Below are 115343 nucleotides of genomic sequence, written 5' to 3' on the forward strand. Positions count from 1 at the left end.
CTGCTGGATCCATGGGTTTGCGGCGGAATCGTAGAGAACCGAGCGCGACCAGATGGCATCCAGCGGACTGGCCGCCCACTCCGGCTCCAGGTAGATCAGGTTCTCCACGCGCTCCTCACCAGCTTCCGCGCCTTCGCGGGTCTCGCGCGGTGGGAGCAGGATGCTGTTTGCATCCACCTTTCCCTCAAGCACATCCAGAGCCTCGTTCGCGGAGGCCAGCGATGCTGTTAGCAAAAGGAGCCTTGCGAGCCTCATCATTCCTGTTCCTCCTTCTTGGCCCTGTCCTCCTGCCTGTCGGCGGCGCGGCGGACGCGGGATGCATACTGCTCAAGGCTATCGCTTTTCTTGAGGGCAAGGGCGGCCTGCAGGTTCGGCAGCGCCTCCACATAGCGGCGCTCGCGGACGAGCATCTGGCCCAGCCCCAGGTTTGCGGGGTAGGCGACGGATTCGATGCGGGCGGCGAGCTGGTAGTTTGTCCTCGCTTCAACGACGAGTTCCGCGCGTTTTTCGCCGTCCTCTTCGTCACGGGAAATCAGGTCCTTGTGCCGCGCCAGCTCGAGCAGAACCTCGCCATTGGTCGGCTGCAGCGCGATGAGCTGGATGAGCAGGCCCTCGACCCGATCCGGCTGCCGCTTTGCCTGGGCGACGGATACCTCGGTCAGCATCAGGCTGACTTTTCCCTCCTCCGATATTTTCTCCCCGGCCTTCTTGCGCACTTGGGAGATGAAATCGTCCGCCTTGTCCGGGTAGCCGTAGTCGCTGAGGATTTTCGCGGATTTCAGGGTGCGGGGAATGTCGAGCTCATCCGATTTATCCATTGCGGCGAGGTAGGCGTAGAGAGCGAGCTGCGGCTCGTTGCGATCCATGTAGAGGTTGCCGAGGAGGTTGAGGTTCGATTCATCGGCGAGGCCTTTGAGGCGCAGCACCTCCAGGTTCACCGCAGCCTCATCCTTGCGCTCCATGGCGAGGAGGGCGTTGGTTTGCTGGAGCCAGAGCTGTTTTTCATTCGGGTTCTCCTCGATCAGGGAGCCGATCAGGCTGGATGCCTCGAGGAACTTGTCCTGCGCCATCAATGCCTGTGCGAGGCCGAGCTTCCAGTCGCGGGAATTCGGGTCAAGCAGGTATGCCTGGCGGTATGCGTTCTCGCTGGCGAGCGCGTTCTTTTTCTGAAGGTGACAATAGCCGAGCAGTCCGTAGGCGCGGCTGGAATTCTCGCCCAGCTCAATGGCCTTCTGGAGCATTGGCAGCGCTTCCTCCGTCATGTTCTTGGAAATGTAGAGGTAACCGAGGTTCGTGTAGGCGCGGCGGAAGCGCGGGAAGCGGCGTATCGCCTCTAGGAATGCGCGACTCGCCTCGTCGGTGCGATCCGCCTGGAAGTAGAGGTTGCCCAAGACGAAAACCATCGCCGGGCTGATCTCTCCCTTGGGCACCTCGGGATCGCTTGGGTTCTCAATGACCTGGATGAAGCGGACGATCTCCTGCTCCGCCTCGCGGAAACGACCGCCATCGAACATTTCACGCACCGTGACGAGCAGTGCCTGCTCCTCGTTGGAGACCTTCGGCTCCACATCGGAGAGGAATCCGTAGCTGCCGACGAAGTCTCGGACGAAGGTCGGGTCGCGGAAAAGGTTGGCCGGAGGGATGATACGCTCGGCATGGGAGACGATGGTGCTGAGGAAAATCGTAGGTAGTATGAACCGGAACATGGTAAGCGGGAGAGAGGAGAGGGGGATGCAAGCGGATAGGCGCAGATTTCCTGAAAGCTTTGTTTTCATCCTTTTTTGACTTCGAAATTGAATGGGACGAGGGCGACGGACTTGACCTTATTGCCGCCACGGGTGCCGGGCTTGAACTTCCAACGGTTGACCGCATTGATCGCCGCCTTGTCGAGATCGGGGTGGCCGGAGGACTGCTTGATCGAGGTTGCGATCACCTTGCCCGCCGCATCGATGGTGCAGGAAACGAGAACCCTGCCACCCTTGCCCTGGCTGAGGAGGGAACTGGGATAGGTGGGCGGGATCTTGCTGACAGGCTGCGGCGGCGCATCGAGATCGCCTCCGAAGGCGTCATCGCCGCCTTTCATCGAGAAATTCGGAATGTCCATCACGAACCCCCCGCCCGATCCGGCAGTCAGGTCTCCGAGATCGATGCCGAGATCGAGGTCGTTGGCTTCCTCCACCATTTCATCCGGCTCGGGTTCCTCCTCGATTTCCTCGGGCGGCTCTTCGGTTTCGAAATCCATTTCCTCCGGCGGCTCGACGACGATCTCCGGCGGCTCGCCCTGGTCGCGGTCGAGGAACTGGCTGAGCTTCTGGGAAAGCGGGATCGCCACAAAGACGGCAATGGTCGCCACAAAACCGCCGATCACGGCAAAGATGCCGGTGAACTTGCCTCTGGGCGGTCTGTAAACGTGGCGATCCATTATTTCGTGGAAACGGAGATCTTGTCTTTCATTGCACCGGCAAGGAGCGCCTGTCCGTGGACTTGCTGGACGATTCCGTGGGTGGATTCCTTGTCGCCCTGTATGATGACGGACATGTCAGGCGTCTCGGTGAGAAGGGGTTTGATTTTCCCGATCACGCCTTGAACGCCGACACTCTCGCCACCGTAGAAGACCTTGTCCTCGGCGGTGACAGCCAGCAGGATGGAGTTTTTTTCAAGCGCACTCGCCCCGCCGACATCCGGCTTGTTGACCTTCACCCCCGTTTCCTCGACGAATACGGTCGAGACGATGAAGAAAATGAGGAGGATGAACACGCAGTCTATCATCGAGGAGAGATCGACATTGACGGGTTCTTCGGCTTCGTCGCCTATGTTGCGGCCTAGCATGATATTGTTAGATTTTCGGTTCGCGCTGGAAGCGGGAGGTGAGAATGAGGCTTTCGAGTCGCTGGAGGGTCGCGGAGATGCGGTCGCGCTTCGACTTGATGATGAGGCCGAGGAAAAGCCCCGGCAGGGCGATGGTCAGGCCGGTCTGGGTGGTGATGAGCGCCTGCTGCATCCCGTCCGCCACCTTCTGCATACCGGCCGGTCCGGTTCCCTGGGAAAGGCCGGCGAACATTGCAAGCATCCCGGTGACGGTGCCTAACAGGCCGGCGAGCGGTGCGGCGGCGACAAGGGTGTTGATGACGAGCAGGCGGCGGTCGATGCTGGAAATGAGGTTCAGCCGCACCTCCTCAAAGCGCCGGCCCACGGTCTTGATTGTCAGCTTGGGGCCATGGAGAACGTAGGAAAGCGCCTCACCGATCCGCCCGCCCGCACTGTCCGGATTCTCGATCCACTCCGGCCATTTTTCCGAGTGCTTGTCGTTGAGGTTTCCGTGGTTCACATAGGCGAGGGCGGCGAAGCAGAAACCGTAAAGTATGCAGGCCACCCCGCCGAGCATGTACATGATTTCCCCGCCCGAGAGGAAGAGATCCAGACCGTCTTTGAAGATATCCGTCATGTGCTTGCTTTGGTTCAGGCCGTCGTAGGAACGAGTTCGACATCGTCATCTCCGCCGTCATCTCCGCCGTCATCGGGGTCTTCCGCGTGGGAAACCGGCTGCATCCCTTTTCCGCGCTCTGTGGTTCCGTTGATGATGGCGATGGCGGAACCCTCGATCTCGCCGAACTTCGCCTTAACCATGCTCTTGAGCAGGCCGTGTACGACGAGGACGGGAATTGCGACGATGAGGCCTTCCGCCGTGGTGATGAGGGCCTCGGAAATGCCCGCCGTGAAATTTTTCTGGTTACCGCTTCCATAGAGCGCCATCGCCTGGAAGGTCTTGATGATCCCGAGCACGGTGCCGAGCAGTCCCATCAGCGGCCCTGCGGCGGCGGTGAGTGCGAGGAAGGGGAGGAAGCGCTCGAGGTGCGGCTTGATGACGACGAGCTTCTCGAACATCGACTCCTCCAGCACACGGCGTTTCTCATAGAATTTCGATACCCCGATGACTACGAGCGCCCCGGCCTCGCCAGGAATCGTCTTGGCGCGCTTGAGAGCCACGTCCTGCTTTCCCGCGAGGAGATCGTCGAGGATGGCATTGAGCTCCCGGCGGTTCGGCACCTTGAACCTGGAAACCTCCCAGACCTTGAAAGCCGCAATCAGGAATGAGATGGCACCGAGTAGCAGGATGGCGTGTCCGACATAGCCGCCCTTTTCGATGGTTTCCCAAAGGGTCTCCTGTGCCGCCTCAACCTCGATCGCCTTGCCCATGGAGCCATCGAATGGAAGCTCGCCATGCCCTGAGTTGAGGGTTTCGGTGATCTCCCCATCATAGCCCTTGATGGCGACAACGGTTGGCAGAGTGGTTCCCGTTTCCGCAAAAGTGGCGACGCCCTCAAAGCCACCGCCTTCCTGCGTGAAGAAAACCGATGGCCCGGCGACGAGGAGCTTGCCCTCGACGGACTCGCTGCCGTTGCGCAGGGCTTTGCCATCGAAGCTGTGGCCGCCCGCGATGTCTCCAAGGCGACTGATACCGATCCCGAGGACTTTCATGCGCTCCGAAAGCTCCGCCTGCGGCTCGTCCACAGCGGCGGTGGCGGATTGGTCGATGGCCTCCACCTCCTCGCGGTAGATCTGGTTCTCGCCCGGATGGAGGCGGGTGATGAACGCCTTGGAATATTGGCTGAGTATGCCAGCGGAGTAGTTGAAGTCCGTTTTCCTAGCGTCGATTTCGCGCTCGAGAGTCTTGACTGTGGCGGTGCGGCGTTCCTCCTCGCGCTCAAGGGCGCGGAGTTCCCTGCCGAGCTTCAGGGCTTCGTCGTCAAGGCGGTTGATATCGCGGTAAAGGGCGCGGCGGAGATCGGAGTAATCCTTCTTTGTATCACCGAGTTCCTTGACGGCCTTTGCCAGATCCGCCTTGGCGGTTTCGACAGGCGTCTGGGCGGAGGAAACGGCACAGAGTGCGAGAAGGAGCGTGAGTTGGATGAGGCGGCTCATGTTCGGTTACTTGGAAAATGGCAGGGAGATGAATTGCGGATCCTGATCGCCGGTGGTGCAGGAAATGAGGCTGCGTATCGCCTCGGCGAGATCCTTGCGTTCCTCGAATTTCCAACCCGTGGCATCGGGTTTACCCATGAGCGCGAAGCTGCCGTCCTCATTGACTGCATATGCGGCGGCAAGGCCGAGGTAGATCACCTGCATGTTGTATTCCTTGCCCTCGGAATTCGCGCGGAGCTCCTGGCGGAGAACAACGGTCTGTTGGAATTTCTCGATCTCGGCGGTGAGGTTGATCAGGTTGAGCAGGCGTTTCGAGACACCTTCATTGCGCTTTTCCTCCGGCAGCTTCAGATCGCGCTCAAGATCCTCGATGGCTTGGGAAACCTTCGGCTCGGCTCTCAGTGGTGCGGGGATAAGCGGGATCTTAGATGCCATGTTTTCCTCAAGCCCACGGAGTAGTTTCCCCAATTCGTCCTTCGCAGCGATGAAGCGGTCGCGCTCCTGCGTCTGCTTGAGGGACTCGGCATCAGAGCCCTGCTTGCGTGTCGTGGCGTCCGCGATCTTTTCCCTGAGATCCTCGATTTCCTTTTCGAGGCCTTCCTTGTAGTTCTGGAGAACCTCCTGATCGCGCGACCATTCGTTCTCCTCCTCCTGGATCTGGCGCATCGCATCGACCCATTGCCTGACGGTGATGCGGAGTTCTTCGGTGGGGGAAACCTTTGGCTCCTGGGCGTTGAGCGCGCCGAGAGTTCCTAGCAAAATAAACGGGAAGATATGGCGCATGGCGGTGAAGTGAGGGGATTAAAAAGGGGTCGCCGGCGATTGCCGACGACCCCGATGTGACGTTTTCGTCAGATAGGCTCATGGGGCGCCCGGAGCGACGCGGAAGCGGTAGAACTCCTTGTCTGCGGGGACGTCGTTAAGCTGGAGCGTCGCATTACCGGCGGGAGTGAAAGGAGGCACCAGGTTTGTGGAGCGCTCTACGGGGATGGTCAGCGTTGCGGTGTTGCCGACCTTTTGGACGATGATGTCATCGGCGCTAAGATCCTGGATGGAGCTGCTGGTGAAGAGGCCGCTGAACACGGATGCGGGGCTGCCGTTGCTGACGCTGGCATTGAATCCGAGAGCGGTGTTGGCATTTTCGACATCGTCGGAGATTCCATCGCCATCGGCATCGGCAAGGGTGGCACCCGGGTTGCCGCCTACTTCCGGAGCACCCGTGTCAGGTAGTCCGGTAAGGTAGCCTGCCTTCGAGAGATAAGACCAGCCGTTGAGCCAGTTGTTACCTCCGAACGCGCCGCGATAGCCGACAGTCGTGAAGAACCCGGCAGGGGCATCGGCAGGGAATCCGGAAAGGGTGGATGAGTAAAGCGGGCTGCCAAGCTGAGGGCGGGGATCAAGCCGGCGGTTCGGGATACGGCTGATGCCGACGAACATCGGGTTGGTGCCGACAGCGCTGTTTCCGAATCCTGCGGGATCGGCCGCACCGGCTCCGCCTATGTTCGGCACGATGCCTGCACCGCCCGCGAAGGTTCCCCAGGTGTTGTTGAGGAAGGTCGGTTTCGGGCTGCCGACCCCGTCCCCGGTGTTGCTCAGGGCGACGCCGTTGAAATCGTGGATCACCGAATTCGCAAGGGTTCCGGCGAAGTTGTCGGAAACCTGGATGCCATCGTCGATGCTGCCGACGGCTGTTGAGCCCGTGCCGAGCATGGTCATGTTGTAGATCTTCGTGAGCGCGAAGGGCGGGAGGCTGATGCTGTCGCCGTTTCCGCCGTCCCACTCGCCGCCATAGTCTCCGAGCGACGGGTTGTCGTTCTGGATCGAGAACCAGAACTGGTGGAATCCGGAGTGGCCTTGGTCGATGTCGAAGCTCCGTCCTGGCAGAACGCCACGGCGATGCGCTTGGTGTTGACCGTGCCGCCGAAGAACTCGACGCCGTCATCGGAGTTGGAGATGACCTCGACGTTCTCGATGATGGTTCCGTTTCCGACACCGCCGAGGGTGAGGCCGTTGATCTCGTTGTTCGCCGCGAACTCGAAGCCGCCGAAGCGGATGGAGACGTAGCGGAGTATGCCGCTGTTGTCGGCGTTGTTGGGGGTCGCGCCGCCGCCGTAGGTGGTGAGGAGCGGGTCGCCGCTGTTGGGGAAGCCCTCGATGCGCGCCTCGCCGTCGTTGGCAGATCCGGTGATGCGGTTCACCTGGGCGTTTCCGAGCATGATGATGCCGCCCAGAAGGAGGCATCGCCGAGAGCCGGATCCGGGAAGATCGAGGGATCGCCGTCCACTCCGCCGTCACGCTCTTCGATGGCGGTGAAGACGATGGGCTTCGCGAGGGTGCCGTCAGCGATGAGCTTGGCACCACGGGTCGCGATGAGCGAGCCGAAGGTGGTGGTGGCCGGGGTGGTGGAGGTGTCCTGTGCCCGCCCACCAAGGATGGTTGTGCCAGGCTCGATCGTGAGGGTGGCGTTGTTTGTGATGAAGATCGGCTTCCTTATGATGTAAGTGTTATCCGAAGTCCACGTCGTGTTCGCGGTGATGTTCGCGGTGACCTCGACATCATCCGCACCTAGGTAGCCGGCGCGGGAAAGGTAGCTCCATCCGCGCAGCCAGTTGCAAGACTCGGCGGTTCCGAATGCACCGCGATAATCGACCGTTTCGAAAAATCCCGGAGGAGCGTCGGCCGGAAAGGCGGCGAGGGTGGCACCGAGCAGCGGGCTGTTGTCCGCAGGGCGCGGATCAAGCGCACCGACCGGAGTGCGGCTGATGCCACGGAGCAGAGGATCGGTTCCCGATACGTTGCCGGAACCTGCGGGATCGGCCGCACCGGCTCCGCCTATGTTCGGCACGATGCCTGCACCGCCCGCGAAGGTTCCCCAGGTGTTGTTGAGGAAGGTCGGTTTCGGGCTGCCGACCCCGTCCCCGGTGTTGCTCAGGGCGACGCCGTTGAAATCGTGGATCACCGAATTCGCAAGGGTTCCGGCGAAGTTGTCGGAAACCTGGATGCCATCGTCGATGCTGCCGACGGCTGTTGAGCCCGTGCCGAGCATGGTCATGTTGTAGATCTTCGTGAGCGCGAAGGGCGGGAGGCTGATGCTGTCGCCGTTTCCGCCGTCCCACTCGCCGCCATAGTCTCCGAGCGACGGGTTGTCGTTCTGGATCGAGAACCAGAACTGGTGGAATCCGGAGTGGCCTTGGTCGATGTCGAAGCTCTCGTCCTGGCAGAACGCCACGGCGATGCGCTTGGTGTTGACCGTGCCGCCGAAGAACTCGACGCCGTCATCGGAGTTGGAGATGACCTCGACGTTCTCGATGATGGTTCCGTTTCCGACACCGCCGAGGGTGAGGCCGTTGATCTCGTTGTTCGCCGCGAACTCGAAGCCGCCGAAGCGGATGGAGACGTAGCGGAGTATGCCGCTGTTGTCGGCGTTGTTGGGGGTCGCGCCGCCGCCGTAGGTGGTGAGGAGCGGGTCGCCGCTGTTGGGGAAGCCCTCGATGCGCGCCTCGCCGTCGTTGGCAGATCCGGTGATGCGGTTCACCTGGGCGTTTCCGAGCATGATGATGCCGCCCCAGAAGGAGGCATCGCCGAGAGCCGGATCCGGGAAGATCGAGGGATCGCCGTCCACTCCGCCGTCACGCTCTTCGATGGCGGTGAAGACGATGGGCTTCGCGAGGGTGCCGTCAGCGATGAGCTTGGCACCACGGGTCGCGATGAGCGAGCCGAAGGTGGTGGTGGCCGGGGTGGTGGAGGTGTCCTGTGCCCGCCCACCAAGGATGGTTGTGCCAGGCTCGATCGTGAGGGTGGCGTTGTTTGTGATGAAGATCGGCTTCCTTATGATGTAAGTGTTATCCGAAGTCCACGTCGTGTTCGCGGTGATGTTCGCGGTGACCGGCACATCCGCTGCGAAGAGCGGCGATATGTGCAAGCCCGCGATGATGAATTTCATTGTTATTTTCATTGTGTCGATGTTGTTGGCTTCTTTGTGTTTGGCGTGCGGTTATATCCGTTTCCCAGGGCCTAGAATTGATATTCGAACTTGAGACCGAACGACCTGCCCGGTTTGAAGGAAGAGAAGATCAAGTCAGTGCCGTCGAACACTTCAGTATCGGTCTCATCCAAAAGGTTCGCGATATTAAGGGTGACGATTCCGACACTGTCCCCTATGTCGAATTTCTTCTGGATGATGAGGTCCAGCTGGTTGAAAGCCTCGCGACGTACAGGCGGCTCGACCGCACCCAATGGGACGGCGGTGAGGAAGGAGCCGGTGAGGTTGTAGTTGAGGTTGGCCGACCAACCGCTCTCCTCGTCCTCCCATCCAAGGCCGAGGTTGAAAATGAAATCCGGCTGACCATCGAAGGTGGTTTGCACGAGGCCGCTGGGCGGTTGCTGGAACTCCAGGAGGGAGTCGATGAAAGTGAAATTCGATGAGATGCTCCACTGTTCGAGGAACCTTTTCTGAAGCTCGATCTCGACACCCTGTAGCGACCCGCTCTCGCCATTGATGAAGGTACGGTCGCCGAGGGTGTATGCCTGGGCGATGGGTGAATCCAGGGACTTCTGGAAAAGGCTGATGGCGATCTGGGACTCCGCGTCGGGGCGCCACTCCCAACGGATATCGAAGTTGTCAATGAGTGTATCCGTCAGATTCGGGTTCCCCTGGAAAGCATCACCGGAAGCCTGGTCAACGGTCCGGATCGGCGCGAACTCGAAGAAAGTGGGCCTAGCCACCGTCCGCGACCAGGCGGCGGTAAGAAGAAATTCCTCATCATCGCCGAAGGTTCGGTTGATGGTGATGCCGGGCAGCAGGTATTCGTTGGAAATTGTCGTGCGGGGAATGACGGTTCCCGGCGGATTGAGTCCGGGCAGAACCTCGAAAGTCCGGTCTTCCGCCTCGAAGCGCGCACCGCCGATGATCTCCCAGCGCCCGAACCCGATGTTCGCCTGCATGTATGCCGCGTTGAGACTGGTTTCCGCATCGACGTTGCGAACCGTATTCCCGGCATTGGTATTTTCCTCGATGAAAATCCCGTTGGAAAGGTTGTTGTTCGCGTGACCGTTGAAAATCGGGTTCCCGTTCGGGTTGGTCGTTCCGTTGATGCCATCCAAGTAGTCTATGCCAAATTGCCCGCCGTTTCCGGTGTTGAGCAGCCCGTTGAGACGTTGTCCGATGTTGTAGGTGAAGAAGCGGCCCCTCACCTCCCTGCTGCGCTCGAAGCCGTTCCCACCCACCTTGAGCTTGAAGACGTTGCCGTCGTCGTCGCTGTAGACGGGAAGGGTGAGATCGATCCTCTTGTTCGTTGATTCCTCGGTGGTGCTGAGAGTTTCGCGGAACGACTGGCTCTGGGCGGGGTTGATTCCGTAGATGTCCGAGAGGGTGAGGATTTCCCCAAGCGAAGGGTCGAAGATAGCTCCCGGGATGCTCTGGATGGCCGGATCCGTGAAGTCGAGCTGTGAAAAGAACGCCGTGCGTGTGCCCGGTCTTTCCTCGATCGCATCGCTCAGAGAGTAGAGCCAATCGATCTCGATGGGCTCCTCGTCGTCGCCGAACTCATGGTGCCCCTCGGCTTGCTTGAGGGTCAGTGTCCTGCGCAGGGGGATGATGCTATCGAGTGCCTGGAACGTGGCGGCTGTCGCGCCAAATGGGGTGGACTGCAAGGCTCCCGTGGGAAGGGTTCCCGGCCCGGCGAAATCCGCGAACTGGCCGGAGCCGGCCGTATCGTCATTGATCCTGCGCGCCTGAATCACCTCGTCCTCGGCGGCGTGGTTCTGGAAAGCCGTGAAGCTCAGGCTGTGTCGGTCCTTCCACCGCAGGCCGGCCGCGCCGAGTATCCCGTATCCGGCGGAATTGGTGTAGCGGTCTTCCGTCTGTGTCCTGTTCAGGATGTCGTCAGGTGTTCCTGAAACACCGTCTGCTCCGGGATTCAAGCTCCTGCCGACGGTGACATCCCGCTTGGCGGCACTTCCGTTCGATGATGTCCCTGCCACGACGACACCCAAATCAAGGTCTTCGGAAATCCTGAACGTATCGCCGAAGGTGATCGCAAACGACTCGGGGATTTTTGAATCACCTTCTACCGGGCGCAGCGGTGAACTCAGATGCAACGCCTCGGCTTGGGAGATGGCCTCCAGGGCGATCGGGTTGGTCGGCGTCGGGACGCGCCCGGAGGTCGTGCCGGAAACCCAGCTTCCCTGATCAGGGACGCCGGGGGGCAACGAGTCGTCCACCCTGCCGAACAATCCGAGATCAGCGCCCGAGGTGAAAAAATCCCCGTCGAGGTTCATGTTGTAGCGCTGGCCGTATTCCACTTTCAGGATGCGCTCGCTGGGAAACTGTAGGGTCTTGATGGCCACCGTTCCGCCGGCGAATTCCGCAGGAAGCTCCGGGGTGAAGGTTTTGTAGATGGAGATAGATTCGAGCAGATCGCTGGGAAAAAGATCAAGCTGCACCGCCTTTTTCGAAGGGTCTGCGGATGAGATCAGAGCGCCGTTCACAAGCGTGTTCGAATACCTGTCACCCAGCCCGCGGACAACCGCATAGCGCCCGCCGACGATGTTCGCGCCGGAAATTTTGGCGACGGCATCGCCAGCATCGCCGATTCCCGATCTCGAGAAGTCATCCTTGCTGATCCCGGAAGCGATGCTTGAGGTCAGTTCCAGATCCATGAACAGATCCCCCTGCGAGTCGCCCTGATACTCGCCGATCACCGTCTCCTCCTCCATGGTGAAAACATTCTCGGAGTCGTCGGTGGGTTTCACCCGGAGCCCGAAGCGGACTTCGGACGGGGAGCCTTCGATGACGGTTATGACAGTCGTGTCGCCGAAGTATCCGAGCTGGGATGCCTCGATGTTGAAGGTGCCGGGTGGCACGCCGTCGAAACGGTATTTCCCCTGGGCATCCGTCTCCGAAGTCCGGCCTGTGCCGGCGATCTCGACAAGGGCTCCCGCGATCGGGTTGAGGGTGGTTGCATCGGAAACCTCCCCGAAAATCATGCAGTTGCCCACGGCATTTTCGAAAAGGGCGAGCCCCGCCGGATTGCCGGCTGGAGGGATGCCATCCGGCGGGGCGATGGGTGGCAGATCACCGGGAGACCATGGCGGTGCCTGTCCGGGATCATCGTTTTGCCGGATTGCGCGGAAGCTCGGGAATGGTTTCGCCTCCTCTTGTTTCCTGGGCAGCCGGCAGGGCAAGGGAACCTGTGGAGGCGGCGGCCATGTGAACGGATTCCCTGGGCGCATGGGCAGCGGATCCCATGAAAGAATGGAAGGTGCTCCGGTAGAAGCCGCCAGAAGGGGCATAGGCGGCAGCCCCATCGAGATGATGACAATTACGGCAACCGTGCGAAGGGCTGCCGGTAGCCGTAGCATGGGAAAACCCTGCTTGCGGTCATCCGACGGTGATGTGATGTTGGGAAAGGCCATGGCGAACCGGATGGCATCGTTCCCTAGCCACCTGCGATGAGGTGGAAGTAGATCCTAGGAAGCTTCCCAAGAAGTTGGGCTTCGTGACGGTTTTGTGACAAAGCGGAATCCCCCTCCCAATACGGAGTATCCCCGGCCCGGCGCTCAGCGCCGCGGCCTCAGGGTATCCTCATCCACAGGCACTGCCCGGGGAGTGGCATTTCCATCGTCATCGTAGGGCGATGTGGAGAGGTGGCTCTTAATCAGAAACCAGATCCCGGTCGCCAGAAGCAGGCTCAGGAGTTTCGCGAACCAGTTTTTCGTCAGTCTCAGTTTCATTGGAGGATTGGCCGGAGAAAAAGATCTCGGAGATTTTCTCGCGGAACTGTTTTTCCGTGAGGTTGCGCTGGAGGTTCCCGTTCTCGCAGATCGAGATACTGCCGGTTTCCTCGCTGACGACCACCGCGATGGAATCCGTGCGCTCGGTCAAGCCGATCGCGGCGCGGTGGCGCAGCCCGGTGGAGCGGTCTTTCATCTCCCTCTCGGTGACGGGAAAGACACATGCCGCCGCAGCGACCCTATCGTCGGCGATGACCATGCCGCCGTCATGCAGCGGGGATTTCGGGAAAAACACGCTCATCGCCAGCTCCGGGGTGAAATGTGCATCCAGCACCACTCCGGTTTCCATCTGCTCCTTGAGAGAGATGCCACGCTGGATGGCGAAGAGTGCGCCGATACGTTTTTTCGAGAGCAGTACCACCGCATCCGCAAGTCTCTCGACGAAGGCCAGGCGGCGCTTGCTGGTCAGGGAAAAGAAGCGGCTGCTGCCGAGACGTGCAAGCCCGTTGCGCAGTTCCGGCTGGAAAATCACCAGCAATGCGAAGGCCAGCACCGCGGCGGAACGCGTGATGATCCAGCCTATCACCATGAAATCGAAAATCTCGGTCACCAGGGCCAGCGCAACCAGGATCAGTCCGAGGCCAATGAGGATCTGCGCGCCCCGTGTCGCCCGGAAGGCGCGGTAGAGCTGGTAGATGCATGTGGCCAGGATCAATATCTCTATCCCGTCCCTCCAATGCTTCTGAATGAAATCCCACATGTCTGGGAAGGAAACTAATGGCTAGGCGGAATTCTGTCACTTGCAAAGACCATTGCCCTTGTGACAGCGCACCCGCATCGCATAGCATGCAGCCATGCAACCCATCACATTTCGCCCAATCTACAAGGAACGCATCTGGGGCGGCAGGCAGCTGGAGGAACGTTATGGCCGCAGCCTCCCGGCCCCGGAAATCCCCTACGGCGAGGCATGGGAGATCGTGGACCGCGAGGATGCGCAATCAGTCGTCGATGGGGGCGGGTTTTCGGGGAAATCCCTGCACGAGCTGTGGACCGACCGCCGCGAGGAAATTTTCGGGGAAGGGCTGCCGGACTCACCGCGCTTCCCCATTCTCATCAAGATCCTCGATTGCGCAGACGATCTCTCGATCCAGGTACATCCCCCCGCCGACATCGCGCCCGAACTCGGCGGCGAACCAAAGACGGAGATGTGGTACATCGCCGACTGCAAGCCGGGCGCGAAGCTCTACGTCGGCCTCAAGGACGGGGCTGACCGCGCTAGCTTCGAGAAAGCAATCTCCGAGGGAACCGTCGCCGATCAAGTCCACGCCATCTTGCCGGAAAAAGGCCGGTCCATCTTCATCGAATCCGGGCGGCTCCATGCCATCGGCGCAGGATTCCTCATACACGAGATTCAGCAGAACTCCGACACCACCTACCGCGTCTTCGACTGGAACCGCACCGACGCCCAAGGCAATCCCCGCGATCTCCACGTCGCCGAATCCCTCGCCTGCATCGACTTCACCGACCACGAGCCCGGCATGGACGAACCTGTCGGCAAGACGCTCGCCACCTGCCCGTTTTTCAAAACAACCCTCCACCACCTCGATGCGGGCGACACGATCGGCAACGAATCCCCCGTCCGCTTCTCGCTCATCACAGTGATCGAAGGCGCGCTGGCGGGCGGCTTCATAACGGGACAAACCCTGCTTCTTCCAAGATCAGCAGCCTCCCTTGTGGCGGAACGGGACACGAAGGTTCTCCGGATTGTCATTCCCTGAGATGGAAATTTTTTTGGAATTTTGCCCGATGCGGTGAAATCCGCTTCCCCTCCCGATTCGTTTTCCCCACACTCCCAACCCCATGGCAAAGCAAGCACTCGGCAAAGGACTCGGCGCACTGATCAAGAAGAACAGCGTCCTTCCCGGACAGCCTCCCTCCGCTTCGACAGATGACTCGCCGCGCGTCCGCGACATCGCCATCGACAACGTCATCCCCTCCCCGCTCCAGCCGCGCAACCAGTTCATCGACGCGCCCCTCGACGACCTCGTCGATTCCATCCGCCAGCACGGCATCATCCAGCCGCTGATCGCGCGTTTGGTGGACGGGAAATACGAACTCATCGCCGGTGAGCGCCGCTGGCGCGCCTCGAAAAAACTCGGGCTCGCCACCGTGCCCGTCATCGAGCGCATCGCCACGGACCGGGATGTTTTGGAAATGGCACTCATCGAGAACCTCCAGCGCGAGGATCTCAACCCGATCGAGGAAGCCGCCGGATACGTCCGTCTCGCCAAGGAATTCACCCTCAAGCAGGAAGAGATCGCCACCCGCGTCGGCAAATCCCGCGCCTCCGTCGCCAACGCGATGCGCCTTCTCGATCTCCATCCCGACATCCAGTCGAACCTGGCGCAGCGCCAGATCACAGTCGGCCATGCCAAGGCGATTCTCGCGCTCAAGGATGCCGGTACCCAAAAGCTCGCCGCAGACCAGATCATCCGCCGCCAGCTCACCGTCCGCGCCGCCGAGAAACTCACCCAATCCCTCCTCGCCAACCCATCGGGCGCATCCGATCCGAAAAAGGCGCCGCCGAAAGAAATCGACATCCACGTCCGAGAGATCACCAAGCGCCTCCAGGAGCACCTCGCCACCCACGTCTTCGTCAACCACTCCGCGAAAAAAGGGAAAATCGAGATCGAATACTACGGCAACGACGACCTCGACCGCATCCTAGAGCTCCTCCGCCTCCCCGCTACAACCCTGTAGAGGCAACCGCGGCGGCGGGCTGCGGCCACGAAGCCAGAATTTGGCCATGTCACCCCGTGAATCCGCCACCCACCTAGCCCACCTCCTAGTGAAGGCAGGCCACACCGCCTATTTCGCCGGCGGCTGCGTGCGCGACAAGCTCCTCGGGCACGAACCGAAGGACTTCGACATCGCCACCTCCGCCACACCGGCGGAAGTCGTGAAACTTTTACCCGGCTCCAACGAGGTTGGCGCACACTTCGGGGTGGTGATCGCGAAGCACAGCGGGCATCACGTCGAGATCGCGACTTTCCGGACCGACGGCTCCTACAAGGACGGGCGACGTCCCGAGACCGTGATATTCTCCACCCCGGAAGAGGATTCGAAACGCCGCGATTTCACCATCAACGGCCTCTTCGAGAACCCCGAAACCGGGGAAGTCATCGATCACGTTGGCGGCCTTCCGGATCTTAAAGCTGGCATCGTCCGCGCCATCGGGAATCCAATCGACCGCTTCCGGGAAGACTCCCTCCGCCTGCTCCGTGCCGTGCGTTTCTCCACCACGCTCGGCTTCCCCATCGAGGCCACCACACTCAATGCCATCCGTGAAAGCGCCCATCTGTTAGACAAGCTCCCGCCCGAGCGGATCCGCGATGAGTTTTCCAAAACCATCGTCCACGCAAACCGCCGGAAAGGCCTCGAACTCCTCGTCGATACCGGCCTGATCGACCATTTCCTCCCGGAAATCCGCCCGCTCATCGGCTGCGAGCAACCGCCCGAGTGGCATCCGGAAGGCGATGTCTATACCCATACCTGCATCATGCTGGAGATGTTGGAAAAGGATGCGCCGCTCACCCTCTGCCTCGCAACGCTCCTTCACGATATCGCAAAACCCCCGACCCAAACCTTTGACGAGGAAGCGGGGCGCATCCGCTTCAACGGGCACGAATCCCTCGGCGCGGAAATGACCGAAACGATCCTGACACGCCTGAAGTATCCAAAGGCCGTCATCCGTGACGCCACCCACATGGTCTCACGCCACATGCAGTTCATGAACGTCCAGAAAATGCGCAAGGCGAAGCTCAAGCGCTTCATGTCGGAGCCAACCTTCCCCCAGGAAATGGAACTCCACCGGGTCGATTGCGCATCATCGAACGGCTTCACGGACAACTACGATTTCCTCAACGCAAAAGCCGAGGAATTCGCTAGCGAGCCGCTGATCCCGCCGCCACTTGTCAACGGCAAGGATCTCATCGCCCTCGGTCTCCAACCCGGGCCGCGTTTCAGGGAAATTCTCGACGAACTCCAAACCGAACAACTCGAAGGCCGAATCGCCACACGCGAGGATGGCTTGGAATTGGTTTCCATGCTCCTAGCGCGTGGCTGAGATACTTCAGGCCTTCTTCACGTCGACCCACTGCTTTGTCTTCGCGGAATCGAGCACCGCGTCGCAGACGTATTGGGTGCCGAGGGCGTGGCGGAAATCGGGATAGCGTTTCTCGGCGGAAGGATCGTCGAGGGACTTGAAGAACTCCGCGAGCTCGTGGGTGAAGGAGTGCTCGTAGCCGAGGCAGAGGCCGGGAACCCACCAGTTGCCGGCGTATGGATGGTCGCCGTCGGAGCAATGGATCTTCGTCCAGCCGCGGCGGTCGCCGGGGACACCGTGATCGAAGTACTCGAGGTAGTTCATATCGTGCAGATCCCAGGCCAGGGATTGCTTCGATCCGTTGATCTCGAAGGTGTTCAGCGCCTTGTGGCCGCGGGCATAGCGGGTGGACTCGAAGATCGCGAGGGAGCCGTTTTCGAAACGGGCGAGGAATGCGCAGGCATCGTCGATGGTCACGGGATGCTTCTCCCCGGTTGCGGTGTGAACGCGCTCCTTGATGAAGGTCTCGGTCATCGCGGAGACTGAGACGATATCACCGTTGATCCAGCGGGCGGTATCGATGCAGTGGGCGAGGAGGTCGCCGGTGACACCGGAGCCTGCGGCCGCCGCATCGAGGCGCCAGAGACCGGCGCCGCCTTGGGGAAGCTCTTCGGAAATGGTCCAGTCCTGCAGGAAGTTCGCGCGGTAGTGGAAGATACGCCCGAGCTCGCCGGCATCGACGATGTTTTTGGCGAGGGTGACGGCAGGAAGGAAACGGTAATTGTACCAAACAAGGTTGGGCAGGCCGGATTTTTCCACGGCTTCGACCATTTTCTCGCCCTGCTCGCCGTTGAGGGCGAGGGGTTTTTCGCAGAGGATCATCTTGCCGTGCTTGATGCACTCGAGGGCGATTTCGGCGTGTGAGTCGTTGGGCGTGCAGATATCGACGGCGTCGATGTCATCGCGCTTCACCAACTCGCGCCAATCGGTTTCGTAGGAGGCGTAGCCCCATTTCTCGGCGAAGGCTTTCACCTTCTCCTCGTCACGCCCGCACACCGCCTGACGGACAGGCACATGCTGTGTGTCGAAGAAGTGGCTGAGCTGCGAGTAGGCGTTCGAGTGGGTGCGACCCATGAAGCCGTAGCCGATAAGGCCGATGCGGATTTCTTTTTTGGACATATCGTTTGGAAGTTTGGGTTGGAATCAGAGGGCATTGTCGACGGCTATCATCGCCTTGAGGATCGCGTTCCATGTGGAAGCATCCTCGAGGACGGAGTTGTCGAACATGCAGCCATCCCAGCAGATGTGCTTGATGCCGCGCTCGGCGGCGCCTTGCAGCCAGTAGGTGGAGCATTTCGCGATGTCGAGACGGCCGTTCGGATCGTCCGCAGGACAGTGGCGCCCGGTCTTGTCGTGGGAGCCGGTGCCGTGGACGGATCCGTCGTTCTGGGCGACGTGAAAATCCAGCGTCCAGGGGCGCAGGGCGTCGGTCATGGTCTTGTATGCGGCCCAGAACTCGTCGTCGCTGTAGCCTTCCTTCAGGAGCGCGGCCTCGGGGGCGTTGTAGCCCATGAGGTAGAGGTAGGTGTGCGCGAGGTCGGCCTGGAAACCGACGATGCCAGGCATTGCCGTGGCTTCTAGGGTGGCGACGGCGGCTTTCCATGAGTGGAATCCGCCCCAGCAGATTTCGCCTTCGGCGGCGATGCGCTCGCCGAACTGCTCGGCGACTTTTCCGGCCTCACGGAAGGTCTCGGCAACCTTTGCGGTGTTGCCGGAAATGTCTTTCGCGAAATCGGCGGTGCCACCCGCGGTATCGACGCGGATGATACCTGATTTGCGGACGCCGTGCTCGTTGAGGATCTTGGCGATGCGGCAGGTCTTCTCGACCGCCAGAACGAAATTTTTGCGATCGTCATCGGAGCCGAAGGCCGGGCCGCCGACCGTTCCCGGCCAGACAGGTGCGACCAGCGAGCCGACGGAAAGGCCTTTCGAGGCGATCAGATCCGCCATTTTCCGGATCTCGTCGTCGGAGCCATCGGGATCGGTGTGCGGGTGGAAGATGAAAAGATCCACCCCGTCGTATTTGCGGCCATTCACTTCGGCGGCGACGGTGAGTTCGAGCATGTGCTCGAGCGAGATCGGTGGGTGGTCGGTGCCGGGCTCTTTGCCGACAAGTCCGGGCCACATTGCGTTATGGAGTTTTAGAGTGCTCATGGGTCACAAGGTTTTTCCCGCCTGATCCGGCGCTTGTCAAACAACTTGGCAGAAAACCATAAAACTCCAAAGAAACCCGCTCGGTTCACGCCTTGAGAAATGCGTCCAGCGTCAGCCGGTAAACGCGGCTTCTGGGTATCCTGACACCGGCCTCCAGGGTCGCGAAATCCGCGTTTTCCATAAGCTCCAGGGTCTCGTTGCCTATCATTGCGGGCAGGGCGCTGGCCATGCGCAGGCGTTTCGAGCGCAGGGCGGATGCGTAACGGAGGCCGCGATCCATCCCTGCCGATGCGGTTGCGAGAAAATCGGGGAATGCCGACATGAGTTCGGCCTGATCCCCCGGATCGGAAACGGGGAGATAGCAGCGCCCGTTGCGGAGATCCTTGGGAAGGTCGCGGAGTATGTTTACGAGCTGCAGGCCTTTTCCGAATGCGATGCCGTCTGCCAGCAACGCCACCGGATCGCTTTTGGAAAACTTTTTCCCCAGAGTCTCGAAACCAAGCTTCGTCCAGAACGCGCCGACACAACCGGCGACACGCCAGGTGTAGTCATCGAGCTGCTCCGCGCCGGAGAGTGCGGCGAGCTTACCGGGATTGCCGAAGCGTTCGAGATCAAGCTTCTGGCCGCTGATAATGATCGCGATCACATCCCGGATCAGCGGGATCAAGCCCTCGTTCAGGGTGCGCAATGCGGCAAGGATTTCCAGGTGGCGACCTAACAGGATCTTTTCCCTAGGATCCGGCGTGCCCTCGATCAATGTGGAGGGAAACGCAACAGACTCCCCCACCCCGCTCACCTGGCGGGAAAAATCTTCTAGCCAATCGAGCCGTTCCGAAGCCGGGATGTTCGTGGAATCCGCAATCGTGTCGCTCGTCCGGGCGAGCAGATAGGCGATACCGGCTGGCCGTCGCATCGGTGCTGGCAGCAGACGCACGGAAAGGTAGAAGGAGCGGGAAACACCCTTGAGCACATCCCTTTCAAGCTCCCCTGCCATCACTCATCGATGGCGAGGATGCGGCCGCAGTTCTCGCATTGCGTGACTTCTTTCCCGCTCTGCACGGCGATGGCGGTTGAGGCGATGACCTTCATGTGGCAGCCGGTGCACTTGCCATCCTTAAGCGTCGCGATCGCCATGCCGTCCTTGGATTTCATGAGTTTTTCGTAAAGCGGGAGGTGATCCTCGGGCACTTCCACGACGAGTTTCTCCCGCTCCACGGAAACCTCCTCCACCTGCTCGGCCATGCGGGCATGGCGCTCCTTGATCGTGGCGAGATCCCCTTCCACAACTTTCTTTGAGGCGGCCAGCCGTGCCTCCGCCTCCTTGAGTTTCTTCCTGAAACCGTCCACTTCCTCCATCGCCTCCAGCTCGCTGGTCTCCAGCGCGTCCACTTCCTTCTCGTAGCGGGTGACCTCATGGCCGAGGGCATTGTATTCCTCGTTCTTCTTCGTCTCGAACTGCTGGGTCTTGAGCCGCCTTACCGTAGTGCGGCGCGTTTCCGCATCCATCTCGATCTTCTTCACTCTAAGCTCAGCTGCCAGCAGCTCATCGTGGGCTTTCTTCACCGCCGCCTCGTCCCCAGCCAGCTTCGCGTTGGCACGGGCTTCCTCCTGGGGCAGTTTTGCGAGCTCTTTCCCGAGGGTCAGCAAGCGCCTGTCCCTATCCTGCAATATCAGCAAACTTCGAATCTCATCCAACATGCGGGAAGCGTTATCCGCCGCCCGCCTTCCCGGCAAGCACGGCTTGCCGCTGATTTCCACGCCGCCTCACCGCGTCCCATGCGTAGAGCGCAATCGCCATCCAGATCAGCCCGAAGGACGCCAGCCGCAGCGGGGTCATCGGCTCGCCATACATTTTCCAGCCGATGAAAAACTGGCATGTGGGACCTATGAACTGGAGCATGCCGAGGGTGCTGAGGCGTATGTTGCGACTGGCGAACCCGAAGAGCAGCAGCGGGATGGCGGTGACGATCCCCGTCCCGGCCAGCAGCAAGCCATTTCCCCAGCTTCCCCCGAAGGCTGCCGGGACGCTTGTGCTGCTGAAAATCAGCCACGCAAGGGCAAATGGCACCAGCGCCGACGTCTCCACGGTCAGCCCGTCGAGCGCGCCGAGCTTCGAGCGTTTCCTGACCACGCCATAGAGGGAAAATGTAAGCCCCAGCGTGACCGCGACCCATGGGAAATGCCCCACGCCCGGAATCTGCAGCAACACCCCGGAAAACGCGGTGACGATCGCCGCCATCTGCAAGCGGTTGTGCCTTTCCCCAAACCATAGGACTCCGAAGAGCATGTTGAAAAACGGGTTGATGTAGTAGCCGAGCGCCCCCTCGATCATGCGGTCGTTGATGGTGGACCAGACATACAGGAGCCAGTTGCCGCCGATCAGCGCGCCGGAGAGGAGATGCCATGAGAGCGTCCGCGCATCCGCCTTGATCCCGATCCGCCGCCACCACAGGAGCGGCCACAGCGCGAGGCATGTCCAGCAAGTCCGTTGCGCCACGATCCCCATGGGATCCATGAACTCGAGGTGTTTCCAATAGATCGGAAGCACACCCCACAGGCCGAAGGCCAGGATTGCGGCCACCATTCCCCGAGCGCTTCCAGTCACAGCACCTCAGATAGTCCGAGAGGATCAGCAAAGCAAACGTTCTGAGTTCTTCTTCTTGAAGTTTGGAGGTTGAAATTTGAGAATTCGGCGTGTCCGAAAGCCGCCTCAGCATCCCCCGCTACGCCATGGCGCTTGCCCATGTCGCCAGCCTGCGCTCCGAGGATCCCTACCGCAAGGTCGGTGCCGCAGCCCTCGACCACGACAACCGCGTCATCGCCACCGCCTACAACGGCCTCGCCCCCGGCTTCGATGCCCCCGCCGATTTCTGGATCGACCGTGAGAGCCGCCAGAAATTCATGCTCCACGCCGAGATCAACCTCTGCTCTCTTTTCAAGCGCGGCGAGGCCAAGATCGTCGCCACCACCACCATGCCCTGCACCGCCTGCATGCAGACCCTCTGCGCTTATGGCATCAAGGAAGTGTACTACCAGGAAATCTACCACGCATCAGACGCCCCGGAGATTGCGGAACTCTACGGCATCAAGTTGGAGCAGGTGCCCGATTTTCCGATGTCCGTGACGGAAAGTTAGGCGTCTCCTGCAAAGGATCATCGGCACCAGGCCTTCGGGAAAATTCGAGGAAGCCTTGGAAACGCCCAAAGACCCATGAGAGCCCCCCGTAAATGCTTCCGCGCCAAATCCACGGGTGCTCTCGCCCTCCCACGGGCTTTCATGATCATATCACGGTCTCACCGGACAAGCGCAGCGGCCAACCCAGCATCCGCGGAATTCCTATCACGGTCAAAGACACCCCCGGACGCCTCGCCGCTGGAATGGCACAGGAACAAATCCTCAAGGACATTCCGGAGATGGAAGCCTAGGACTTCAGTGCCTGCTTCGACTTCGCCGCCCATCGGGAAATCCATCCCGAGCTTTCCTTGCCTCGTGAAGCTTCTGCCCGATCAGAACCTCACTCCCATCGCCTGATCTTTTGCACAAGATTCGCCTCGCGTTGGGGGTCTGGCGCATGACCCTCGTAATTCACCCCGTAGTGGTAGCCGAGGAATTCGTCGGCGAAGGGCGGCCTCCGCTCCATCCCTTCCAGCCGTTTTTTCAGGGTTACCCCCCGCTGCCAAGCGAGGCCGCGGTCTTGGCAGGCTTGAATCCAGGCACGGAGGTATCCCGGCTTTTCCGCCTCCTGCGGCAAGGATGCGAAGCCTTCGGCAACAATGGGTGACCGCAGCGCCTTCGCGATGAAGGCCAGCAGCGCAAGCGCGCCGAAAGCCGCCGTCAATGACAGCGCGACACCTCCCACATGGCCGCCCGGCACCTGGGTGGAAACCGCCTCGTCCATGGGAAGCTCGTCGCGCGGCGGCGGCGCTTCCCCGGCATCCGCCCTCCTCGGCACGCCGCCCCCACCCAGGAAAACAGGTGGGGTCGGCTCCATGACGGCCCAGCCATATCCCGGCACCTTCACCTCTACCCACGCATGCGCCTCGCGCGCACGGAACACGAACATCATGCTGCCCTTGAAATACTCGCCGCCCGCCCAGCCATAGGCCACGCGTGTCTCCGCACCGATCTCTCGCGCAAGCAATGCCCCGGCGGTCGCGAAAAATTCGCAGTGCCCGCGTTTCTCCACAAAAAGGAAATTCTCCAAAGGGTCAAGGTTCCGGGTGTTTTCCGTAACAAGTGAGTAGGAATAACGCTGCCGCAGAAATTCCTGGATATTGAGCAGCCTACGCAAGGCATCCCCCTCGCCCGCCGCCTTTTGCGCCAGCTCGGCGAGGCGCCCGCCGCCGCCAGCAGGATTTAATTGCCAACCCAGATCCACGCCCTTCAGATCCTCCAGCCCTAGCGGCACCGATCCGGCAAGGTAGCCGAAGCCGTCCGGCCCGCTGACATCGGGTAGCACCGCCATCCCCTCGGACACCATGAGCAGCTCTGGCAGCCTAACCGCCCGCATGCCCTGAAGCGAGGTCACCACATCCCTGCCACCCTCATCCTTGCCGTGGAAAACCTCATGCAGGATCTCCCCATCCAGCCGCTCGCCGAAGCGTATCCAACCACTCGCATCCGCCTCCATGATCAAGCCCCCTGGCTCCGCGAGGCTCCAGACGCCTTTCCGGTAATCATCCAGCGCAAATGCACGCACATAGGTCTTCCTCGCCAGAAGTTTTTCCGCATCCTCCTCCCGGGAAAGCCGAACAAAGACCTCCGGCTTCGCGCCCGGTTTCAGGTTCGTCCGCATCGGCAGCACCCTGCTGCCCTCGTCCTCCCAAAGCCAGTTGCCCGTGCGCCCACCCGCACCGCCAGCAGCCCGATCCGCCGCCGCCTGCGGCCTGAGCTTCAGCTCGATCACCGCAGCAACATCCTCCAAAGGCTCCGGGGCAGCACTCAGCACCCATAGGAAACCGCACTCCAGCGCCAGCACACCCATGCCCATCGCCAGGAAATCACGCAGCCCCGGCTTCCCGGAACCCTTGGCGACAATGGCATCGTCCGCCTTTCTACCGATAGCCCAAACTCCCAGCCCGCCCACCAAAAGCAGCACCGCAAGGCAGGAACGCACCAACGGAGGCAGCACGGCGGGCATGCCTTTCAAAAGCACGTAGGCCGCCGCTCCGCCAAGGCACAGCACGATGAGCCTCACGATCACGCACGCCCCCCTTTCCTACGGGAACCATCGTAGTTGCGTATGTCCACCAGCACAGGCGGGATCGATGTGGCCGGAACAAATCCTTCCCAGGCACTGCTCGGCATATCGGAAATCACAACCACGCACTCATGCGCACCCGCCCGCCCCAGCACGGCGATGAGATTGTGCGCCTCCGTCCCGCGCGCCCTTTCCGCCAACATCAAGCCCTCACGAGCCTGCGCGAGCTGCCTGCGGGTCTTCACCTCGTTATCGCGCCATCCGTCGAAATCCGCAAACCACCTCACCGGCATCCCCCAGCCCACCAGTTGTGCCAGCGAACCATACAACAGCGAGATCGCCTTCTCGAAGCGATCCGGGCGGATGAGGTTCCCGTCACCCCCGTACGAATGGAAAACCACCATGCATCCCTCCGCCTGCGATCCCGGAGGATCATCCTCGCGCACCAGCACAGCCCCGCCCGCCGCCTCGGATCTCAGGCTCGCCGCCCATGCGATCCGCCGCAGCCCGTCGCCCCCTCGCCTCTCCCGCAAGCCCCGCCACTCCCCGCCGCCTCCGAAGTGCCGCGATGCACCGTAGGGCGATCCGTCCAGAAGCTGCCCGCTCAGATACAGCTCGCGCGGGATGACTGCGCCCGGCAGCACCCCGATCTCCGCCGCCACCGGAATCTCACGCGAGAACGCCATCAATCCCAACGGAAACGCCGATTTCAGCCGCCCCCTGTGGATCATTTCCAGCCCCCTTTTCCTCAGCACCGGCCTTTCCGATATCCCAGCGCTAGATTTGCCGGTGATCCAGGATACCTTCCCCACCAGATCCCTCTCGCCCAGCATCGATATGCTGAATCCAACCCGGAATCCGTCCATCGCACCGCCCTCGTTCACAAGGATCAGCTTGCACGGAAACCCTTTCCCCGCCTCCACCCTCCTTGGGCCGAGGTAATGCAGGGAGTGATGCCGCAGGTTCGCGCGCCCCAGGATCCATGCCAGCACAAACAGCACACCAAGCGAAAGCCCCATCGCCGCCATCACCCCATCCACCCGCCACATCCCCACCACGAACAGCGATGCGCCCAGCCCCGCAAGGATCAACCCACGCCGGGTCGATGATACCCGGATGCGCCCGGACTTTCCGGCACCCTCAGTGGGTGAAATTGGATTTCCTGCGCGCTCCATCGCCTTGATCCGATCCGGATTGGCTCCATTCGGGCTCCTTCGCATCCGCCCAAAGCTGCTCAAGCCCGTAGAATTCGCGCATCTCCTCGTGCATGACGTGAACCATCACATCAATGTAATCGAGCACCACCCAGCGGGAATCCACCTTGCCCTCGGAGTTCACCGGCTTGGCACCGGCTTCCTTCTCCACGATCCCCGCCACCTCACGGATGATCGCCCGCAGGTGCGGCATCGACGAGCCCGAGCACACGATCATGAAATCCGTAAGGTTCGAAACCCCGCGCATATCCCATACCCTGATGTTCTCTGCCTGCATCTCTCCCGCGGCCTTCATGCATGCCTTTGCCAGTTCTTCTCCTTCGATCGCCATAGTTAATACCTTCGGAGACAAACCATAACCGCCCATCCGGCGGCATTGCAACCCGCATTCTCGCAGCGGGGAATCAGAAGCCGATCAGCGAGACGAGCTCCTGGTCGCTGAAGCGATCCAGATGATCCGCTGCGGCAGCCAGCATCTCCGCCTCCGCCACTTCCTCAATCTGCACCCAGCGTTCCTCCTGACCCGAAGGGACGGATACGACATCACCGCCTCCACCCACAGGTTCCGAGCCGTCAATCAGCACAAACACCCCGAAGACCGCGCAGGCAGCAACCGCAACCCAAGGCGAGAAGGTGAGGATTTTCGGCCACCAAGGATCCGCCTCCGGGAGCAACCTCACAGCCCTCAGCGTGTCATCGGCGAAACGTCCGCTCGCCTCCTTGGGCACGGCTTTTCCAAGCAGATCCCATGTGGCATCGCCCTCTTCCCAGTCGTGCTTGTCGTTCATGCCTTTCATTCTACATCCCGGAAACACCGATCCGAACCAAAAGTTTCGCAAAAAAAAGATCAAACCCCCCGCCTATCCCCCCACAACCTCACGTGCAGCCTGTCCGAGAAACGCAATCCCAGATCCCGGCAGCGCTCCGCAAGCCAGCCCGCGATCTTGTCGATCTCCGCCAGCGTCCGACCCTCCGGCATCAGGATCACCCTCCCCGGCGCAATCCCGTTGCCCTCCGCCAGCGTCAGCACCTCCTGCACATCCGCCTCCCCCTGCACCACAAACTTGAACCACGCCTTGCCCGTCCCCGCCAGCCCCCGCAAAACCTCCGGCCTGATCCTTTTCGCCTCATCCATCCCGCTGTTCGCCAGCTTCGGGGAAACATTCATCTGATCCACTCCCGCCAGGAAAGCTTCTCCCGGCATTCGCGTCCCATTCGTCTCAAGCTCGAAAAACCACTCATGCCCATCCCGGCGCAGGACTTCCATCAGGCCCAGCAAACCCTCCTCCTGCAGCAGCGGCTCCCCTCCCGTCAGCACCACGCGCCTGCATCCGAACTTCCTCACGGCATCCGCAATCTCGCCCACACCCATCTCAATGATCACATCCTCCCGGCGATACTTCGCATACCCTGCAATCGCATCCTTCTCATGCACCCATGGCGTGCCCTCAAAGTTCCAAGTATGATCCGTATCGCACCACACGCAGTGAAGATTGCAGAGCGAAAGCCTCACGAAAACCGCAGGCACACCCATCCCCGCCCCCTCCCCCTGCAAGGTGTGGAAAATCTCCGCCCCGTCTCCCAGCCGTGCCAACTTCATGCAGCCAATCTCTACCCTCCAGCCCATATCGGAAACCAAAAACGACAACGAAGCCTATCCCCACAGATTGAGCCCCCTGCCCTCAATGATCCTCCTCATCCCTGAAGATCACACTCTTGATTTCAAGCTGTGCCAACAGATTCAGGACATCAATCACACGCTGCTGGGTGGTCAGCGGATCGACCCATACGGATACCCTCAAATCCTTTTCCCGCACGCCTTTCTCCCTGGCGATTTCCTTCAGCTTTGCCTTCAGCAACGGCAACTCCCTTTGATCGGCATCCTTGTCCAGCTCTACGCCCTCCTTAGCGGAAATCACTCCCGCCTTGGTGATCGAAATTTTCACCACCACGGAATCCTTTTCACCCGCGTTCAGCGCATCGTCATCCAATTTCGGCAAGGCCATCTCGAGATCCGTTTCACGTATCTTGAGAGCGTTATCGGGTTTCTTTTCAGAAGACTCATACACGGCGAAGACGACCTGATCCACACCCGCACTTGCCGCCGCCCGAATCACACTCCGGGAATACTTGAAAACGGAATCCCTATCGCCACGCAAACAAAGCTTCGCGGTTAGCCCCTGAGCCTCAAGCCGCTTCCGTTCCCGTTTCACGTAGTCCGTCACACCCGCTTCATCGGCCAAGACCAGGTTCTGCCCGACAGTCAGCGTCCCGTCCACCCTGATGTTCACGACAATCCTGCCGCTTGGTTCCGTATCCGCCAGCTTGACCACAGGCGGCTGCACCTCCGGATCAACATGTATGTCAAACTCCATGCTCGGAAACCCATCGTCAATCCGCACCACCCCGGACAAGCAGCCCGCAGAGCGCACCAACTGCAGCACCTTAACCATGTGCCCGAAGGATGTCCTTGACCTCACCACAAGGACGAAGCGCGGTATCTCTTCCGCCGCGTCCGCCCTCTTCACCCCTTCCCTGATGGCATTGAGAAAACTTTCCAAACCCACCAGATCGGCATCCATAATCCCACGGCCGGCATTGTCAGGTATCCCGGCCTCAGCCATTTCCACCGGATGACAGATAGCGATCACCTGCCCTCCATCACAAATCACACCGATCACGTTTTCAGCCTCCTTCTTTCCCTGAAGAATCGGATCAATCATCACCCCCCGACCTTCCTGACCTCGCAACGCAAAGCGAACAGGATGGCTCAGAAGCTGTTCAAGCCCCAAGCCTTCCAACGAAATCCCTACCGGCACATTCGCATCCGCCGTAAAACATACACCGCCTTTCAGATCCTCCTCCGTCATCTCCACGAAGCCCTCAGGCAAATCCCACTCCTTACCATCGAACTCGACCAAAATCTCCCCGCAAAACCCCGACGAAATCACTGCCGCACAGAAAAGAAAAGATAACAGCTTCGGCATACCAACGGCATACCGCCCCAATTCGGGAAAAACAATGTCCAAAGCGCCCCTTACCCACCCAAGCCTCCCTCACCGGAAGAGACATGAACCCATTTACAGATTACCCGATAGATCTTTTCGGGGAAAATGTTGCTATGAAGCCCCTGACCCGAATGCACGGATTTGAACTCGCAACGGGGCAGGTGATAGAATCGACGCCTCATACGGTGGCTTTCAGCCTCAGGAAGGCTACAATGATTGTTCCGTGAGAGGAATCCGAAACCGCTAGAACCCAATCCTTCGATCGTCCCCTTTCAGCTCCACCTTGAGCCCATACCAATCGGCAACAAAGCGTGACAGCCATTTCGCCTCCTCCAACGATTCGGTCTTGCAGAACTTGAGCAAGCCACCCGTTCCCACCATTCCAACCTCCCATGACCCAACGAACCTGTTTTCAACGTCCGAACTGCTATTGGCGCGACCGCGACGGTGTTTCACCTCAACAAACCTGAAATCGCTCTTGTTCATCGCACGGGTCAGGGGGATTCCAAGGAGCCTGTGGCGTCTGGTGATTGCGTTGATCGTGCCTTCCACTTCGGTCGTTCCAAAGAGCTGCCTCAGCAGCTGAAACGATAGGATGGCTACAGTGACGATCAGCAGAATCCTAACCAATTCGGGGATCATCGCAGGAACACTACCAAGTTTCTCCTTAAAGAATTCTTCAATCAGCGGGACTTGGGTGATCGGCACGATCAGGAATGCGATTCCGGCCAGTAGGAACAAAGCGCCCACCGCCCGAGTGGAGAATGGCACGACCTCCCGAATCCTGAATCTCTGCCTGGCGATCAATTCGGTGATTTCCAAACCTTCGGGGGGATTTGTGAAATCATGCTCGTGATTCGCATTGCTGTCTTGGCCTTGCGTCATCTCCAATTTGAATGCCTTATATTGAAACGTGTGGGTTACGTTTGGAATTTCGTTGCCGATCTGGTGGGAATCCAGATCCGATGCCTCTCAGGGCTTCCACTTGCTGTCGTCATCGAAAGCCACCGAACGCAGCGCCAGCACGACCGAGGCCGTGCCTTCCGGTGGCGCCGCTGAGCCGAAGAACGCCGCCCCCTTGCCGGCAGCCATGTCGGCGTTCACGAAGGTGCGGCGACCCTTCAGGAGAACACCCCCGGATTCATCGACGTAGGATATCAGGTATTCCAAGCGTTTGACCCCTTGGTCGCTGTGGTTGAAGGCCTCGATAAGAGGCGCCGAAAGTGCCCCTTCCCGCACCACCCCTTTCATCACCAAAGACACGGGAGCCTCCCCCTCAGGGTCCGGGGCAGGCCCCGTCCAAACCGGCCAAGTTGTCCCGTCCTTCAATGTCAGAGCCCGGACCAGACCACCCACTGCCACGACATCGTCCTTGACCCAGAACGACGTCAACTCGACCACGTAGTTTTCTCCCTTGCCAAGCGTGCTGTCGACTCCGTCGAATTGTTTCGTGTTGGTGTACGGCACGGTCTGCTTCAGGCTGCCGTCAGCCTGATACAAGTACATGGTCAAGCCCAGCTTCGAGATCTCCTGATCCCCGTTGTTGGTAACCTTCAGCGCAGCCTTGCGATCCTCGCCGCTACCCGTGACGGGCAAGGGCTCTATCGAGATCGGACAAGGGATGCTGGCCAGAGCATCGCCCGGCCCCGGGGCTTGATCCCGAACGAAAATCCGGTCCGACTCGCTGAGTCGACTGAGCGCCACCTCGACGGTTTCTCCGCTTGCCAGCCGTATCACGACCTTTTCTCCGGATCTCATGACATACTCGCCCTCGAGCGAACGCTTGCTGGCCCCATCTGTCCATGTCCGGGATTCTGCGAGAACCGGCGATCCGATCAGGCAAAGACTCGCGAACGCGAAAACAAGAAGGCGGCTCAGATCCATGGTCATGACTAGGGAGGTAGGATTTTTCGGCAGGCTGGATTCCCAAAGCCCCTTCCAGCATATGGGGTTTTCCAAAACAGCGCGGAAGTTATGCGGTGCTCGGCAATTTTCAAGAATCTTTCGAACGTCGAGGTGTGGCACCGGCTACGGGGAGCGCCAGTCCGATTCAGGATAACGGGTTCTCAACAGGCTTCGATCTCCGACTCGCGGCGGGTTGGCGGGTTGCCACCCACGCCTTGTTGTGCTTCGCGATTCTCTTCTTGAGGATACCGTAGCAGGCACGAATTCCAATCAGATACTAGAATGGCCATAAATGGATCTTGTTGTTCGGGCTCAGATGCGGTGATTCGAATCCTCATGATCTCTCATGATCGGTTGATGCTATCATAGCCCAGCATCCGCGAATCATGAGGCAAATGGGCTTGCTGAAAAATCGAAGCCATTCGAAGGAGCTTGCAACCTTCCGCAGAGCACCCGAACGGTTTGCCTTCCATCCGACGCGTCGGGAGCCTAGTTTCCGGATCCATCAGCCATGACCCTCTCCGATTTTTCCCGCCGCGACCTGCTCCGACTGGCCACCTTGGCAAGCCTCGCCCCCATTTCCTGCTCGCCCCAAGAGAAAGAAGTCCCCGAGACCCCTCGTGAAAAACCCGGAAAAAAAGGCCTCGGGATCGGCACCAAAAATGATGGCTGGGACCAGAGGCTGAAGGATCTGAGATGCAAATGGTTCTACTCTTGGGTTTCCGCGACGGACAAACCCATACCCGCCGGCATTGAGTTCATCCCCATGGTCTTCGGTCGCTGGGATATCCCAAAGGCCACGCGCAATGCCGCCGCCTTCGCGGAAAAAATCGGTGCGGACGAGATCCTAGGCTTCAACGAGCCCGACCAAAAGCACCAGGCCAACATGAGCGTCGAAAAGGCTCTCGATGCATGGCCTCTGCTGATGGGGACAGGGCTTCGCCTTGGTAGCCCCGGCTGCGTGCACCCGGACAAGCTCTGGATGATGGAATTCATGGCCGGCGTGGAGGAGCGCAAGCTCCGCGTCGATTTCGTCTGCATCCATTCCTACACCGGGCCGAGTCCTGCGGCGTTCATTGAGCGGGTGGAATCCGTTCATGAAATGTTCAGGCGCCCCATCTGGATCACCGAGTTCGCCGTCGGGGACTGGGAGGCGAAGTCCGTGGAAACGAACCGCCACAAGCCGGAAAGGATACGGAAATTCATGGAGGAACTCCTTCCGCAGTTGGAAGCGATGGACATCGTCGAGCGCTATGCATGGTTTCCCGCCGGACAAGACAACAAGGCGCTCGGCACCAGCGCTCTCTTCGACAAGGACGGCAGGCTCACCCCGCTCGGCGAGTGCTACCGGGATGCCTGATCATCGCCGGCTGCCGTTTCCCTGCGCGGGAATCCAAGCAAGCCGGAAGGCGGCCGCCGCCCACGAAGCGGGCGACACCCACCATCACACCATGCCGATCCCGCGGAAGTCCCCTCCAAGGATCTTCCCGATGTTCGGCGCCTTGAGCCAAGCACCGAGCAGATCGGCATACACGCTGCGGAAATCGACCGTGTGTTTCAGGTCGCCCTCCGTCAGATCGGTTAGGCTCGGGTAGCTCCCATAGAGCCCTCCCTTGACTCCGCCGCCCGCCACGAACAGGCAGGACGCCTTGCCGTGGTCGGTTCCCGCGCTTGCGTTTTCCTTCACCCGCCTGCCGAATTCCGAGAAGGTCATCAGCACCACGCGCTTGTCGTTGCCCTGCTTCTTCAGGTCTGTGAAAAAGGATTTCAGCGCGGAGTCCAGCTGTCCCAACAGGCGGTCGTGGGAGTTCACCTGGCCGGTGTGGGTGTCGAATCCGCCGTGGCTCACGTAGTAAACCCGGGTCGCCATCCCTCCGGCGATCATCCGCGAAACCAGGTTGAGGTTCCGCGCGATCGGCGTGCCGTCGTATTGGACCGTTGTCCTGTGCTTCGCGGCGATCTCCAGGATTTTCTTCGATGAGACCTGCGCATCGAGCGCCACCCGCTCGAGGAAATGGAGGTTCGACTCTCCGACCACGCCGCCGACCTTTCCGCCGGCAGGCATGTCGATCGAACCACCGTCCACCGGCGCCTCGTCCTCCGGGCGGTTCAGCTCGGAGAAAAACTCCTCCGCCTGGGCTTTCTGGCCGCCGCTGTGGATCCAGCGGTAGAGCTCCGGCGAGCTCAGGCTCACGCCCGGGTTGCGCAGAGCACCGAAGGACTCTGGGGTCGATTTGTTGAAGCTGATCCCAACTGTCGGATCGACCCCCTCGCAGGCGTTGTCGAAGTATCTGCCCAGCCAGCCCGTGTTCGAGCGGTTGTTGATATCAGCCGTTTCCCAGATCGAGGTGGAGACGAAATGCGAGCGGTTCGGGTTCGGGTAGCCGACACCCTGCACGATGCCGAGGCCGCCTTCCTTGAACAGCGAGCCGAGGAACGGCATGGATGAGTTCAGGCCCAGCCCGTCGCCGATCCGGATGAGATCCTTCGCGTTCTTCCCAATCGTCGGCCTGGCCCTGTGATAGTCATCGTCGCCGTAAGGCACGAGTGTGTTCAGCCCGTCGTTTCCGCCTGCCAGCTGCAGCACCACCAGGATCGTGTCGTCCTTGCCGGTCGCAAACTGCGTGGCGCTGCCCCGCGATTGCTCGCCGAGCTCCGCAAATGTCCGGTCGATGAAGCCCGGCAAAGTCCACGTCGCCGATGCCCCAAGCACCGCCGACCTCATAAAATCCCGTCTCGTTTTCATATGGTCTCCTCTGGTTTCTGCAAATCAGCAAAGTTGGTAATAAGGGGTGCTCATCATCAGGTGGCACAGTTCGCCGAGTTCAGCGTCGGTGAAACTGACACCCTTTTTCGAGTCCGCGTAGGCGATGAAGGATTGCCTCGCCTTTTCAGGGATCGGCACGCAGAAAAACCTGCCGATCAGGCCGTCCACGAGCGCCTCCGTATCATTCCGCTCCGGCTCCGCGGCGATTTTGGCGAAGTCAGGCCCCTTCGCGATCCTGCCCGCCAGCTCGCGCAGGCGTCCCATCCGTTCCATGCCATCGCGCCCGCGCATGCTGCCGGCCATCGTGCCCTTGGTGAGCGCGCCGGCGAGGTTGTATCTTGTTAGGAGCGTGTTGGTGTTGATCCATGCCTTGCCCCAGTCCCAACCGGCCACGTTCGGCGGCATGAAAAGCACCTGGCCGAGCTGCGTCTGCCCCATGATGGGGAAACCCATGGGGGCGGAATCCATCTCCAGCTCCTTGAGCATCTGCACGAGGTATTGCACCGGGCACTTGATCTGGGTGGACATCGCCTTCTCGCCGTAAAATTCCCTCGATAGGAAAATCTCCCGTAACACCGGCTTCACCTCATAATCCGCATCCCGGAAAGTTTTCGCCAGATCCTCCATGGCGGATTCCAACGGCGATTCATACGCGAAGAACTCCCAGAATTTCCCCACCATGAACCTCGCGCAGGCATCCTTCTGGAAAATCAGGTTCACCACATCCCGACCGTTGTACGCCCCGGATTTCCCGAAAATCATTTTCTCCCCCGAGTCCCATGCCGCCGCGTTCTGGCTTACATTTCCGTTGAAACGGTTCAACTGGAACCCGGTGAACGCCCGAGCGGCCTCTTTCACATCCTGCTCCGTGTAATTCCCCTCACCGAGAGTGAACAGCTCCATCACCTCACGGGCGAAATTCTCGTTCGGCATCGCCTTGCTGGATCGCTGCGTGTCCAGGTAAAGCATCATGGCAGGATCCCTCACGATGGATTGCGTCAGCTCCTTGAAGCTCCCGAACGCATGCTCACGGAACAGCCTGTTCTGCTCCATCATCAGGACGGGCTGCTTGACCTTCTGGATCGAGCTGGCGAAATGGTCGTGCCAGAAAAGCGTCATCTTCTCACGCAGCGGCGCAGAGGTTTTCAAAATCCGGTTGAACCACCAGCCCTGCGCTTCGACGGAATTCCGGCGGTTGTCCTGCTGGAACTGCTGGAAGGCTTTCCGCCGCTGCGCCTCAGCCTCCGATGCCGTCATGCCGCTGCGCGATTTCTGCGCGTCCATGAATTGCTCCCGGCGCATCCGCGCATCTGCCAGCGCCTGCTCCCTGTTGCACCAATCGGGCAGGCGGAACGCATCCTCAGGCTCCGTCGGGTGCAGCAACAAATCCACGGCCTTCTCCCTTCCAAGCCCATGGAATGTCGCGATCTCTTGCGGTGAGCCCCCGAATCCCGCCCTGTTGAGCAGATGCCTCGCCTCCGCCTCCGTCCATTTTCCTGTCGATTTCGGTAACATGACGTTTCGATTCTACGGTGAGGGAAACACCGCCCAGCCATCACGGTTGCGCATTTTCCTCCAGAAAGCTACGCTGCCCATCCATTGAGCAAACAACCGGACAACAAACCCGAACTCCTCTCCCCCGCCGGAAACTGGGACTGCGCCAAAGCCGCCGTCGCCGCCGGTGCCGACGCGATCTACTTCGGCCTGCCGAAATTCAACGCCCGCCTCCGCGCCGACAACTTTTCCGAAGCCGATCTCACCGAGCTGATGGCGTATCTGCACAAGCACGGCGTGAAAGGCTTCGTCGCGATGAACACACTCATCTTCACCGGCGAACTGGAAGCCGCCGAGCAGCAACTCCGCACCATCGCCGCCGCCGGAGTCGATGCCCTCATCATCCAGGATCTCGGCCTTGCGAAAATGGCGCGCGCCATCGCGCCGGACGTGGAGTTGCACGCCTCCACCCAGATGACCATCACCTCCCCGGAAGGCCTCGCATTCCTGGAAACCATCTTCCCCATGGAGCGCGCCGTCCTAGCCCGCGAACTCTCCATCTCAGAAATCGAACGCTTCAACTCTTCCCTGATCACTGATCACTTGGCACTTTCCACTCCGCTGGAAGTCTTCGTCCACGGAGCCCTCTGCGTCGCCTATTCCGGCCAATGCCTCACCTCCGAATCCCTCGGCCAGCGCTCCGCAAACCGCGGCGAATGCGCCCAGGCTTGCCGCATGCCCTACGAGATCGTCGTCGATGGCGAATCCCGCGACCTCGGCGAGCACCGCTACCTTCTCTCCCCGCAGGATCTCGCCGCCGTCGATCTCATCCCCGATCTCGTCAGGGCGGGCGTGAAAAGTTTCAAGATCGAAGGCCGCCTCAAAACCCCGGAATATGTCGCCGCCGTCACCCGCGTCTACCGCAAGGCGCTCGATGCCTGCACAAACCCGGCACCCTCGCCGACGGTCACGGAAGCCGATCGCTACGCACTCGAAATGACCTTCTCCCGCGGCCTCACCACCGGCTGGCTCGCGGGCACCAACCACCCATACCTCACCCACGGCAAGTTCGGCAAAAAGCGCGGCCCCTTCCTCGGCACGATCACCGAAGCCCAGAACGGCTGGATCCGCCTCGACACACCGCCCTCGGAACAAATCCCCCCGCTCAAGGCCGGCGACGGCATCGTCTTCGACGCCGGCGAGAACCGCGATCTCGAACAGGGTGCCTCCATCTGGAAAATCGAGAACGACCGCATCATCTTCCACCGCACCTTTTCCGGAATCAATTTCGACCGCATCCGCCCCGGCGTCACCCTCTACAAGACCGCCGACCCCGCCCTGGAATCCGAGATCCGCAAGTTCTGGCAAAACGCGAAGCCGCCGCTGAAGAAAACCCCGCTCCATCTCACGGTCAACGGCAAGCCCGGCGAACCTCTAACCCTCGCGTGCGGGGATGTTTCCTGTTCCACCGAATCCCACTTGGAGCCCGCATCAGGCCGCCCGCTCACCACCGAGACACTCACCAAACAGCTTTCCCGCCTCGGCGACACCCCCTACGAACTCGCTTCCCTAGACAACCGGATCGAAGGCGATTGCCACCTCCCCCTCTCCGCCCTCAACCAGCTCCGCCGCGACCTCGTGGCTGCGGTTTCCGACCACCAGGCCGAACAATACCCGAACCCTTCCCCCTCCGCCGCATCCTCAAAAGATCTCTTCCCCGAACCATCCAATCACCCAATCCCCAATCCCCCTTCACTGAGCGTCCTCACCCGCACCTTGGACCAGCTCGAATCCGCAATCGAAGCCAACATCCCCCAAATCTACTGCGACTTCGAAGACCCCCGCCGCTACAAGGCAGCCGTCGAACTCACCCGCGGAACCACCAGCGAAATCATCCTCGCCACCCCCCGGATCATCAAGACCGGCGAGACCGGTTACCTGAAACTCATCGGGCGCGCCAACCCTCACGGACTTCTCCTCCGCAACCTCGCCGCCCTCCACCATTTCAAAAACTCACCCCTCATCAAGATCGGCGATTTCTCCCTCAACGTCGCCAACCCCCTCACCGCGAGAATCCTCAGGGAATCCGCCCGCCTCGACCGCCTCACCATCTCCTACGACCTCAACATCTCCCAAGCCCTCGACCTGTTAGCAAAAACCCCGCCCGATTGGCTGGAACTCACCCTTCACCAGCACATGCCCATGTTCCATATGGAGCACTGCGTGTTCTGCACCTTCCTCAGCTCGGGCACCACCTACAAGGACTGCGGCCGCCCCTGCGAGAAACACACCGTCCACCTCCGCGACCGCGTCGGCCAGCTCCACCGCCTCCAGGCCGATGTCGGCTGCCGCAACACCCTCTTCAACGGCCGCGCCCAGACCGGCGGCCGCTTTTTCCCGCAGCTCCTCGCCTCCGGCCTCCGCCATTTCCGCATCGAGCTCCTCGACGAAGACCGCGACTCCGCCACCTCCACGATCACGGCCTACCAAGCCCTCCTTTCCGGGGAAATCTCACCCGACCAACTCCTCTCCCGCATCCACGCCACCGAGAAACTCGGCGTCACAGAAGGCACCCTCGCGTAGCCGCCACCAGTGCCAGCCCCTACACAAACTCCACGACCAACCCGCTCCCGTGCATCCCCAAGGCCTGGTAATATCCGATCTCCACCTCCTGGCGAAACGATCCGTCGGCGAGTCCCTTTTTGCAGCTATCGCACCCCAGGTCGAACGCTGCGAAGCCCTCATACTCAACGGCGACACCTTCGATTTCCGCTGGAGCACCCTGCGCAACGAATCCGCATCCATCGCCGCCGCCATCCGATGGCTTGAACAGCTCCTGCAGTCGATGGATGGCCGGGACCTCCATTTCATACAAGGGAACCACGACTGCATCCGTGCTTTCTGCGAGCGACTGGAGCCTTTGCGTGACAAATGGCCCAACCTACACATCCACCAATACCACCTGCGCCTGGGCCGGCGGATTTTCCTCCACGGAGACTGCGCAAACAGAAACATGGACCTGCCCGAACTGCAAAAGGCGCGCGAATCCTGGGCAAACGACAAGCCGCGCGGTGGCATCAGCGCAACCCTTTATGACGCAGCCGACCTGACAGGCATGTCCCGCGCCTTCCACCGCGCCTACTTCCCCAGGCGCATCACGGTTGCCCGCATCGCCCATCATCTCGATACCGCAATTCCCGGATGGCGGGAAAAAACCGGCGATTGCTATTTCGGACACACCCACATGCCCTTCCGAGACCACAGACACGGCGGCATCCGTTTCCACAACTCAGGATCAGGAATCCGGGGTATGGGCTTCCATCCTATCGCATTCCCGCTGGACAAGGAGGAAGCATGAACGGGAAAAACACCGATGACCCGAAAGTGACATGCTACTCCGGCGGCGAAGCCGGGTTCATGGCCTGGTCACAAGGCCTGCGAGCAGCCCTCTTGGACCCGCTGCTCCACGCCCTCACATGGGCCCATGTCACCGCGAACCACATCACGGTCGCCTCCCTCCTCTGCGGCCTCGCGTTCGTACCCGCCTTCGGGTTGGTCGCACCATGGCTGGCCTTCTCCCTGCTTTTCCTGCACGTGCTGCTCGACGGCTTGGACGGCCCATTGGCACGCTTCCGGGGCACGGCATCGGATCGCGGCTCTTTCACCGACACCATGGTCGATCAGCTCGTCGTATCCGTGGTGATGATCGCCATGATCCATTCCGGCCATGCGGGTCTATGGCCGGGATCGCTCTACATCTTCTTCTACCTCCTGGTCGTAACCTTCGCATTCATCCGCAACGCGCTCAAGCAGCCCTACTCGTGGCTTTTGCGCCCGCGCTTCATCGTTTTCATCTGGCTTATGGTGGATGTCTATCTCTGGCCAGGCACCCTCGATTGGGTGCTCTGGGCTGCCGTAGCTGTTTTGGCACTGAAATCCGCAACAGGCTTCTGGGTAATCCGCAGGCGAATGTAAGCGCCCTGGCACAAATCACGCCCCAACCGGCATTGCACAAGTGCCGGACATCTCGCCAACTCACACATCCCATGAGAACCGAACCCATCCTCATCGCCATACTCATGGGCCTCTGCTCATGCAAAAGGCCGGAACCGGCTCATCAACAAAATTCGGTCATTCCCGATAAAGCGGCCTCCCCCGATCCTACCCTCGCCGCCGCCCAGCTCGCACTTGCGAATTCCCACCTCGCGAACAAGGAACCCGATAAAGCCATCCCCTACCTCCAGGCCGCCGGTGCAGCGAAACTTCTCGCGGAAACCCTCGCTTCCCACCGCTTTCACATCCCCACCGTCCTGCTCCGCCATCCCGCGCCGGTTCTGCATTTCACCGGAGATCCAGGCAGAGCCATCTTCGTCGCCCTCGGCGGAACACACCCGACCGTCGTCCGATGGAACCTCTCAGACACACCGGAAGTCAGCGCCGTCCTTTTCCCGACCGACGCCAAAGCCATTCCCCACATCTCGCTGTCCCCAAACGGCCTGCACCTTCTCGTCCAACGGGACTCCACAAATCTCCTCTGCCATGCGGAAACCCTGAAACCCATCGCAAACCTCGGCGCATTCCCCGCAAACCTTGATCCCGGCACCTGCCAACCCTTCACCGCAAACGGCCTACTCCTCGCACATCCCGTGAAGGCGGAAAACGGCGGCTACCTCTGGAGCATCCGCGACACCACCACCGGCGAGATCCTCCGCTCCGAATTGCTCCCCCAATACCCCGAGCCACGCGAAGCATCCTTCGATGCCATGGATCTGACTATCGTCCGGAGCGATGGCAACCGCGTCACCATCCCCATCCTGGGCGATGCAAAGCCCGTCGCAACAACCGGCCTCCGCATCATCCGGCGACCCGCCATTCAACCCACAGCCATCAAAACCGCAGGGGACACCATCGCACTCCTGACAAACATACCCTCCCCTCCGGCCCTCCCCCTCCCCCGCTCTCTCCTCAGCGCCATCTCCGGCCACCGCCTCGATCCCGCCACCCAGACCCTAACGGATATCCCGGTCCCTGAGCGTCTCGAAATTCTTGCCGAAACGTTTCCGGAAAACACCCCCCGCACCCTGAAACTCTACTCCGCCGAGTCCGCCCTGAACCGGCGCCTCGCCGCCGCCTACCCGGAGGATTTCCCACAACTCTCCGTCCCACAACGCGCCAACGCGGAGATCATCCGCAAGACCTTCGAAACCGGAGATCCGGCCGCCATCTCCGCCGTCATCGACTCCGCAGAGCACGGCCTGCCTCTCGCCACCGCACTCTTCCTCGCCATCGAATCCCAAAACCCATCCTTCATCGAGCGCACCGTCGCAAGGGCAAGCGACCTGCCTCCCGCACTGCGCGACCTTGCCGCCGGAAAAACCGACTCCCCGGATCCCGCGTCGATCCGCCTTGAACAGGACTGGCTCGGCTACGAATCACCGGATTTCACACCCCTCTTCCAAAAGGCATCCGAACGGAAATCCCTGGCCCTCTCCAAGCTTTCCCTGCCTGGAAACCCATCCTCCGATGACATCGACTCCCTGATCCTGAAGCTTGCCGATCCCAGGACGGAAGCCGAGATCGGCAGGCACTCCATCGCAGCGCTCGCCATCCACCACGCCGCCACCCTCGCAAGCAATCCGGAACTCGCCACCCACGCCCAGAACCTATCCTCCATCGCCCGCCGCTTCGGCGCAAACCCCGCCGCCTGCCTCCGCACCAACGCCACCGCCCACACCACACTAGGCGATTTCACCTCCGCCCACCGCACCTGGATAGCCCTCATCACAGACCAACCCGAAGCCGACCACCTCCCCTCCGACTACGCCGAAGCCGCCTACACCGCCTTCGAGACCGGCGATGCCCGCCAAGCCATGGAAATCCTCAACACCGGCCTGTTCCGTTTCCCCAACGACGTCGCCTTCGCCATCCGCGCCGGCTGGATCGCCCTCCTCACGGACCATTCCTCAGAAGCCCTCGTCTGCCTCACCCGCGCCACCAAACTCGGCCTGCCCCCCGCCGAAATCGAAAACACCACCGCCCTCCTCGCCATCACCCACTCCCAGCTTGGAGATACCGAGACCGCAGCCTCCTACCTCGCCCAGCTCAGGGCCATCAGCCCGAAGTGGGAGCAAGCGGAGAGCATCGCCGCCCTCCCCTGGCCGGAATCGTTCAAATCCGCCCTCGCGGAAATCATTTCCCAAACGCCGGAAAACGAACCCGTGCCGTCACCGGAAAATGATCCGACAGATACGGCTCCCCCGTCCGGAGGATTCCCGATTCCAGAACCTCCCCTCCCCGAGAGATGAGGATGTGATCCACCTTCCACTGCCGGTTCGGATCGCTCATCCAGAAATGCAGGGTGCCGCGCTCTCTCTCCCCCGCATTGAGCGCGTCGTAGGTCTCGACCAATCCGTCGAAACCCTCCACTGCCGGGATGTGGCTTGCCTTCCCGGATAGAAAGGCCAGCGCCGGATTTCCCTCCACCGCATTGAAATCCCCCATCCACACCACCGGCTCACCGTCCGGATTCATCTCCACGAGCCGCTCCGCCATCAGCCTCACCCCCTTTTCACGGGATGGCTGGTTGCGGTGATCCAGGTGCATGTTCACCACCCACAGCGGCTGCCCGCTGGCGCGATCCGTCAGCCTCACCCAGGTCGCCACCCTTGGGATTTCATTGCCCCATGTCATCGAGCCGGCCTTCTCCGGCGTTGCCGAAAGCCAGATCATCCCGCTCCTTCCCACATCCTGCTCGAAGCGGTCGCTGCGGAAAAAAATCCCCGCATACTCACCGGCGCGCTTCCCGTCGCTGCGCCCCAAGCCCTCAAACCCGTAGCCCGGCAGCGAAGCCCGCAGATCCGCCACCTGCCCATGCAGCCCTTCCTGGATACCGAACACATCAGGAGCATTCGTGCGAATCATCCCCACCATCCCGATCACCCGCTGCGCCCACGCACGCCTGCCCCTGTCCCCATCGTTCTCATAGCGCAGGTTCACCGTCATCAGCCTGAGTTCCATCGCCCCATCCTCGCTCACCGCCACCGCTCGCGGAACCCGCGCCTTTTCGCATCCGCTGCAAAACCACATCGCCACCAGGACTCCAAGCCATTTCATCCGCATCGCCGCGAAGCTCACACCCGCCGCCCCGCCAGTCAATCCCTCCCGGTGGGGCTGATCCGGCCCATTCAGCCCGAATCAAAATCGCAAACTGCCATACACCACAACAGGAGGCGAATCCCCCCAACAGAAATCCCAATACCTCAGATACCTTGACATTCAGGCTGGCCATGTGCTTTCATGGACACACAGCAGATGGCGAAAAAGCGAATGACAGCCGAGAAGCTGGCCAAGATGGAGTCGGCCAACAATTTCATCCAGTGGATCAACAAGATTCTCTGCGTCGCCTTGGCCGTTGCCTTCGGCCTGCTCATTGCGGCCACCGCACTCCCACAGAAGAGGGAACTCGAAAAACTCCAGGCACAGCTGCGCGCGGTGCAGGAACGTGAGAAAAACACACTTGCCCGCAAGGAACACAAGGAAATCGAGCTCCAGGCACTGCGCGAGGATTCTTCCTTCCTCGAGATCCACGCCCGCGACCGGCTCAACTACTACCGCGAAGGCGAAAGGGTCCTGCGCTTCGGCGGGGGGCGCTGAACCAGCTTACCCTTCCCGGTTGACCGCCCGCTTCCCCCCGGCATACCCTCACCCCCATGAACCGCTTTCCCAAGGCCATCGTCCTAGTCCTCATGCTTCTCGGCGCAGCTGCGCAGGCGGAGCATGTCATCGTGGCCGGTGGCCCGGCGCTCAGGAAATGGGAGAACTACCGTGTCAGCGATGATCAGCATGACCGCTGGTGGGCGAATTTCATCCGCGCCTCAACCCTGCGCATGGCCGAAGTCCGCCTCGCCTACGGCAAGGACGCCCCCCTTGTCTGGCTCGTCTATCGGCCCGGCTACGAGGCGCGCGGACGTGAGGACGGGAAACCCTACACCCAGTGGATCGCCGAGCAGGCAGCCAAGCGCAAGGCCACCCTCATCTGGTTCAGCTCAGGCGGGGATTTCATCAACAAGTTCAATTCCCGCCCGCGCGGCTCCGTGGAAACCTTCGACTATTTCGGCCACTCCAACAAGTTCGCCTTTCTCTTCGAATACGGCAGCGAGATCATGGCCGCGTCCACCGCATGGCTCCACGAGCGCGATATCCCCCGCCTCAAATCCTCCGTCTTCAAAAGCCATGCCTATGCCAAATCATGGGGCTGTCACACCGGTGCCTCCATGTCCAAGGTCTGGAAAAGCCACATGGGCATCGGCCTCGAAGGCTGCATCGGCAAGACCCTCTACACCGAAGTCGGCCAAGGCCAGATGCCCAAAGGCTTCGGCGGTTGGACGCAGTAGGCAACAATTGAAATCCTGAAACGCTCAAACAGGATTTCGCCATTCCTCACCCGACTCCAATTCCAGCTTCCCAGTATTTCAGATTTTCAGAATTCACTCAAAATGACCCTAACAGAACTCCAGTCCCTCCATTCCCTGCCGTTTTTTGATCTCATCCAGAAATCCCGGGAAGTCCACCAGGCAAACTGGGCCAACCCCGAGGTGCAGCTCTGCACCCTCCTCTCCATCAAGACCGGCGGCTGCTCCGAGGATTGTTCCTACTGCGCCCAGTCCGCACGCTATAATTCCGGCGTAGAGTCCGAGCGCCTGATGGCGAAGTGCGACATCATGGAGCGCGCCAAGATCGCCGCCGAGACCGGCTCCACCCGCTTCTGCATGGGCGCGGCATGGCGCGGTGTGCGCGGCGGCACGCAGCGCTTCGAGCAAGTCCTCGATATCATCCAGGACGTTTCCAAGCTCGGCATGGAAGTCTGCGTCACCCTCGGCGAGCTCGGCCCGGAGGAAGCGGTGCGGCTTAAGGAGGCGGGCGTCACCGCCTACAACCACAACCTCGACACCTCCCCGGAGCACTATCCGAACATCGTCACCTCCCATACCTACGAAGACCGCCTGCGCACCATTTCCAACGTCCAGAAAGCCGGCATGTCCGTCTGCTGCGGCGGCATCCTCGGCCTCGGCGAAACCATCACCGACCGCCTCCGCATGTTGGAAGTCATCTCGAACTTTGATCCCCAGCCGGAATCCGTGCCGATCAATTCCCTCATGCCCATGCCCGGCACCCCGCTTGCGGAAAACCCGCAGGTCGACACCTTCGACATCGTCCGCATGATCGCCGTCACCCGCATCGCGATCCCGAAGGCGAAAGTCCGCCTCTCCGCCGGCCGCACCCGCCTTTCCGACGAAGCGCAGGCACTCTGCTTCTTCGCCGGTGCTAACTCGATCTTCTACGGCGACAAGCTCCTCACCGCCAAGAACCCTACCGTCGAGAAAGACCAAATACTCCTCGCAAAGCTCGGCCTCTCCCCGCTAGCCCCGGATGTTCCGACCGCATGCTGTTCTTCGGAGGAATGCGAGCCAGCACACGCCTGATAACACGGACAAGCCGACGATTTCCGTTCCAACCTCACGCCTGTCTCATCTAGTCTGCGCACGTGGCGGCGCCCCTGATCAGACCAGCATTGGAAATCGACGGAAAATTCTTCCGCCGCAACGGTCGGCGCCTTTGGCTCAAAACCGTCACCTACGGCCCGTTTCCGCCGGAGAAGGAACCGCTTGCCGCCGTCGAGCTCGCAAGGATCCGGGACGCCGGATTCGACTCGATACGGCTCTTCTCGCTGCCCGATCGCCAGCTCCTGGAAGCGGCGGAACGCTGCGGGGTGATCGTTTTCGCAGGGCTGGATTGGAATCACCACGAGGATTTCCTCTCGCAGCCCGGCATACTCTCCGCTGCGCGCATCCGGTTGGCGGGCTGGCTGGAAACCCACGCCAACCACCCCGCGCTGGCAGGGATATATGTGGGAAACGAAATCCCCTGCGACCTCGTCCGCTGGATGGGGCCGGCTCCCGTCCGCGAGGCCATCGAGGGACTCATCGAACTCGGCAAGCGCACCGCGCCCCATCTCCTTTTCGCCTACGCGAATTATCCCTCCACCGAATACCTCGAGCCCGGCACCGCCGATTTCTCCGCCTTCAACATCTACCTTGAGGAAAAGGAACCCTTCGCCGCCTACCTCCGCCGCCTCCAGAACATCGCGGGCGACCGCCCCTTGCTTGTTTCCGAATTCGGCATGGACACCCACCGCAATTCCCCCGGCGCGCAGGCGCATTCCCTCGGCTGGGCCTTGGAAATTGCCCACCGGGAGGAAACCGCCGGATTCACCGCCTATGCCTGGAGCGATCTCTGGATGAACGCCGGCCGCGAGATCCTCGACTGGAGCTTCGGCATCACCGACCGCATGGGAAACCCGAAACCCGCGCTCCAGGTTTGCCGCGACTTTTCACCCGCCCCGCCCGCAACCGGCCTGCGGTTTTCCGTCATCGTCTGCACCCGCAACGGCGGCGAGCGCATCGAGAATTGCCTCCGCGCCATCGCGGCCATGGACGGCGGCCCCTACGAGACCCTTGTCATCGACGATGGCTCCGATGACGGCACCGCTAAGATCGTCTCCCGAAATTTCCCGAATGTGCGCCTGCTTTCCATCCCACCCTCCGGCCTGAGCGCGGCCCGCAACATCGGAGCGGATGCCGCCTCCGGGGACATCCTCGCGTTCACCGACGACGACTGCGAGCCCGACCGCGAGTGGCTCGTCCGCCTCGGGAAAGCGTTCCTCGATCCAGGAATCTCCGCCGCCGGCGGCCCCAACCTGCCGCCGCTGGCACGGACTCCGATTGAGGCGGTGATCCGCTCCGCACCGGGTGCACCGAGCCATGTTCTCCTTGACGACACCCGCGCGGAGCACCTGCCCGGCTGCAACATCGCGGTGAGGAAAGAGGTTTTCGCGGCGGTCGGCGGCTTCGATCCCATCTTCCGCACCGCCGGCGACGATGTGGATTTCTGCTGGCGGCTCAGCGACTCGGGCCACCGCCTCGGCTTCGTCCCCGGCGCATTCGTATGGCATTGGCGCAGGCCTTCGATCCGCGCCTTCCTGAGGCAGCAGATGGGTTATGGAAAAGCGGAGAAGCTCTTGCTCGCAAAGCATCCGGTCCGCTTCGGGAAAAACGGTGACGCGCGCTGGACGGGTTTCGTCTATGGCGGCGGCGCGGTGGGGGTCGGCGAAACATCCATCATCTACCACGGCGCGATGGGACAAGCCGGTTACCAATCCATCGTCAACCGCATGCTGCCGCTCCGTCCCATCGATCCAACGTTCCGCGACTGCCGCACGGAATTTCTCCTCAGCTTTCTGAACCTCCTGCAACCCATGGCCCGCCGGTGGGCCAGAAACAGGCGTTTTAAGCTTCCGTCTTCAAAGGCTCTCCCTCCGCATCCTGAGCCCACTCTCGAGTTCGGCATCCCCGGCGACGACACCACCTGCCGCGACCATCACCTCCGCGCCCTTCTGGAAAAAGGCTGGCAAGCGACGGGCGACACCGACCCATGGGATCTGGAAAAAGGCGGCACCCGCATCCTCATCGCCACGGCCCGGCCCGGCCCGAACATGACCAACAACCTCTTCCGCGTATGGGGCAGCCCCGAAGCCGCGCTGGCCCTGCGAAGGGAGATTTCCGCCTGAATCTTTTCCCATGTCCCTGCTCACCAAAGACTACGACTACCACCTGCCGGAGGAACTCATCGCCTCCCGCCCGCTGCCCGAGCGCTCCGCTTCCAGGATGCTCGTCATCGAGCGTGAAACGGGAGCCATCTCACACCGCATGTTCGCCGATTTTCCGGAGTTCTTGCGCCCGGACGATCTCCTGGTTCTCAACGACACCCGCGTGATCCCCGCCCGCCTTTTTTCCGATGACGGGCGCACCGAGCTACTATGCCTCGACCGCCTCTCGCCCACACTCTGGCGATGCCTTGCAAAGCCGGGCAAGCGCATGAAAGAGGGCCGCACCGTCACCGTCGGCGGAACCACCGGAACCGTCGTGGAGGTCATGGAAAACGGCGACCGCATCATACGCTGGGACGCGCCGCTGGACTTGGAAAAACACGGGCACCTCGCTTTGCCGCATTACATGGGGCGCGACGACGAGGACTCCGACAAGGAACGCTACCAGACCGTTTTCGCAAAGGAGGAGGGAGCCATCGCCGCGCCCACCGCAGGCCTGCATTTCACCCCGGAGATGCTATCTGGCATCAAGCATGATTTCATCACCCTGCATGTCGGGGTAGGCACTTTCCGCCCCGTCACCGTGGAGGACATAGGCGCGCATGTGATGCACTCGGAAAAGTATAGCGTCAGGCCGGAGGCGGCGGAACGGATCAACGCCGCCGGGCGGCTCATCGCTTGCGGAACCACCGTCACCCGCGTGCTCGAATCGCTGGCATCCGATGCGGCGCGGATCTGCCCTCAGGCGGCCATGAGCGGGGAAACCGATATCTTCCTGCACCCGCCATACCGCTTCAAGGCCGTCGATGCGCTGCTGACGAATTTCCACCTGCCGCAGTCCACCCTCATCATGCTCGTCTCCGCCCTGGCCGGCCGCGAGCTAACCCTCGAAGCCTATCGCCAGGCGGTCGCGGAGAGATACCGTTTCTATTCCTACGGCGATTGCATGCTGATCCTGTGATGCCCTGCTTCCTTTGGGTTGCAAGATTCATCCCCGCGTTCATCCTCACGCCATGCCAACAGCCGCCTTTGGGAAACTTCCATTGTTACTGCCTCTCGTCGCCGCAGCAATGGTTGCAGGCTCCAACGCCCAACAGCTCACCAGCCGGGAGGTGCTTGTCGTTTACAACAAGTCCGATCCGGAATCCGCCCGCCTCGCGGAGGTCTATCAGGAAGCCCGCGGCATTCCGGCCTCCCAGGTGCTGGGACTTGAGATGCCGCCCAAGCCGGATATCTCACGGGCGGAATACGATGAATCCATCCTCACCCCCCTGCGCGACCATTTCACCGACAGGGGCTGGTGGAAGCGCAGCCGCGACCCCCAGGGACTGCTCGTGCCCACGGAAAACCGCATCCGCGCCATCGTCCTCATGCGCGGGGTGCCGCTCCGCATCCAGCCCGCCCCGAAAGCCGCTCCCAAGGAGGGTGAGGCACCACCGGCGGATCCCATTGCCCCACGCGACGAGGCCTGCGTGGATTCCGAGCTTGCGCTTTTCGGCATCGAGGATCTGCCTTCGAAAGGTGTCCTGAAAAACGCTTTCTATCAGAGCGATTCGCCCCTCTCGAAGGCAAAGCTGCCCTATTTCGTGCTCACCTCACGCATCGATTCACCCGCCTACGCGATCTGCAAAAAAATGATCACGGACGCGGTGGCCACAGAAAAGCACGGCCTCTGGGGGCGCGCCTACGTGGACATCGCCAACAAATTCCCACAGGGCGACAAGTGGCTCAGCGACATCGTCGCAGAGAACATGCGCATGGGCATACCCACTGTCACAGACCGCTTCAACGACACCCTGCCGAAGAACTACCCGCTCACCGACGCCTCCATCTACTACGGCTGGTATGACTGGGATGTCAGCGGCCCATTCCTTGACCCCGGATTCATGTTCCGCCCCGGCGCTGTGGCGGTCCATCTGCATTCCTTCAGCGCACAGCAGCTCACGGATGCGCACAAGAACTGGAGCGCGCCGCTGCTCGTCCGTGGTGCCGCCGCAACGGTCGGAAATGTCTATGAGCCTTACCTGGACCTCACCCACCACTTCGAGATCCTACACGACAGGCTCCTGAAAGGCTGGACTTTCGCGGAGGCGGCGTGGGCCTCCATCCCCGTCGCCTCATGGCAGGGCGTTGTGCTTGGGGATCCGCTCTACCGCCCCTTTCTCCACATCGATGGCACCGGGACAAACCGCCCGGAAGACCGCGACTTCCGCGCCCTCCGGGCCGCCTCCCGCCAGTGGCCTGACGAGTCAGCCCTGCGGCGGGAAAAAATTTCCGGCGCGGCGGAGAAGCTGAAATCCGGCATTCTCGCGGAAGGGCTTGCCCTCGGATATCTGGAGGAAAGGGACATCGACAAAGCCCGGCTCTGGCTGGGCAAAGCCAAGGAATTCCACGAAAGGCCCGAGGACAAGCTCCGCCAGGACATCCAGCTCATCGCCATCGAGCGGGAAATGAAAAACAACCCCGCCGCCATCAAGATGCTGCGCGAAGCCAAGGAAAGATACGGCAGCATCCCAGCCGCGGATGCCCTCTCCGGCTGGCTTGACATCCTGGATCCCCCCCCGCCGCCGCCGGCCGATCCGACAAAGATCCCCAAGCAGTAGCCTTCCTTCGGGTTTGAAATCTTAAGTTTATAGCATCAGTGAACTACGGCTTCCTCCTAGAAAGCATCTGGCATCCTCCCTTGGCCTTCGAGGAGGTGGCCGCCCCGGCGCTGCCGCCGGAACTCGAGCTCCAGGCGCTCTGGTTTTCCGGCGCCTTCGGGCGGGACTTCCGGCTCAAGGACGGGCGCAACTTGCGCATCACCCAGTTCGGCGAGTGGAACCACGGCGCGGGCCCGGATTTCGCCCATGCGGCCATCGAGATCGATGGCTGCCATTTCACCGGCGACATTGAGATTGACTGCTCCAGTTCCGATTGGGAGGCGCACGGCCACTCGACCAATCCCGCCTTCACCAACACCATCCTGCACGTCGCCTTCCGCCCGGTCATGCGCGAGATGTTCGTCCGCACCGCAAACCACCGCCTGGTGCCGGAGCTCCTGATTTCGACAAGCCAGCTCGGCGAGGCGCTGCGCCTGCCCTTGCGGGAGACCGCCATTTCAGTCCCAGGCCGCTGCCTCCAGCCTTTGAAACGGATGCCGCGGCTCTCCGTGGAACGCCTGCTGCGGGAGGCTGCCCTGCGCCGCGCCTCCCAGAAGGCCTCACGCTTCATCCGCATGTCCGAGGCGCACGGCCTGGATGCCGCCCTTTTCCAGGCCACGGCGGAAACCCTAGGCTACGGCGGCAACTCACTGCCCATGAAACTTCTCGCCCAGAGGGCACCCATCGCCACCCTGCGCGGAAATCCGGAGCAGGCGGAGGCCATGCTGCTGGGCACCGCCGGCTTCCTCGATGCGGATCTCTACAACCGCGCCCCGGTGGACACCCGCGATTATCTCGCCGATCTCTGGGAAACCTGGTGGAAAATACGCCCCGAGCACGAAGCCCCGGAAAGCCGCAGCCCCGCCTGGAAAACCCACGGCCAACGACCGGCGAACCATCCGCACCGCCGCGTCGGAGGGCTTTCCGCACTCGTCAGGCAGTGGCCTGAGTTCCGGGGTCTCGCCTTTGCCGCCCCGTTTTCCGTGAAGCCGCTCACCGATTTCCTCCACGGCCTGCGCCACGATTTCTGGTCCCACCACCACACGCTGACCTCGGAACGCAGCGGCCAAGCGATCTCGGTGTTCGGCAAAAGCCTGGCTCTGGAACTCGCCGCGAACCACCTCATCCCGCTGGCGCTCCACGAGAAACGCTTCACCTTTCAGGACTACCACAAGCAACGCCACTCCGCCGTGAACCAAAAACTCAAACGCTGCGGCATACGCCTCTTCGGCTCCCAGGAAGCGGCAAAACCCTTCCTGAAACGCCTCTGCCACCATCAGGCGCTGCTTCAGCTCTATCACGATTTCTGCCTCGAAGATTTCTCGGGTTGCGAGAAATGCCCCTTCCCGGAGCAGCTTTCCCAATGGCGCTAAGCAAAAACACAACATGAGCATCCAACTCAACGGCAAGCCCCATCCCCTCACCGCACCCATCACCCTCTCCGCCCTGCTGGAGTCACTGGGGCTGGGCGGGAAACCCGTCGTCGCGGAGCTCAACGGCCAGCCCGTCCTGCCAAGAAATTTCCCCAGCTCCCAAATCCAGCCCGGAGACTCCCTGGAAATCATCACCCTCGCGGCAGGCGGGTGAATTCAAAAATCACGCCTCCATCCTATTTTTCCCTTGCAAGCGGGCGGTCCCGGCACCCATCTTCCGCCCACGCCGCATCCAGCGGCATTCATTTCAAATCCGGTGTAGCTCAGCGGCAGAGCGGGTGACTGTTAATCACTAGGTCGTAGGTTCGATCCCTACCGCCGGAGCCATTTGAAACCCCGCACGGCCATTCCGCCCTCTGCCCCTCTTGCATTTCCCAGACCTGATGTCCGCGATTCCCTGCCCGTTCTGCTCCATGGACGAAGTCCTGACCTTCCCAGGTCGCCACGAATGCCTCACCTGCGGCCACGAATGGGCCTTGGACAAGAAAACCTCGGATGCCCCATCCGCTGGGCGCATCGTCAAGGACGCCCATGGCACTGTCCTGCTCAACGGCGATATCGTCGCCATGGTCGCCGATCTCAAGCTCAAGGGCACCTCCGAAACCCTGAAAATCGGCACGAAATCCAAGCCCATCCGGCTCGTGGACGGCGACCATGAGATCGATTGCCGGATGAACGGCCTGTCGATCGCACTCAAAGCCTGCTACGTGAAAAAGGTCACCAGATAGCCGGATGCCCTTCGTTCTCCAAGCCACCGACGGCTCCGCCCGCGCCGGGACACTGACACTCCCACACGGCGAGGTGAAAACCCCTGTTTTCATGCCCGTCGGCACCCAGGGATCCGTAAAGACCCTCCATCCCGCCGAGCTGGAGGAACTCGGTGCCCAGATCATACTCGGGAACACCTACCATCTCTGGCTCCGCCCCGGCCACGAGCTGATCCGCCAGATGGGCGGCCTCCACGATTTCACCACCTGGCAGAAGCCCATGCTCACCGACTCAGGCGGTTTCCAGGTATGGTCACTCGCCAAGATGCGCAAGATCACCGAGGAGGGCGTCCGTTTCCAATCCCACCTCGACGGCTCGAAAATGATGCTCACCCCCGAGCTTTCCATGGACATCCAGGCCGCCCTCGGCTCGGACATCGCCATGCTCTTCGACGAATGCCCGCCCTACCCCTGCGATGAGATCTATGCTGAAAAATCCCTCTCCCTGACCACCCGCTGGGCGAAGCGCTGCAAGGATTGGGTTTCGGCAAACCAGCCGCTCACCGCCGGGAAACCGCAGCACCACTTCGGCATCGTCCAAGGCTCCATCTACGCCCACCTCCGCGAGCGATCCGCCAAGGAACTCGTCGCGCTCGGCTTCGACGGCTATGCGATCGGCGGCGTCTCCGTCGGCGAACCGGAGGAGGAGATGTTCCGCGCCATCGACAACACCGTCCCTTTCCTCCCCGCCGACAAGCCCCGCTACGCCATGGGCCTTGGCACACCACCGCAGATCCTGGAAATGATCGGACGCGGCGTGGATATGTTCGATTGTGTCATGCCGACGCGGATCGCCCGCCACGGGGTCGCCTTCACCCTGGACGGCCCCATCCACATCAAGAACCTCGTACACGCCACCGACCCGCGACCGCTCTGCGAATCGAGCCACCCGCACGTCGCGAGGTTTTCCCGATCCTACATCCGGCACCTCTTCCGGGCGGGCGAAATCCTCGCTTTACGGTTGCTTTCCTTCCACAATCTGCATTTCTACCTGTCCCTCACAAGTCAGGCGCGCCTGGCCATCGGGGCGGGCACATACTCCGCCTTCAAGGAACAATTCACCAAACGCTACAACGCCAACCATACCGAACCATGATTTCACTACCCAACATCCTCGCCGCAGCAGGCCAACCCGCACCCGGCGGACTCCAGGGCTTCCTCGGCAGCGGCATGATGCTCCCCATCCTCATGGTGGTGATGTTCTATTTCCTGCTCATCCGCCCCCAGCAGCGCCAGCGCAAGGAGCAGGCGGCACGCATCGCGTCCCTCGCCAGCGGCGCAAAGGTCATCACCACGGCAGGCCTCCACGGCATCGTCCACAACGTAAAGGAAAACACCGTCATGGTGAAAGTCGCGGAAGGAACCATCCTTGAGTTCGACAAGGCCGCCATCGCATCCGTCACCAAAAAGGAATCCAAGGAAGCCTAAGCGTTTTCCGGCCTGAAAACTGAAACCTTCCATCCAGAAAACTCACCCCATGCTCGCCATCGTCTTTTTCAAGGATCCGCTCGTCCTATTCCTCACAGGCATCACACTCCTGTTCCTGTTCTTCTGGTATTTCGCCACGGAAATCGAGCGCAGGAAACGGAACGTCGGAACCCTCCTCATCATCGGTATCGCCGCGCTATGCTCGCTTGCCGTCTATGAGTCCGGACTCAAGGGCGGCATCGACATCGTCGGCGGATCATCCTTCCACCTCCGCATCCAGCCAAAGGAAAACGAGCAGGGAGAAAAAATGCCGGTTACCACCGAACAGGTCGAGGAGGCGATGCGCGTCATCGGCGGGCGCCTCGATCCCATGGGGAAGACCGAACCCCTCATCACCCGCCAGGGCGATGACGGCATCCTTGTCCAGATGCCCGGCGTGGAAACCGAGGAATCAGAGGAAATCCGCAAGACCCTGGAAACCGTCGCAAAACTCGAACTGCGGGAAGTTTCCCCGAGGAACTCGGAACCCGGCGCCGATGGGAAACCCCTTGCCCAGCGCGTCCTTGACGGGGATGAGATCGTCCCGGGCTACCGCGCCTACGAACTCACCCAAAAGGACGACGATGGCAATGAGTTCACCACCCCCATCCTGCTGAACCGCCGCGCCGCCCTGGGTGGCTCGGACATCGTTTTCGCCACCCCCTCCCCTTCCCGTTCCGATGCCGTGGACATCACCCTCAACGGCGAGGGCACCGACAAGATGATTGCCCTCACGCAGAACATGCGCCCGAACATCGACCGCATCGCCATCGTCCTTGATGGGGTCGTGCTCAGCGCCCCGGTCGTGCAGAGCGTCCCTCTCGGCAAGAACTTCGTAATCAACGGCCTGGACAAACCCGGCGAGACCAAGACCCTCGCCAACGCCCTGATGAATCCCCTGGAGAACCCTCTCGTGGTCGAGCAGGAAAGCAGGGTCTCGCCCACCCTCGGATCCGCCTTCGTGAAACAGGGCATTTTCTCCGGTCTTGCGGGACTCGCCGCCACCGCCCTGTTCATCTTCATCTATTACCGCGTCGCCGGCCTTGTCGCCCTGGTGGCCCTTCTCATCAACTCCATCATACTTTTCGGCGTGATGGCCATGTTCGGCTTCACCTTCTCCCTTCCCGGCATCGCCGGCCTCATCCTCACCATCGGCATGGCCGTGGATGCGAACGTGATCATCTACGAACGGCTGCGCGAGGAAATCGAAAACGGGAAATCCCTCAAGAACGCCATTAGCACAGCCTACGAGAAAGCCTTTTCCTCCATCCTCGATGCGAACCTCACCACCCTGATCGCCTGCATCATCCTCATCGCCATGGCCAGCGGAAGCATCAAGGGCTTCGCCATCACGCTCACCATCGGCCTGGTCGCCTCGATGTTCTCCGCCATCCTCGGCACCCGCGTCCTTTTCCGCTGGGGCATCGACACAGGCCTGCTCCGAAAGCTCTCCTTCCTCAACCTGATCAAGTCTGCGAACTTCGATTTCCTCGGCAAAGCCAAGGCCTGCGCTGTCTTTTCCGGCATTCTTTTCGCCGTCTCCATCGCGACTTTCGCGGTGAAACGGGATGCCGCACTTGGCATCGACTTCACCGGCGGCACCGTGATCACCTTCCAGATCGGCGACAAGGAAGTGCCACTCGATGAGGTCAACGCCGCGCTGCAAACCGCCGATCTGACCCGCCAGGCTTTCCCACAGGAGCAGGTCATCCCCGGCAGCGGCAACCTCCTCACCGTGCGTGCCGACAGCGCGGATACCGACAAGATCATCGCGGCACTCCGCTCGGAAATGCCCCTCCTTGCCGAAATGGGGGATGACGGCAAGCACCTCATCGCAGACCCCTCCATCGAGGAGGTTTCCGCATCGCTCGGGGGGAGTTTCCTCAGGGAGGCCATCATCGCCCTGAGCGTCGGCATCATCGGCATCTTCGCCTACATCGTGTTGCGCTTCGAGTTCTCCTTCGCCGTAGGCGCGATCGTCGCCGTCCTCCACGACATACTCATCGCGGTAGGTGTGGTCGTCCTGATCGGCGAGCAGCTCACCCAAATCCATGTCGCGGCCATCCTGACCATCGCCGGCTACTCCATCAACGACACCATCATCGTCTTCGACCGCATCCGCGAAACCGTCCTCATTCGCACCGGCGAAATCCGCGACGTGATGAATGATGCGATCAACCAGACCCTCTCTCGCACCATCCTGACCTCATCGACCACGATCTTCACGGTCATCATCCTGGCAATCTTCGGCGGCGCAGCGCTGCGCGATTTCTCCATGACCATCCTCGTGGGACTCGGCATCGGAACATATTCCTCGATCTTCGTCGCCGCACCAATCGTCCTCTGGTGGTCTTCGCGCAAGGGCGGCAACCTCCGCAAGGACGTGTTGGCCACCACCCTCGCCGCAGAAACCATGAAAGCGGATTGATCCGCTGCGATCGTTACCGTGAAAGCGCCAGGGCCCGGCTTGCGCGCCCTCGCTTTCTCGGTTGAAACATCAAGCGACTGGGTGCCTCACCTGCCCGCAGATGCCTCCGCCATGTCCCGCGCCTTGCGGTAGTTTGCACGGAATGCCTCGCCAAGCTCCTGCATCCGCTGTGCCTGCACCATGGAGTCCCTGCTATCAAGTCCCGGATCGCCCTGACCGGAGATGGAGTAAGAGACCATGGAAACATCAAGGAAAACGGCCAGCGCATCCTCCGGCATCCCCGCCGCAATGATCGCCTGCCACGCCAGCTTCATCTCCTCGTGGGAGTCGATGCACATCGCCTTCACCAGCTGCCGCAAGGTGTTGAACACCCTGCCCGTCAGGGCGCGGTCGTAGGTGAAATTGCCATCGTCCTCATACGGATTGCCAGTGGGCATCGTTGTCAAGGGCAGGATATCGGACACATACATATCGCGTCGTATCGGCGTGCGGTGGAGGGCGCGCTCCAAGGGGCCGCCTGCGGTGCCGGGTTTCTGGAACCACAGCCGCTGCGCCTCACGGCTGAGGCAGAATTTCACGAATTCCTGCGCAATCTCCCCATTCGGGGCGCCTTTAAGCACCGCGATGGGATCCGCGCTCATTGTCGTCCCGCCCTTGGGGGCGATCCATACGACCCTTGGCTTGCCATCCTTCGTCATGAGTTCATCCGCATAGCTTCTGCCATAGAAATCGATGCACATCCCCGCCGCCGCATTCCCCTGCCCCACATCGTGCGGGATCTTCGATGCACTGTCGGTGAAGTAGCGGGCGTTTGCGGCCATGCGCTGGATCAACCGCAACCCTCCTTCCCAGCCCTCCTCGGCAGTCCTCCCTGCCACCATGGATTTCTGCATCTCGCCCTGGACCAATAGCTCAAACGTCCGCGCCACCGATCCGCTCTTCGTCGGATCCGCCAGTGCCAGGCTGCCCGCATACCTCTCATCCCCCAGATCCCGCCACTCCTTAGGGGCGGAAATCCCAAGCCGTTCCAGGAAATCCGGATTGTAGCAGATACCGAACTGCGACATGCAGGTCCCAACCCATACCCCGTCCTCCGCGTAATATCTCTCACCGGTGTACACTTCTGGAATCACGCCATTCGCCCCGAACAGCTCCGGTTGATCTGAAAAGACATCCAGCGGAACAAATCTGCCGAGTTTCGCCTGACCCGCGAAATCCGGCTCTCCCCCTCCGAAAAACAGATCCACTCCTATCCCGTCTCGTCCCGTCTCCTCAGCCGCCTTGAAACCCGCATCGATCACCATGCGTATCTCGGAAGTCCCGCCCGGCGTCCGCCAATCGACATAGATCGAGCGCCCCCTTTCCTTCTTCCACCAAGCAGCGAAGGCCTCGCCATACTCCTTGCGTATCGATTCATTGTGCGGGGAAAGGATCACCAGGCTGTCATCGGCGGATGCGGGCGATGCCGTTTCGCTCTCCCGTTTCATCACCAGCGGCAGCGCGACGATCAGCCCGAGCAAACCGAGGATACCGATCAATCGCGCTTTCATCCAGAGGAGCGAAAACCCACGAAGCCCTCATGGCAAGTGCCATCCGTCCGGTAGCGCCGATCCTGCCCGGTCCGCCCCACCACCGCTGAGATCACCTCGCCGCCGCGACATCCAGCGCAATCTGTGCACGCAGCTCATCGACCGACGCGAATTTCCTCTCTTCGCGCAGAAATTTCCCAAAACGAACTTTCAGAACGCTCCCATAAAGATCACCGGAAAACCCGAAAAGATGCACTTCCAGCAGCCGCTCGCCGCCGCCTACGGTCGGCCTGACCCCAAGGTTCGCCACCCCGCGGAGCCCTCCGCACTCCACCGCCCAGACGCCGTCCCGGGGCAGCTGCTGATCGCCCACACTGATGTTCGCTGTCGGGAAACCCAGCCCCCTGCCGAGCTTTCTCCCCTCGATGACCATACCCGACACCTCATAAGGACGCCCCAGCATTGTTTCGACCGCATCGAAATTCCCATCGCGCACCGCTTGGCGGATGCGGGTGCTGCTGATTCGTTCGCCATCCCACATGACGGGTGCCACCGCCTCAAGCTTGAAACCCAATTCCCCACCCATGCGGCGCAGCATCTCCACATCACCGAGCCGCTTGCTACCGAAGCGCCAATCCTCTCCGACCGCGATCGTGGCCACATTCCCCGCACAGATGCCTCTCACGAAATGCTCTGCGGACGTCTTCGCGAACTCCTCGTCGAAGCGGATGACCAGCAGCCCGTCCACACCCAGCGCCCCCAGCACCTCCGCCTTGTCATCCAGCGTGGCCAGCAGCGAGGCCGGTGCTTTGCCCGGCGCGATCACCCGGATGGGGTGCGGCGAGAATGTCACCACAAACGATTTCCCGCCACCCTCGCGGGCAGCCTCCACGGCACGCGAAATCACCGCCTGGTGCCCGGCATGAACCCCATCGAAAACCCCAAGCGCCAGATGCAGCGGGCCTTCAATCCCCGCCAGATCCCCAAGCTTATCGATGCGGGTTTGCATGGCTTTTCACGCCCCCCTCATCAGCGAGATCTCAGCGAGCGATATCAGTGCCTTCATCAGCACCTCCGGATCGGCCTCCTTGAGCTGTGCGACCGTCACGGAGCGATCCAGCGTGAATTTTCCGGAATTGGTCCGGCGCAACGCGCTCAGGTGGGCGCCGCAGCCGAGCTTCTCGCCGATGTCGTTTGCGTATGTCCTTACGTAAAAGCCCTTGGAACAATCCACACGGAAGTCGATCTCCGGAAGCGCGATGCGCCTCACCTCATAGCCGGTGACACGCACGGGGCGCAGTTTGCGCTCCACTTCCTGCCCCTTGCGGGCGAGCTTGTAGAGTGGCACTCCGTCCATCTTGATCGCGGAAACCATGGGTGGCATCTGCTCGAAGTCACCGGTGAACGCATCGAACGCAGCCTTGATCTCCGCCTCCGTGTAATCGCCCACCTCCCGCGTTTCGAGAACCTCGCCCTGCCTGTCCTGGGTGCTGGTGCGCTCACCGAGGGTCAGCGTGCCCTCATAGACCTTGTCCTCGCTCATCAGCAGATCCTGGATCTTCGTCGCTCGTCCGATCACCAGCATCAGCAGCCCCGTCGCCATCGGATCGAGTGTGCCGCAGTGGCCGATCTTTTTCGTGTTCAGCGCGCGCCTGGCGATGGCCACCACATCGTGCGAGGTCATGTCCGGGGCCTTGTCAACGAGCAGCACGCCGCTCGGCCCTGTGTATTCTTCCGGTTTGTTTCTCATCGTATCAAAAAAAAATCAGGCCGCCGCCCCGAGAGCCTCGGAAAGGGCTGCGAGCACCTTGGTCTTCGCGTCTTCCAGCGGCCCGGCCATGCGGATGCCTGCGGCGAGTGCATGGCCTCCGCCACCGAATTGCAAGGCGACTTCGCAGACATTCACTCCCTTGTCCTTGGAACGCATGGATACGCGGATCTTGCCGCCCTCCAGCTCCTCGAAGAACGCGGCGACACGCACGCCTTTCACCCCGCGTATCAGATCGATCAAACCCTCGCTGTCATCCGGCTTCAGATTCAGATCCTTCCGGACGGCGTCCCGCAGCTCCCAGTGGGCGAGTTTCCCGTCTTCGGAAATCTCCAGCGTATTGAGCAGGGTGCGCATCAGCTCGATCTTGCGGAAAGGGCTGTTGTCGTAGGTGTCTGCGTTGATTTTCCCGACGTCCAGGCCACGGCGTATCAGGTCTGCCGCCATCTCATAGGTGGCGGCCGTCGTCGAACCATACTGGAAGGAACCGGTATCCGTGGAGACGGCGACGTAGACCGAGTCCCTTGTCTCATCCGGCAGCGGGTATCCGAGCGACTTGATCAGGTCATAGACGATCTGGCCTGTGGCCGGGCTGCCCGCATCGATGACATTGACATCTCCGTAGGCGGGATTGGAAATGTGATGGTCTATGTTCAGCCAGAGCTTCGCCTTGGATGCGGCGTGCAGGGTGGCATCGCCGAGCCTCGGCTTGGTCGCCGTGTCGAGGGCGATCGCACAATCCACATCCAGCGGCTCTGCGGGCGGGCGGCTCACCTTTTCCGATCCCCGCAGGAACTCCAGGCTCTCCGGCACTCCGTCCTCGTTCACCAGGAAAACGGTTTTCCCCATCGCCATGAGAGAAAATCCCAGCGCGATCTGGGAACCGATCGCATCCCCGTCCGGGCGCACATGGCTCATGATGATGAAGCTGCCATGCGCGGCGATCACCTCGCCCACTTCGGCAAAGCCTTTGGCTCTCGTTGTTTCATCGGAATGTTTCATGGCAGGTAGGCCCGGCCAGCCGGGGGCGGATTCTCCCCGGCGGCTCATGCGAAGCAAGGACAAACGGAACCTCACCGCATCGGTTTGAGATGGCCGGGCTGGTTCGGCTTGATCGCCCTCCTCCTTCACCTCATCCACAAGTTATCCACATACCTTCCGGGGTCGGGAAAACGCCGGAAACCGGGATTCCCATCCATCCCACAGGAAGCAAAGAACACGCATACAAACCATCCACCCGAATGTGGACAACTTGCGAACAGCTCAGGAAAACCCTTTCGAACCGTCACCATCCTTTTATTTTCAATCCGTTACAGAGATATCAACATCTTATTCACATCTCAATGACTGCGAACAAGTCCTGAGTGAACATGGGTATGAATCGACAAACGGGATTCCCCAAAAGCGCAGGGAACAAGCGCCACGGGCAACTTTCCACAAGTTATCCACATCGCGGGAAAACCCTCAGCCCATGGCCTTTTCCATGAGGGAGTTCATGCGGCGTATGGTCTCGCGGGCGTCGTCGAGAAGCCCGGCGGAGATCAGGGCGTTGTCGAGCAACTGGGAGGCGACGAGCTTGGCGATCTCCGGGTTGCCCTCGCGGGTTTCGGCGAGTTTTTTGATGAGCGTGTGGCGGGGATTGATCTCCAGCTCCACCTTGACCTCGTCTTTGAAATTCTCGTCCATCGCCTTCATCATCTGGCGAACCTGCGGGGACATGCCGTCCTCGGGCACGAGTGCGATGACCGGGCTGTCCACCAAGCGCTTGCCGCTGGAGACCTTGGTCACACCGTCGCCTAGCTGCTCTTTCAGGAAATCGCAGAGCGCGGTTACCTGCTCCGCGGAAAGGGCATCGCCCTCCGCATCGAGATCCCCAAGCTCAGCCCCCGCATGGCGGATCGACGCGAGCTTCTTGCCGTCGAATTCGCCGAGCGAATCGACCACATACTCGTCCACCGCATCGGTGAAATAGATCACCTCCAGCCCCCGCGCCTTGAACGCCTCCACATAGGGGCCGCTCTCGATCTGGTCGCGGTTCTGGCCGACGAGATAGTAGATCGTTTCCTGGCCGTCTTTCATGCGACCGGCGTAATCCGTGAGGCTGCAAACTTCACCGGCATCGGTCATGGATGTCTCGAAGCGGAGCAGCTTCGCCAGCGCGTCCTTGTTCGCGTAATCGGTGGCGATGCCCTCCTTGAAGAAGCGCTCGAACTTCGCGTAGAACGCACGGTATTTCGCCGGATCGGACTCCGCTTCCTTCTCGAACATCCTGATGATCCGCTTGCTGATCACGCCGTTGAGTTTCCTCACCAGGGCGCTGTCCTGCATGGTCTCGCGTGATATGTTGAGCGGCAGATCCGCGCTATCGACCACGCCTTTCATGAAGCGCAGCCATTCCGGCAGCAAGCCTTTCGGCTCGGGGTCGATGAGCACCTTCTTGCAGTAGAGGGCGACGCCGCCATCCACTTTCCCGAAGCCCATTTTCTCGGGGTTCTCGCCGGGCGCGAAAATCAGGGCGTTGATGGCGATCGGCGCATCGGCCGAGAAATGAAGGCGGTAGCTCGGCTCGTCGAAGCCCTTGCAGGCGAACTGGTAGAAGGCCTTGTATTCCTCATCGGTGACTTCCGATTTGTTTTTCAGCCATAGCGCCTCGACTTCGTTGATCCGCTTGCCGCCAAGCAGGATGGGGAATCCGACAAAATTGCTGTATCGCTCGATGAGCCCCTTGACCTTGTATTCCTCGGTGAAATCCGTGCTCTTATCGTTGAGGTGCAGCACGATCTTCACCCCGCGCGGCAGCTCGCCGACCTCCTCGATCTCATAGCCGGTCTTGCCGTCGCTCTCCCAGCGCAGGTTCTGCGCTCCCGGCTTCCAGGAACGGCTGAACACCTCCACCTTGTCGGCGACCATGAAGGCCGAGTAGAACCCTACCCCAAACTGCCCGATCAGCCCCGCCGGACTACCGCCTGTTTCCTTGAGCTGCTCCAGGAAGGCCTTGGTGCCGGAATGGGCGATCGTCCCGAGGTTCTGCACGAGCTCGTCATGGGTCATGCCAACGCCGCGGTCGGTCAGGGTGATGGTCTTCGCCTCCTTGTCGAGCTGGAGCGTGATGCTCAGCTCCTCGCCGGCATCCTTGATGTCCTTTTCCGTCCCTTCGAGGTGCCGGACTTTCTCCATCGAGTCGGAGGCGTTGGAGATCAGCTCACGCAGGAAAATTTCCTTGTCAGTGTAAAGCGAGTGGACGACGAGATCGAGAAGCTTCTGGATCTCGGCCTGGAATACGTGTTTTTCGGTGGTCGGTGCGCTCATGTGATTCAAAGGGGAAATTTCGAGCCGCGAGATAGCGCGGAGACCACCGGCTTGTCAAAAAAAACGCGCTGACAGACCACCGTGAATCACAGCCCCCTCCTGGGAAAAAATGGTGCGCGCGACAGGACTCGAACCTGAACACCCTTGCGAGTACTAGAACCTGAATCTAGCGCGTCTACCAATTCCGCCACGCGCGCACACTGAAAACGGTCTTGCGACCGGGCGGAGAAACAACCATGCGGACGAATGCTTGGCAATCACCTTTTTGCCTTCGGTTTTCGATATTTCGACCCCGAGCTGCCGGCGCCCAGCACCCTTCACAACTTTTCCTTATCCTAATCCCGCAGATCCTCAGGCACCACAGCATCCTTGAGCGTCACCTGATCTGATCGAGGATGGTCAGGAATTCATTCCGCTTGCGCAACTCGGAGGCTGTCCAGCCATCCAAGGCATCATCTTTCCCCCAGTAATTCCAATGGGTAAGATAGGAATCCTTGCTACGGACATACTGGGCTGTTTCCGCAGGTGGAGCGCCTGGCGAGAGTGGCGGCAAGTCCAGCGGGCTGGGAGGAAAATTTTCGGTGAGCACCCAGTAGGCACGCAGTAGGTTCGGCTTGGGTATATAGTTGGGCTTCTCCGGGTAGGGCGCGAACTTGAACATTTCGGTGCGAAGTTCCTCCGCAGCGGTGAAGTTTTCGGGATCTTTCTCCAGCAATGCCAGCAGGTTTCTTGCTGCGTTGAAGTAGTCGGGATCGAGCTTGAGGGCGCGTCTGTAGGCGAGGATTGCTTGGGGGAATTCCTTTCTTTCGGAGAGGATCAGTCCGAGAAGATACGGAGTCCTCGGGTTCTCCGGGTTCTCCTTTTCGAACGCCTCCAGCAGGGGCAGCGCAATGTCGATGACACGCTGGTCGTCGAAGAGGCCTTCGCAGCCGAAGCAGTGGCTCTCACGGGGGCCGAAACTTACCGGCATGAGTTCAAAGGCCTTTTTGAAATGCTTCACGGCCTCCTCGAATTTCCCATTGCGGGCCAGGGTCATTGCGAGGCGTGACTGAAGGCAGTAGGCATCCTCGAACTGGCCGAGCGCCTTATCGTATCTGTCAGTCGCTTCCTTGATGAGCCCGGCATGGAGAAAATCGTCTGCGGCCTCGCCCTGACGAATGGAATCGACGACGGAACGGAAAAACCCGGCTTTCTCGGTAAGCCCGGCATCCTCGTCGATCCGCGCCAACACTTCGTAGCAGAACATCCGGGTATCCTTGCCTTGATCTCCGTCGGACGGGTCGAGGGCAATCGCTTGGTCGATGGTTTCCCGGGCGAGTTCCAGGTTGCCGGCGCGGCGCGCGATTTCCGCAAGCCAGATCAGGGGCCTTTCCTCGTAGGGATCGTAGGTGTGCAGGGATTTGATGAACTCCTCAGCCCGTTGCGGACTGAGGTCGATCAGGTATGAGTAAAAGGCATCCTTGCCGGGGTTGCGGGCGAGCAGATTCAAGGAGTATGCTAGGGTTTTTTCGTCCTCATTGGCCACTTTGAGGGCGTCCATGTAGAGGATTCCAAGCGGAGGCTGTCCGGGAGTCGCATGTTGCATCATCTCAAAAAATTTCCGCCCATTGTCGTCCCCGGGTTCGAAGGCTTTTTCGATCATGCCACGGAACTCGGAGATCTTATTGAGACGGCAGAGTGCCGTCAGGTAGGTTGCGTGGCCGGCATCCATCTGGCCGAAACCGAAGTCCTTATGGCCATCACCACGTTTCTGGCAGATTGCGGAATATTTCTCGAAAAAGCTGGCGATTTCCTGCCACTCCCCGCGAGTCGCCTGGAAGTCGAAAACGCCCCCGAAAGCATAGCTGGAAATCGACTCGTCGGAGGTGGCGGCCTTGAGTAGTAGGGCTTGCATGTCATTGGTCGCCTTCCTGGCAACAGGCTCTTTTCCCAGGATGATTCCCAGCTTGAGGAGCCTCTGCAGGAGCTCGGGCTTGTCGGAATCATTGGCTGCGGAAATGGCCGCCTCAAGCAAAGCGATCCCTTCCCCCACCCTGTTTTCCGCGAGTGCAACCTGCCAACCGGACTTGGGCTGCTCCCTGATGCTGGAACTGCCGGACGAGGAACCCAGCAGTGACTGTTGGTTTTCCTTGATCCAACCGAGGGTCGCATCCCGGTTTTTGCTGACCATAAGCAGGGCCTTGAGGGTCTCCTCTTTCCGATACCCCACCGATTGACTGCCATCAACGAGGCCACGCACGGCGATCTCGTGATCGGATGCATCATCCCTGAGCATGGCGCTAAAGAGAAGCAGGCGCTCGGCGATGTGATTCGGACTGTTCCATGAGGAAGATGTCTGCATCATTTTTTCCAAGGCAGGGCCATCGTTTGCAATTTTATCGATGGATTCGTAAACCGCCGGCCACTTGTCCATGGGAGGAAGCTCAGAGTAGAGCTGGGAGAGCAGATCCTGTGAATACGATTGGCGGACAAGATCGAGTTTGAGGCGCTCAATCCATTCGGCAGGGCTTTCCGCAGGCGCAAGCTGTTGGCGGACATCAAAACCTGAATCGAATCCGTAGTGATTCTTTCGCTGGCAGGATAATTGGCTGAGACAGGCAGCATAGGCGCATGCAATGAGGAGGGGGGGGATGGATTTTTCGATCATTGTCATTGCCGGACGATTTGCGAAAGGGTGACGATGCCGCTTCGCACAGACAAGTTCCATCTCGTCGAATGATTCGGGGGCGGCGGCCATTTCCTGCCACAGGTGCTGGTAACGTGCGGCTCTGGCCGAATCGCCGTCATCACCTTTTTCCGAGTCGATCCGAATTCCCGAACACATTCTCGATCCGCCTCACCACCGGCTTCTCACCTTCGGAGACCTCTACCTCAATGACATCGAAACGCCACGGCACCTCCCTGGTGCCCAGGCGGCGCAGCCACTCGTTCGCACCGCGCTCGATGAGCGCTTTCTTTTTCCGGTTCACCGCCGCAAGGCCGCGCATGGCCCCGCCCTTTTTCCTCGTCTTCACCTCGGTGAAAAGCAAGCGCCCGCCATCCCGCGCAACGATGTCCACCTCACCGCCTTTCCTACCCTTGAAATTCCGCGCCAGCACCTTGCAGTTGTGCGCCCGCAGCCAATCGGCGGCGACCTTTTCGCCGTAATCCCCCATCCACTTGCGTGCGCCGCTAGGCCCCGTCCCCGAACGGTAGGGAGAGTTGAGATACCGGCTGAAACGAGCGACGATGATGGCGACAAGGCCCATGTTTGCGTAGTGCTTCGAGATGCTGCCGCGTGCCATAGCCCTGGTGCCTGGCGAAACCATACGCGGGAAACTCGGAATCGATCCTCTCCATAAAGCGATCCCTTGTCACCTTCGCAATCACGCTCGCGGCGGCGATGGAAAGGGAAAGCCCGTCCCCCTTCACAAGCGCCTCATGCGGCATGGAAAGCCCCTTTACGGGCAGCCCGTCGATCAGGGCGATGTCCGGATTTTCCGAGAGGGCGGCAAGCGCAAGCCCCATCGCCCGGTGGGTGGCGCGGAGGATGTTGATCGCATCGATCTCCTCCGGCCCGACCAATCCCACCGCCCAGATGACGGTGGGGTTGCCGGTGATTTCCCCATAGAGGAGCTCGCGGCGATTTTTGGTGAGTTTCTTGGAATCGTTGAGGAATGGGCAGGAAAATGGTCTCGGCAAGATGACCGCCGCAGCCACAACCGGGCCGGCCAGGGGACCGCGGCCTGCCTCATCGACACCGGCCACCCGCGCAAAACCGCGGGAGGTGAGGGTGTCTTCGAAGGCGAAATCAGGCACGGCTTACCAATCGCGGTTCATGCGCTGCTTGAGCAGCAGATGGGATGAGCTGGGGTTGGTGCCGAAGAGCTGGGTGGAGATGACCTTGCCATCGGCCGTGACCGCCGTGGCAATGCCGGTGTGAGCCCAATCGGCTTTCATGTTGTGGTCGTGGCTTTTTGACCCAGCCCAGAGTTTCACGAGGTGTTTCGCGGAATGAGTTGTGGAGGAAACGACGTTCTCCCCGAGAGAGTCGATCTTGTAGGCCTGGCGCGCAACGACAGCCCTGCCCTCGAATCCGACATGGCTGATGTCTTTCCCATAAATCCCGTAACTTCCTGCGGTTTTCGCGAGATGGTCGCAATGCTGTTGGGCGAGCTTGTCGAGCCCGGCATGGCGCTGAAGCGCCGCTTTGCCCTTCGAGGCGCGGTAGGAATTGACCTCCGCAAAGACCTCTGCCGAAAGCGAGGCATCGCTCCCCAAGGAAACGGATACCGGCATGCGGGACACGGTGGGTGATGGGGAAGAGCAGGATGTTAGCACAGCCGCTAGGGCGGCTGCGCACAACTTGGCGTATTGGCTGGTTTTCATAAGGGATAGGATCCACTAGCCATTTTCTTGGAAATTTGTAAAGGTCTTTTGATAATAAATTTTAGATTTCTTGATCAATTTCATGAATTCAACGGATTTTCGTGCGTGAAACCCATAAAATACCCAAAAAATAAGGCTGACCCGAATCGGATCAGCCTTACGGAGCGGTCAAAACCAACTCAAGCATCGCCGGGGTCCACGCTCTTGTCGCGGAAGGCGAGGAAGAAGAGAACGGCGATGGTGCCAGCCATGCCTGCGGGAAGCAGCCAATAAGCCTTCCAGAGTTCGGATGTCTTGGTGAGGAGTTCCCCATCCACGGCAGCCGGGATGTCCACGGAGAACATTTTCCCGAACTGCTGGGCGAAGGTCAGCGTCTGCTCGCCACGGGCTGCGGCGATGGCGCCACCAAGCTCCCCGGAGGAAGCTTTCACCGGAATGAGCATGGCCGCAGCGACCTTGAAGCCGATGAACATGCCAACGCCTTGGGTGAAGAACACCAGCATGCTCTGCACCTGCCCGCGTATCGCCTTTGGGGCAGCCCCATCCGCATACATGAAGCCGGTGACGAAGAAGAAGTCATAACAGATGCCGTGGAGCGCAATGCCTGCGAAGAGCATCCAGACCACCTGCTCCGGCGCGCCGAAGGCGAAGAGGAGGTAGCGCAGCACCCATGCCATCATGCCGATGAGGATCATCCATTTCACGCCCAGCTTGCGGAAGAAAAACGGCACGAGTAGCATGAAGAAAATTTCCGACATCTGGCCTATGCTCATCGCGGAGGCGGCCTGCTCGAAGCCCATGTTGGCGAGAAAACCGGAGGTGTTCGCGTAGTAGTAGCCGAGCGGGATGCAGATCAGCATGGAGCAAAGCATGAACACGAAGAAGGACGGCTTGGTGAGCATTCTGAAGGCATCCAGCATGAGAAGCCCGCGCATGTTGACGGGCTGCCCGGCGGATGGCGGTGGCGTGTTCGGCAGGGTGAAGCTGAAAACCCCGAGCACCACGGAACTGATGCCCGCCATCCAGAATAGGTTGGTGCTAGAAGACCAGCCGAGGAATCCGGCGACGAGACCCGCCGCGATCCAGCCTATCGTCCCCCAGACGCGGACTTTCGGGAAAACCTCCTGCGGGAGGTTGGAAAAGACGATGGTGTTGCCCAGGCCGAGAGTCGGCATGTAGCAGAGCATGTGGCCGGTGAAGAGCCAGAAGACGAGGCTGCCGTTCCCATCCGCCACGGCGCCGGGCACCATCAGCATGAGCGCACCGCCGATCAGGAACAGCACGCCCATGACCCGTTCCGAGGAGAAAAACCGATCCGCCACCAGGCCGAGGAACAGCGGTGCGATCATCGCCGCGACGGGTGCGGTGCTGTAGGAATCGCCGATGATAGCTCCGAGCCCGTTGGTATCCAGGACGAGATAGAGGGTCACGAACCATGCGCCCCAGATGAAGAACTGGAGGAACATCATCACCGAAAGGCGGATGGCGGCGGAGGATTGGGAGGAGGTCATGGCTGGGGAATTTTTTAAATGGGTGAACTTATCAGAGCTCCTTGATCCAGACATTCGCGAAGTCGATGGCAGAACCGTGGTGCTGGAAGCCGATGGGGCCCTCGGCAGGGACGCCTGGGAGCTGGGCATCGGTGATGACCGTCTTGCCGTTGAGCTGGACGCTGAGGCGGTCGCCCTTGATGGTGATCATGGTGCGGTTCCACTCGCCCGGCGGCTTGTCGGCTTTCATGTTCGGGGTGACGGCTGCCTTGACCTCGGGAGAGGAATTGTTGTCCATCCGGTAGCCATAGACCTCGCCGGAGCCGACCGTCCAGTTCCACAGGTTCACCTGGCTCTTGCTGTTGCCGCGCAGATAGATGCCGCTGTCGAGTTCCTCGATTTCTGCGGTACCTTTGTGGGAGCCGTCCGGCATGACCACTGGCTGGTTTTTCATAGGGCCGCGGCCGCTCCATCTCCAGTCGAGGACGATGGTAACATCTTTGTATGATTTCTCGGACCAGAGATCCTTGGTGGGGCCAGGTTTGCCGTTGTGCTTGAGGATACCGTTGTGGGCAGTCCAGTTGGCGATTCCGTCCTCATGCTTCCAGCCGGTCAGCGAGGTTCCGTCGAAGATTTTCGTGAAACCGGCGGCCTTTACCCCGGCCTCGTTGGCGGCCGGGGGGATCTCGCCGATGTTGATGTTGCGGAAGGAAACCTTGTCGCCGTGGCCCATCCAGCCGATGTGGCCGGAGCGGCGTTTCACGCCCTCGTGCTTGGGGTTTTTCGCAGAGAGCTCGTCAAGGTTTGCGGTGAGGACGAGGTTGCCGTTGACCTCCACGGTGACGGATGGGCCATTGACGGTCACACGCTGGAGGTTCCACTCGCCGATGGGCTTGAGGAAGCCCTGCTTGGCGGCCTGGAGGGTGTAGATCCCGGCGTGGAACTGGTAGTCCTTGAGATCCTTGTATTTCGGATCCGTGCTGTCGAGGATCTGGATTTCCATGCCGGTGTATGCGCCGTCGCCATGGCCGGGGTAGTGGATGCCCAGGCCGTTGTTGGCACCGGGGGTGAGCTTGAACTCGAAGTCCAGGACGTAGTTGGAAAAGGTTTCCTCGGTGATGAGGTTTTTCCCCTTGGCCGTGCAGGCGATGGCTCCGTCCTCGACGATGTAGCCCTCGCCCTTCCAGCCGGTGAGATCCTTGCCGTTGAAGAGCGAGCGCATTTGCAACTCCTGCTGGGCGAGGCAGGCGGAGGCGCAAACGAGCGCGGTGAGGATGGATAATGTTTTCATGATGTTCAGAGATCTACGGTCTTGCCGGTGCGGAAACTTTCGTCTGCGGCGGCGACGATGCGCATCGAGGCGACGGCATCGTCCATGTGGTCGGAGAGATCCTCGTCGTTGAGGATGGCATTGAGGAAAAACTCCTGCTCGCGGTGGCAGAGGCCGTCGTGGTCCGGCTCATCGTCGAGGCGTAGCATGTCATCGGCTTTCACGAATTTCCCTCCGGCATCAAGCTCCGAGTGGTGGAGTTTGAGCGCCTGGGTCTGGGTGTGGGCGTCGACGTTCGCGCTCTGCCCCTCGGCCGCCGCCTTGTCGGCGACGATGGAGACGCAACCCTTCGGGCCAACGACGTCTTTCACGAAAAATGCAACCTCGCTCATCATCGGGCCCCAGCCGGCCTCGTACCAGCCGACCGAGCCGTCCTCGAAGGTGACCTGGAGTGCGCCGTAGTTGATTTTCCCCTCGGGCAGCTCGTCGGTCAGGCGGGCACCGATGCCGGAGACGCGGATCGGTTTGGAGCGGGTCATCTGGCACATCACATCGACGTAGTGCACGCCGCAATCGACGATGGGCGAGATCGACGACATGAGGTTCTTGTGGGTTTTCCAGTTCGCGCCGGAGGATTGCTGGTTGAGGTTCATGCGCATCACCAGCGGCTTGCCGAGTGTCTGGGCGACCTCGATGAACTTGATCCAGCTGGGGTGGTGGCGGAGGATGTAGCCGATGACGAGCTTGCGGTTCGTGGCGCGCGCCTTGGCGACGATGCGTTCGGCCTCAACGACGGTTTCCGCGAGCGGTTTCTCGATGAAGACATGGCAGCCGGCATCGAAGGCGGCCTCCGCATATTCCGCGTGGGTGTCGGGATAGGTGGAGATGGAAACGGCGTCCGGTTTGGTCGCGCGGAGGGCTTCGTGGAAATCGCCAAACTCCGCATAGCCGCCGCCAAGCTCCTTGTTTAGCGCGGCTCGGCTCTCCGGGGAGCGGGTGACGATGCCGCAGATTTCAAAGCCGGGGATATTATGATAAGCGAGGGCGTGCGAGCGGCCCATGTGGCCTGCTCCGGCGCAGAGGATTCGGATCGGTGATGACATGCGCGGGATGTTTGGCAGTTGCGAAACGGGAAATCAAACGCCGAATTCCCACAGACCGCCAAAAGGAATGTATCCGTTGCGGTTTTTTTCCGTGTGCCGTGAGTGATTCGCCGGATTTGGGTTGGATATGGGGCTGGTCGGCATAGAATCCTCGAAATCCATGAAACCCACGATCATCCCATTCCTGCTCTATCCTTGCCTTGCGTTTTCACAGGCCGCCCCCGATTGGGAGAACCATGCGGTGTTCCGCATCAACAAGGAGGCTCCGCGTGCGGTTTCCATGCCTTTCCCGGATGCGGCGGGTGCCATGGGAAAACAGCGTATGGAATCGCCATGGTGCAGGCTGCTCAACGGGGATTGGAAATTCCATTGGGCCGATCACCCGGAAAAACGCCCGGTGGATTTTTTCAAGGCGGACTTCGACGACTCCGCCTGGGGCACGATCCCCGTCCCCTCGAACGTGGAGCTGCACGGCCACGGAACGCCGATCTACACGAACATCGTTTATCCTTTCAAAAAGGATCCGCCTCGCGTCATGGGCGAGCCGCCGGCGGATTTCACCACCTATGCGGAGCGCAACCCGGTCTCGTCCTACCGACGCACGTTCGAGCTTCCGGATGACTGGAAAGGACGGCACACATTCATCGTTTTCAACGGGGTTTCCTCCGCCTTCTATCTGTGGGTGAACGGGGAGAAGGTCGGGTATTCGCAGGATTCGCGGACGCCTGCGGAGTTCGACATCACGAGATTCCTGAAGCCGGGCGAGAATGTCCTTGCGGTGGAGGTCTACCGTTATTCGGACGGTTCCTATTTGGAGGATCAGGATTTCTGGAGGTTATCCGGGATTTTCCGGGATGTTTACCTGTGGTCATCCGCACCGCTACAGCTCCGAGACTTCACCGCGCGCGGCGGGCTTTCCGACGATTACAGGACCGGGACACTCACGCTCGATGCCAAGGTATCCGATCTCGCCGGCGATGGCGCGGATTTCGGCATCGATGCAGTGCTGACGGATGCCAGCGGGAATCGGGTTTCCGAATGGAACATCACCGGGAACACATCCGGTGGCGCCGGAGGGACGAAAGGGTCACATGTGATCAGAAACCTGGACATCGAGCCATGGTCCGCAGAATCGCCCACACTCTATCGTCTGCTGCTGACCCTGAAGGACGGATCAGGGAAAGCCGTGGATCACTACGGAACCCGGATCGGCTTTTCGCGCAGCGAGATCAAAAACGGCCAGCTGCTGGTCAACGGCAAGGCGGTGATGATACGCGGGGTGAACCGCCACGACCACGATCCGGACACCGGCCATTACGTGAGCGAGGCGCGGATGCGTGAGGACATCCTCCTCGCCAAGCGCAACAACATCAACGCGATCCGCACCGCGCACTACCCCAACGATCCGCGCTTCTACGAGCTCTGCGACGAGTACGGCATGTATCTTTGCGCCGAGGCGAACATCGAATCCCACGGCATGGGCTACGGCCCGGAATCGCTTGCGAAAGACCCCGGCTGGGAAGCGGCGCACGTGGATCGCGTGGCCAACATGGTCCATGCCTTCAAGAACCATCCTTCCATCATCCTCTGGTCTTTGGGGAATGAGGCGGGCGACGGCCCGAATTTCGTGGCGGCCTCGAAGTGGATCCGCGAGAACGAAGCCACCCGCCCCGTCCATTACGAGCAGGGGAAAATGGGGGCGCATGTCGATCTGTACAGCCCGATGTATGACACCCACGCAGCTTGCGAAAAATACGCCCGTGAGGAATCGAAGAAGCCCCTCCCCGAGCAGCGCCCGCTGATCCAGTGCGAGTATTCCCATGCGATGGGCAACTCCTCGGGAGGCCTCGCGGATTACTGGGAGCTCTTTGAGCGCGAGCGGCTGCTGCAGGGCGGCTTCATCTGGGATTTCATCGACCAAGGGCTGCGCAAAAAGGACGGGGATACGGTGTTCCTGGCATACGGCGGGGATTTCGGAGACAAGCCGAACGACGACAATTTCTGCTTCAACGGCATCATCACGGCGGATCGCAAACCCACCCCGCAGCTCCCGGAGGTTTTCAAGGTCTATCAGGAGATCGCCACGAAAAGCCTGTCCCCAAATATCGTGGAAGTGACGAACAAGCGCTCCTTCACGGGCCTGGGCGATGTAGAGATGCACTGGAGGATGCTCCTCAACGGCGAGGCAATGGATTACAAGGAAGCCGGGTTGCCGGAAATTCCTCCGGGAGGGTCCGCGCAGGTGAGCCTTCCGCTTCCCCGGTTCAAGCTCAGACCCGGAACCGAGGTGGTGCTGGACATCGAATACCGCCTGAAGAACGACACATCATGGGCGAAGGCAGGTCACGTGATCGGCTGGGATCAGATCGTTCCGGAAAACCCGTCGATCACCGCTCCGAACCTGCAAGCGGGCGGAGTGCCGGTCTTGCGCCGGGGCGAGGGCATCACCACGGTCAGTGGCGAGGGATTTGAAATCGCAACCAACGAGAGGACGGGAGCCATCCAGAGCTACTCAGTCAACGGGCGCGAGCTGCTCGTCTCGCCACTGATCCTCTGCACGTGGAGGCCTCCCGTTGACAACGACCGCGGCAACAAACACACGGAGCGCAGCAAGCTCTGGCGCAAAGCCGGGGAGGACGCGAAAGCGGTTTCCTACGAAGCCGCCATCGAGGGCGACATGGCAGTCATACGCGTCGGGCTGAAGCTTCCGGCGGGAGGCACCACAGCGCAGTTGGTTTATGAAATCGACGGGAACGGCAGGATCACCGCCGAGGCTGTGTTGCAGCCCAAGGGACAGAACCTCGGCCCCATTCCGCGCATCGGCATGGAGTGCCGCATCGCCAAGGACCTGGATACATGGAAATGGTATGGCCGCGGTCCGCATGAGACGATGCGCGACCGCAAGGCGGGTGGAAGGCTCGGAGTATGGGAGACCAAGGTGGAGGACGCCTGGTTCCCCTACTCGGAGCCGCAGGAAACCGGAAACCGCACCGATGTCCGCAGCGCCAGTTTCACGGATGCCTCAGGCAAGGGGCTGAAAGTGCATGCGATCGGCCAGCCTCTGGAAATGGGAGCCTACCCCTTTGGCACCCAGGATTTGGAGGGGCCGAAACATCCCTATCAGATCCCGCAGAGGGATTACATCACCCTCCACATCGACCACGCCCAGATGGGTGTCGGCGGGGTGAATTCGTGGGGCGCCCTGCCGCTCCCCAAGCACATGCTCAAGCCCGTCGGGGAATACCGATGGGAATTCGTGATCGAAGCTGCAAAATGAGGATCCCAATGCGATCCCGTGGGCTTGGGGGGATTGCTCTCATCTCCTCCAGCGCAGCTCGGCGCGGAGGGCTTCCAACTCATCGAGCAGGCCGATGATGGTATGGATGGCCGCCCAGTTCATGCGGTGTTGCTGGCGCAGCGTCTCGATGTGGCGGATGCGGATGACGGAATCCTCATCGAAGCACATCCCGTCCCCATCGCGGCATACGGGCGAGACAATGCCCTTGCGGCAATAGAAAACGATTTTGCGGCGGGAGCAGCCGGTCATGCGGATGACAACCTCGATGGGGTGGATTTCGTGGGGGTCGGGGCTTATCATTTTCATGTCAGAGTTCCCTGGGATTGAATTTGGAGAGGTCGCGGAGCTTTTCCCATAGGGCGCGCTCGCTGGCGTCAATGGATGGAGGGGTCTCGATGGAGATCACGACAAAAAGATCTCCTGGGTCGCCCTTTTTGGGGAGGCCGTAGCCCTTGAGGCGGAGCTGATCCCCGGAGCCGGTGCCCGCCGGGATTTTGACCTGCACGGATTTACCGCCGGGGATGTCGATGGAAATCGTCGTGCCGAGCACCGCCTCCCACGGCGCCAGCCCGAGGTCGCGGAAAAGATCGTGCCCTTTCACCCGGAAATCGGGATGGGCGGCGATGCGGACACGGAGGTAAAGGTCGCCTCTCTCTCCGCCGCCAGCCCCCTCCCCGCCGTGACCGGGAACGCGCAGCCTCTGTCCCTCGCCGATACCCGCCGGGATGCGCACCTGGACTTCGTCGGCGATCACCCGGCCTGTCCCGGGCTCGGCCTTGCGGAGGGAAATGGTTCGCATGGAGCCATGGAACGCCTCCTCCAGGGTGACCATGAGGTCGCCCTCGATGTCCTGCCCGCGCCGTGCACCGCCTTGGCCGGGGAAACCGCCGCCGAAACCCGCCGAGCGCCTCGCACCGCCGCCGGAAAAGTATTGCTCGAAGAAATCGCTGAAGCCGGTGCCATCGAACTGGAACTCCGCCCCTCCCGGCATCGGGCCGGAAGACCAGCCGCCGCCCGGCGGCGGGGGCGGTGCCTGCTGGTTCCAGTTCGCGCCGAGCGTGTCGTATTTCTTCCGTTTCTCCGGATCTCCCAGAACCTCGTATGCCTCGTTGATCTCCTTGAATTTTTCCTCCGCCGTGGACTTGTCCTTGGCCACATCCGGATGGTGGGCGCGCGCCAGCTTGCGGAAGGCCTTTTTCACCTCCGCCTGGGGTGCGTCCTTGGTGATACCGAGGATCTGATAGTAGTCTTTGAAGTCGGTTGCCATTCCTTTGGAATCTCAACGGGTTCTATCATCTGCGTTTCCGAATGTCGAACAGCCGATTATTTTTTCCGGACCAGGACGACCCAGTCCTTGTCAGGGTCTGACGGCGGCAGGCCCATGGAATTTCCGATGCCGCCTAGCATCGAGTCTTTCGATCCCACCTGAAGTCTGCCGCCGTTGCGGGGATCGAACCAGCGGATGCTGTAAGCAGATCCGCCTTCAGGCCAGAGATCCCTCTCGCCGCCTTTCGGCAGATAGACGACGTAGGTATCTCCGGGCTTGGAGAAGCAGTAGCCCGCCTCGTTGCCGTTCGGGCTGTTTCCGACTTGTGCGTTGTCACTTCTCATTTCCTGGAACGGGATCTTGTTATCGGAAAAGAATGTCAGCGCGTGGCGGCAGGAATCCCACCACTTATCGCGGCTGCGGAAATCCTGTAGGGTGAGGTCGGAGTGATCGAACTTGTATCCGAAATACCACTCGGTGCCCGTGCCGCCCGCGAGAAGCACGCCCCACAGAGCCTTGTGGCGGGCGTCGGCATAGTTGCCTTTGCCCTGCGGGTTCTTCGCATCCTCGGCGTCGTTCATAAGGCCTTCCTGGGCGCTGCCTGGTTCGTCGTAGGCGACCACCCACGGCTTGCCCGCTGCGGTGGATTTTTCCACCCACTCCAGCACATCCTTGTGCACGTCTCCGAACTTCGGATCGCTGCCCTGCATCGACAGGCCGGTGAGTTTCGACTTCTCCCCTAACAGCGGCGTGTGGATCTTGGATTTCTGCGGTGGATACGTGTGGATGACGATGTTGTGTCCATAGGGATCGGTCTCGTTGAAATACCTTGCCATTTCCCTGCGCTGCAAGTCGGTCTGCTTGTTGTTCTCCTCTCCGAGATTCCAGTTCAGCGCGAGGTGGTGGCCGAAGCGTGCGATCAACTCGCGGTAGTAAAGTTTTCGCTCCACGCCCAGATCGCCGTTATCAAGGAGCGTGTCGTTTTCCGCCTCCTGGGTCTTGAAGTGCAGGTGGAATCCCATGCGATCCGCGTGATCCATCACCACCTCCCACTGGTCCATCCGGGAGACATCGATTCGCACCCGCTCCCCGTAAGCGGTGTACATGAACACGTTCCGATCATCGCCTTCGATGTTCATGGTCATGAATGAGATCGAGTTCACGCCCTCGGAGGCGAGGTAATTGATGGCGCCGATCAGCCCCTTGCCCTTGCCGTCCTGCCAGGTGGGGTCACCGGTCTTCCAATCCTGAACGTGCGGCCCATACGTTTTCACCAACTTGTCCTTTTGGCCGTCACTCTTGAAATCGCCGTCAAAATCAGCATAGGCGAAGAGGTTCTCCGGGGAATCCGCACCCTGCTTGAGGAAATATTTCCCGGTCTCAGCCCAGCGGAGATAGCGCTCGCCCACATATTCCAAACGCCCGCGCGCGCGGTTGTCGCGGCCGGTCTTGTCTGTCTGCCCGACGGTGAATTTCCCTTTCACAATCCCGTCCGGATTCCCGTCCAAGCGGGCGGGCGCGCCCGCATCTTCGCCATCTTCCACGGCCACGCCCTTTCCCGCCCGGAACCGGGCCTCATAGTTCCACTCCCCCGTTTCGGGCGGAGAAAAGTTCACTCTCCAGATCTTTCCGGAACCCTCACCCGTTTCACCCGCCGCCCCATCCGCAGCGAAATATCCCGGCACCACCATGCTCCGCCCGGAAGCGGCATGGCGGAAGACAACGTTCAGGCGGTAGTCGAGGAACGGGTTGGGAGTCCCGTTTTCCCAACTCCCCGGCCCCTCGAAGACAATCCCAACGCGATGCCACTTCTTCAGCTCGCCATGCACCCCCTTGGCAATTTTCGAGGTTGCCACCGGGCCAAGCGGAGCTGGAGCCGCCCCATCGGTGACCGTGAAGCCGATCTCCATGATCTCACCGCCTGAGGCGGTCGCCCGCAAGCTGTGCTTTCCGACCGATGGAGTCCAGGAAGCAAAATCCCCGCCCTTGTCCCCGGTCAGCGAATAGGGCGCGCCCCCCTCTGTCCGGAAGTTCGTTTTCCCGTCCAGATCAAAGCGGACTTTCCCGGGCTCCTTTCCTCCGGCCACCGCCTCAATGCTGAGATTCCGTGTGGGAAGCTTGCGCAGATCGATCACCGCACCATCTTCCAACGGACTGAAACCTGCGATCGGCCGGTCCTTATCCGCATCGATCAACCGGAACTCCTTTAACGCCTCGCCCTTCGCGAACAGGGACAAGGCCAGCAACTTGGGAAGAGATGCAATCACACGCATCCATCGACTACGAAGGGCCGAATGCTACATTTCAAACAAATTCCAGGCAGCTCTGAGGATTTCTTCGTGGTTGAGAAAACGCGCCAGTGGGTGCAAGGTCTGCTCCATGCCCGCCACCCGCGACCCGGACGAGCCGAAGATCTTCTTCCTCCCGAACCTGATGACCGCCTGCAACCTCGCCTGCGGCTTCTTCGCCGTGCTGATGATTTTCAAGGGCCAGATCGAGGTGCAGAAAGTCACGGGCGACAGCATTGTGGCCGCCAAGGAATACTACGAGATCTCCCGGAAATTCTACGAATACGCGATCCTTCTCATCTTCGGCTCCTGCCTCTTTGATCTGCTCGACGGGCGGCTTGCACGGCTCGGCGGACAGGAATCCCCCTTCGGCCAGGAGTTCGACTCGCTGGCGGACATCATCTCCTTCGGCATGGCTCCCGCCCTGCTGATGTCCCGAGCCGTGCTTTTCCCGCTCGGCAACATCGGCTGGGGCATCGCGCTCATCTACCTCGTCTGCGGGGCGATGCGGCTCGCTCGTTTCAACTGCCTCGCCTCCATGCCGAAAAAGCCCGGCGCGAGCTCCGATTTCCGCGGCATCCCCATCCCCATGGCCGCCGGTTTCATCGCCTCGATCACCTTCCTCATCATCGACCTCTACAAGAACGACCACGAGGTCGGCCCGTGGAAATACGTGTTGGCGGCTGCGATGCTTTTTCTCTCCTGGCTAATGATCAGCGATGTCCGCTACCCGTCTTTCAAGACCGTCGGCTGGAAAACGCGCGGCACCTACACCGCCATCCTGCTGGCCGTGGTGCTGTTGTTCATCACCGTGCAGTTCCGCTATGTCATGCCGGTGGTGCTGTTCAGCGCATACCTTCTCTACGGCTTCATCCGCCCTTGGCTTTCCCAGCGGATGCGCAAGGAAATCGAGGTCTATTCTCCTCCCGAGGATACACCGGATGATCCCAAGGAAAACCCCACCGAATACTGACCCACTATGGCCGAAGACGGAAAGAAATCCCGCATCATCCCCTGGCTGCTCGTTATCCTGCCGGTGTGGGTATTCGTATCCGCAGGCTTCGCGTTGGTGAAATATTTCAAGGATGAGAAAGCGGATGCCGCAAAGGAAGAGCAGCGCTTCGCCCGCTCGGTATCGGCGGGGTCCATCGCGGACGATCTCCGGAAAACCATCGAAGTCATCGGCGAGCGCAACACCGGCATCCCGGAAAAACTCTCCGCCATGGCCTCCATGATCGCAGGATCGCTCGGCCCGTCGAACACCGGATATGAGGTGAAACCCATCGAAGGCCCCGCAGGCTTCCCCATCCTCCAGGCATCGGTCGGGGCAAAGGACAGGGATGCATCGCCCGTGTGGGTGCTGACCTCCTACGATTCCCCGGCCGGTTCGCGCGGCGCTGAAAGAAACGCCACCGGCCTGGCCGCGACGATGGCCGCCTCCCAGGCGCTTGCCGATGCCGAACCGTCCCACCCCATCCGTTTCCTGTTCCTTCCCCACGCCAACGAAGCCGACTCGCCCATCGCCGAGACAGCCCTCACCGTTGCGAACCTCATGAAGCAGTCACCCGCCCCCAAAGCCATCCTCTGCATCGAGGCCATGGGCGATGCGGAAACCCTCATTCTCTCATCCCGCGACACCGCTGCCATTCCGACAAGGGAATTCCAGGGCCTCGGAAAGATCCTGGGAGCCGAAGTCACCTGCCTTGGCGACGATTTCGACCTCTCCTCCACTCTCTTCGAGATGGGCCTTCCCGCCATCCGCATCGCCACCCGCCCCACCCTCCTGCCGGACGAAAAGGACGACAAGATCCCCTTCGCCCCAACCGTCGCCGCATCGGCGGGGCGGCTGGTGGAACTGTTGGAGAGGCTGTCCCGATAGGAGCGGATGCCTCTCCACCCGCTGTCACTACCCCGCATATCCACAGGAGGTCGAGACACCACCCCAGTCCAAGGGATCGGAGGCGCCCAATCTCCTTGGGTGAAGTCGTTTGTCCCCGTGACATTTGAGAACCCAAAATCCGCTGCAAACCCTTGTTTTGTCTTGCAAATCTGGATATCCTAACAATGAATCTTACGTCTATGTTACCGCTACGGTTATGAAAATCATCCTCCGCTCCCTGCCAATCCACCTGAGTTTCATTTCCAGCGCTCTCCTGGCATTGCCAGCCGTCGCGCAATATTCTACGCCGCCCCCACCCGAGATCGTCTCGGCATGGAAACTCGATTCTGAAAACGTAGTTGTAATATTCAGGCATGACGGCGTTTTCTACTTCATCGATGGCATGACAGGTCATCTGGGCATGGAGCGCGGCACGTATGAATGGGATAAGGACACAGGTGCATTCTCCGTGGATGTCATCGTCGATACCAATGATGATGCCGGACTATCCCATCCAGGAGCAGCAACCACGGTATCCATCGTTGGCAACACCCTGAATTATACAGTCGCGGGCGAAGGCACATTTGCCCTTGCGCGCGTGGTCAATACCGCCAACGCCATCGTAGGCTCCTGGCATCTTCCGGGCCTGGACGCGAACGTGACTTTCCTCTCCGACGGCACCTACTACCACTCCGAGGAATCCGATAACGAACCGGAGAGCACAACCGGCATGGAGCGCGGCACATATTCCTGGAACAGCTCAACCGGAGCCCTCAGCGCAACACCCATCACCGACACGAACGGGGACATCGGCCTAAGCAACCCCACGCCCTCGTTCAATGCGACGATCACGGGAAACATCATGACCCTTGTCGAAGGTGATGAAACGTATGTTCTCCGCCGCATCACACCGATCCTGGCCCCGCTGGCGCGAAATGATTTTGAGGTGGATAAGTTCGCGAACTATCGGCAATCCAGCGCGGCGGCCCCCTCGCTGTTGCCCGGCCCGCCGAATGATGACCAGCCGTTCTGGGGCGAAGCCTACATAGACACTGTTTCAGGCACAGGCGGAACGCTGGGCATCACAGGCCAAGCCGTGCAGAATTTCGTGAATGATGACGGATGGTCCATCGCGAAGGAATACACCACCCTCTCCGCCCTCAACGCCGCCAGCGCCTTTCCCAACGGGGCGAACTACACGTTCTCCCGCACCGGCGGCAGCGCTACGCTGAGCTTTCCGGCCAACGGCGCCTTCCCTCCAGCGCCCGCCATCCTCGGCAACGGCGAAAACGGAGCATGGAACAACGGAGTCTACGTGCTAGGCCAAAACCAAACCCTGATTTGGAGCGCCCACACGGCATTCGACCCCACCATCCTTGTCACCGTCTTGACCGTCGTCGATCAGGATACCGGTTTTGAAATCATGAAAGAGGAGGTGATCCAGGGCGACATCGTCTCTTACGACTTCCGCGGCAAGCTCACCCCGGGCGCTACCTACGACGTGATACTCGAGCACGTGAAAATCGCAGGCTCCACCACATCCGGCACCGGACCCTTCGCGGGAAAGCTCGGATACGCCCTCTACAACTCCAACACCCGGTTCAGCATGGCGACCGAGAACCGGCACGTACACACCCTCGTGGCATGGAAGCAGAAAATTTCCGGGCAACAGTCCCCATCCCTTCTTTCGCCGATCGGAGCCGCCTTCAATGCGGGCGTCGAAGGCTCCGGGATCTCCGCCACGTTTCCCTCATCCAACATAACCCTTACCAAGCCGGACAGCTCCACAGTCCCCTTCCAACTGGATATCGACCGCTGGGACGCCGGTGCAGAGTTCGCCAGCTTCGCCGAACTCCAAACGGCATTCCCTGACGGAACCTACAACATCAATATCGGCGGCGATCCGACCCCCATCATCGTCAGCGGCGCGAACTACCCCAACCAGCCGCTCGTGACCTCTTCCGCCGGCACCTGGGTGAACGGAAAACTCCGGATCACCGCCTCGCAAGCGGCTGCGGGCTTCACCCTCAGCTCGAATCACTCAACGGGCAACGGCTTCGAAACACTCGATGTGCTCGATGTCGCCTTGGATGAGTATGTCGTCAGGGCCGTCAATGATTTGGATCCTGCCCCACAGCCTACCGACACATCCGTGAGCGCATCCATCGGCCCCAATCTCCTCACCGTCGGCAAAAGCTACGAGGTGGAAGTGGAGTTCGACGAGGTCGTTGATTTCACCGCGCTCCAAGGCAAACCCTGGGGCTTGTCGCCCGACGGCAGCGCCAGCGCCTTCGGTCTCCTTAGCAGCACCACCCTCCTGACCATCGAGGTCATCGCCGACTCTCCTCCGGTGGTGGAATTCGTCGTCGCCGTCAAGGATGTAAGGCACTTTCAGACCGGTCAGGGCACCGTCATTCTCGACCCCTCACCGGTGACTCCGACAAATGGCGGGCCGTTTGGATTTGCAGCGGGTGTCCAAGGCCAGAACATGGTTTCGCTCCCCGCACCGACTGTGACGCCCCCGCCCGGCACGCCGAGCACCATCCAAGATCCTTTCTACAACACCCTCTTCTTTGATGCTGCGGACGATGAACTCTCCTGGCGCTACGGCCCCGATGCCAACGACTGGGGCGCCACCTCCCAGGCAGGCATCGATAACCGATTCCCCAACGGCACCTACACCTTCCTGGTCAACGGAGTGTCAGTGCCTCTAAGCCTAACCGGTGACGCGTATCCGAACATCCCGCAATTGACGCTGACCGGCGGATCATGGATCAACGGCAAATACGCCATGGACGCAGCGAATGCGCTCACCGTCACTACGAACACTTTCACCGGATACGGTTCCAACGTCGATGGCCGTGTCTTCCTTGAAATCAATGATACAAGCGTTGAGCATTTCAGAAGCAGCAGTCCGGCCACAAATTTCGCCACCCTTTCTGTTCCTTCAAATTCCCTTCCGCTCAATGACATCTCGCGGATCGACGCGGAATTCGGCGCGATCGTATCGAAGAGCAACGCGATTCCCGGATCGTATAGCGCGGCTCTTTATGCGAGGCAGCTCAAAGCCGAGGTTCACATCCTGCCGAAAATCATCACCCAATCGCCGAGCCGCGTGATGCAGCCCAATACCTCGGTAAATCTGGAAGTCGCGGCAACAGGCAGCCCTATGTCCCCCGGTGGCAGCATGCTCTACCAGTGGAGGAAGAACGGAGTCATCCTGCCTGATGAATCATCCTCCACCCTGGCTGTGCTTGCTGATTCCGCCGGCATTTCAGGAACCTACACCTGTACGGTCAGCAACTCCGTCGGCAGCGCGACCACCGAGCCAATCATCATCGAGTATGCCGACGCTTACCAAGCCTACGCGACCGGGTTTGCGCTGAACTCCGCCACGGGTGGCGCTCCGGACGGGGATTTCGATAACGATGGCATCGACAACCTCCTTGAGTTTGTCCTCGGTGGCAGCCCCACAGACTCGAACCCCAACCTTCTGAAAAACGCTACGACCACCCCTGCGGCCACCGGACGCAACCTCGTGTTTTTCTACGACAGGAAATCCGCCGCAAGCTCCGTCAATGTGGTTCTCGAAACCTCACCCTCGCTCACCGGAATATGGACTGCTGCCATCCATGGTGTGAATGGGGTCGTCATATCCACATCCACATTGGACGGCAGCACTCAACGCGTCACCGCGACGATACCGTCCGAGGAAACGAAACTTTTCGTCCGCCTTCGTGCGACCCGTTGAGCGTGCGGTGACCTCCATGCATGTCATGATTGGGCATTGCGGCGAATGCTCGATCGTACCCCAATATGCGTCCTCCGAACAAAGCAGCTGTTGATCGTACGAAGCGCTCTTGAAATTCCCGGGCTGAGGGAGCTTGCTGCGGGATTCCGACATTTCGACGAGGCGGACAGAAACCAATCGTCTCTGCCCCCCTGGCCTTGGGTGCCGAGATCATATGCTTGGCGACGGCTTCAACCCCGCTTTCAAGCGACTTGAAATGGATCTCCCTGCCATCCGAATTGCGATGTGTCCCACGCCGCCCCCCAGAAAAAGCCGATGACAAGATCCCCTTCGCCCCCAGCGTTGCGGCATCAACGTGGCGGCTGGTGGAACTGGTGTAGAGGCTTCCAAGGCAAGGGCGACAGCTTGAAGCCCTCTTGACATCTGTTCTGCAATACAGAAACGTGATCCCTGATCGCAAGATACCGGGACAAGGAAATCATTAGGCTATAGCAAAATAACAAAACGATTTCCCGCCGATCTCCTCCATCGTGCGATTGCCAAGCTCAACCTACTGGATGCCGCCACCTCACTTGATTCGATGCGAATATCTCCCAGCAACCATCTCGAAACGCCACGTGGCGATCGCCTCGGCCAACACGGCACGTTTTTCAACATCGATACACAGTTTTGGATCAATCTGCAGAGACGATGCGATCTCCGCCTCGTCCGCCAACGGAAGGAAAAGAAAGCACGCGCCCGGGTTCAGCCGCTTTCCCGATAATGCCCAAATCGACCCTTGACCCTAGACGCTTCCTGCCCGACCGATTTGCCCTCAACAGAAGCGAATGACCACCCCTAGCGATCTCGACACCACCTTCCGCTCCCACGCCCCCGGCTATTGGGCAGATTCCGACATGGAGAATTGGGGCGATCCGAAATGGCAGCTCCGCAACCGCATCGATTCGCTCGCGGATCTCGAGGCGCGCATCAAGCTCACCGATGAAGAGCGTGCCGGCGTCCTGCTCGCCGGCACGAAGCTTGCGATGTCCATCACCCCGCATTTCTTCAACCTGATCGACAAGGACGATCCGGATTGCCCGATCCGCCGCCAGGTGATCCCACGCATCGAGGAAGCCTGGACTGCCCCGGAGGAACTGGCCGATCCCTGCGGCGAGGACTCCCACATGCCCGTCCCCGGCCTTGTCCACCGCTACCCTGACCGCGTGCTTTTCCTAGTGACCGACCGCTGCGCCTCCTACTGCCGCTACTGCACCCGCTCGCGGGTCGTCTCCGGTGTCGGCGAGCAACAGCTGGAGACCCAGTGGGAAGCAGCCTTCCAATACCTTGAGAAACACACCGAAGTCCGTGACGTCCTGCTCTCCGGCGGCGATCCGCTGCTTTTCTCCGATGCGAAACTGGACAAGATCCTAACCCGCCTGCGAGCCATCCCGCACATCCAGTTCCTCCGCATCGGCTCGCGCATCCCCATTTTCCTGCCGCAACGGATCACTCCGGAACTCTGCGCGATGCTGAAGAAACACCACCCGCTGTTCATTTCCATCCACAGCAACCACCCGAAGGAACTGACCACCGAAGTGCGCGACGGCTTGGTGCGGCTCGCCGAGGCCGGCATCCCGCTCGGCAACCAATCCGTTCTGCTGCGCGGGGTGAACGACTCGCCGGAGATCCAGAAAGCCCTGGTCCACAAGCTGCTGATGTGCCGCGTGCGCCCGTATTATCTCTATCAGTGCGATCTTATCACCGGCTCCTCCCACCTCCGCACTTCCGTATCCGAAGGGGTCGATATCATCGAGCAACTTCGCGGCCACACCACCGGCTACGCCGTCCCACAGTTCGTCATCGACGGCCCCGGCGGCGGCGGGAAAATCCCGGTGAACCCGAATTACGTGGTCGATTCAGATCCATCGAAAGTCACCCTCCGCAACTACGAGGGAGGCATCTTCGATTACCCGAATCCATCTACGATTTCCGCAGATGAAATGAAAGCGCTCCACGAAAAGGCGCTCTGTGGCAGATGAGTGGCATCGCCACCTGATTGCGCTAACATCGCGGAAAAGGAACTCACCCCATGATCGGAGGCCACCCCGTCACCGCTCTGGTTCATCCTGGCGGAACTTGATTACGCGACCATGCCGTGAGCGAACTGAGCCTCACCCAACCCGTTTCACCGACCCACGCAATGCGGGGGAAAGCTGGGCGAGGAATGCGAACGCGACACCGTTCACGGGTCTTTGACTTTCGCCGGGACAAGCCCCTGTCGCGCCAGCCATTCTAGAGATCCGCGTTGCCATGCATCCCACATCGGCCCCTTGTAGCCGTTGAGGCCATGGCCTCCGGACGGGAGCTCCAGGTATTCGCTTTCCCGTCCGTGGGATTTCATCGCCTCGTGGAAAGACATGCTGTTCTCCGGAGGCACCACCTTGTCGTCCTTTGCGTGCGCAAGGTAAACCGGAGGCGTTTCGGCATTCACTTGCAGCTCATTGGAAAAAAGTTTCACCATCTCCGGGGACGGTTCCGCACCGAGGAGATTCCTGCGCGACCCGCCGTGCGTGAGCTCTCTCATCGTGATCACCGGATAAATCAGAATCGCGAAATCCGGACGGCAGCTTATGGCATCCTGCTCCTTGCCCTTTCCGAAATGCGTTGCAACGGTCGATGCGAGATGTCCGCCTGCGGAAAATCCGATGATGCCGAGCTTCTTTTCGTCGATTGCCCATGGCTTGGCATTTTCGCGAGCCAGTCGGATCGCCCGCTGTGCGTCCAGCAGCGGCACCTCCGCCCGCCCTTTCGGCAACCGGTATTTCAATACGATCCCGGTGATACCCTGCTTGTTGAGCCACTCCGCAATCCCATTCCCCTCCCCGCCCATCACCAAGCCGCCATAGCCGCCGCCGGGACAGATCACCATGGCAGCCCCGTTGGGTTTCTCCGGACGGTGAAGCAGGACAAACGCCTCCTCATCCGTGAAACCGCCTCTCCCATCGGGCGCTTTTCCGGCTTCCCAAAGATTGATTTTTTCAGGTTCCGCGGACAAGGACGTGACCCACAAGGAAAGGAGAAGGCAGGACAGGTAACGGATGCCGGGAAGCCGGGACGTTGGGATTTTCATTTCCCGGATAATCCACGCAGCTCCCGCCATAGGCAAGCCTTCGCAGAATCGCCGGCATCCCTGGTTCTCTTCCACTTCCCAAGTTGCCTCCCGCTATGGATTCGACCTTTTGGCTCGGAAGTAGCCTGCGAATTCAACGCGTTCCTCAGGCGAAATTCCTCCCCCGGTGTTTTTGGACGCAAGCTCCCAAATCCGCCTCACTCCGGCACACCCAGATCCACCGTCCCCTTCGGCAGCCATTTCACACCGGAAACTTCGGTGAAACGCATCTGCTCCCCAAGCTTGCCGTTCTCCATGGAAAATGTCCGGTGCCCGCCCGCGAGCTTCACACCGCCAACATCCTGCAGGTCATCGAGAGTGATGAACTTCGGTGGCCCGATCCCGTCCTTGGCAACGAGGTCGCTGGTGACGATGTAATAGGCTCCCCTCGTCAGCTTCGTTTCAGGGTCGATGAGCAGCACATAGTAATCATCCGGCGTATCGCAAGCCGACATGTCGTAGGTGACTTTCACCTGGGTGGATTCCTTGCCCTCGAATTCCATGGTCTCCGGAAGCAGCTCGAAGCTGGCCCCGGGATCGTTGAACACAAAAGGGATGCCTAGGAAATAGATCGGGGTGAGCGCCCAGAATCGCGGTGGCGGTGAAAATTCCGCGGCTTCAGGGCGGATCCAAAACACGCCTCCGTTCATACCAAAACGGATGTCCTTGCCCTCCACCTCATGCATCACCGCCATCGTCCCCGGATCAAAGGTCTGCACCGTATCGACAACCGCTTCCGGCCCCTTGTCGGTCATGTGGTATTTCCAGCGGAACTGAAGCTGGCCATTGCCATACCATCTCTCCGTCCCGCCGTGCGCCTCAATTGACTCCATCACCAGCCGGCGGGCTTCGTCCACAACAAGCGCCGAATTCTCCGCCCGCTTCCCACAACCCGAAAGTGAAACACAGATCGAGGCCACACATGCCAATGAATGGGATTTGATCGCCAACCCTCGACCCGGAAGCCATTTTCTCAAGCGGCAATCTGGCCAAGCGAACCAACCCCTGCCATCATCCAAGCATGAAAGCCGTTTCCATCAGCCTCCTCCTCATCCTTCCGCTCCATGCGGACAAGATCCGCGACCATTGGTTCAGCGGTGCGGAGATCAGCAGCTACCGGCTGACCCAATCCCACTATGGTGAGAGCCACCCCGGCCATGCAGAGCTGATCTTCGTCACCGAGCCATTCCTGTTAGGGCAACAGGTCAAGGATGAGAGCGGTAGGGGCGACTCCGCCGATATCCTCAAGCTCAATGCCCTCACCACCTTCCACACCGGCATCTACTCCTACCGGACGATGACGAGCACCTTCCGCCCCATCGACCTCGAAAGATTCCCCCACGCCCTGAAATCCACCACCTCCATCCAGGATTGGTGCGGGCAGGCTTTCCAACAATCGAACTTCCGCGAAAACGGTTGGAGCGTGCAGCTCCGCTCCTACTTCGAGAGCGCAGGAGACAAGGACCTGACGCTTCCCGCCGCCCACCTCGAAGACGCGCTCTGGATCACCCTGCGGCTCGATCCGAAAAAACTCCCCACCGGAAAAACCGAAATCATCCCCGGTGCCATCTTCACCCGACTGAACCACCAACCCATCGCCGCCGTTTCGGCGATGGCCTCGCTCACCGAATCCGGGAAAACCAGCACCTACAAAATCAGCTACCCATCGCTCGAACGCACGCTCGCCATCCGCTTTGACACCGTCTTCCCCCATGTCATCCGCAACTGGCAGGAAACCACCCCCAAAGGCACCACCACCGCCATACTCAGCAAGCGCTTGGAGAACATCGACTACTGGCGAATGAACAAGCCCGGCGACGCGGTGAAACGCAAGGAACTCGGCCTCAGCCCCGTGGCGGATTGAGGAGCCCATTCGGCGCTTCCCGCAGGTAGCGCATCAGGCAACTCGATCTCGGTGTGGTGCCATCCGGGTCAGGTCTGAATGGCAAGGATCAAGTTCGAATCGATTCCCGATCGTTCAATCCTTCCGTGATTTTTCACACTTTTGCGGGATCACACTGATTTGGCATTTGCAGCACTTGATTTCCACAGCAGCAATCCCCTCCCATCACTCCCCCGCCTTCGGCTCTTCCGCCTTCTTCTTGTAGGTGCTTTGGACATAAACCTCGCGGAGTTCCTTCATGCCGATCTCGCAGGGGCTCTGCGCCATGAGGTCGGCCCCCTTGTTGTTCTTCGGGAAGGCGATGACCTCGCGGATGCTGTCCTCTCCGGCGACGAGCATCGCGATGCGGTCCAGGCCGAGAGCCAGGCCGCCGTGCGGGGGTGCTCCGAAGCGGAACGCATCGAGGATGTGGGCGAACTTGATCTGCTGCTCCTCGGGGCTGACACCGAGAACACCGAACATCTTCGCCTGAAGATCCTTTTCGTGGATACGGATCGATCCGCCGCCGAGCTCGTAGCCGTTCAGGACGACATCATACGCGACCGCGCGGACGTTGGCGAAATCACCGGCCTCCAGCTTGGCGATGTCATCGGGATGCGGGCGGGTGAAGGGGTGGTGGACGGCGACCCAATCTCCGCTTTCCTCGTCCTGGGCGAGCAGCGGGAAATCGACGACCCAGAGGAAATTGAATTTGCCTGGATCATTGTTCAGGCCCTGCATCACCGCGCACTCGGAGCGCACTCTGCCGAGGATGGTGGAAACGCTTTCCCGCGAACCGGCGGCGAAGAAAACGATGTCGCCCTCCTCAAGATTCATCTTTGCGGTGACGGCCGCCTTTTCGGGATCCGAGAAAATCTTCCACAGCGGGCTCTTGTATTCGCCGCCCTCCAGCTTGATGAAGGCGAGGTTTTTCACGGGGAGACCCGCCTGCACGGCGATCTCGTTGAGGCGGTTCATCTGGCCGGTGGTGATGCCGGCGAAGCCTTTGGCGTTGATCGCGCGGACGACGCCGCCGCCATCAAGCACGCCACGGAAAATCTTGAACTCCGTTGCGGCGAACACATCGGCGAGATCCGTGATCTTCATCCCAAAACGGGTGTCGGGCTTGTCGGAACCGTAGATATCCATCGCATCCGCGTAGGTCATGCGCTCGAATTTCGCGGGAATTTCAATCCCCAATCCGGCCTTGAACATGGAGCCAAGCAGGCCTTCCACGAGGGCGAGGATTTCCTCCTGCCCGATAAAGCTCGCCTCGATGTCGATCTGGGTGAACTCCGGCTGGCGGTCGGCGCGCAGATCCTCGTCGCGGAAACAGCGGGCGATCTGGTAGTATTTTTCCAGACCGGCGACCATCATGAGCTGCTTGTATTGTTGCGGAGCCTGCGGGAGGGCGTAGAATTTCCCGGGGTTCAGGCGGGAAGGGACGAGGAAATCGCGGGCGCCTTCCGGGGTCGGGTTCGAGAGGATGGGTGTCTCGATCTCGAAAAAGCCGGACTCGTCGAGGAAACGGCGGGCGGCGGAGGTGATCTTGCTGCGCTGGCGGATGTTCTTCGCCATACGCGGGCGGCGCAGGTCGAGGTAGCGGTATTTCATCCGCAGGTCCTCGTTGGAAAGCTCCTTGTCGAGCTGGAAGGGCAGCACGTCCGCCTTGTTGACAATCTCCATCGCCGTGGCGACGATCTCGATGGAACCGGTGGCCATCTTGGCATTGTCTGCACCTTCAAGGCGCTTCGACACCTTGCCGCTCACCTGCACGACATCCTCCTCGCGGAGGGTGTGGGAAAGCCTCGCCGCCTCCGCGCTTTCCTCCGGACGGAACACGCATTGGGTCAGCCCCTCGCGGTCGCGCAGGTCGATGAAGATGACGCCGCCATGGTCGCGGGCCGAATTCACCCAGCCGATGAGAGTGACGGTTTGCCCGATGTGGGCTTCGTTGATTTCGTTGCAGTGATGGGTGCGCATTTTCTTAAATTCTAAATCTCAAATTCTAAATCCTAATTGCTCTTCATTCGCGGCCATTCGCGGCCATTCGCGGTCAAAATATGGTCATGCCAACAAAGGCGCATCGGGTTCGGTGAGGCGGTTGAGCATCCACTCGACGAGGGCGCTTGCATCGCATTGCTCTTCGGTCCGGCTGGCGAGGATCTTGATTTTCACCTGCGGAAACTCCTCGCCAATGATGATGGCGAAGCGCGCCCCGGATTTCTCGGCGGCCTGGAACTGCTTGGCGACCTTGGCTGCGGAAAGCGGCAAATCCACGGCGATGCCAGCCCGGCGGAGATCGGTGACGAGCCTGAGAGCCTCGCCGCGCATTCCCTCATCCGGCACGACGATGTAGGCCTCGCATCCGGCGGCGTTGCGCTGCAGCCAGGCTTCCATCTGAATGGCGGCGTGGGTGGTTTCCTCGATGAGGTTGCGGATCACGTAGTCGCCCATCGCGAATCCGGTGGCAGGCATGTCCACGGCACCATCGGAAATGGTTTTCACCAAGGTGTCGTAGCGCCCTCCCCCGGCCACGGCACGCATGGATTTCTTGGAATCGAAGACCTCGAAAACCACGCCGGTATAATAAGCTAGGCCACGGACGATCGAAAGATCCAGCTCCACGAAGCCTCCGAACCCGCGTGCCTTCAGGTCGGCGAGGATTTCGTTGAACGTCCCTTCCGCGTTCTGCGGGTTGGCGACGAAATCTTTCACCTCGGCGAGCGCCGTCCCGAAAGCGGCCAGCTTCTGCTCGAGCAGCTCGGGCTTTTCGCGCTCCAGTTTGTCCACGAGGTTGAGGAAATCCGGCATCCTCTCATCGCTCACTCCCCGCGCCTCGGCGAATTTCACCCAGGCATTGCGATCGGAGACGCGAACCACGAAATCCCCCTCTACGAAACCGAAGGAAAGCATCGTTTCGATCGCCAGCGCGATGAGTTCCGCATCCGCGCCCGGCCCGGCCTCGCCGAGGATATCGACGTTGAACTGGTGGAACTCCCTGCCGCGCCCTTTCTGGGGCTTTTCGTAGCGGAAGCACTGGCCGATTTCGAACCACTTGAGCGGCTTCGGATAGGCCCGCTGTTCCGCAGCCGCGATCCGGGCGAGGGAGGCTGTGACCTCGGGGCGCAGGGTGACATCCCGCCCGCCTTGGTCCTCGAAGCGGAAAAGCTGGGAGGAGAGCTCGCCGCCGGACTTTTTCAGGTAGAGCCCGGTGTCCTCGAGGATGGGTGTTTCATACTCCACATGTCCGCAGCGGCGTGCGACCCGGCGCCAGGTCTCGAACAGGTAATTGCGCACCGCACACTCACGTGGGGTGAAATCTCGGAATCCTGGAAGTGCTTGGAATGTGGTGCCAGCCATTGCGCGGGGCGCGACAATGCACGGCAAGCCCGACATATCAAGTCAAAGTAACCAAACAAAGGCGTTCCGATGACACTCCGCCATTCCGGATGGATCAAGCCGTGGCAAGGCCTGACAGTGCGCACGGCTCGCCTCCCCACCCGGACAGCGGAATCCCTCATGACGGGCAAGCCGCCATGCAGCGGATGGGGCACGGAACCCCAGCAGACCCTTCACAGGGGACTGGCAATCCGGTCAATCGTTTCCGTAGGAAGACTCCACGCGCTGTGCGACATCGCGGTAGCCGTAATCGACCTCGTAGATCTGCTTGAAAGCATCCAGCGCGGCGACCTTGTCTCCCATCTCGCTGTGGATCAGGCCTTTTTCGTAGAGGACTTCCTTTTTGGTGCCGTCCATCGCATGAAGATCGGCGAGGGCATCGCTGAGCTGCTTGATGGCGATGTCATACATGTTCTTGGCGCGGAAAGTCCGGCCGAGGAGAAGCAACACCTTGGTTCGGATGTGCGGGTTGCGAGTAGCCTGCTGCAGGTGGGGGATGGCGGCGGTGTGATCGCCGCTGCGGTAGAGGGCGAGGCCGAGCTCGTAGCGGATCTGCGGGTCGGTGGGGTTCTGCTCGACGCGTTTTTTCGCCTCCACCACCTGATCCGCGAGGCGCTGGGAGCGTCGCTCCGCGAGCTGCGCCTTGAGTTCGGCATTGTCCGGATCCGCCTCCACCGCGGCTTCCAGCGCCTTGAGCTCCGCCTCGAGGGCCCGATCGCGCATGAGCGCGGATTTCGTGGCGAGGGCGATATCCCCGTTGCTGAGGGAATGCGCCCAGTGGTAGAAGGTGTGGGAACTAGCCCAATCCTCGAGCTGCTCGTAGATGTTGGCGAGTTCCTTGGCGGTGCCGAGGTGGTTCGGATCGGCGTTGTATTTGTCGATGACCTTGTCGCGGCGCGCCTCGAGCTGGTCGCGGGTCAGGCCGCTGCGGGACGCCTTCTCCATTTCCTCGCTGGCCTCGGCATCGCGCATGAGATCCTTCATGCTGGTGTTCTCGTCCCAGCGCGCCTTCTGCATGGAAGCGCGGGCCGAAGCGTCCTTTGCGCCCTTGATGGCGGCGGAATCGTTGGGGATCTGCTTGATGATGTCGTTGTAAACCTCTGCCGCCTTGGTGGGCATGTCGCGGGAAAGGTAATGCTCCGCGAGCTTGTGGAGCAGCTTGACATTCTCCGGGCTGTGCTTGCGGATCGTCTCCAGTGCGAAGGCGGCGGTCTCGGGGAGGTCGAGCTTGAGCGCCGTATCGAAAAGCAGGTCGTTGAGCCCGTCGTTGAGCGGGTCTTTCTCAAGATCCTTCTCGATGAGGGGAATGGCGGCAGCTGGATCCTTCTTGGCCTGGCTGGCGAGCTTCATGTTGCCCATCCCGCCGCTCATTCCGAAAATGCTTTTCTTCTTCGTATCCTGGCCATTGAGCTGGATCTCGCACTTGCGGAGTATCTTGCGTCCCTCGAGGAAGCCGGGCGCATCCTTGAGGACGGCCTGAAGCAGGCTGACAGCATACTCGAGGTTGTTCATCTGCACCGCGCTCAGCGATTTGAGCCACAGTGGTTTGATGGCTGGTGACAGTTCGTTTTCTGAAATTTCTGGCATGATGGGGATGGATTTTATGGGGCGGATTCCTGAGTGGTATGTCTTCTCGAAGGCAAATTGCCCGCAGAAGCAGCGGTTGGCAAGCATCCGCTTTCCCGGTGCCGGATCCAAGGGGATATTTTTACCATTGAACCGCCGTTTCGCTCCTGTTATCCCTTTCCCGCGAGCAATCAGGGTATTGCCCAGCGAACCATTATGCCTCCCAGAAACAACAACAAACGCCGGCCCGGTGGGCGCGGACGCAGAAGAGACTTCGGACCAAGGAAACAGGGCGATCCGAACGATGAGGAAAAGGCCGTTGAGGTGGAGGGGGAGATCTCATCGGTTCTTGCCGGCACGATGTTCCGCGTGAAGTTGGCGAGCGGGCATGAGGTTTTGGCGCACATTTCAGGAAAAATGCGCAAGCGTTTCATCCGCCTGGTTGTCGGGGACAGGGTGAAAATGGAGATGTCGCCCTACGATCTCACCAAGGCGCGCATTGTCTTCCGCCTTGGCTGAGTGCCCTCATGCTGCTTGTTTGCGCGGCTTCCTGAAAGCATAGGCCAGGAAGCCGGCGCAGAAGAGATACATGAAGAGCGAAAGGAACTGGCCCTGGGTCAGGATGCCTTCGATGGCCCATGCCGCGTCGGGTTCGCGGTATTGCTCCACGATGATGCGGAAGGTGGCGTAGAGCCCGAAGAAAAGGCCGGTTAGCATCCCTTCGGGGGCCTTGGGGAATTTCACCCTGACTGCCCAGAGGATGGCGAAGAGCAGCAAGCCTTCGAGCAGGCCCTCGTAGAGCTGGGATGGGTGGCGCGGTTCCAGGTACGGGGCGATCGCGCCGGGGATGGCATCGGAGTTGCGGTTCGCCTCGACAAGCAGGTGGGAAAGGTATGCCTCGTTGCCGGCGAGGCCGACATCACCGGGGATCTCGCCCAGCGTTTTCAGGAAAGAATCGTCCGCCTTGGTGGCGGCGGAGAGGGCTTCGTTGAGCCTCCCATATTCCGGGAGCTTGGGGTTCCCGAGGGCTTCCGGGAATTTCACCGCCCATGCCACGCCGTTGGCGACGCGCCCGTAGAGTTCGCCGTTGATGAAATTCGCGATCCTGCCGCAAAGCACGCCGATGGGGCCGACGACGCAGAGCCCGTCCGCCAAGCCCGCCCAGGAGACCTTGTGTTTGCGTGCGTAGAAAAAGGTGAAAACAGCAAGCCCCAGTATGCCGCCGTGGCTGGCCATTCCGCCCTCCCAGACGCGGAATATGACGAGCGGATCCGCAGCGATGACACCCCAGCCCTCGCGCGGGATCAGGTAGAAAAACACGTAGCCAAGGCGCCCGCCGACGAAGACCCCGAGCATGGCGGCCGCCGCGATGAAGTCCGCCGTCTTTTCCGGGGCGAGCACCCAGAGCTTTTTTTCCGCCAGCCGCTTGAGCAGGAAATATCCGCCCACAAAGCCCAGCAGATAGGAGAGGCCGTACCAACGCAGGGCGATCTTTTCGGTAAGTTCGAAGATAACCGGATCTAGCTGATGGACGTATGTGGCGAACACGCCTGGAGCTTGGCCGGGGCGGTGGAAAGCTCAACCCTCAAAATGGCGGCAGCCCGCCGCCGAAGGGATCCTGCCGGGGCTGATCCGGCAGGGTGAAGAGAGGATCGAGCCGATCCAGATAGGCCGACATCCCGTCCTTCCGAGGGTTGGGACGATTTTTCAGGCGCGCCTTGAGGTTGAGGTAATCATCAAAAGCGCCGCTCGTTTCCCTCGCCCGGGTGATCTCGAACCAATCCATGAAATCCCTTCCCCGCTCCGCCTTCGCGACCATGGTGCGGCGTGTCTCCGCTAGAGCGGCCAGGGATTCCTGCATATCGCCGGTCTTTCCCTTCGTCAGATCAGAAAGCAGTGCCTGATACTCCAGCAGCAACATCCGGTAGGATGGGAAGCTGCGGTAGCTGAGGCGCAGAAGATCGTCCTGAGCCAGGCGCACCGCCTCCGTGCGTTCCGCATCGGGCAGCGCCGCAACGGACTCCCATTCCAAAACGGGGATTTCTAGAAGCCCACCTTCCGCGTCATGCAGGCGGAGCTTGAGCGCCTCATCCAGTGCCTTGTCGGTTTGTGTCACTCCGAGCGATTCCGTCAGCGGTGCCGCCCCCTTGTTGGCAAGCTGCAGCGCCCACCACTTCGCCAGGCTGGTGGCGGAGAGATTCAGGTCCGGGAAATGGCGGCGTAGGAGCGCAGGCATCTCACCCTCGTAGGAAGCCAGTTCCGCGAGGAAGGCGCGCATTCCTTCTTTCCCATCCGGCTGCTCCAGCAGAGCCATGACCAGCGCCCCGGAGGAAATGCGGAACGCCGCCTTCGTGGCGGCATCGATGGATGCGTAGTCCGCCTCGGAAAGTGAGAACAATCCTTCGAGCCTGAATACCCCCCCGTGCCTGAAAAGCGCATCGTAGAGCCGCCTATCGCTCTGCCCCAGCCGCCACGCGGAGGCCTCCTGCATCCCTTCCACAAACCACGGCGGAACGGTGAAAACACGGTTCTCCTCATATGGCTTTCCGCTGAGGCCGCTTGCATACACCAAGGCCTCCATCACCGCCCGCCGGAAAGGCTCCGGACGCAGGCCGCGGCTGAGATTTGCGAAAATGATGATCTCATAGCCATCATCGGTATGGTTCAGCCTGAGCAAGGCATCGCGCATCGGCACCGGATCGCCCGGCTTGCCCATGAGCGTGATGCGCACCGGCACCTTCCATGTTTCCTTCTCCTCGGTCAGGCGCAGGAACTCATCCTTGGTGTCCTCCGCGAGGTTTGCCGCGGTGCCACGCGTTGCAGCATCCCCGCCGGAAATCCTGAACTGCTCGGAGCGGCTGATGACCACCCCATCGTCCTCAAACCTGGGCAAGAGCTCCTCCACCGGCACCGCCCTCGGCGCCGGCTGGCTTTCGATTTCCCCCTGTGCCACAGCGATCCGGGACGCGAGGAAAAGTAGCGGAAGCCATGTGAATACGACGGCTGCCGGCACTCTGCTGGATGGTGTTCTCAAAAGTTCTGCTCGCCGGATTGCTCCGTCCGCGTCGGCTGCTTCGGGTCAAGGACGATGCGATTGTCCTCGATCGTGATCCGAGCCATCTGCCGGAAGCCAAGGTCGATCTCGGTCTCGAAAAGCTGGGCGATTTTCTCGAAATCGGGCATCACCATGATGAGGAAACCCTGCGGGACGGTGAGCTGCCCGAAGCGCCCGCCGCGCGTCGGCACCGGCACATCGGCATGGTATCCGCCGCCATGCAGGTGGATCTGCGTGGTGATGCCCTTGGCCGTCTCGTTCTGCTCCACCTGGAGGAACATGGAGGTCGTGAGCGGATGACCCGCCACATCGCGCTCGACGATGATTTCCGCGACCTCTCCCCTGAGCCGCACCCAGACGCGCCTCAGGCTGACCCATTTCGCCAGCTCCCCGCCCTGCCTGAGGGTGAGTTCCCTGGCCAGCCAACTGTTGATCTCCGTTTCCGAAAGCGTGACCGAGTAATCGCCCTCGATGGATTTCTGCAGCACCGCAGCGATATCTCGAGGCGGGCTGGCGGGCGAGGATGCGGCGGGCGAGTAGCCGCCTATGTCCGAGAGATCCTGGGGCAGGGAAACGAAATACAGAGCCGCACCGAGACCGATGAGCACCGCAAACACCAGCAGTCCGAAGAGCTTGCCAAGGCAACCGCCCTTCTTCACTTCCTCGCTCTCTTGCTTGTCCTTTTTTGCCATCGGGATGGGTTCTTAGCAGTTGCCGGGCGGTGTTGGAAGGGCTGGTTTTGGGAAACTTTGCGCGGGATCACTTCGCGGAATCGCCCGCAGGCTTTGGTGCGGCGGGCTCCGCCTTCTTCGCCTCCGGCTTGGATTCGGATTTCTCCGCTGGCCTGTCCGCCTTCGCGCCCTTCTCATAGGAGGACGAGCGGTAATCCGTCTGGTAGAAACCGGAACCCTTGAAAATGATCCCGCCGCCGGTTCCCAGCAGCCGCCGCACCTTTCCGGCACAGCCCTCCTGCGGGCAATCGCTCAGCTTCGCGTCGTTCATGCTTTGGAAAACCTCGAATCGTTTCCCACACTCCAGGCACTCGTAATCGTAGTTAGGCATCGTTTTGAAATGAAAATCCCTGCAGGGCAGCGCCCCCGGTCACGAAACGATAGAGAAACCTTTGAGATCTGGCAACGGGGCAATTTCCTCCTCGAAGACCGACATGATGTGGTGCGCCACCGCGGAATCCTCGCGCAAGTCCCGCAGATACTCCGCCACCTCGCCTGCCGGGCCGGTGATGAGCAGTTCCACCGAGCCATCGGGCAGATTCCGCACCGTGCCGAGAACATCGTAGCCCCGCGCAAGATCCTTCGCAGTGTAGCGGAAGCCAACCCCCTGCACCCGGCCCTCGTAAATCACTCGCTTCGTTTCCATGCGGCGGAAGCTGCCAGTGATTTCGGGGATTTTCAAAGCCCTAATCCCATGCCAAGCATCTTCCCCATGAGCGAGATCCACTGCACACGAATCCCCTCTCCCATCGGCACGCTCACGCTCGTGGCATCGGAAAAAGGTTTGTGCGGGCTGTATATGGGGACCCACGGGAAAGTCCCCGCCAACTCCACCACATGGAAGGATGACCCATCCCGTTTCACCAGCGCCATCGACCAGCTCGCCGGATATTTCAACGGGAAGCTGAAGGCCTTCGATCTCCCGCTCGATCTGCAAGGCACCGCTTTCCAGCTCAGGGCATGGCACGCGCTCCTGGGAATCCCCTACGGGGAAACCCTCAGCTACGGCGGGCAGGCAGCCCTCATCGGCAGGCCGAAAGCCGTCCGCGCCATCGGCCTTGCGAACGGGAAAAACCCTGTCTCCATCATCGTCCCCTGCCACCGCGTCATCGGGAAAAACGGCAGCCTCACCGGCTACGGGGGAGGGTTGGAACGAAAAAGGTTTCTCCTGGAGCTGGAGGCAAAGGTGAAGAAACGGATGCCATCCGCCGACTGTTTTCCTGCGCATTGAACACGCAAGTCTCCGCATCTGCAAAGGGCGAATCACCGCCATGAAATCCCTACGTTTCCCGGAAAAACGTGAATGGATCGCAAAATGCTTCCCGTAGTGGGGAATGATGCCAGCGGCGGTCTCCAAGGGTGGGCGGCCAATTTCCTTTTCCAATGAGATCTCTGCTTATAACCACGACGCTGATCCAAGGCGTTTGCAGCTTTGCCGCAGGGCAGGCGGTGCCGGTGGCCGATGCGGCGCACTACGAGTTCAGGATACCCGCCAAGATGGCGGACCTGCTGGATTTCAACTGCTACGAATGCCATGATTCGGGCACGAAAAAGGGTGGGATCCAGCTCGACAACCTCGCTGGGCTTGGCCAGCAGGAGCGCCTCGACCTACTGAACAACGTCCTGGAACAGGTTTACAGCGGCGAGATGCCCCCCAAGAAAGCCGACCAGCCGACCGAAACCGAGAGGGACGAACTGGCCGCATGGATCTGGGGGGAGCTGAAGATTTTCAACGCCTCGAAGCTGGAGGACAAGCTGCGCTACTACAAATACGCGAACCTGATCAGCCACGAAAAGCTGTTCGGCGGCGAAATCAAGGAAGCCCCCTACACCCGGTCGCGGCGCTGGCGGGTGAACGAGCTGATCTACCACGAACGGATCAACGACGTGTTCGAACTCGAGGGCAGGGCGAGGCGGGATTCGTTCTTCGGCGTGGTCAAGCCTTTCAACCTACCCACCTCACCGGGCGTCGCCTACTACGACACCGAGATCGTGGAGGGCGGGCAGTTCCTGACTCTGATGTCGAATGCGAAGTGGATCGTTGAAAAGCAGCTCCGCGACGCCCTTGAGAAAAGTGGGAAATACCAGTACCCGGCGGAATTCCTCCAGGTGAAAAAGGACAACCCTCGGGGCCTGTTCAAGCGCTTTCCCGACGAAGCATGGAATCCGGGGAAAACCGCCGAGCCTTTTGCTGCCGTGATCAGATCCAACGGCACCCCGGCGGACGACCTGCTGGAGAACGCCATCACCCACCAGTTCGAGGTCGCCCTCCAGCGTGCCCCGGACGATGCCGAGATGGCGAAATACCTCGGCTTCATGAAGTCGACCATGTCCCACAGCGACACCGTCAGCGCGCTGAAGAAGATGATGGTTTCCGTGCTGATGGAGCCGGAATTCCTGTATCGGAACGAATTCGGCGGCGGGGAGCCGGACGAACACGGCCGCACGAAACTCACCCCGCGCGAGGCTAGCTACGCCATCTCCTACGCCCTGACCGACCGCATCCCGGACGCGGCGCTCGTCGAGGCAGCCAAGACCGGGAAACTCGAAACCCGCGAGGACTACGAGCGCGAGGTGCGCCGCATCCTTGCGGACGACTTGATCGCCAAGCCCCGCATCCTGCGCTTTTTCCAGGACTACTTCGGCTACAAGGGCATCTTCAACGTTTTCAAGGACGAGGAGAGGTTCGGCGGCGCCTACAACCCCCACCGGGTGGTATCGACAAGATACATCTACCGCGTCCCCGGCAAGATCTCGGGAGAGGCCGACACCCTCGTGAAGTGGATCCTGGAACAGGATAAGGACGTGCTGAAAACCCTGCTGACGACCGACCGGTTCTTTGTGGACCACAACGGCAACAACGCTGAGATGGCCGAGAGGGCGAAGAAGACGACCGCTGAGTTCGCGAGAAACAGGTTGGTCTACAAAACGCTCAAGGATCTCAAGAACCGCGATTGGGGCGATGCGCTGCTGAAGCTGGACAAGCAGTATCCGGAAATGAAAGTCACCGAGGGGTTCATCAACAAGGAAGGCAAGCAAAGCCGTCACCTCGGGCTCACCATGAAACAGGCGCGGCTGTATTTCGGCGAGGACGGCACCAAGGACGAGAACACCGGCCGGATCTACCCGCCGCGCGACGGTGAGGCGGTGGATCACTCCGCCCAGATGTACAACATCGATCCCCGCAACTGGAACTACCAACCGGAGCAGCCGTTCAAGGTGGAGAACCGGATCGGGATGCTGACCCATCCGGCATGGCTGACCGCATTTTCCCACAATGCCGCCACCGATCCCGTCGTGAGGGGGAAATGGGTGCGCGAGAAATTGCTCGGCGGGTTCATCCGCGACGTGCCGATCACGGTGGATGCCAAGGTTCCGGAAGACCCCCATTCCACCCTGCGGGAAAGGTTCGCCGTCACCGAGGACAAGAAGTGCTGGATGTGCCACGAGAAGATGAACCCGCTCGGATACACCTTCGAAAGCTACGACGACTTCGGGCGCTTCCGCACCGAGGAGGCCATCGAATATCCGGAGAACATCGTAGGGACGAAAACGGTCACGGCGAAGGACTCGAACGGGATCTGGCAGGATTTCAAGCTGCCCGTTTACAAAACCAAACCCGTCAACCCGCTCGGCCATCTCGATGGGACGGGTGACAAAACCCTCGACGGAGAGATCAAGGACGTCCCCGACCTGATGAACCGCCTCGCCCAATCCGACCGCGTCCGCCAGGTATTTGTCCGCAATGTTTTCCGCTACTTCATGGGCAGAAATGAGACACTTTCCGACTCGCCGACCCTCATCGAGGCGGATAGGGTCTACATCAAAAGCGGGGGAAGCTTCCGCGAGCTGATGGTTTCCATCCTCACATCCGATTCGTTCATCCATCGCAAATAAGCACCGCAACCGAACACCACGACCATGCACAACCGCAGAGACTTCCTCAGAACCTCCGCCGCCGGACTCTTCGGCATCGCGGGTCTTTCCTCGCTCCCCCATCTGCAGGCCGCCATGGCGGGTGGAGCCTCGCGGGCAACCGCTCCGGGAACCCCTCGTTTCATCTTCCTGCGCAAGAGCAACGGAACCTTCCCCTCGGAGCTCGTGCCCGCATCGCTGAGCGCGGCCGACCGGAAAAAGGACGAGAACAAGGAAGCCCTCGACATCGACCTCGACCGCCACGAACTCCCCGAATGGATGGAGCCGATCGCCAAGCACAAGGACAACCTCACGCTGCTGCAGGGGCTTTCCGCCAAGATGTGCACGATGGGTCACTCGACCTACCAGTCGCCGCTTGCCGTTTCCCGCTCGGCGGAGCGCGTGGCGACCATCACCCGCGCCTCGGTGGACGTGGAGCTCGGCCGCATGTTCCCCTCGCCCTTCGAGCACATCGAGCTGACCTGCTCGAACAACCAGAGCGGCGTGGTGCGCGGCATGTCATCCATCGGCCCGATGCAGCCGAACTACGCCTTCGCATCCCCCGGCGCCGCCTACCGCAACCTTTTCGCCGCCGGGATGGAAAAGAACAACGACCAGAGGGCCGACGAGGATCTCTACGGCTTCCTTTCCCGGAACATCGCCTCCTACGACAACAGGACGCTCGACATGCTGGAATCGCAGAAAATCGGCAACTACGTGAACTCGGTGGACTCGCTGATCGAGCGCAACGCCCTCCTGCAGACCATGTCGGCCCGGATCGCGGCGAACGTGCCTAAGATTGAGAAAGCAATCCTCGACGACCAATACACGGTGGTGGAGCAGCAGTATGCCTTCACGGACATCCTGGTATCCGCGCTGCGCGCAGGGCTTGCCAACGTGGTGACCTACACCCTCGACGACCTCGGCACCCGCTACGACGGCCTGCTGGAAAACACCATCGAGCTGCACGAGATCGGCCACAACAAGGATCTCAAGGGCATGCCCGCACTGGAAGTCCGCCGCCACCTCCGCAACCACCACATGAAGCTGGTCAACAAGCTGGTGGAGGATCTCAAGGCCACCCCCGAGGGCACCGGAACGATGTTCGACAACACCATGGTCATGTATCTCCCCGAAAACGGAGAGACGCACCACAGCAACGGCTCCGAGGTGCCGTTCATGATTTTCGCGGGCGACAGGGTGAAGCTCAGCATGGCCCGCCGCCGTTACATCCGCCTCCCCAACTACAACGAGGAAGGCCACAAGACCCTCGGCAACTGGTACACCACCATCCTCAACGCCTACGGCAACGACATCAAGCACTACGGGGACTTCGATGTGGCGCTCAAGGTCAAGCAGGACGGCGCGATCAGGGAGTTCATCTCGTGAAACCCGGCTTCCTGTCCGGACCGGCTTGCTAGAATTCCCATTCGATGCTTAATGAACACGGAACGCCCTTCGCCGGGTAGGAACTGGCGCTGGTCCAGGCCGCCGGCGTTGTCGATGACACCGTGCGTTGCGGCGTGGGTCTCGTCGGTGAGGTTTTTCAGCTCGACGAACCATGAGACGCCTTCCGGGACGCGGCGGCCGAACTTGAAGCCGAGCAGGGCGTAGGGATCCGCGGCGTAGGTGTTGCGGTGGTCGATGAAGGATTTCACGGGAGACCACTCGAAGGTGGGGCCCGCGTACCAGCCGCTTGCGTTTTCCCAGAGCAGCTCGCCGCGCATGAGCTGGGGCGGCAGGCCGGCGATGCGGTTGTCCCCGTAGGTGGGGTCGCCATCGAAGCGGAAGGATCCGTAGGTGTAAACGCTGCGGAGAACTAGGCGATGTTCTGCTGTTTCCTCCAAGTTGGTGCCTAGCAGGTCGATTTCCCCGCCGAGTTCAAGGCCGTAGTGGATCGTGTCGTCGGCGTTTCTCGTGGTCGATACCAGGGTGATCGGATCGGTGAGTGTGAGCAGTTCGTCCTTTATCCTGGAATAGTAGAGGGTGGCGTCCCAGCGCAAGGCGGAGCGGGTGCCACGGGTGCCGATCTCGATGGTGTCGGCCGTCTGCGCGTCGCGGGCGATGTTTGCGGTGACCGCTTCGGAAAAGGACGGGGGCTCGAAGGAGCGTGAGTATCCGGCGAACCACTGGATGCCGTCCTTTTCGGAAAGCAGGCCGAGCGCGGGGGCGATGTTCGCGTAGGAATCGTCGTAGGAAGTGAGGGAGCCGGGCGCGGGCGGGAAGTAGAAGGGCGGGTTTGCGGCTGGGTTTTGGAAATCCCTCCTGCTCTCGCGGGTCGAATACGCGGCCGCGATGGATGTGGTGAGGCTGATCGAATCGGTCAGATGGTGCCTATTTTCCACGAAAGCCTCTAGGTTGGTGGCCGTCTGGTCGTCATGGATGCGGCGTGCGCCGCGTTTGCCAAACGCGTTCTCGTAGGCGGTGTGGGCGATGGTTCCATGGTTGTAGGAAATGCCTGCGCGGAAGCGGTTCTCCCGGCCCAGGAAGTTGTCGGTGTTGGTGAAGGTGGTGCCGAGGATGAGGTCGCGGGAGAGTTGGTCGAGCACTCCGGCGAAGGGGGTGATGGGATGATCGAGATCCTTGTAGGTGTAGCCAGCCATGAAATCCCATGTATTGCCGCCGTCACGCAGGGTGGTCTTGTTGGCGAGGCGGAAGAGCTCGAAATCACGCCTGTTCCCGTAGCGTTTGGATCCGAAGAACGAGTTGTCCGCCTGGCGCGGGTTCGCCTCCATTTCCGCCTTGGTGAGGGAGCCGGGCAACTCGGAATCCGTATGGATCGCAGAGAGATAGAAACGTGTTTCGAGGTCGTCGCGGAGCTGGATTCCGAAGTTCCCGAAAAAGCGCTGGGCGCTTTGCTCCGCATGGTCGCGGAAGCCGTCCTGCCGGCTTTGCGAAAGGGAGAAGTAGAGATCCGAGGAGCCTGCGGTGAGACCACCGGCAAGGCGCGTGCGGAAGTATCCGTATGATCCTGCTTCGGAGCGCAGGGAATATCCGGGGGCGTTGCGGCCGTTGTTGGAAATGTAGTCGATCGCGCCGCCGAGGGTGGTGGAGCCGTTGGCGAGGGCGTTGCCGCCTCGCCAGATCTTGATGTGGGATGCGGCGAGTGGATCGGCCGATTGCATGTCGAAGCCGCCGTCGGCGAGGTTGAGCGGGATGCCGTCCTGCATGAAGCGGATGCCGCGCCCGTGGAAGGTGCGCTGGAGGCCGGAGCCGCGGATCGAGATGCGCGCCTCGTCCGAGCCGAAGCGGGATTGGGCGATCACGCCCGGGGAGAGGGCGAAGGTGTCCGCCAAGGTGGAGGACCGTCCTGTTAGGTATCGGCCGGAGGAAAAGGCCTCGGTCCCGCCTGGGATCTTGCGCAGCTCCAGCCTGTCCTGCTCAAGGGTGGGCAGGGTGAGGGATGCGGCGGCGGCGGATTTTACGGTTAGGGTGTCGAGGGTTTCCGGGGCGGCGAGCGCGACGGAGGCGGACAGGAGAATACAAAGGATTGGTTTCATATGCAGGAAATGGTTTTGGAAGTTGGATGGTCACGGAATGAGCCCGTGGAAATAAGTGGGCACCCCCTATGGATGGTGGGTGTGGGGATCGCAGCGCGATGGTGCGGCTCACCCCGGGACGGGGTGGCCACGGTCTGCCGCAGTAGGCGGCAGCCACCAACTGCTCAGCATCTCAGCATCTCGGCGGAGGTGCCGGCGGGCCGGTGGCGGGCAAGGATGAGGGATCACCGGGAGCGGCGAAAACCGGACACGCGTAAGGCGCAGGAAAGCGTCCTTTGAGTGCGACGGTGGAGGGAGGGAAAAGATCCTGGAAAGGTTTTGCCGAAGAGAGCGCGAGGGGTTTGTTTTCCCTGTTTTCCTTTGTATCGGATTCCTTCGCCGCTTCGATCTTCTTGCAGAGAGAGCAGGGTTTCTGGCCCGAGAAGGTATCGGCGACAGCATCGCCGATGGGGCCGTCCTGGGAGTATGCGAGGATCATGTTCGCCCAGGCATACGCCTGGATCAGGGCATAAGGCCCGCCCACCAGGTGGAGGCAACCGAGGACAAGGAACAAGTATTGGGCGGTCTTTCTCAACGGAAGGTCGTCAAAGTGCCAAGCACGGGAAGAACAGTCAAGCCCGCCTACTCCGAAGGGATCTCGTTGAGGGTGTAGAATGCCTCGGGGTGCCAGAGTCCGGTGCCGGAGGCGGATCTCACGCCGGGGGCTTTCAGATGATGGACGTGGCCGCGCACGAGGCCTTCGATGGTCAGGCGGACGGATTTTTTGTCGGCGGAGACGCTGGCAGACCTGATGATGGGGGTGGCTTGGTCGACCTCCGGGGAACCGTAGCCTTGCTGCAGGATGTAGGTCCATGCGGCCATCGAGTAAGAGGCTGGGTCGGCAGCGGATTTTTCATCCACCGGCTCGGTGAAGGTGAGGGTGAATCCGTCCGGCTCGGCAAACATGGTGAGGATTTCGAATGGGGTTTTCCCGGTGAAGCGGACGCGCTCGAAGGTGAAGGGCTTGGTGCCGCGAGAGGCCCAGCCGCGGTTGGAGCCGCCGACGAAGAGCACTCCTTTTTCCTGGTCGAGCCGGACGGGGATAGGCCCGGCCTCGAAGCCCTCGATCAGGTGGAAGACTGCACCCTGGTAGAGGCCGTTGACCTTTTCCAGGCAGACGCGCTGGACCTGGGAATGTGTCTGCTCCCCGATATAAAGCTGCCTGTCCCATGGGCCGAATTTCCCACCGGAGGTGTCCACCTCGATGCCGGTGGGGGACTGGCCCATCTTGGCATGGGGGAGGATGACTGCGGGGGGGATGTATGAAGGGTGCTTGAGGCGCTCGGCAAGGACGCGGGATTTGTCCTGCACATCAGGGGGCGCGGGAAGCCCGGCGAGCTCGTGATATTTGTTAGCGGTCGGCGCGCCCTGGAAGGAGCCGGGCTTGAGCCATTTCAGGGAGGATGAGCCGTTCCATATCCCCTGGTTGTCGGTGTAGAACATATCGCCCTCTGCGTTCTGGCCTATGCCGCCGGGTGAGCGGATGCCGGAGCAGGTGGGGATCATTTCGCCCTCCGGGGTGATGCGGACCGTCCAGCCGCGCCATGGTGCCTTGGCGTGGAATGAGCCGGTGAGGCAAAGGGTGACCCAGACATCGCCGTTGGGATCGGGGCGGCTGCCGAAGGCGTATTCGTGGTAGTCCCCGGTCATGCCCCAGCCGGAGGAAATGGTCTCGAAGGCGTCCGCCTCGCCATCGCCGTCCGTGTCCTGGATGCGGGAGAACTCGGGGCGTTGGGTGAGGAAAAGGGAGCCGTCCTTCCAGTACATCCCGAGCGGCTCATGGAGGCCGTGGGCGAATTTTTTCCAAGTCACTCCCGATAGATCATCCGCATATGCGCCGGAGCAGATCCAGACATCGCCGCGGCGGGTTGCGACGGCGACCTTCTCATCCGGCATCAGGGCGATCGATCCGATCTCCATGACCTCGCCCTCCGGCAGGGGGATTTCCTCGCGGATGTAGAAATCGGATTGCTGCTGCGAAAAGAGGCAGGATGTGGCGGAGGCAAGAAGGAGGAGCGTGCGCATCTGGTTTCAGAATAAATGGATGGGAGGCAGGGATCAGGGGGAGATCACCTGAGGGTGTAAATGATGGTGGCTGGCTGGCCGGGGGTGAGGGTGAGCTTTTCGGCTCCGGTGACATCGGCGTTGCCGAGGGGGATTTCGATGGGGCTGCCGCCGCTGAGCGTGAGGCTGCGGATGAGGGTGCCGGTCTCGCCGGGCTTCCAAGCGTCGGCAAGGGTGGCCGCGCCGATGGAAACGTTGAAGGTGGGGTTGCCGCGTTTGTCGAGGGAGTAGCCCTTGAAGCGCGCATCCTTGGGGAGGTAACGGGCTTTGGTGAGGGTCAGCACATTGTCGCCCGAGGGCTGCTGGTTGCCCTGGCCACGGCCCGTCCAATGGCGGGAGGCGTCGATGAAATCGCCGGCCCAGACGAGTTCCGGGGCGAGGTTGTCTGCGGAGTAGGCGAGGTTCACGCCGCCGGGGAAGCCGAAGCCGATGGCGCGCGGGGTGGTCCCGGCGATGAAGTTCCGGTAGATCACGGTCTTGTCCGAAGCCGGGATCAGGGGGATGGCGGGAATCCCTTTGTTGCCAGTGCTTTCGGGAGCGGGCGTGAGCCATTCCCATTGCTTGGACTTGGGCCCTTTCCAACCGAGGGTGATTCCCTGGTGACCGCCGCCCTGGAAATACTCGACACGGATATGGTTCGCCCCCTGTTCCAGGGGGGCCTTTCCGTTCTTCGCACGGGTGCCGTTCATGGGGCCGAGTCCGTTGACCTCGACGACGGCCTTGCCGGCGATGATGAGCCGGGCGCCGTCATCCGCATCGAGGCGGAACTCGTGCACGCCACCGGTGGCGGCCATGAAATCGCCTTCCCAGACGATCCCGAAATTGACTTTCTCGGCGGCGACGGCGGTGTCGATGATGCCGTTGTGCTCCTCCTCGATGTTTTCCGCCTGGATCTTGTTGAAATCCGGGAGCTGGTTCCATTGCCCCTTGTAGGTGCGGGAGGTGAGGTTCGCGAGGGCGGTCTCCTTTTTCTCGAGTGGGAAAAGCTTGAGCAATTCCTTGGCAGTCCATGCCGTTTCGCGGGATTCGAACTCGGCGCGAACAGTGCGTATGAGATCGCCTGGGATTTCCTGTCCCTTGTTCCCCCAAGAGGAATGGACATGGTTCAGGATGGCCCGGATCTGGTTGTCGCTGAGAGCCGCGCCCTGGGGCGGCATCGCAAGATCGTAGGTTTTCCCATTCACCTCCACCGGCCCCTGGAGGCCGTGGAGGACGATGGCGACGCTTCGCTTCGGGTTGCCGACGATCCATTCGCTACCTGCCAGCGGAGGGAATGCGCCGTCGTTCGCGCCCTTTCCATCGACCCCGTGGCAGGCGCTGCAATAAAGCGAGTAGAGCTGTGCGCCGTCCTCTTGGGCGGGGGCGGCCTTGGCTATTGCGGGGAGCAGGAGTAAGGGCAGAAGCCGGGAAAATGACATGTGGCTGTTGAAACGTCGTGCAAGGCGTTAAAATTTCACCGGATTCATGGCTTTCGGCGGTAATTCACGGCCGGGTTCCTGGCCCGAAACGGGCTTGTGAGCACGGAAACTGCTTTACATGCCCGCGGATGTCATCTGAAACCTACGCCGTCGTGACCAGCCACATAACAAAGCGTATCCTTGCATCCGCAGCGGCAACAGGGGTGGTGCTGCTCGTTGCCTGCACCCCCACCCCCCCTCCCCCGCCTGCCAAGGCGGGCCGAGTGATGTTCCAGTGGTATGATGACAACGGCCCGGGAGCGGTTTCCGTATCGATCGACCTGAGCGAGCAGATCGCGACGATACGGCGGGGCGGCCGGGAGATCGGCTGGTGCTTTGTGGCGACAGGCAAGGAAGGCCGCTCGACGAAGCCGGGCTCGTACCGGATCATGGAGAAAATCGTGGACAAGTACTCGAACCGGTATGGCTGGATCGAGAACGAATATGGCGAGGTGACGGACGACGATGCCTCGCCGGGGGATCCGCTTGAGCCGGGCGAGCGCTACATGCCCGCACCCATGCCCTATTGGATGCGGCTGACAAGCTATGGCATCGGAATGCATGTCGGAAACATCCCCCGCCCTGGCGAGCCCGCCTCCCACGGCTGCATCCGCATGCCCAAGGAATTCGTGCCGACGCTTTTCGACAAGGTGAAGGTGGGGACCCCGGTGAAGATCACCTATTGAAGATTGCAAGCCGCGGCTACCGCCTGCTCACCCCGCGCCGGACCAGCACGTAGAGATACGGGGCGAATAGTATCCCGAAAAAGGTCACGGCGATCATTCCGAAGAATACAACGGTGCCGAGCGCCTGGCGCATTTCAGCACCCGGCCCGGTGGCGATGACGAGAGGGACGACTCCGAGGATGAATGCGAGCGAGGTCATCATGATGGGGCGCAGGCGCAGGCGTGCGGCCTCTGCGGCGGCCTGGAAGCGATCCATGCCTTCCTCCTCGAGCTGCCGTGCGAACTCGACGATGAGGATGGCGTTTTTCGAGGCGAGGGCGACTAGCACGACCAGGCCGATCTGGGAGAGGATGTTGTTGTCCATGCCGCGCAGGAAGATGCCCCAGATGGCTCCGGCGAGGCAGAGCGGGACGGTCAGGACGACGGCGAGCGGCAGCCCCCAGCTCTCGTACTGGGCGGATAGGAGCAGGAAGACGAAGAGGATGGCGATGAGGAAAATGACGACGGCCGAGCCGGATGTATTCACCTCCTGGTAGGCGAGTTCCGTCCATTCGTAGCTGATGCCGGGTGGCAGCACTTTTCCGGCGAGTTCCTCCATTTTCGCGATGGCCTGCCCGGTTGAGACACCGGGCGCGGCTTCGCCGATGAGGTCTGCGGCCGGGAAAAGGTTGTGCCTGACCACCCGGTCCGGCCCGGTGGATTGCCGGACCCGCATGACGGAGCCGAGAGGCACCATCTCGCCCGAAGCGTTGCGGGTTTTGAGCTTTGCAATATCCTCCACGTTGTCGCGGAAAGGCGCGTCTGCCTGGGCGGTGACGCGGTAGGTGCGCCCGTAGAGATTCAGTTCGTTGACAAACGAGGAGCCGAGATAGACTTCAAGTGTCTGGAAAAGGCTTTCCAGCGGAACCCCGAGCATGAGGGCTTTCTCGCGGTCGATGTCCGCATAGAACTGCGGCCCGGAGGAGGTGAAGGGGGTGAATGCCTGGGCGATTTCCTTTTCCGCAGTGGCGGCGAAAGCCAGCGCCCAGGTGGCCTGCTCCAGCGCCGGGTAGCCAAGGCCGGCCCTGTCCTGGACTTCCATCTTGAAACCGCCGCCATTGCCTAAGCCCCGGACGGTGGGCGGCGGGATGACGATCCCGAAGGCGTCCACCTTTCGCACCGCCTCGGTGAGCTTGGCATACATTTCCCGGCCCGAAGGCCTTTCGGCAAAGGGCTTGAACACCGGGAAGATCACGATGGAGTTGGTGGCGTTGGAAAAGGTCGCCCCGTTGAACCCCGCGAAGGCGACGGTGTTTTCCACGCCCTCGACAGCGCCGACGAGCGCTATGAGCTGCTTGAGGATGTCATCGGTCCTGTCGAGAGAAGTGCCGGAAGGGAGTTGTGCGGCAACGATCGCGTAGCCCTGGTCCTGCGGCGGGATGAAACCGCCGGGAACCGCTCTGAAACCGAGGCCTGCGATGGCAAGCAGGCCGATGTAGAGAAGCGCCATCACCAGGCCGCGACGAAGCGAGCGCCTGATGAGGGCCGTGTAGATCCTGTTCAAGCGGTCGAAGGCGCGGTTGAAGATATTGAAAAACCAACCGAAAAGGAACCCGAGGATGCTGGAGACGAAGTCCTGCTTGCCGTGCTTTGGGCGCAACAGCAGCACGCCGAGGGCGGGGCTGAGCGTGAGGGATACCAGGGCGGAGATGATCGTGGAGGCGGCGATGGTCAGCGCGAACTGCTTGTAGAACTGGCCGGTGATGCCGGAAAGGAAGGCGGTGGGGACGAATACGGCGAGGAGCACCAGCGAAGTGGCGAAGATCGCCCCGCTGACCTCCGCCATGGAGCGCCGTGCGGCCTCGCGCGGGGCAAGGCCGTCCTCAAGGCTGCGCTCGATGTTTTCCACCACCACGATGGCATCATCGACGACGATGCCGATCGCCAGCACCAGGCCGAAGAGAGTCAGGTTGTTGATGGAGAAGCCGAAGCCCTGCATCACCGCGAAGGTGCCGATGAGCGAGACGGGGATGGCCAGCACCGGGATCAGGGCGGCGCGCCATGACTGAAGGAAAACGATCATCACCAGCACCACCAGCAACACCGCCTCGAAGAGCGTCATGATCACGGCCTCGATGGATTTGTCGATGAACTGTGTGGGGTCATAGACGATATCGTAGTCCAGGCCATCCGGGAAATCCTTCGCCATCTCGTCCATCGCCGCCCGGATGTCGGTGGAGGTCTGGAGTGCGTTCGAGCCGGGACGCTGGAAGATGGGCATGGCCAGCGTGCGGGTGCCCCCGAGATAGGCGTTCACGTTGTAATCCAGAGAGCCGAGCTCCACGCGGGCAACGTCTTTCAGGCGCACGATGCGCCCGTCCCCGCCTATTTTGACCACCACTTTCTCGAACTCGCTTTTCTCAGAAAGCCGGCCCTGGGCGGTGACGTTCACCTGAAAAGGGACGCTCTCGCCGAGGGGTTGCTGGCCTATTGTCCCGGCCGCGATCTGGATGTTCTGTGAGCGCAGGGCGGAGACCACCTCGCCTGCGGAGAGCTTGTAGAAATCCATGCGCTCGGGATCCATCCAGACGCGCATCGAATACTCGCGCCCGCCGAAGAGCCGCACTTCGCCGACACCGTCGATGCGGCGCAGCCTCTCGCGCACCTGCAGCAGGGCGTAGTTGGAGACGTAGCCGAGATCGAAGGTGCCGTCCCTGGAAAACATCTGCACCACGAGCAGGAGATCCGGCGATGACTTCTGGACGGTGACGCCAATGCGGCGGACTGTCTCCGGCAGGCGTGTCTCGGCAAGCGCGACCCGGTTCTGGACAAGCACCTGGGCCTTGTCGAGATCGGTGCCCAGCTTGAAGGTGACGGTGAGCGAGTAGGCTCCGTCCGCCGTGCTCTGCGAATTCATGTAGAGCATGTCCTCCACGCCGTTGACCTCCTGCTCGATGGGCGCAGCGAGGGTTTTCGCAATGGTGTCCGGGGTGGCTCCGGGGTAGGCGGTCGTGACCACGACCGTGGGCGGCGCCACCTCGGGGAACTGCGCGATGGGCAGGCTGCGATATGCGATCGCCCCGATGATGATGATGAGCAGGGAGATGACCGTGGCGAAGCGGGGGCGGTCGATGAAGAAGAAGGAGAAATTTTTCATGGGACAGGACGATGCGTTTCAGGCCACGGAACAGGGCGCGGGTTTGACGGCTTATTGATTGGCCGCATCCGCCGCAAGCATCGGGACGGTGGTCGGGGCGAAAGGCATGCCGGGACGCAGAAGCTGGATGCCGGAAACGGCGATGAGTTCGTCCTCCCCCACCCCGCCGGTGATGATGCGGAGCTCGCCTTCCAGCGTGCCGGTCTCCACATAGCGTTTCTCCACGCTGTTATCCTTTTTCAAGACCCATGCGAATCGCTTGTCCTGATCGAAGCCCAGGGCGGAATCCTTCACGAGAAGCCTCTCCGCCGGCTTGCCGATGGGGACACGCACGCGGGCAAAGAGCCCGGGGGTGAGGAATTCGTTTTCATTGCCCACCTTCGCGCGGATCCGGAGCGTGGCCGTCTGCCTGTCGAGCTGGTTCTCCGCGAAATCAACGATGCCCTGGAACTCGAACTCCTGCCTGTCGGAGACGGCGATCTCGACCTTCAATGGCTCCCCCTCGCGCCCTCCCGTCCCGCCCTCGAAAAACATCCGCGTGAACTGCAGCACGCGTCTCTCATCGACCTCGAAGTTGCAGTAGATCGGGTTGTGAGGGACGATGCTGGTGAGCATTGTTGCGGCCGCCGAGCCGCCGCTGACGAAGTTCCCCACGGTGACGTTGAAACGCCCGGCAATCCCGGAAATCGGGGCATGCACATCCGCGAACTCGCGGTCCAGCCTCGCGCTGCGCAGGTTCGCCTCGGCGGCCAGCAGGTCTGCGTTTGCCTGCGCCAGCTCGCTCTCGCGGGTGTTGTATTCCTCGCGGGAAACGGCGCTCTGTTTCACCAGCTTCTCGGCGGTTGCGAAATTGCTCTCCGCCAGGCCTAGGCGGGCAAGCGCCTGCTTCTGTCCCGCTTCCGCACGGGAAAGCGCGGCATCGAAGACGCGCGGATCAATGCGGAACATCAGGTCGCCCTTTTCGATTTTCTGGCCTTCCGTGAAGTGGACGGACTCAAGGTAGCCGCTTACCCGCGCCTGCAGGTCCACCTCCTCGACCGGTGTGAAGCGGCCGGTATAGACCTCCGTGAGGGCGACCGTCCTGAGGACAGGGTGCGCCACCATCACCGGCATGGCGGGTGCCGCACCACCGCCCGCCTGCTTGTCGGATTTGCAATGGCAGAGCGCGAGTATTGCGAAAGGGATGAGGTGCTTCATGATTCTCTAACGGATAGCTGTTTGGCCTAACGGAACCCGCCGCCCATTGCCTGGATGAGTTGCACGGTGGCGGCAAAGGCACGGCCGCGCGCCTGGACTTCGAGGCGCTGGGCATTGAGGAGCTCCCGCTGGCTATCGACGACATCGAGGTAGCTGGAAACCCCCTCCTTGTAGCGGACATCGGAGAGATCGTAGGCTTTCCTCGTCGCCGTGATGCTGGCCTGTTGCGCGGCAGCCTCACGGAGCGCCCCGCGCCTTGCCGCAAGGGCGCTTTCCACATCCGCAAAGGCTGCCAGAACCGTCTGCTGGTAGTTCGCGAGCGCCTCCTCATGCCTTGCCTTTGCCAGCTCCAGATCCGCCTTGCGCCGAAGTCCCTGGAACAGCGGCAATTGGATATCCGGACCGATGGAAAACTCGCTGCTCGACCATTTCAGGAAATCCGAGGAATTTGCCGAAGCAAGACCGCCGCTGCCGATGAGCGAGACCTTCGGGTAGAAATTCGCCACCGCCACGCCGATGTTTGCGGAACTGGCGGCGAGGCTTCGCTCCGCCACGAAGACATCCGGACGGCGCCCGAGAAGCGATGCCGGCGAGCCTGCCGACACAACCGGCGCACTGCGGGTGATGGAAGCCGGGGCGATGGAAAAATTCGCCGCGTTCCGGCCGCAAAGCACGGCGATGGCGTTCTCCAGGGATGCGCGCGGAGCCTCCAGGCCAACAAGCTGGGCCTTGGTGGAGGCAAGCTCGGACTCGGCGCGGGCGACATCAAGCTCGCCCGTTTTCCCGGCATCAAAGCGCTCCTTGGCGAGCTTCAGCGATTCCTCCCGGGTGCCCAGCGCCTGTTCAAGCACTGCTGCCTCGGTATCCAGGAAACGCATCGCCAGGTAGTTCCGCACAAGCTGCGCTTGCAGCGAGAGCCGGACCTGATCCACCGAGACTTCCGCGGATTCCGCACCGGCTCGCCCCGCCTCCACGATGCGGCGGACTCGCCCCCAGAGATCGATCTCGTATCCCAACGACATGGAAACACGGTAGTTTGAGAAATAGGCCGGAGGGGCTCCACCTCCGGGACCGCCACCGCCGAAACGGTCGCTTTCGGTGGCACGGTTGCGGGTCGCGGAAGACTCGCTGAACACCTGCGGGGCAAGCAAGGAGCGGTCGATCCCGAGGGATGCGTATGCCTGGTTGCGCCGCGCCTCCGCCGCACGGAGATCGAAGTTTTTTCCCTCAAGCGAGCTCATCAGTGTGTTGAGCTGGCTGTCGCCGAAGACAGTCCACCATGTTTTCCCGAGGCGCGAGGCGTACGCGGAAGAACCGCCCTTGAACGCCGCCGCATACTCCGAGTCCGGCACCATGTGCTCCGGCCCAACGGGCTTGCAGGATGAGGCCAGGAACAACAGCAAGGCGCCGCTGAAATATTGGATGGTTGTCGTTTTCAACATATCTCGGTGGATGGAAAAATCTTAGACGCGGGTAAGCCGGGAGCGGATGTGGGCAAGGGCGGTGACCATCGGCTCGCTGGACTTCATGATCGTGGCGCGTTGCACCGCTCCCGCCCAGAGATCACGCACGAGCTTGGCCTCCGCCACGGGATCCGTGCCTGAGGAAAGCTCGCCAAGCTCCCGCGCCTGCCGGAATGCCGTGCTGAGTATCTCCAGCCATTTCTCCATCCCGCGGGCGAGCACCTCGCGCATCGGCTCGCTCAGGTCGGCCACCTCAAAGGCGAGCTTGAGAACCAGACAGGGACACTTGTGACCTTTTTCCTCAAACTCCACAATACCATCCCCCAGCATCCCGAGGATGCGCGCGACCGGGCTGGGATTCACATCCGACTCCAGCAGCAATGCGGATTTCTCCCCCGTCCCCTTGGCGATGTAGTGCCTGAGCATCTCCACCCCAAAGTCCTCCTTGGATTTGAACCAATGGTAAAACGAGCCTTTCGGGACACCGACAGCACCGAGGATCTCATTCAACCCGGATGCATGGAAACCCCGAGTCCACATGATGCCCTCGGCGGCATCCAGCATGCGTTCCTTGGTATCCGGTGCGCTCACGGCGTAGGAATAGACCAGTCGGCTAGTAACGCAAGGGATGATTTTCCAGGATCTCCTGATTCACGCCGCCAAGGGAAGACCCTGACAGATGTTGCTGCCCTAGGCAGCGAGCTGCGACCGCCTCCTCGTCAAGGCCCGCACGGCGATGCCCATCCCCCCGGCCACAAAGAGCAAGGGGAACCAGATCGAATAGCCGGGTGCCTTCGAGTCCGGCTTGAGGATGGTGAAATCGGGATTGTCCGGATTCACATAAACCCTGGTCTTCGCACCGGCGGGGAGATCTTTCACCATCGACTCGATCCTGTCGCGCACCTTATAGCTCGCATTGCCCCTGAAGTCATACCTATCGCCGCTCTTCGCCTCACCGTTCCACTCGTATCCGTAGAGGATTTTCAAACGATATCCTTTCGGCGAAAATTCATCGTGACGCCATTCCTCCACCTCGGACGAAAGCACCAGCCCATCCACCTGCGGCCAGCCCCGCTGCTCCACGGCACGCGCGTAGCTTTTCCACATCAGCACCGTGAAAAGCCCGCCCAGCGCTGCGGTGCACAAGCCGAGGAAGATCAGGAAAACCGTGGGCGCTCTCATCTGCGGGCAAGACAATAGGCGGCGCTGGGAAATTGCAAGCGGGGCGAACGCACCGACACCGCCCGTTACCTGATTGCCATGCGCGGAATCCCGATAAGAAATCTGCAAATCCCGATTCCGGGAAAGCCGTCATGGAAATTTGCTCTTGTCACAAGCACTTGCGCCCATGAATATTCCCCTGTTCAGATGATTACAAAAATGTATTCCGCCGCCCTCCGTGGTGTCGATGCGCTTGAGGTCGAGGTGGAAGTCAACGCCCGCAATTCCGAGAGCCCAGGCGTCATCATCGTCGGCCTGCCGGATGCCGCCGTGCGGGAAAGCTCCCAGCGCGTCACCTCCGCCATCACCGCCTCCGCTCTGGAACTCGATCTCGGCGTCAAGACCGTGAACCTCGCCCCCGCCGACCTGAAAAAGGAAGGCCCATCCTTCGACCTGCCCATCGCCCTGGCCATGGTCGGCGCGAGCGGAACGAAGATCCTCGAAACCGACGCGTTCTGCGTCGTCGGCGAGCTGGGTCTCGATGGAGCGGTTCGCCCTGTGAAAGGCGTGCTTTCCATCGCCCTGGAAGCGAGGAAACGCGGACGCAAAAGCCTCATCGTCCCGGAGGCGAACGCAGCCGAGGCGGCGGTGA

General features: G+C 60.9%; 96 protein-coding genes, 2 tRNA genes and 1 pseudogene (2 of these 99 only partly in view). 35 read left to right on the top strand and 64 right to left on the bottom strand.

All coding sequences use genetic code 11. The annotated features are described in order from the left end of the window. The 12 genes from HZ994_03650 to HZ994_03705 form a co-directional block, all read right to left on the bottom strand. On the bottom strand, positions 1 to 258 hold the 5' end (the start) of the coding sequence (locus HZ994_03650; protein ID QTN31459.1) for a hypothetical protein. It extends 1056 nt beyond the left edge of the window; 258 of the gene's 1314 nt are visible here — the first part of the coding sequence; the start codon lies at positions 256 to 258; the stop codon falls past the left edge of the window. Then, positions 255 to 1775, bottom strand: coding sequence for a tetratricopeptide repeat protein (locus HZ994_03655; protein ID QTN31460.1), 1521 nt, complete (start codon positions 1773 to 1775; stop codon positions 255 to 257). Before HZ994_03655 ends, HZ994_03650 begins: the two co-directional genes overlap by 4 nt. After that, positions 1772 to 2422 carry an energy transducer TonB gene (locus HZ994_03660; protein QTN31461.1) on the bottom strand — a complete coding sequence of 217 codons (651 nt, stop codon included), beginning with the start codon at positions 2420 to 2422 and terminating at the stop codon, positions 1772 to 1774. The genes HZ994_03655 and HZ994_03660 overlap by 4 nt, the downstream gene beginning before the upstream one ends. Continuing rightward, positions 2422 to 2829 (bottom strand): biopolymer transporter ExbD, encoded by a 408-nt coding sequence (locus HZ994_03665; protein ID QTN31462.1) that lies wholly within the window; start codon positions 2827 to 2829, stop codon positions 2422 to 2424. The genes HZ994_03660 and HZ994_03665 overlap by 1 nt, the downstream gene beginning before the upstream one ends. A 7-nt stretch (positions 2830 to 2836) precedes the next feature. Next, positions 2837 to 3445, bottom strand: a complete 609-nt coding sequence (locus tag HZ994_03670) for a MotA/TolQ/ExbB proton channel family protein (GenBank protein ID QTN31463.1) — start codon at positions 3443 to 3445, stop codon at positions 2837 to 2839. A gap of 14 nt (positions 3446 to 3459) precedes the next feature. Then, positions 3460 to 4923, bottom strand: coding sequence for a MotA/TolQ/ExbB proton channel family protein (locus HZ994_03675; GenBank protein ID QTN31464.1), 1464 nt, complete (start codon positions 4921 to 4923; stop codon positions 3460 to 3462). Between the two features lie 6 nt (positions 4924 to 4929). After that, entirely contained in the window at positions 4930 to 5706 is a 777-nt protein-coding gene (locus HZ994_03680) for a DUF3450 family protein (GenBank protein ID QTN31465.1), read from the bottom strand. 78 nt (positions 5707 to 5784) lie between these two features. Next, the gene (locus HZ994_03685) at positions 5785 to 6639 is read right to left on the bottom strand and encodes a hypothetical protein (GenBank protein QTN31466.1); all 855 of its coding nucleotides are present in this window, start codon (positions 6637 to 6639) and stop codon (positions 5785 to 5787) included. Further along, positions 6636 to 7139: a hypothetical protein gene (locus HZ994_03690; GenBank protein ID QTN31467.1), complete on the bottom strand. Its 504-nt coding sequence runs from the start codon at positions 7137 to 7139 to the stop codon at positions 6636 to 6638. Before HZ994_03690 ends, HZ994_03685 begins: the two co-directional genes overlap by 4 nt. Further along, positions 7118 to 8878, bottom strand: coding sequence for a hypothetical protein (locus tag HZ994_03695; GenBank protein QTN31468.1), 1761 nt, complete (start codon positions 8876 to 8878; stop codon positions 7118 to 7120). The genes HZ994_03690 and HZ994_03695 overlap by 22 nt, the downstream gene beginning before the upstream one ends. A gap of 59 nt (positions 8879 to 8937) precedes the next feature. Continuing rightward, positions 8938 to 12108 (bottom strand): TonB-dependent receptor, encoded by a 3171-nt coding sequence (locus HZ994_03700; protein QTN31469.1) that lies wholly within the window; start codon positions 12106 to 12108, stop codon positions 8938 to 8940. A gap of 469 nt (positions 12109 to 12577) precedes the next feature. Further along, positions 12578 to 13417, bottom strand: coding sequence for a TIGR00159 family protein (locus HZ994_03705; protein QTN31470.1), 840 nt, complete (start codon positions 13415 to 13417; stop codon positions 12578 to 12580). Between the two features lie 94 nt (positions 13418 to 13511). On the opposite strand from HZ994_03705, the gene HZ994_03710 reads away from it, so the two are divergent. The 3 genes from HZ994_03710 to HZ994_03720 all read left to right on the top strand — a co-directional run bounded on the left by HZ994_03710 (position 13512) and on the right by HZ994_03720 (position 16783). Beyond that, positions 13512 to 14435: a class I mannose-6-phosphate isomerase gene (locus tag HZ994_03710; GenBank protein QTN31471.1), complete on the top strand. Its 924-nt coding sequence runs from the start codon at positions 13512 to 13514 to the stop codon at positions 14433 to 14435. Positions 14436 to 14517: 82 nt separating this feature from the next. Further along, entirely contained in the window at positions 14518 to 15417 is a 900-nt protein-coding gene (locus tag HZ994_03715; GenBank protein ID QTN31472.1) for a ParB/RepB/Spo0J family partition protein, read from the top strand. Between the two features lie 46 nt (positions 15418 to 15463). Then, positions 15464 to 16783 carry a CCA tRNA nucleotidyltransferase gene (locus HZ994_03720; GenBank protein ID QTN31473.1) on the top strand — a complete coding sequence of 440 codons (1320 nt, stop codon included), beginning with the start codon at positions 15464 to 15466 and terminating at the stop codon, positions 16781 to 16783. Between the two features lie 6 nt (positions 16784 to 16789). Here the strand turns inward: HZ994_03720 and HZ994_03725 are convergent, their stop codons facing one another. From HZ994_03725 to rarD, 5 genes are all read right to left on the bottom strand, one after another. Then, a complete protein-coding gene (locus tag HZ994_03725; GenBank protein ID QTN31474.1) occupies positions 16790 to 17941 on the bottom strand; it encodes a Gfo/Idh/MocA family oxidoreductase in 1152 nt (383 codons plus the stop codon). A 24-nt stretch (positions 17942 to 17965) separates the two neighbouring features. Next, entirely contained in the window at positions 17966 to 18949 is a 984-nt protein-coding gene (locus HZ994_03730) for a TIM barrel protein (GenBank protein ID QTN34307.1), read from the bottom strand. A gap of 112 nt (positions 18950 to 19061) precedes the next feature. Next, on the bottom strand, positions 19062 to 19970 hold the full coding sequence (locus HZ994_03735; GenBank protein QTN31475.1) for a squalene/phytoene synthase family protein: 909 nt from the start codon (positions 19968 to 19970) through the stop codon (positions 19062 to 19064). Beyond that, complete coding sequence (locus HZ994_03740) at positions 19970 to 20674, bottom strand: hypothetical protein (GenBank protein QTN31476.1); 705 nt, start codon at positions 20672 to 20674, stop codon at positions 19970 to 19972. Before HZ994_03740 ends, HZ994_03735 begins: the two co-directional genes overlap by 1 nt. A gap of 10 nt (positions 20675 to 20684) precedes the next feature. Continuing rightward, complete coding sequence (rarD, locus tag HZ994_03745) at positions 20685 to 21560, bottom strand: EamA family transporter RarD (protein QTN31477.1); 876 nt, start codon at positions 21558 to 21560, stop codon at positions 20685 to 20687. Between the two features lie 146 nt (positions 21561 to 21706). Here rarD and HZ994_03750 point away from each other — a divergent pair, with 146 nt between their 5' ends. Together HZ994_03750 and HZ994_03755 are read left to right on the top strand one after the other, a co-directional pair. Further along, positions 21707 to 22111, top strand: coding sequence for a deoxycytidylate deaminase (locus tag HZ994_03750; protein QTN34308.1), 405 nt, complete (start codon positions 21707 to 21709; stop codon positions 22109 to 22111). A gap of 92 nt (positions 22112 to 22203) precedes the next feature. Next, positions 22204 to 22401 (top strand): DUF433 domain-containing protein, encoded by a 198-nt coding sequence (locus HZ994_03755; protein ID QTN31478.1) that lies wholly within the window; start codon positions 22204 to 22206, stop codon positions 22399 to 22401. An 89-nt stretch (positions 22402 to 22490) separates the two neighbouring features. Here the strand turns inward: HZ994_03755 and HZ994_03760 are convergent, their stop codons facing one another. From HZ994_03760 to HZ994_03795, 8 genes are all read right to left on the bottom strand, one after another. Further along, a complete protein-coding gene (locus HZ994_03760; protein QTN31479.1) occupies positions 22491 to 24179 on the bottom strand; it encodes a transglutaminase domain-containing protein in 1689 nt (562 codons plus the stop codon). After that, positions 24176 to 25267, bottom strand: a complete 1092-nt coding sequence (locus HZ994_03765; GenBank protein QTN31480.1) for a hypothetical protein — start codon at positions 25265 to 25267, stop codon at positions 24176 to 24178. The genes HZ994_03760 and HZ994_03765 overlap by 4 nt, the downstream gene beginning before the upstream one ends. Positions 25268 to 25316: 49 nt before the next feature. Beyond that, on the bottom strand, positions 25317 to 25721 hold the full coding sequence (gene rsfS, locus HZ994_03770) for a ribosome silencing factor (protein ID QTN31481.1): 405 nt from the start codon (positions 25719 to 25721) through the stop codon (positions 25317 to 25319). A 73-nt stretch (positions 25722 to 25794) separates the two neighbouring features. Beyond that, the gene (locus tag HZ994_03775; GenBank protein ID QTN31482.1) at positions 25795 to 26178 is read right to left on the bottom strand and encodes a hypothetical protein; all 384 of its coding nucleotides are present in this window, start codon (positions 26176 to 26178) and stop codon (positions 25795 to 25797) included. Positions 26179 to 26237: 59 nt separating this feature from the next. Next, a complete protein-coding gene (locus tag HZ994_03780; protein ID QTN31483.1) occupies positions 26238 to 27017 on the bottom strand; it encodes a 7-carboxy-7-deazaguanine synthase QueE in 780 nt (259 codons plus the stop codon). Between the two features lie 55 nt (positions 27018 to 27072). After that, the gene (locus HZ994_03785; GenBank protein ID QTN31484.1) at positions 27073 to 28377 is read right to left on the bottom strand and encodes a hypothetical protein; all 1305 of its coding nucleotides are present in this window, start codon (positions 28375 to 28377) and stop codon (positions 27073 to 27075) included. A gap of 264 nt (positions 28378 to 28641) precedes the next feature. Next, a complete protein-coding gene (locus tag HZ994_03790; GenBank protein ID QTN31485.1) occupies positions 28642 to 29220 on the bottom strand; it encodes a hypothetical protein in 579 nt (192 codons plus the stop codon). Positions 29221 to 29370: 150 nt separating this feature from the next. Beyond that, positions 29371 to 30288 carry a hypothetical protein gene (locus HZ994_03795; protein QTN31486.1) on the bottom strand — a complete coding sequence of 306 codons (918 nt, stop codon included), beginning with the start codon at positions 30286 to 30288 and terminating at the stop codon, positions 29371 to 29373. A gap of 526 nt (positions 30289 to 30814) precedes the next feature. On the opposite strand from HZ994_03795, the gene HZ994_03800 reads away from it, so the two are divergent. After that, on the top strand, positions 30815 to 31663 hold the full coding sequence (locus tag HZ994_03800) for a hypothetical protein (protein ID QTN31487.1): 849 nt from the start codon (positions 30815 to 30817) through the stop codon (positions 31661 to 31663). A gap of 84 nt (positions 31664 to 31747) precedes the next feature. Here the strand turns inward: HZ994_03800 and HZ994_03805 are convergent, their stop codons facing one another. Continuing rightward, a complete protein-coding gene (locus tag HZ994_03805; protein QTN31488.1) occupies positions 31748 to 33049 on the bottom strand; it encodes a DUF1501 domain-containing protein in 1302 nt (433 codons plus the stop codon). Positions 33050 to 33073: 24 nt separating this feature from the next. Beyond that, a complete protein-coding gene (locus HZ994_03810; GenBank protein ID QTN31489.1) occupies positions 33074 to 34585 on the bottom strand; it encodes a DUF1800 domain-containing protein in 1512 nt (503 codons plus the stop codon). Positions 34586 to 34669: 84 nt separating this feature from the next. On the opposite strand from HZ994_03810, the gene HZ994_03815 reads away from it, so the two are divergent. From HZ994_03815 to HZ994_03830, 4 genes are all read left to right on the top strand, one after another. Beyond that, positions 34670 to 37147, top strand: coding sequence for a U32 family peptidase (locus HZ994_03815; protein ID QTN31490.1), 2478 nt, complete (start codon positions 34670 to 34672; stop codon positions 37145 to 37147). Positions 37148 to 37196: 49 nt separating this feature from the next. Further along, a complete protein-coding gene (locus HZ994_03820; protein QTN31491.1) occupies positions 37197 to 37922 on the top strand; it encodes a hypothetical protein in 726 nt (241 codons plus the stop codon). Next, the gene (locus tag HZ994_03825; protein ID QTN31492.1) at positions 37919 to 38539 is read left to right on the top strand and encodes a CDP-alcohol phosphatidyltransferase family protein; all 621 of its coding nucleotides are present in this window, start codon (positions 37919 to 37921) and stop codon (positions 38537 to 38539) included. The genes HZ994_03820 and HZ994_03825 overlap by 4 nt, the downstream gene beginning before the upstream one ends. A 71-nt stretch (positions 38540 to 38610) precedes the next feature. Further along, positions 38611 to 40869 carry a hypothetical protein gene (locus HZ994_03830; GenBank protein QTN31493.1) on the top strand — a complete coding sequence of 753 codons (2259 nt, stop codon included), beginning with the start codon at positions 38611 to 38613 and terminating at the stop codon, positions 40867 to 40869. Here the strand turns inward: HZ994_03830 and HZ994_03835 are convergent. After that, complete coding sequence (locus HZ994_03835; GenBank protein QTN31494.1) at positions 40754 to 41677, bottom strand: endonuclease/exonuclease/phosphatase family protein; 924 nt, start codon at positions 41675 to 41677, stop codon at positions 40754 to 40756. The genes HZ994_03830 and HZ994_03835 overlap by 116 nt on opposite strands. Before the next feature lie 198 nt (positions 41678 to 41875). Between HZ994_03835 and HZ994_03840 the strand changes: the two genes are divergently transcribed. The 13 genes from HZ994_03840 (at position 41876) to secD (ending at position 54966) form a co-directional block, all read left to right on the top strand. Next, positions 41876 to 42217, top strand: coding sequence for a septum formation initiator family protein (locus HZ994_03840; protein QTN31495.1), 342 nt, complete (start codon positions 41876 to 41878; stop codon positions 42215 to 42217). A 56-nt stretch (positions 42218 to 42273) separates the two neighbouring features. Then, positions 42274 to 42957 (top strand): hypothetical protein, encoded by a 684-nt coding sequence (locus tag HZ994_03845; protein ID QTN31496.1) that lies wholly within the window; start codon positions 42274 to 42276, stop codon positions 42955 to 42957. A gap of 102 nt (positions 42958 to 43059) precedes the next feature. Beyond that, entirely contained in the window at positions 43060 to 44046 is a 987-nt protein-coding gene (bioB, locus tag HZ994_03850) for a biotin synthase BioB (GenBank protein ID QTN31497.1), read from the top strand. A gap of 62 nt (positions 44047 to 44108) precedes the next feature. Beyond that, a complete protein-coding gene (locus HZ994_03855) occupies positions 44109 to 46190 on the top strand; it encodes a glycosyltransferase (protein QTN31498.1) in 2082 nt (693 codons plus the stop codon). Positions 46191 to 46200: 10 nt separating this feature from the next. Beyond that, positions 46201 to 47190 carry a tRNA preQ1(34) S-adenosylmethionine ribosyltransferase-isomerase QueA gene (queA, locus tag HZ994_03860; GenBank protein ID QTN31499.1) on the top strand — a complete coding sequence of 330 codons (990 nt, stop codon included), beginning with the start codon at positions 46201 to 46203 and terminating at the stop codon, positions 47188 to 47190. A 52-nt stretch (positions 47191 to 47242) separates the two neighbouring features. After that, entirely contained in the window at positions 47243 to 48832 is a 1590-nt protein-coding gene (locus HZ994_03865; protein ID QTN31500.1) for a TIGR03790 family protein, read from the top strand. Positions 48833 to 48870: 38 nt separating this feature from the next. Further along, positions 48871 to 50244, top strand: a complete 1374-nt coding sequence (locus HZ994_03870; protein QTN31501.1) for a DUF2851 family protein — start codon at positions 48871 to 48873, stop codon at positions 50242 to 50244. A 13-nt stretch (positions 50245 to 50257) separates the two neighbouring features. Beyond that, the gene (gene thiS, locus HZ994_03875) at positions 50258 to 50458 is read left to right on the top strand and encodes a sulfur carrier protein ThiS (GenBank protein QTN31502.1); all 201 of its coding nucleotides are present in this window, start codon (positions 50258 to 50260) and stop codon (positions 50456 to 50458) included. A 98-nt stretch (positions 50459 to 50556) separates the two neighbouring features. Then, positions 50557 to 50631, top strand: a tRNA-Asn gene (locus HZ994_03880). Positions 50632 to 50687: 56 nt separating this feature from the next. After that, positions 50688 to 51032, top strand: coding sequence for an alkylphosphonate utilization protein (locus HZ994_03885; GenBank protein QTN31503.1), 345 nt, complete (start codon positions 50688 to 50690; stop codon positions 51030 to 51032). Positions 51033 to 51036: 4 nt separating this feature from the next. Then, the gene (tgt, locus tag HZ994_03890) at positions 51037 to 52167 is read left to right on the top strand and encodes a tRNA guanosine(34) transglycosylase Tgt (GenBank protein QTN31504.1); all 1131 of its coding nucleotides are present in this window, start codon (positions 51037 to 51039) and stop codon (positions 52165 to 52167) included. After that, on the top strand, positions 52164 to 52499 hold the full coding sequence (yajC, locus tag HZ994_03895; protein QTN31505.1) for a preprotein translocase subunit YajC: 336 nt from the start codon (positions 52164 to 52166) through the stop codon (positions 52497 to 52499). Before tgt ends, yajC begins: the two co-directional genes overlap by 4 nt. 49 nt (positions 52500 to 52548) lie before the next feature. Then, a complete protein-coding gene (gene secD, locus HZ994_03900; GenBank protein QTN31506.1) occupies positions 52549 to 54966 on the top strand; it encodes a protein translocase subunit SecD in 2418 nt (805 codons plus the stop codon). A gap of 86 nt (positions 54967 to 55052) precedes the next feature. Here the strand turns inward: secD and HZ994_03905 are convergent, their stop codons facing one another. The 14 genes and pseudogenes from HZ994_03905 to HZ994_03970 form a co-directional block, all read right to left on the bottom strand. After that, complete coding sequence (locus HZ994_03905; GenBank protein QTN31507.1) at positions 55053 to 56516, bottom strand: extracellular solute-binding protein; 1464 nt, start codon at positions 56514 to 56516, stop codon at positions 55053 to 55055. A gap of 91 nt (positions 56517 to 56607) precedes the next feature. Beyond that, a complete protein-coding gene (gene ribF / locus HZ994_03910) occupies positions 56608 to 57504 on the bottom strand; it encodes a riboflavin biosynthesis protein RibF (GenBank protein QTN31508.1) in 897 nt (298 codons plus the stop codon). 6 nt (positions 57505 to 57510) lie between these two features. Next, entirely contained in the window at positions 57511 to 58245 is a 735-nt protein-coding gene (gene truB / locus HZ994_03915) for a tRNA pseudouridine(55) synthase TruB (protein QTN31509.1), read from the bottom strand. A 15-nt stretch (positions 58246 to 58260) separates the two neighbouring features. Then, complete coding sequence (locus tag HZ994_03920; protein QTN31510.1) at positions 58261 to 59265, bottom strand: DHH family phosphoesterase; 1005 nt, start codon at positions 59263 to 59265, stop codon at positions 58261 to 58263. 462 nt (positions 59266 to 59727) lie between these two features. Next, positions 59728 to 61572 carry a molecular chaperone HtpG gene (gene htpG, locus HZ994_03925; GenBank protein QTN31511.1) on the bottom strand — a complete coding sequence of 615 codons (1845 nt, stop codon included), beginning with the start codon at positions 61570 to 61572 and terminating at the stop codon, positions 59728 to 59730. Positions 61573 to 61682: 110 nt separating this feature from the next. Then, positions 61683 to 61769 (bottom strand) — tRNA-Leu (locus HZ994_03930). A 179-nt stretch (positions 61770 to 61948) separates the two neighbouring features. Then, a complete protein-coding gene (locus tag HZ994_03935; protein ID QTN31512.1) occupies positions 61949 to 64225 on the bottom strand; it encodes a tetratricopeptide repeat protein in 2277 nt (758 codons plus the stop codon). Between the two features lie 133 nt (positions 64226 to 64358). Beyond that, positions 64359 to 64727, bottom strand: coding sequence for a YraN family protein (locus HZ994_03940; GenBank protein QTN31513.1), 369 nt, complete (start codon positions 64725 to 64727; stop codon positions 64359 to 64361). A 16-nt stretch (positions 64728 to 64743) separates the two neighbouring features. Next, entirely contained in the window at positions 64744 to 65370 is a 627-nt protein-coding gene (locus HZ994_03945; protein ID QTN31514.1) for a ribonuclease HII, read from the bottom strand. A 3-nt stretch (positions 65371 to 65373) separates the two neighbouring features. Then, positions 65374 to 65859, bottom strand: a complete 486-nt coding sequence (locus HZ994_03950; GenBank protein QTN31515.1) for a CAP domain-containing protein — start codon at positions 65857 to 65859, stop codon at positions 65374 to 65376. A 260-nt stretch (positions 65860 to 66119) separates the two neighbouring features. Then, positions 66120 to 67505 carry an MFS transporter gene (locus HZ994_03955; protein ID QTN31516.1) on the bottom strand — a complete coding sequence of 462 codons (1386 nt, stop codon included), beginning with the start codon at positions 67503 to 67505 and terminating at the stop codon, positions 66120 to 66122. Beyond that, complete coding sequence (locus HZ994_03960; protein QTN34309.1) at positions 67483 to 68163, bottom strand: DUF1080 domain-containing protein; 681 nt, start codon at positions 68161 to 68163, stop codon at positions 67483 to 67485. Before HZ994_03960 ends, HZ994_03955 begins: the two co-directional genes overlap by 23 nt. Next, positions 68113 to 68721: pseudogene (locus HZ994_03965) on the bottom strand (DUF1080 domain-containing protein). The gene HZ994_03960 and the pseudogene HZ994_03965 overlap by 51 nt, the downstream one beginning before the upstream one ends. A 5-nt stretch (positions 68722 to 68726) precedes the next feature. Next, entirely contained in the window at positions 68727 to 69803 is a 1077-nt protein-coding gene (locus HZ994_03970; protein ID QTN31517.1) for a Gfo/Idh/MocA family oxidoreductase, read from the bottom strand. 160 nt (positions 69804 to 69963) lie between these two features. Here HZ994_03970 and HZ994_03975 point away from each other — a divergent pair, with 160 nt between their 5' ends. Continuing rightward, positions 69964 to 73080, top strand: a complete 3117-nt coding sequence (locus HZ994_03975; protein ID QTN31518.1) for a DUF4981 domain-containing protein — start codon at positions 69964 to 69966, stop codon at positions 73078 to 73080. A 39-nt stretch (positions 73081 to 73119) separates the two neighbouring features. On the opposite strand, the gene HZ994_03980 is transcribed toward HZ994_03975, so the two are convergent. From HZ994_03980 to HZ994_03990, 3 genes are read right to left on the bottom strand one after another with little or no spacing between them, the layout of a single operon-like run. Next, complete coding sequence (locus HZ994_03980) at positions 73120 to 73407, bottom strand: MerR family transcriptional regulator (protein QTN31519.1); 288 nt, start codon at positions 73405 to 73407, stop codon at positions 73120 to 73122. 1 nt (position 73408) lies between these two features. After that, positions 73409 to 74368: a J domain-containing protein gene (locus HZ994_03985; GenBank protein QTN31520.1), complete on the bottom strand. Its 960-nt coding sequence runs from the start codon at positions 74366 to 74368 to the stop codon at positions 73409 to 73411. A 56-nt stretch (positions 74369 to 74424) separates the two neighbouring features. Beyond that, positions 74425 to 76278 (bottom strand): DUF5060 domain-containing protein, encoded by a 1854-nt coding sequence (locus tag HZ994_03990; GenBank protein QTN34310.1) that lies wholly within the window; start codon positions 76276 to 76278, stop codon positions 74425 to 74427. A 469-nt stretch (positions 76279 to 76747) separates the two neighbouring features. Here HZ994_03990 and pssA point away from each other — a divergent pair, with 469 nt between their 5' ends. The 4 genes from pssA to HZ994_04010 all read left to right on the top strand — a co-directional run bounded on the left by pssA (position 76748) and on the right by HZ994_04010 (position 84307). Continuing rightward, positions 76748 to 77629 carry a CDP-diacylglycerol--serine O-phosphatidyltransferase gene (gene pssA, locus HZ994_03995; GenBank protein ID QTN31521.1) on the top strand — a complete coding sequence of 294 codons (882 nt, stop codon included), beginning with the start codon at positions 76748 to 76750 and terminating at the stop codon, positions 77627 to 77629. A gap of 6 nt (positions 77630 to 77635) precedes the next feature. Beyond that, a complete protein-coding gene (locus HZ994_04000; GenBank protein ID QTN31522.1) occupies positions 77636 to 78535 on the top strand; it encodes a hypothetical protein in 900 nt (299 codons plus the stop codon). Positions 78536 to 78752: 217 nt separating this feature from the next. Next, complete coding sequence (locus HZ994_04005) at positions 78753 to 82286, top strand: hypothetical protein (protein ID QTN31523.1); 3534 nt, start codon at positions 78753 to 78755, stop codon at positions 82284 to 82286. 827 nt (positions 82287 to 83113) lie between these two features. Then, positions 83114 to 84307, top strand: coding sequence for a KamA family radical SAM protein (locus tag HZ994_04010; GenBank protein ID QTN31524.1), 1194 nt, complete (start codon positions 83114 to 83116; stop codon positions 84305 to 84307). Between the two features lie 203 nt (positions 84308 to 84510). On the opposite strand, the gene HZ994_04015 is transcribed toward HZ994_04010, so the two are convergent. Continuing rightward, positions 84511 to 85398 (bottom strand): alpha/beta hydrolase, encoded by an 888-nt coding sequence (locus HZ994_04015; protein QTN31525.1) that lies wholly within the window; start codon positions 85396 to 85398, stop codon positions 84511 to 84513. Between the two features lie 197 nt (positions 85399 to 85595). Beyond that, on the bottom strand, positions 85596 to 86294 hold the full coding sequence (locus tag HZ994_04020; protein ID QTN31526.1) for a hypothetical protein: 699 nt from the start codon (positions 86292 to 86294) through the stop codon (positions 85596 to 85598). Positions 86295 to 86458: 164 nt separating this feature from the next. On the opposite strand from HZ994_04020, the gene HZ994_04025 reads away from it, so the two are divergent. Beyond that, entirely contained in the window at positions 86459 to 87301 is an 843-nt protein-coding gene (locus HZ994_04025; GenBank protein QTN31527.1) for a septum formation inhibitor Maf, read from the top strand. A 204-nt stretch (positions 87302 to 87505) separates the two neighbouring features. Here the strand turns inward: HZ994_04025 and aspS are convergent, their stop codons facing one another. From aspS to HZ994_04040, 3 genes are all read right to left on the bottom strand, one after another. Beyond that, the gene (gene aspS, locus HZ994_04030) at positions 87506 to 89302 is read right to left on the bottom strand and encodes an aspartate--tRNA ligase (protein QTN31528.1); all 1797 of its coding nucleotides are present in this window, start codon (positions 89300 to 89302) and stop codon (positions 87506 to 87508) included. A gap of 84 nt (positions 89303 to 89386) precedes the next feature. Then, the gene (hisS, locus tag HZ994_04035; GenBank protein QTN31529.1) at positions 89387 to 90682 is read right to left on the bottom strand and encodes a histidine--tRNA ligase; all 1296 of its coding nucleotides are present in this window, start codon (positions 90680 to 90682) and stop codon (positions 89387 to 89389) included. Between the two features lie 234 nt (positions 90683 to 90916). Further along, on the bottom strand, positions 90917 to 92308 hold the full coding sequence (locus tag HZ994_04040) for a tetratricopeptide repeat protein (protein ID QTN31530.1): 1392 nt from the start codon (positions 92306 to 92308) through the stop codon (positions 90917 to 90919). 195 nt (positions 92309 to 92503) lie between these two features. On the opposite strand from HZ994_04040, the gene infA reads away from it, so the two are divergent. Next, positions 92504 to 92806: a translation initiation factor IF-1 gene (infA, locus tag HZ994_04045; GenBank protein QTN34311.1), complete on the top strand. Its 303-nt coding sequence runs from the start codon at positions 92504 to 92506 to the stop codon at positions 92804 to 92806. A gap of 6 nt (positions 92807 to 92812) precedes the next feature. Here infA and lgt read toward each other — a convergent pair whose 3' ends face one another. From lgt to HZ994_04070, 5 genes are all read right to left on the bottom strand, one after another. Continuing rightward, positions 92813 to 93835 (bottom strand): prolipoprotein diacylglyceryl transferase, encoded by a 1023-nt coding sequence (lgt, locus tag HZ994_04050; protein ID QTN31531.1) that lies wholly within the window; start codon positions 93833 to 93835, stop codon positions 92813 to 92815. Positions 93836 to 93872: 37 nt separating this feature from the next. Then, a complete protein-coding gene (locus tag HZ994_04055; protein QTN31532.1) occupies positions 93873 to 95300 on the bottom strand; it encodes a hypothetical protein in 1428 nt (475 codons plus the stop codon). A gap of 17 nt (positions 95301 to 95317) precedes the next feature. Then, the gene (locus HZ994_04060; protein QTN31533.1) at positions 95318 to 96034 is read right to left on the bottom strand and encodes a hypothetical protein; all 717 of its coding nucleotides are present in this window, start codon (positions 96032 to 96034) and stop codon (positions 95318 to 95320) included. 67 nt (positions 96035 to 96101) lie between these two features. Continuing rightward, positions 96102 to 96404, bottom strand: coding sequence for a zinc ribbon domain-containing protein (locus HZ994_04065; protein ID QTN31534.1), 303 nt, complete (start codon positions 96402 to 96404; stop codon positions 96102 to 96104). A 39-nt stretch (positions 96405 to 96443) separates the two neighbouring features. Beyond that, complete coding sequence (locus tag HZ994_04070) at positions 96444 to 96719, bottom strand: acylphosphatase (GenBank protein QTN31535.1); 276 nt, start codon at positions 96717 to 96719, stop codon at positions 96444 to 96446. 66 nt (positions 96720 to 96785) lie between these two features. On the opposite strand from HZ994_04070, the gene HZ994_04075 reads away from it, so the two are divergent. The 3 genes from HZ994_04075 to HZ994_04085 all read left to right on the top strand — a co-directional run bounded on the left by HZ994_04075 (position 96786) and on the right by HZ994_04085 (position 101377). Continuing rightward, positions 96786 to 97304 carry a methylated-DNA--[protein]-cysteine S-methyltransferase gene (locus HZ994_04075; protein QTN34312.1) on the top strand — a complete coding sequence of 173 codons (519 nt, stop codon included), beginning with the start codon at positions 96786 to 96788 and terminating at the stop codon, positions 97302 to 97304. Between the two features lie 152 nt (positions 97305 to 97456). Next, complete coding sequence (locus HZ994_04080; protein ID QTN31536.1) at positions 97457 to 99970, top strand: DUF1588 domain-containing protein; 2514 nt, start codon at positions 97457 to 97459, stop codon at positions 99968 to 99970. Between the two features lie 24 nt (positions 99971 to 99994). After that, complete coding sequence (locus tag HZ994_04085) at positions 99995 to 101377, top strand: DUF1552 domain-containing protein (protein ID QTN31537.1); 1383 nt, start codon at positions 99995 to 99997, stop codon at positions 101375 to 101377. Here HZ994_04085 and HZ994_04090 read toward each other — a convergent pair. The 4 genes from HZ994_04090 to HZ994_04105 all read right to left on the bottom strand — a co-directional run bounded on the left by HZ994_04090 (position 101311) and on the right by HZ994_04105 (position 107009). Then, the gene (locus tag HZ994_04090; protein ID QTN31538.1) at positions 101311 to 103488 is read right to left on the bottom strand and encodes a TonB-dependent receptor; all 2178 of its coding nucleotides are present in this window, start codon (positions 103486 to 103488) and stop codon (positions 101311 to 101313) included. The two genes, HZ994_04085 and HZ994_04090, sit on opposite strands and share 67 nt — an antisense overlap. Positions 103489 to 103660: 172 nt before the next feature. After that, positions 103661 to 104062, bottom strand: a complete 402-nt coding sequence (locus HZ994_04095; protein ID QTN31539.1) for a hypothetical protein — start codon at positions 104060 to 104062, stop codon at positions 103661 to 103663. Between the two features lie 47 nt (positions 104063 to 104109). Then, positions 104110 to 105552 carry a hypothetical protein gene (locus HZ994_04100; GenBank protein QTN31540.1) on the bottom strand — a complete coding sequence of 481 codons (1443 nt, stop codon included), beginning with the start codon at positions 105550 to 105552 and terminating at the stop codon, positions 104110 to 104112. 44 nt (positions 105553 to 105596) lie between these two features. Then, positions 105597 to 107009 (bottom strand): c-type cytochrome, encoded by a 1413-nt coding sequence (locus HZ994_04105; protein QTN31541.1) that lies wholly within the window; start codon positions 107007 to 107009, stop codon positions 105597 to 105599. 128 nt (positions 107010 to 107137) lie between these two features. On the opposite strand from HZ994_04105, the gene HZ994_04110 reads away from it, so the two are divergent. Then, complete coding sequence (locus tag HZ994_04110; GenBank protein ID QTN31542.1) at positions 107138 to 107734, top strand: L,D-transpeptidase; 597 nt, start codon at positions 107138 to 107140, stop codon at positions 107732 to 107734. Positions 107735 to 107750: 16 nt separating this feature from the next. Here HZ994_04110 and HZ994_04115 read toward each other — a convergent pair whose 3' ends face one another. The 5 genes from HZ994_04115 to HZ994_04135 all read right to left on the bottom strand — a co-directional run bounded on the left by HZ994_04115 (position 107751) and on the right by HZ994_04135 (position 114712). Next, complete coding sequence (locus HZ994_04115; protein QTN31543.1) at positions 107751 to 110870, bottom strand: efflux RND transporter permease subunit; 3120 nt, start codon at positions 110868 to 110870, stop codon at positions 107751 to 107753. A gap of 51 nt (positions 110871 to 110921) precedes the next feature. Further along, entirely contained in the window at positions 110922 to 112067 is a 1146-nt protein-coding gene (locus HZ994_04120) for an efflux RND transporter periplasmic adaptor subunit (GenBank protein ID QTN31544.1), read from the bottom strand. Positions 112068 to 112093: 26 nt separating this feature from the next. Then, positions 112094 to 113509: an efflux transporter outer membrane subunit gene (locus HZ994_04125; GenBank protein ID QTN31545.1), complete on the bottom strand. Its 1416-nt coding sequence runs from the start codon at positions 113507 to 113509 to the stop codon at positions 112094 to 112096. Positions 113510 to 113530: 21 nt separating this feature from the next. Further along, a complete protein-coding gene (locus HZ994_04130; GenBank protein ID QTN31546.1) occupies positions 113531 to 114121 on the bottom strand; it encodes a TetR family transcriptional regulator C-terminal domain-containing protein in 591 nt (196 codons plus the stop codon). A gap of 99 nt (positions 114122 to 114220) precedes the next feature. After that, positions 114221 to 114712: a DUF3592 domain-containing protein gene (locus HZ994_04135; protein QTN31547.1), complete on the bottom strand. Its 492-nt coding sequence runs from the start codon at positions 114710 to 114712 to the stop codon at positions 114221 to 114223. Positions 114713 to 114898: 186 nt separating this feature from the next. Here HZ994_04135 and HZ994_04140 point away from each other — a divergent pair, with 186 nt between their 5' ends. Further along, positions 114899 to 115343, top strand: the 5' end (the start) of a protein-coding gene (locus HZ994_04140; protein ID QTN31548.1) for a YifB family Mg chelatase-like AAA ATPase. Its footprint extends 1091 nt past the window's final position; 445 of the gene's 1536 nt are visible here — the first part of the coding sequence; it begins with the start codon at positions 114899 to 114901; its stop codon lies beyond the right edge, outside the window.

The sequence above is a fragment of the Akkermansiaceae bacterium genome (assembly GCA_017798145.1).
GTDB lineage: Bacteria > Verrucomicrobiota > Verrucomicrobiia > Verrucomicrobiales > Akkermansiaceae > Luteolibacter.

Coding starts and splice junctions, on each gene's coding strand:
- HZ994_03655 (QTN31460.1), bottom strand. CDS start 1,775: ATGAAAACAAAGCTTTCAGGAAATCTGCGCCTATCCGCTTGCATCCCC.
- HZ994_03660 (QTN31461.1), bottom strand. CDS start 2,422: ATGGATCGCCACGTTTACAGACCGCCCAGAGGCAAGTTCACCGGCATC.
- HZ994_03665 (QTN31462.1), bottom strand. CDS start 2,829: ATGCTAGGCCGCAACATAGGCGACGAAGCCGAAGAACCCGTCAATGTC.
- HZ994_03670 (QTN31463.1), bottom strand. CDS start 3,445: ATGACGGATATCTTCAAAGACGGTCTGGATCTCTTCCTCTCGGGCGGG.
- HZ994_03675 (QTN31464.1), bottom strand. CDS start 4,923: ATGAGCCGCCTCATCCAACTCACGCTCCTTCTCGCACTCTGTGCCGTT.
- HZ994_03680 (QTN31465.1), bottom strand. CDS start 5,706: ATGCGCCATATCTTCCCGTTTATTTTGCTAGGAACTCTCGGCGCGCTC.
- HZ994_03685 (QTN31466.1), bottom strand. CDS start 6,639: ATGACCATGCTCGGCACGGGCTCAACAGCCGTCGGCAGCATCGACGAT.
- HZ994_03690 (QTN31467.1), bottom strand. CDS start 7,139: ATGCTCGGAAACGCCCAGGTGAACCGCATCACCGGATCTGCCAACGAC.
- HZ994_03695 (QTN31468.1), bottom strand. CDS start 8,878: ATGAAAATAACAATGAAATTCATCATCGCGGGCTTGCACATATCGCCG.
- HZ994_03705 (QTN31470.1), bottom strand. CDS start 13,417: ATGTGGGATTTCATTCAGAAGCATTGGAGGGACGGGATAGAGATATTG.
- HZ994_03710 (QTN31471.1), top strand. CDS start 13,512: ATGCAACCCATCACATTTCGCCCAATCTACAAGGAACGCATCTGGGGC.
- HZ994_03715 (QTN31472.1), top strand. CDS start 14,518: ATGGCAAAGCAAGCACTCGGCAAAGGACTCGGCGCACTGATCAAGAAG.
- HZ994_03720 (QTN31473.1), top strand. CDS start 15,464: ATGTCACCCCGTGAATCCGCCACCCACCTAGCCCACCTCCTAGTGAAG.
- HZ994_03725 (QTN31474.1), bottom strand. CDS start 17,941: ATGTCCAAAAAAGAAATCCGCATCGGCCTTATCGGCTACGGCTTCATG.
- HZ994_03730 (QTN34307.1), bottom strand. CDS start 18,949: ATGTGGCCCGGACTTGTCGGCAAAGAGCCCGGCACCGACCACCCACCG.
- HZ994_03735 (QTN31475.1), bottom strand. CDS start 19,970: ATGGCAGGGGAGCTTGAAAGGGATGTGCTCAAGGGTGTTTCCCGCTCC.
- HZ994_03740 (QTN31476.1), bottom strand. CDS start 20,674: ATGTTGGATGAGATTCGAAGTTTGCTGATATTGCAGGATAGGGACAGG.
- rarD (QTN31477.1), bottom strand. CDS start 21,560: ATGGTGGCCGCAATCCTGGCCTTCGGCCTGTGGGGTGTGCTTCCGATC.
- HZ994_03750 (QTN34308.1), top strand. CDS start 21,707: ATGGCGCTTGCCCATGTCGCCAGCCTGCGCTCCGAGGATCCCTACCGC.
- HZ994_03755 (QTN31478.1), top strand. CDS start 22,204: ATGCTTCCGCGCCAAATCCACGGGTGCTCTCGCCCTCCCACGGGCTTT.
- rsfS (QTN31481.1), bottom strand. CDS start 25,721: ATGGCGATCGAAGGAGAAGAACTGGCAAAGGCATGCATGAAGGCCGCG.
- HZ994_03775 (QTN31482.1), bottom strand. CDS start 26,178: ATGAACGACAAGCACGACTGGGAAGAGGGCGATGCCACATGGGATCTG.
- HZ994_03780 (QTN31483.1), bottom strand. CDS start 27,017: ATGGGCTGGAGGGTAGAGATTGGCTGCATGAAGTTGGCACGGCTGGGA.
- HZ994_03785 (QTN31484.1), bottom strand. CDS start 28,377: ATGCCGAAGCTGTTATCTTTTCTTTTCTGTGCGGCAGTGATTTCGTCG.
- HZ994_03795 (QTN31486.1), bottom strand. CDS start 30,288: ATGACCATGGATCTGAGCCGCCTTCTTGTTTTCGCGTTCGCGAGTCTT.
- HZ994_03800 (QTN31487.1), top strand. CDS start 30,815: ATGACCCTCTCCGATTTTTCCCGCCGCGACCTGCTCCGACTGGCCACC.
- HZ994_03805 (QTN31488.1), bottom strand. CDS start 33,049: ATGAAAACGAGACGGGATTTTATGAGGTCGGCGGTGCTTGGGGCATCG.
- HZ994_03810 (QTN31489.1), bottom strand. CDS start 34,585: ATGTTACCGAAATCGACAGGAAAATGGACGGAGGCGGAGGCGAGGCAT.
- HZ994_03825 (QTN31492.1), top strand. CDS start 37,919: ATGAACGGGAAAAACACCGATGACCCGAAAGTGACATGCTACTCCGGC.
- HZ994_03830 (QTN31493.1), top strand. CDS start 38,611: ATGAGAACCGAACCCATCCTCATCGCCATACTCATGGGCCTCTGCTCA.
- HZ994_03835 (QTN31494.1), bottom strand. CDS start 41,677: ATGAAATGGCTTGGAGTCCTGGTGGCGATGTGGTTTTGCAGCGGATGC.
- HZ994_03840 (QTN31495.1), top strand. CDS start 41,876: ATGGCGAAAAAGCGAATGACAGCCGAGAAGCTGGCCAAGATGGAGTCG.
- HZ994_03845 (QTN31496.1), top strand. CDS start 42,274: ATGAACCGCTTTCCCAAGGCCATCGTCCTAGTCCTCATGCTTCTCGGC.
- bioB (QTN31497.1), top strand. CDS start 43,060: ATGACCCTAACAGAACTCCAGTCCCTCCATTCCCTGCCGTTTTTTGAT.
- queA (QTN31499.1), top strand. CDS start 46,201: ATGTCCCTGCTCACCAAAGACTACGACTACCACCTGCCGGAGGAACTC.
- HZ994_03865 (QTN31500.1), top strand. CDS start 47,243: ATGCCAACAGCCGCCTTTGGGAAACTTCCATTGTTACTGCCTCTCGTC.
- thiS (QTN31502.1), top strand. CDS start 50,258: ATGAGCATCCAACTCAACGGCAAGCCCCATCCCCTCACCGCACCCATC.
- HZ994_03885 (QTN31503.1), top strand. CDS start 50,688: ATGTCCGCGATTCCCTGCCCGTTCTGCTCCATGGACGAAGTCCTGACC.
- tgt (QTN31504.1), top strand. CDS start 51,037: ATGCCCTTCGTTCTCCAAGCCACCGACGGCTCCGCCCGCGCCGGGACA.
- yajC (QTN31505.1), top strand. CDS start 52,164: ATGATTTCACTACCCAACATCCTCGCCGCAGCAGGCCAACCCGCACCC.
- secD (QTN31506.1), top strand. CDS start 52,549: ATGCTCGCCATCGTCTTTTTCAAGGATCCGCTCGTCCTATTCCTCACA.
- HZ994_03905 (QTN31507.1), bottom strand. CDS start 56,516: ATGAAAGCGCGATTGATCGGTATCCTCGGTTTGCTCGGGCTGATCGTC.
- ribF (QTN31508.1), bottom strand. CDS start 57,504: ATGCAAACCCGCATCGATAAGCTTGGGGATCTGGCGGGGATTGAAGGC.
- truB (QTN31509.1), bottom strand. CDS start 58,245: ATGAGAAACAAACCGGAAGAATACACAGGGCCGAGCGGCGTGCTGCTC.
- HZ994_03920 (QTN31510.1), bottom strand. CDS start 59,265: ATGAAACATTCCGATGAAACAACGAGAGCCAAAGGCTTTGCCGAAGTG.
- htpG (QTN31511.1), bottom strand. CDS start 61,572: ATGAGCGCACCGACCACCGAAAAACACGTATTCCAGGCCGAGATCCAG.
- HZ994_03935 (QTN31512.1), bottom strand. CDS start 64,225: ATGACAATGATCGAAAAATCCATCCCCCCCCTCCTCATTGCATGCGCC.
- HZ994_03940 (QTN31513.1), bottom strand. CDS start 64,727: ATGGGGGATTACGGCGAAAAGGTCGCCGCCGATTGGCTGCGGGCGCAC.
- HZ994_03955 (QTN31516.1), bottom strand. CDS start 67,505: ATGTCTGGATCAAGGAGCTCTGATAAGTTCACCCATTTAAAAAATTCC.
- HZ994_03960 (QTN34309.1), bottom strand. CDS start 68,163: ATGGGCCACGGCGACAAGGTTTCCTTCCGCAACATCAACATCGGCGAG.
- HZ994_03970 (QTN31517.1), bottom strand. CDS start 69,803: ATGTCATCACCGATCCGAATCCTCTGCGCCGGAGCAGGCCACATGGGC.
- HZ994_03975 (QTN31518.1), top strand. CDS start 69,964: ATGAAACCCACGATCATCCCATTCCTGCTCTATCCTTGCCTTGCGTTT.
- HZ994_03980 (QTN31519.1), bottom strand. CDS start 73,407: ATGAAAATGATAAGCCCCGACCCCCACGAAATCCACCCCATCGAGGTT.
- HZ994_03985 (QTN31520.1), bottom strand. CDS start 74,368: ATGGCAACCGACTTCAAAGACTACTATCAGATCCTCGGTATCACCAAG.
- HZ994_03990 (QTN34310.1), bottom strand. CDS start 76,278: ATGGAGATCGGCTTCACGGTCACCGATGGGGCGGCTCCAGCTCCGCTT.
- pssA (QTN31521.1), top strand. CDS start 76,748: ATGCCCGCCACCCGCGACCCGGACGAGCCGAAGATCTTCTTCCTCCCG.
- HZ994_04000 (QTN31522.1), top strand. CDS start 77,636: ATGGCCGAAGACGGAAAGAAATCCCGCATCATCCCCTGGCTGCTCGTT.
- HZ994_04005 (QTN31523.1), top strand. CDS start 78,753: ATGAAAATCATCCTCCGCTCCCTGCCAATCCACCTGAGTTTCATTTCC.
- HZ994_04010 (QTN31524.1), top strand. CDS start 83,114: ATGACCACCCCTAGCGATCTCGACACCACCTTCCGCTCCCACGCCCCC.
- HZ994_04015 (QTN31525.1), bottom strand. CDS start 85,398: ATGAAAATCCCAACGTCCCGGCTTCCCGGCATCCGTTACCTGTCCTGC.
- HZ994_04025 (QTN31527.1), top strand. CDS start 86,459: ATGAAAGCCGTTTCCATCAGCCTCCTCCTCATCCTTCCGCTCCATGCG.
- aspS (QTN31528.1), bottom strand. CDS start 89,302: ATGCGCACCCATCACTGCAACGAAATCAACGAAGCCCACATCGGGCAA.
- hisS (QTN31529.1), bottom strand. CDS start 90,682: ATGGCTGGCACCACATTCCAAGCACTTCCAGGATTCCGAGATTTCACC.
- HZ994_04040 (QTN31530.1), bottom strand. CDS start 92,308: ATGCCAGAAATTTCAGAAAACGAACTGTCACCAGCCATCAAACCACTG.
- infA (QTN34311.1), top strand. CDS start 92,504: ATGCCTCCCAGAAACAACAACAAACGCCGGCCCGGTGGGCGCGGACGC.
- HZ994_04060 (QTN31533.1), bottom strand. CDS start 96,034: ATGGCAAAAAAGGACAAGCAAGAGAGCGAGGAAGTGAAGAAGGGCGGT.
- HZ994_04065 (QTN31534.1), bottom strand. CDS start 96,404: ATGCCTAACTACGATTACGAGTGCCTGGAGTGTGGGAAACGATTCGAG.
- HZ994_04070 (QTN31535.1), bottom strand. CDS start 96,719: ATGGAAACGAAGCGAGTGATTTACGAGGGCCGGGTGCAGGGGGTTGGC.
- HZ994_04075 (QTN34312.1), top strand. CDS start 96,786: ATGAGCGAGATCCACTGCACACGAATCCCCTCTCCCATCGGCACGCTC.
- HZ994_04080 (QTN31536.1), top strand. CDS start 97,457: ATGAGATCTCTGCTTATAACCACGACGCTGATCCAAGGCGTTTGCAGC.
- HZ994_04085 (QTN31537.1), top strand. CDS start 99,995: ATGCACAACCGCAGAGACTTCCTCAGAACCTCCGCCGCCGGACTCTTC.
- HZ994_04090 (QTN31538.1), bottom strand. CDS start 103,488: ATGAAACCAATCCTTTGTATTCTCCTGTCCGCCTCCGTCGCGCTCGCC.
- HZ994_04100 (QTN31540.1), bottom strand. CDS start 105,552: ATGCGCACGCTCCTCCTTCTTGCCTCCGCCACATCCTGCCTCTTTTCG.
- HZ994_04105 (QTN31541.1), bottom strand. CDS start 107,009: ATGTCATTTTCCCGGCTTCTGCCCTTACTCCTGCTCCCCGCAATAGCC.
- HZ994_04110 (QTN31542.1), top strand. CDS start 107,138: ATGTCATCTGAAACCTACGCCGTCGTGACCAGCCACATAACAAAGCGT.
- HZ994_04115 (QTN31543.1), bottom strand. CDS start 110,870: ATGAAAAATTTCTCCTTCTTCTTCATCGACCGCCCCCGCTTCGCCACG.
- HZ994_04120 (QTN31544.1), bottom strand. CDS start 112,067: ATGAAGCACCTCATCCCTTTCGCAATACTCGCGCTCTGCCATTGCAAA.
- HZ994_04125 (QTN31545.1), bottom strand. CDS start 113,509: ATGTTGAAAACGACAACCATCCAATATTTCAGCGGCGCCTTGCTGTTG.
- HZ994_04135 (QTN31547.1), bottom strand. CDS start 114,712: ATGAGAGCGCCCACGGTTTTCCTGATCTTCCTCGGCTTGTGCACCGCA.